Origin of the sequence: Vibrio sp. RW, assembly GCF_027587105.1 — a bacterium.
Classification (GTDB): Bacteria; Pseudomonadota; Gammaproteobacteria; order Enterobacterales; family Vibrionaceae; genus Vibrio; species Vibrio toranzoniae.
On sequence record NZ_JAPPTM010000001.1, the window covers coordinates 1 to 115,343 of the forward strand.

99 protein-coding genes (1 of these 99 running past the window's edge) are annotated in these 115,343 nt (G+C 43.9%); 40 read left to right on the forward strand and 59 right to left on the reverse strand.

The window, feature by feature from the left end; all coding sequences use genetic code 11:
* Window positions 1-220: 220 nt before the first annotated feature.
* From mnhG to OCT63_RS00050, 9 genes are all read right to left on the reverse strand, one after another.
* Entirely contained in the window at window positions 221-517 is a 297-nt protein-coding gene (gene mnhG, locus OCT63_RS00005) for a monovalent cation/H(+) antiporter subunit G (protein WP_269982954.1), read from the reverse strand.
* Window positions 517-831: a cation:proton antiporter gene (locus OCT63_RS00010; RefSeq protein WP_375707820.1), complete on the reverse strand. Its 315-nt coding sequence runs from the start codon at window positions 829-831 to the stop codon at window positions 517-519. Before OCT63_RS00010 ends, mnhG begins: the two co-directional genes overlap by 1 nt.
* Window positions 824-1,300, reverse strand: coding sequence for a Na+/H+ antiporter subunit E (locus OCT63_RS00015; RefSeq protein WP_123300669.1), 477 nt, complete (start codon window positions 1,298-1,300; stop codon window positions 824-826). Before OCT63_RS00015 ends, OCT63_RS00010 begins: the two co-directional genes overlap by 8 nt.
* Window positions 1,297-2,865: a proton-conducting transporter transmembrane domain-containing protein gene (locus OCT63_RS00020; RefSeq protein ID WP_269982955.1), complete on the reverse strand. Its 1,569-nt coding sequence runs from the start codon at window positions 2,863-2,865 to the stop codon at window positions 1,297-1,299. Before OCT63_RS00020 ends, OCT63_RS00015 begins: the two co-directional genes overlap by 4 nt.
* Complete coding sequence (locus OCT63_RS00025; RefSeq protein WP_269982956.1) at window positions 2,862-3,215, reverse strand: Na+/H+ antiporter subunit C; 354 nt, start codon at window positions 3,213-3,215, stop codon at window positions 2,862-2,864. Before OCT63_RS00025 ends, OCT63_RS00020 begins: the two co-directional genes overlap by 4 nt.
* Entirely contained in the window at window positions 3,215-5,836 is a 2,622-nt protein-coding gene (gene mbhE / locus OCT63_RS00030) for a hydrogen gas-evolving membrane-bound hydrogenase subunit E (protein WP_269983060.1), read from the reverse strand. Before mbhE ends, OCT63_RS00025 begins: the two co-directional genes overlap by 1 nt.
* A gap of 568 nt (window positions 5,837-6,404) precedes the next feature.
* Window positions 6,405-7,340, reverse strand: coding sequence for a universal stress protein (locus OCT63_RS00040; RefSeq protein WP_161671701.1), 936 nt, complete (start codon window positions 7,338-7,340; stop codon window positions 6,405-6,407).
* A 558-nt stretch (window positions 7,341-7,898) separates the two neighbouring features.
* Window positions 7,899-9,092 (reverse strand): acetate/propionate family kinase, encoded by a 1,194-nt coding sequence (locus OCT63_RS00045; protein ID WP_161671702.1) that lies wholly within the window; start codon window positions 9,090-9,092, stop codon window positions 7,899-7,901.
* Between the two features lie 380 nt (window positions 9,093-9,472).
* Window positions 9,473-11,554, reverse strand: coding sequence for a DEAD/DEAH box helicase (locus tag OCT63_RS00050; RefSeq protein ID WP_082710371.1), 2,082 nt, complete (start codon window positions 11,552-11,554; stop codon window positions 9,473-9,475).
* Between the two features lie 308 nt (window positions 11,555-11,862).
* On the opposite strand from OCT63_RS00050, the gene rnb reads away from it, so the two are divergent.
* Both rnb and OCT63_RS00060 read left to right on the forward strand, forming a co-directional pair.
* Entirely contained in the window at window positions 11,863-13,869 is a 2,007-nt protein-coding gene (gene rnb, locus OCT63_RS00055) for an exoribonuclease II (protein WP_060469388.1), read from the forward strand.
* 116 nt (window positions 13,870-13,985) lie between these two features.
* Window positions 13,986-14,810, forward strand: a complete 825-nt coding sequence (locus OCT63_RS00060; protein ID WP_161671703.1) for a helix-turn-helix domain-containing protein — start codon at window positions 13,986-13,988, stop codon at window positions 14,808-14,810.
* A 99-nt stretch (window positions 14,811-14,909) separates the two neighbouring features.
* On the opposite strand, the gene OCT63_RS00065 is transcribed toward OCT63_RS00060, so the two are convergent.
* Window positions 14,910-15,272, reverse strand: coding sequence for a DUF3024 domain-containing protein (locus OCT63_RS00065; protein ID WP_161671704.1), 363 nt, complete (start codon window positions 15,270-15,272; stop codon window positions 14,910-14,912).
* A gap of 254 nt (window positions 15,273-15,526) precedes the next feature.
* Between OCT63_RS00065 and OCT63_RS00070 the strand changes: the two genes are divergently transcribed.
* Window positions 15,527-16,342 carry a phosphate ABC transporter substrate-binding protein gene (locus tag OCT63_RS00070; protein WP_060469385.1) on the forward strand — a complete coding sequence of 272 codons (816 nt, stop codon included), beginning with the start codon at window positions 15,527-15,529 and terminating at the stop codon, window positions 16,340-16,342.
* A 112-nt stretch (window positions 16,343-16,454) separates the two neighbouring features.
* Here OCT63_RS00070 and OCT63_RS00075 read toward each other — a convergent pair whose 3' ends face one another.
* The 3 genes from OCT63_RS00075 to OCT63_RS00085 all read right to left on the reverse strand — a co-directional run bounded on the left by OCT63_RS00075 (window position 16,455) and on the right by OCT63_RS00085 (window position 21,727).
* Entirely contained in the window at window positions 16,455-17,141 is a 687-nt protein-coding gene (locus tag OCT63_RS00075) for a MaoC family dehydratase (protein ID WP_060469384.1), read from the reverse strand.
* A 285-nt stretch (window positions 17,142-17,426) separates the two neighbouring features.
* Window positions 17,427-20,579, reverse strand: a complete 3,153-nt coding sequence (locus OCT63_RS00080) for an efflux RND transporter permease subunit (RefSeq protein WP_060469383.1) — start codon at window positions 20,577-20,579, stop codon at window positions 17,427-17,429.
* 11 nt (window positions 20,580-20,590) lie between these two features.
* On the reverse strand, window positions 20,591-21,727 hold the full coding sequence (locus OCT63_RS00085) for an efflux RND transporter periplasmic adaptor subunit (protein WP_161684676.1): 1,137 nt from the start codon (window positions 21,725-21,727) through the stop codon (window positions 20,591-20,593).
* Between the two features lie 258 nt (window positions 21,728-21,985).
* Between OCT63_RS00085 and OCT63_RS00090 the strand changes: the two genes are divergently transcribed.
* Entirely contained in the window at window positions 21,986-22,429 is a 444-nt protein-coding gene (locus tag OCT63_RS00090; protein ID WP_017058015.1) for a dCMP deaminase family protein, read from the forward strand.
* Between the two features lie 115 nt (window positions 22,430-22,544).
* Here the strand turns inward: OCT63_RS00090 and OCT63_RS00095 are convergent, their stop codons facing one another.
* The 3 genes from OCT63_RS00095 to pepT form a co-directional block, all read right to left on the reverse strand.
* On the reverse strand, window positions 22,545-23,387 hold the full coding sequence (locus OCT63_RS00095; RefSeq protein ID WP_161671707.1) for a mechanosensitive ion channel family protein: 843 nt from the start codon (window positions 23,385-23,387) through the stop codon (window positions 22,545-22,547).
* A 153-nt stretch (window positions 23,388-23,540) separates the two neighbouring features.
* Window positions 23,541-24,008 (reverse strand): DM13 domain-containing protein, encoded by a 468-nt coding sequence (locus OCT63_RS00100; protein ID WP_161684678.1) that lies wholly within the window; start codon window positions 24,006-24,008, stop codon window positions 23,541-23,543.
* A gap of 76 nt (window positions 24,009-24,084) precedes the next feature.
* Window positions 24,085-25,317 carry a peptidase T gene (gene pepT, locus OCT63_RS00105; protein ID WP_161684680.1) on the reverse strand — a complete coding sequence of 411 codons (1,233 nt, stop codon included), beginning with the start codon at window positions 25,315-25,317 and terminating at the stop codon, window positions 24,085-24,087.
* Between the two features lie 349 nt (window positions 25,318-25,666).
* Between pepT and OCT63_RS00110 the strand changes: the two genes are divergently transcribed.
* The 3 genes from OCT63_RS00110 (at window position 25,667) to OCT63_RS00120 (ending at window position 28,160) form a co-directional block, all read left to right on the forward strand.
* Window positions 25,667-25,813: a hypothetical protein gene (locus OCT63_RS00110; protein ID WP_165905184.1), complete on the forward strand. Its 147-nt coding sequence runs from the start codon at window positions 25,667-25,669 to the stop codon at window positions 25,811-25,813.
* Between the two features lie 346 nt (window positions 25,814-26,159).
* Window positions 26,160-27,212: an aldo/keto reductase gene (locus OCT63_RS00115; protein WP_161684682.1), complete on the forward strand. Its 1,053-nt coding sequence runs from the start codon at window positions 26,160-26,162 to the stop codon at window positions 27,210-27,212.
* Between the two features lie 213 nt (window positions 27,213-27,425).
* Complete coding sequence (locus OCT63_RS00120) at window positions 27,426-28,160, forward strand: RNA methyltransferase (RefSeq protein ID WP_161684684.1); 735 nt, start codon at window positions 27,426-27,428, stop codon at window positions 28,158-28,160.
* A gap of 96 nt (window positions 28,161-28,256) precedes the next feature.
* Here OCT63_RS00120 and fdxA read toward each other — a convergent pair whose 3' ends face one another.
* Window positions 28,257-28,580 (reverse strand): ferredoxin FdxA, encoded by a 324-nt coding sequence (gene fdxA, locus OCT63_RS00125; protein ID WP_269982957.1) that lies wholly within the window; start codon window positions 28,578-28,580, stop codon window positions 28,257-28,259.
* A 254-nt stretch (window positions 28,581-28,834) separates the two neighbouring features.
* On the opposite strand from fdxA, the gene OCT63_RS00130 reads away from it, so the two are divergent.
* From OCT63_RS00130 to OCT63_RS00145, 4 genes are all read left to right on the forward strand, one after another.
* Window positions 28,835-30,466, forward strand: a complete 1,632-nt coding sequence (locus OCT63_RS00130) for an NAD(P)/FAD-dependent oxidoreductase (protein WP_161671712.1) — start codon at window positions 28,835-28,837, stop codon at window positions 30,464-30,466.
* Window positions 30,467-30,634: 168 nt separating this feature from the next.
* The gene (locus OCT63_RS00135) at window positions 30,635-31,831 is read left to right on the forward strand and encodes a DEAD/DEAH box helicase (RefSeq protein ID WP_269982958.1); all 1,197 of its coding nucleotides are present in this window, start codon (window positions 30,635-30,637) and stop codon (window positions 31,829-31,831) included.
* Window positions 31,832-31,944: 113 nt separating this feature from the next.
* Entirely contained in the window at window positions 31,945-32,349 is a 405-nt protein-coding gene (locus OCT63_RS00140; protein WP_161684692.1) for a PPC domain-containing DNA-binding protein, read from the forward strand.
* 87 nt (window positions 32,350-32,436) lie between these two features.
* Window positions 32,437-33,060 carry a 3'-5' exonuclease gene (locus OCT63_RS00145; protein WP_161671714.1) on the forward strand — a complete coding sequence of 208 codons (624 nt, stop codon included), beginning with the start codon at window positions 32,437-32,439 and terminating at the stop codon, window positions 33,058-33,060.
* Window positions 33,061-33,145: 85 nt separating this feature from the next.
* Here the strand turns inward: OCT63_RS00145 and OCT63_RS00150 are convergent, their stop codons facing one another.
* Window positions 33,146-33,982 carry a DUF6279 family lipoprotein gene (locus OCT63_RS00150; protein ID WP_269982959.1) on the reverse strand — a complete coding sequence of 279 codons (837 nt, stop codon included), beginning with the start codon at window positions 33,980-33,982 and terminating at the stop codon, window positions 33,146-33,148.
* A 284-nt stretch (window positions 33,983-34,266) separates the two neighbouring features.
* On the opposite strand from OCT63_RS00150, the gene OCT63_RS00155 reads away from it, so the two are divergent.
* A complete protein-coding gene (locus tag OCT63_RS00155; protein ID WP_017058002.1) occupies window positions 34,267-34,440 on the forward strand; it encodes a hypothetical protein in 174 nt (57 codons plus the stop codon).
* Between the two features lie 72 nt (window positions 34,441-34,512).
* Here OCT63_RS00155 and dbpA read toward each other — a convergent pair whose 3' ends face one another.
* From dbpA to OCT63_RS00215, 12 genes are all read right to left on the reverse strand, one after another.
* Complete coding sequence (gene dbpA, locus OCT63_RS00160) at window positions 34,513-35,892, reverse strand: ATP-dependent RNA helicase DbpA (RefSeq protein WP_269982960.1); 1,380 nt, start codon at window positions 35,890-35,892, stop codon at window positions 34,513-34,515.
* Between the two features lie 148 nt (window positions 35,893-36,040).
* Window positions 36,041-36,949, reverse strand: coding sequence for an aldo/keto reductase (locus tag OCT63_RS00165; RefSeq protein ID WP_161684699.1), 909 nt, complete (start codon window positions 36,947-36,949; stop codon window positions 36,041-36,043).
* Window positions 36,950-37,166: 217 nt separating this feature from the next.
* Window positions 37,167-37,763, reverse strand: coding sequence for a hypothetical protein (locus OCT63_RS00170; protein ID WP_161684701.1), 597 nt, complete (start codon window positions 37,761-37,763; stop codon window positions 37,167-37,169).
* Window positions 37,764-37,973: 210 nt separating this feature from the next.
* A complete protein-coding gene (locus OCT63_RS00175; RefSeq protein ID WP_269982961.1) occupies window positions 37,974-38,924 on the reverse strand; it encodes a PstS family phosphate ABC transporter substrate-binding protein in 951 nt (316 codons plus the stop codon).
* Window positions 38,924-39,562: an OmpA family protein gene (locus OCT63_RS00180; RefSeq protein WP_161684705.1), complete on the reverse strand. Its 639-nt coding sequence runs from the start codon at window positions 39,560-39,562 to the stop codon at window positions 38,924-38,926. The genes OCT63_RS00175 and OCT63_RS00180 overlap by 1 nt, the downstream gene beginning before the upstream one ends.
* Entirely contained in the window at window positions 39,562-40,875 is a 1,314-nt protein-coding gene (locus OCT63_RS00185) for a TolC family outer membrane protein (protein WP_269982962.1), read from the reverse strand. Before OCT63_RS00185 ends, OCT63_RS00180 begins: the two co-directional genes overlap by 1 nt.
* A gap of 34 nt (window positions 40,876-40,909) precedes the next feature.
* Window positions 40,910-42,235, reverse strand: a complete 1,326-nt coding sequence (locus OCT63_RS00190) for an HlyD family type I secretion periplasmic adaptor subunit (protein ID WP_269982963.1) — start codon at window positions 42,233-42,235, stop codon at window positions 40,910-40,912.
* The gene (locus tag OCT63_RS00195; protein WP_269982964.1) at window positions 42,228-44,387 is read right to left on the reverse strand and encodes a type I secretion system permease/ATPase; all 2,160 of its coding nucleotides are present in this window, start codon (window positions 44,385-44,387) and stop codon (window positions 42,228-42,230) included. Before OCT63_RS00195 ends, OCT63_RS00190 begins: the two co-directional genes overlap by 8 nt.
* 33 nt (window positions 44,388-44,420) lie before the next feature.
* The gene (locus tag OCT63_RS00200) at window positions 44,421-53,597 is read right to left on the reverse strand and encodes a T1SS-143 repeat domain-containing protein (RefSeq protein ID WP_269982965.1); all 9,177 of its coding nucleotides are present in this window, start codon (window positions 53,595-53,597) and stop codon (window positions 44,421-44,423) included.
* A 347-nt stretch (window positions 53,598-53,944) separates the two neighbouring features.
* Window positions 53,945-55,573: a HAMP domain-containing methyl-accepting chemotaxis protein gene (locus OCT63_RS00205; protein ID WP_161684716.1), complete on the reverse strand. Its 1,629-nt coding sequence runs from the start codon at window positions 55,571-55,573 to the stop codon at window positions 53,945-53,947.
* A 474-nt stretch (window positions 55,574-56,047) separates the two neighbouring features.
* A complete protein-coding gene (locus OCT63_RS00210) occupies window positions 56,048-56,887 on the reverse strand; it encodes a RecX family transcriptional regulator (RefSeq protein ID WP_269982966.1) in 840 nt (279 codons plus the stop codon).
* Window positions 56,888-57,089: 202 nt separating this feature from the next.
* Entirely contained in the window at window positions 57,090-58,694 is a 1,605-nt protein-coding gene (locus OCT63_RS00215; protein WP_161754138.1) for a mechanosensitive ion channel family protein, read from the reverse strand.
* Window positions 58,695-58,946: 252 nt separating this feature from the next.
* On the opposite strand from OCT63_RS00215, the gene OCT63_RS00220 reads away from it, so the two are divergent.
* From OCT63_RS00220 to OCT63_RS00240, 5 genes are all read left to right on the forward strand, one after another.
* Window positions 58,947-59,195, forward strand: coding sequence for a hypothetical protein (locus OCT63_RS00220; RefSeq protein ID WP_161672054.1), 249 nt, complete (start codon window positions 58,947-58,949; stop codon window positions 59,193-59,195).
* 366 nt (window positions 59,196-59,561) lie between these two features.
* Entirely contained in the window at window positions 59,562-60,038 is a 477-nt protein-coding gene (locus tag OCT63_RS00225; protein WP_161671721.1) for a hypothetical protein, read from the forward strand.
* A 95-nt stretch (window positions 60,039-60,133) separates the two neighbouring features.
* Window positions 60,134-62,197 (forward strand): protein-disulfide reductase DsbD family protein, encoded by a 2,064-nt coding sequence (locus tag OCT63_RS00230; protein WP_269983061.1) that lies wholly within the window; start codon window positions 60,134-60,136, stop codon window positions 62,195-62,197.
* A 3-nt stretch (window positions 62,198-62,200) separates the two neighbouring features.
* On the forward strand, window positions 62,201-62,770 hold the full coding sequence (locus OCT63_RS00235) for a protein disulfide oxidoreductase (RefSeq protein ID WP_269982967.1): 570 nt from the start codon (window positions 62,201-62,203) through the stop codon (window positions 62,768-62,770).
* A gap of 114 nt (window positions 62,771-62,884) precedes the next feature.
* On the forward strand, window positions 62,885-63,604 hold the full coding sequence (locus OCT63_RS00240) for a DsbA family protein (RefSeq protein WP_269982968.1): 720 nt from the start codon (window positions 62,885-62,887) through the stop codon (window positions 63,602-63,604).
* Between the two features lie 124 nt (window positions 63,605-63,728).
* Here OCT63_RS00240 and OCT63_RS00245 read toward each other — a convergent pair whose 3' ends face one another.
* The gene (locus OCT63_RS00245; RefSeq protein ID WP_269982969.1) at window positions 63,729-64,751 is read right to left on the reverse strand and encodes a succinylglutamate desuccinylase/aspartoacylase family protein; all 1,023 of its coding nucleotides are present in this window, start codon (window positions 64,749-64,751) and stop codon (window positions 63,729-63,731) included.
* Between the two features lie 378 nt (window positions 64,752-65,129).
* Here OCT63_RS00245 and OCT63_RS00250 point away from each other — a divergent pair, with 378 nt between their 5' ends.
* The 3 genes from OCT63_RS00250 (at window position 65,130) to OCT63_RS00260 (ending at window position 67,867) form a co-directional block, all read left to right on the forward strand.
* The gene (locus OCT63_RS00250; protein ID WP_269982970.1) at window positions 65,130-66,134 is read left to right on the forward strand and encodes a porin; all 1,005 of its coding nucleotides are present in this window, start codon (window positions 65,130-65,132) and stop codon (window positions 66,132-66,134) included.
* Between the two features lie 155 nt (window positions 66,135-66,289).
* On the forward strand, window positions 66,290-67,180 hold the full coding sequence (locus tag OCT63_RS00255; protein ID WP_269982971.1) for a DMT family transporter: 891 nt from the start codon (window positions 66,290-66,292) through the stop codon (window positions 67,178-67,180).
* A gap of 69 nt (window positions 67,181-67,249) precedes the next feature.
* The gene (locus OCT63_RS00260; RefSeq protein WP_269982972.1) at window positions 67,250-67,867 is read left to right on the forward strand and encodes a glutaredoxin; all 618 of its coding nucleotides are present in this window, start codon (window positions 67,250-67,252) and stop codon (window positions 67,865-67,867) included.
* A gap of 162 nt (window positions 67,868-68,029) precedes the next feature.
* Here OCT63_RS00260 and OCT63_RS00265 read toward each other — a convergent pair whose 3' ends face one another.
* From OCT63_RS00265 to OCT63_RS00275, 3 genes are all read right to left on the reverse strand, one after another.
* Complete coding sequence (locus OCT63_RS00265) at window positions 68,030-68,164, reverse strand: hypothetical protein (protein ID WP_099049792.1); 135 nt, start codon at window positions 68,162-68,164, stop codon at window positions 68,030-68,032.
* Between the two features lie 244 nt (window positions 68,165-68,408).
* Window positions 68,409-68,759, reverse strand: a complete 351-nt coding sequence (locus OCT63_RS00270; RefSeq protein WP_017057980.1) for a hypothetical protein — start codon at window positions 68,757-68,759, stop codon at window positions 68,409-68,411.
* 72 nt (window positions 68,760-68,831) lie between these two features.
* Entirely contained in the window at window positions 68,832-70,055 is a 1,224-nt protein-coding gene (locus OCT63_RS00275; RefSeq protein WP_161678605.1) for a multidrug effflux MFS transporter, read from the reverse strand.
* 108 nt (window positions 70,056-70,163) lie between these two features.
* Between OCT63_RS00275 and OCT63_RS00280 the strand changes: the two genes are divergently transcribed.
* Together OCT63_RS00280 and OCT63_RS00285 are read left to right on the forward strand one after the other, a co-directional pair.
* Complete coding sequence (locus tag OCT63_RS00280) at window positions 70,164-71,060, forward strand: LysR family transcriptional regulator (RefSeq protein ID WP_161671726.1); 897 nt, start codon at window positions 70,164-70,166, stop codon at window positions 71,058-71,060.
* Window positions 71,061-71,186: 126 nt separating this feature from the next.
* A complete protein-coding gene (locus tag OCT63_RS00285) occupies window positions 71,187-73,034 on the forward strand; it encodes a putative bifunctional diguanylate cyclase/phosphodiesterase (RefSeq protein ID WP_161671727.1) in 1,848 nt (615 codons plus the stop codon).
* Window positions 73,035-73,140: 106 nt separating this feature from the next.
* On the opposite strand, the gene OCT63_RS00290 is transcribed toward OCT63_RS00285, so the two are convergent.
* The 3 genes from OCT63_RS00290 to OCT63_RS00300 form a co-directional block, all read right to left on the reverse strand.
* On the reverse strand, window positions 73,141-74,436 hold the full coding sequence (locus OCT63_RS00290) for a peptidoglycan DD-metalloendopeptidase family protein (protein ID WP_161671728.1): 1,296 nt from the start codon (window positions 74,434-74,436) through the stop codon (window positions 73,141-73,143).
* Between the two features lie 368 nt (window positions 74,437-74,804).
* On the reverse strand, window positions 74,805-75,104 hold the full coding sequence (locus tag OCT63_RS00295; protein ID WP_060469352.1) for an isoamylase early set domain-containing protein: 300 nt from the start codon (window positions 75,102-75,104) through the stop codon (window positions 74,805-74,807).
* A 122-nt stretch (window positions 75,105-75,226) separates the two neighbouring features.
* Entirely contained in the window at window positions 75,227-75,877 is a 651-nt protein-coding gene (locus OCT63_RS00300; protein WP_269982973.1) for a hypothetical protein, read from the reverse strand.
* Between the two features lie 95 nt (window positions 75,878-75,972).
* On the opposite strand from OCT63_RS00300, the gene OCT63_RS00305 reads away from it, so the two are divergent.
* The 4 genes from OCT63_RS00305 (at window position 75,973) to OCT63_RS00320 (ending at window position 81,188) form a co-directional block, all read left to right on the forward strand.
* On the forward strand, window positions 75,973-76,392 hold the full coding sequence (locus OCT63_RS00305) for a GFA family protein (RefSeq protein WP_269982974.1): 420 nt from the start codon (window positions 75,973-75,975) through the stop codon (window positions 76,390-76,392).
* Between the two features lie 221 nt (window positions 76,393-76,613).
* The gene (locus tag OCT63_RS00310; RefSeq protein ID WP_161671731.1) at window positions 76,614-77,285 is read left to right on the forward strand and encodes a YoaK family protein; all 672 of its coding nucleotides are present in this window, start codon (window positions 76,614-76,616) and stop codon (window positions 77,283-77,285) included.
* Between the two features lie 231 nt (window positions 77,286-77,516).
* Window positions 77,517-78,887, forward strand: coding sequence for a YjiH family protein (locus OCT63_RS00315; RefSeq protein ID WP_060469348.1), 1,371 nt, complete (start codon window positions 77,517-77,519; stop codon window positions 78,885-78,887).
* A gap of 429 nt (window positions 78,888-79,316) precedes the next feature.
* Window positions 79,317-81,188 (forward strand): methyl-accepting chemotaxis protein, encoded by a 1,872-nt coding sequence (locus tag OCT63_RS00320; RefSeq protein ID WP_161684743.1) that lies wholly within the window; start codon window positions 79,317-79,319, stop codon window positions 81,186-81,188.
* A 145-nt stretch (window positions 81,189-81,333) separates the two neighbouring features.
* Here OCT63_RS00320 and OCT63_RS00325 read toward each other — a convergent pair whose 3' ends face one another.
* Window positions 81,334-82,719, reverse strand: coding sequence for an alpha-amylase family glycosyl hydrolase (locus tag OCT63_RS00325; protein ID WP_269982975.1), 1,386 nt, complete (start codon window positions 82,717-82,719; stop codon window positions 81,334-81,336).
* A gap of 286 nt (window positions 82,720-83,005) precedes the next feature.
* Window positions 83,006-83,317: a peptidylprolyl isomerase PpiC gene (gene ppiC / locus OCT63_RS00330; RefSeq protein WP_261383044.1), complete on the reverse strand. Its 312-nt coding sequence runs from the start codon at window positions 83,315-83,317 to the stop codon at window positions 83,006-83,008.
* A gap of 282 nt (window positions 83,318-83,599) precedes the next feature.
* On the opposite strand from ppiC, the gene OCT63_RS00335 reads away from it, so the two are divergent.
* On the forward strand, window positions 83,600-84,514 hold the full coding sequence (locus OCT63_RS00335; protein ID WP_017057967.1) for a chemotaxis protein: 915 nt from the start codon (window positions 83,600-83,602) through the stop codon (window positions 84,512-84,514).
* An 83-nt stretch (window positions 84,515-84,597) separates the two neighbouring features.
* Here the strand turns inward: OCT63_RS00335 and OCT63_RS00340 are convergent, their stop codons facing one another.
* From OCT63_RS00340 to hutW, 4 genes are all read right to left on the reverse strand, one after another.
* Window positions 84,598-85,140 carry an ATP:cob(I)alamin adenosyltransferase gene (locus OCT63_RS00340; RefSeq protein ID WP_269982976.1) on the reverse strand — a complete coding sequence of 181 codons (543 nt, stop codon included), beginning with the start codon at window positions 85,138-85,140 and terminating at the stop codon, window positions 84,598-84,600.
* Window positions 85,141-85,253: 113 nt separating this feature from the next.
* A complete protein-coding gene (gene hutZ, locus OCT63_RS00345; RefSeq protein ID WP_060469343.1) occupies window positions 85,254-85,784 on the reverse strand; it encodes a heme utilization protein HutZ in 531 nt (176 codons plus the stop codon).
* A 141-nt stretch (window positions 85,785-85,925) separates the two neighbouring features.
* Complete coding sequence (gene hutX, locus OCT63_RS00350; protein ID WP_161671737.1) at window positions 85,926-86,447, reverse strand: heme utilization cystosolic carrier protein HutX; 522 nt, start codon at window positions 86,445-86,447, stop codon at window positions 85,926-85,928.
* Between the two features lie 59 nt (window positions 86,448-86,506).
* A complete protein-coding gene (gene hutW, locus OCT63_RS00355) occupies window positions 86,507-87,916 on the reverse strand; it encodes a heme anaerobic degradation radical SAM methyltransferase ChuW/HutW (RefSeq protein ID WP_269982977.1) in 1,410 nt (469 codons plus the stop codon).
* Between the two features lie 160 nt (window positions 87,917-88,076).
* On the opposite strand from hutW, the gene OCT63_RS00360 reads away from it, so the two are divergent.
* The 6 genes from OCT63_RS00360 (at window position 88,077) to OCT63_RS00385 (ending at window position 92,956) form a co-directional block, all read left to right on the forward strand.
* The gene (locus tag OCT63_RS00360) at window positions 88,077-88,880 is read left to right on the forward strand and encodes an energy transducer TonB (RefSeq protein ID WP_269982978.1); all 804 of its coding nucleotides are present in this window, start codon (window positions 88,077-88,079) and stop codon (window positions 88,878-88,880) included.
* Between the two features lie 2 nt (window positions 88,881-88,882).
* A complete protein-coding gene (locus tag OCT63_RS00365) occupies window positions 88,883-89,584 on the forward strand; it encodes a MotA/TolQ/ExbB proton channel family protein (RefSeq protein ID WP_060469339.1) in 702 nt (233 codons plus the stop codon).
* The gene (locus OCT63_RS00370; protein ID WP_017057961.1) at window positions 89,581-89,994 is read left to right on the forward strand and encodes an ExbD/TolR family protein; all 414 of its coding nucleotides are present in this window, start codon (window positions 89,581-89,583) and stop codon (window positions 89,992-89,994) included. The genes OCT63_RS00365 and OCT63_RS00370 overlap by 4 nt, the downstream gene beginning before the upstream one ends.
* 148 nt (window positions 89,995-90,142) lie before the next feature.
* Window positions 90,143-91,033: a heme/hemin ABC transporter substrate-binding protein gene (locus OCT63_RS00375; RefSeq protein WP_269982979.1), complete on the forward strand. Its 891-nt coding sequence runs from the start codon at window positions 90,143-90,145 to the stop codon at window positions 91,031-91,033.
* Window positions 91,034-91,136: 103 nt separating this feature from the next.
* Complete coding sequence (locus OCT63_RS00380) at window positions 91,137-92,174, forward strand: FecCD family ABC transporter permease (RefSeq protein ID WP_269982980.1); 1,038 nt, start codon at window positions 91,137-91,139, stop codon at window positions 92,172-92,174.
* The gene (locus OCT63_RS00385; protein WP_161678620.1) at window positions 92,174-92,956 is read left to right on the forward strand and encodes a heme ABC transporter ATP-binding protein; all 783 of its coding nucleotides are present in this window, start codon (window positions 92,174-92,176) and stop codon (window positions 92,954-92,956) included. Before OCT63_RS00380 ends, OCT63_RS00385 begins: the two co-directional genes overlap by 1 nt.
* Before the next feature lie 230 nt (window positions 92,957-93,186).
* On the opposite strand, the gene OCT63_RS00390 is transcribed toward OCT63_RS00385, so the two are convergent.
* A complete protein-coding gene (locus OCT63_RS00390; protein ID WP_060469335.1) occupies window positions 93,187-93,648 on the reverse strand; it encodes a TetR/AcrR family transcriptional regulator in 462 nt (153 codons plus the stop codon).
* A gap of 530 nt (window positions 93,649-94,178) precedes the next feature.
* Here OCT63_RS00390 and OCT63_RS00395 point away from each other — a divergent pair.
* Window positions 94,179-94,478 carry a YfcZ/YiiS family protein gene (locus tag OCT63_RS00395; protein ID WP_060469334.1) on the forward strand — a complete coding sequence of 100 codons (300 nt, stop codon included), beginning with the start codon at window positions 94,179-94,181 and terminating at the stop codon, window positions 94,476-94,478.
* Between the two features lie 39 nt (window positions 94,479-94,517).
* Here the strand turns inward: OCT63_RS00395 and OCT63_RS00400 are convergent, their stop codons facing one another.
* Window positions 94,518-94,817, reverse strand: coding sequence for a YnjH family protein (locus tag OCT63_RS00400; RefSeq protein ID WP_269982981.1), 300 nt, complete (start codon window positions 94,815-94,817; stop codon window positions 94,518-94,520).
* Between the two features lie 121 nt (window positions 94,818-94,938).
* Between OCT63_RS00400 and OCT63_RS00405 the strand changes: the two genes are divergently transcribed.
* Window positions 94,939-95,538: a hypothetical protein gene (locus OCT63_RS00405; RefSeq protein WP_161678622.1), complete on the forward strand. Its 600-nt coding sequence runs from the start codon at window positions 94,939-94,941 to the stop codon at window positions 95,536-95,538.
* Window positions 95,539-95,691: 153 nt separating this feature from the next.
* Here OCT63_RS00405 and OCT63_RS00410 read toward each other — a convergent pair whose 3' ends face one another.
* Window positions 95,692-96,798 (reverse strand): 1-acyl-sn-glycerol-3-phosphate acyltransferase, encoded by a 1,107-nt coding sequence (locus OCT63_RS00410; protein ID WP_060469331.1) that lies wholly within the window; start codon window positions 96,796-96,798, stop codon window positions 95,692-95,694.
* A 175-nt stretch (window positions 96,799-96,973) separates the two neighbouring features.
* On the opposite strand from OCT63_RS00410, the gene OCT63_RS00415 reads away from it, so the two are divergent.
* Window positions 96,974-97,600: an AraC family transcriptional regulator gene (locus OCT63_RS00415; protein WP_161671747.1), complete on the forward strand. Its 627-nt coding sequence runs from the start codon at window positions 96,974-96,976 to the stop codon at window positions 97,598-97,600.
* 204 nt (window positions 97,601-97,804) lie between these two features.
* Here OCT63_RS00415 and OCT63_RS00420 read toward each other — a convergent pair whose 3' ends face one another.
* Window positions 97,805-98,290: a hypothetical protein gene (locus tag OCT63_RS00420; protein ID WP_269982982.1), complete on the reverse strand. Its 486-nt coding sequence runs from the start codon at window positions 98,288-98,290 to the stop codon at window positions 97,805-97,807.
* Between the two features lie 26 nt (window positions 98,291-98,316).
* Entirely contained in the window at window positions 98,317-98,838 is a 522-nt protein-coding gene (locus tag OCT63_RS00425; RefSeq protein WP_161671749.1) for a nicotinate-nicotinamide nucleotide adenylyltransferase, read from the reverse strand.
* Between the two features lie 109 nt (window positions 98,839-98,947).
* On the opposite strand from OCT63_RS00425, the gene nadE reads away from it, so the two are divergent.
* Window positions 98,948-99,778 carry an ammonia-dependent NAD(+) synthetase gene (gene nadE / locus OCT63_RS00430; RefSeq protein WP_161750204.1) on the forward strand — a complete coding sequence of 277 codons (831 nt, stop codon included), beginning with the start codon at window positions 98,948-98,950 and terminating at the stop codon, window positions 99,776-99,778.
* A 100-nt stretch (window positions 99,779-99,878) separates the two neighbouring features.
* Here nadE and OCT63_RS00435 read toward each other — a convergent pair whose 3' ends face one another.
* Entirely contained in the window at window positions 99,879-101,765 is a 1,887-nt protein-coding gene (locus tag OCT63_RS00435; protein ID WP_269982983.1) for a hybrid-cluster NAD(P)-dependent oxidoreductase, read from the reverse strand.
* 219 nt (window positions 101,766-101,984) lie between these two features.
* On the opposite strand from OCT63_RS00435, the gene OCT63_RS00440 reads away from it, so the two are divergent.
* The 3 genes from OCT63_RS00440 (at window position 101,985) to OCT63_RS00450 (ending at window position 104,527) form a co-directional block, all read left to right on the forward strand.
* Window positions 101,985-102,143: a YqaE/Pmp3 family membrane protein gene (locus OCT63_RS00440; RefSeq protein WP_004731890.1), complete on the forward strand. Its 159-nt coding sequence runs from the start codon at window positions 101,985-101,987 to the stop codon at window positions 102,141-102,143.
* Between the two features lie 192 nt (window positions 102,144-102,335).
* Entirely contained in the window at window positions 102,336-103,364 is a 1,029-nt protein-coding gene (gene pyrC, locus OCT63_RS00445) for a dihydroorotase (protein WP_060469325.1), read from the forward strand.
* 236 nt (window positions 103,365-103,600) lie between these two features.
* On the forward strand, window positions 103,601-104,527 hold the full coding sequence (locus tag OCT63_RS00450) for a M14 family metallopeptidase (protein ID WP_269982984.1): 927 nt from the start codon (window positions 103,601-103,603) through the stop codon (window positions 104,525-104,527).
* Window positions 104,528-104,733: 206 nt separating this feature from the next.
* Here OCT63_RS00450 and OCT63_RS00455 read toward each other — a convergent pair whose 3' ends face one another.
* The 10 genes from OCT63_RS00455 to xsc form a co-directional block, all read right to left on the reverse strand.
* Entirely contained in the window at window positions 104,734-106,341 is a 1,608-nt protein-coding gene (locus tag OCT63_RS00455; RefSeq protein WP_269982985.1) for a BCCT family transporter, read from the reverse strand.
* 494 nt (window positions 106,342-106,835) lie between these two features.
* Entirely contained in the window at window positions 106,836-107,408 is a 573-nt protein-coding gene (locus OCT63_RS00460; protein ID WP_269982986.1) for a hypothetical protein, read from the reverse strand.
* A gap of 236 nt (window positions 107,409-107,644) precedes the next feature.
* Complete coding sequence (locus OCT63_RS00465; RefSeq protein ID WP_269982987.1) at window positions 107,645-108,565, reverse strand: cache domain-containing protein; 921 nt, start codon at window positions 108,563-108,565, stop codon at window positions 107,645-107,647.
* 11 nt (window positions 108,566-108,576) lie between these two features.
* On the reverse strand, window positions 108,577-109,917 hold the full coding sequence (locus OCT63_RS00470) for a TRAP transporter large permease (RefSeq protein WP_161754219.1): 1,341 nt from the start codon (window positions 109,915-109,917) through the stop codon (window positions 108,577-108,579).
* A 37-nt stretch (window positions 109,918-109,954) separates the two neighbouring features.
* Complete coding sequence (locus OCT63_RS00475; RefSeq protein WP_269982988.1) at window positions 109,955-110,497, reverse strand: TRAP transporter small permease; 543 nt, start codon at window positions 110,495-110,497, stop codon at window positions 109,955-109,957.
* Between the two features lie 162 nt (window positions 110,498-110,659).
* Window positions 110,660-111,661, reverse strand: a complete 1,002-nt coding sequence (locus OCT63_RS00480) for a TRAP transporter substrate-binding protein (RefSeq protein WP_060469321.1) — start codon at window positions 111,659-111,661, stop codon at window positions 110,660-110,662.
* 120 nt (window positions 111,662-111,781) lie between these two features.
* Window positions 111,782-113,248 (reverse strand): NAD(P)/FAD-dependent oxidoreductase, encoded by a 1,467-nt coding sequence (locus OCT63_RS00485; protein WP_269982989.1) that lies wholly within the window; start codon window positions 113,246-113,248, stop codon window positions 111,782-111,784.
* Window positions 113,249-113,296: 48 nt separating this feature from the next.
* On the reverse strand, window positions 113,297-113,734 hold the full coding sequence (locus OCT63_RS00490; RefSeq protein ID WP_060469319.1) for a nuclear transport factor 2 family protein: 438 nt from the start codon (window positions 113,732-113,734) through the stop codon (window positions 113,297-113,299).
* Between the two features lie 262 nt (window positions 113,735-113,996).
* Complete coding sequence (locus OCT63_RS00495) at window positions 113,997-114,803, reverse strand: FRG domain-containing protein (RefSeq protein WP_269982990.1); 807 nt, start codon at window positions 114,801-114,803, stop codon at window positions 113,997-113,999.
* 452 nt (window positions 114,804-115,255) lie between these two features.
* Window positions 115,256-115,343, reverse strand: partial view of a sulfoacetaldehyde acetyltransferase gene (xsc, locus tag OCT63_RS00500; protein WP_050643312.1) — the 3' end only. It continues 1,724 nt past the right edge of the window; only the last 88 of its 1,812 coding nucleotides appear in the window; its start codon lies off the right edge, out of view; the stop codon is at window positions 115,256-115,258.

Consider the following 115,343-nt stretch of genomic DNA (forward strand, 5'->3'; position numbering starts at 1 on the left):
ATGCAAGTATTAAAGAAGATTAACTTTATTAAGAACAACGTTTACACAAAAACGAGCCTTTTGGGCTCGCTTTTAACTATCTGTTTTTATGATATATTACAACGGTTCTACCGACTGTTGACCAATAACGAATTCTTCGTTGATTGCCAAACAATTAAGGCATGCTAAAACATTATATAAAGGTAGCTAAAATTGGCATCTGGTAGATTGAAAAGACATGCTATTTCTTATTTCTCCAGATTTTATAGCCACTTTCTTGCGTTGCCTTACCAAGCAAGTGTGCTGCTACCGGGGCGGTGATTAATATAAACAACATAGTACCAATCACTCGTGAGATCACCGTAATATCGGGTATCGCAATTGCCACCGCCAATAACAGTGAAGCTAAGCCCACCGTGCCAGCTTTAGTTGCGGAGTGCATTCGCGTGTAAAGGTCAGGCATTCGTAAGATTCCAAGACTCGCGATGAGCGTAAACAAAGTTCCAAGACAGAGTAAAACCCCAACGATAATGTCCATTACACGTCTCCTTTTCTTTTGAAGATCAGCCTTGCAAACGCAATCGTCCCTAAGAAGGCTACTAGGCCGAGCGTGATAGCAATGTCCAACAAGGATTGCTGTCCGCTATCTAAGGTATAAACGGCAATAAAACCCACCGTTACGAATGAAATCAGATCAAGCGCTACCACTCGATCGGCCAAGGTTGGACCAAGCACTAAACGAATGAATGCCATCACGACACTAAGCAGTAACCCGATATAAGCGAACGTGATGCTTATTTCTAACCAACTGTCTGTTTGTAAAAAACTGTCTATCTGTAACCCATCAACCACGAGTCACCTCCAAAATCCGTTTTTCTAATCCGTCTTTTATTTCTCGAATTACCTTTTCATGCTCAGGTGCAAACATCGCGTGCACGACCATGTGCTTCTTATCTTGGGTGACATCCAAGCTCAAGCTTCCAGGAGTAAGAGAAACCATGTTTGCGAGTAACGAGATTTCTAAATCTGACTCAACATCTAACGGCACATACACGATATCCGGGTCACTTAAATGGGTTGGCGTAACCACATCCCATACAACCCTGGCCACCGATATCACCATTTCGTAACAGAAAAAAAGAAACAAGCCGACCAAAGCACGAAAACGTCGAAAATAACTGGTTTTCAATCCAAACGGTTGACTAAGTCGCAACGCCAAAAAGCCAACCACAAAGCCAAGAATGAAGTTCGTTCCTGTATAGTTGCCGTTGAGCAGCATCCATGCCAAGGCGAGAAATAAGTTCAAAAACAGATAAATCATTGGCTCCCTCCCTCCGTGTTCAATGCAACGCTTTGAGCTATTTCGCTGTCTGCTATTGCAGTGTCAGCCAACGTACTCTCTCCAAGAACCGCTTTTACATAGGCTTGTGGCTCAATCAACTGCTCTGCTGCGAGTTCCGCAAATTGGTAAAATGGCTCGGCGGCCAAACCAATAATCAGACTTAACGTGGTCAATGTGGCTATTGGCACGCAATACAATCCTTTGGTGTACTTGTTCATTGGCTGCGCTTTTAGTGTTTGTTGAGGCTTTTTCCAGAAAACCTCGTTCCAGATCTTGGTCATTGAGAACACTGTTAACAAACCAACTAAGAGTGCTGTCCCTGCAAGCCAATACAACTCAGTTTGCAAACTAGATTTGATGACAAGGAACTTGCCCCAAAAACCCGAAAGAGGTGGAAACCCCGCTAAAGAGAATGCAGGAATGAGAAACAAGAAAGCGAGCCAAGGCATGGCTTTATAGACGCCGCCTAATTGCCCAAGATTGCTCGAGCCATATTTACGCTCTATATAGCCGCCAATCAGGAACAAGTTTGCTTTCACTATGATGTGGTGGACTATGTAGAAAATTGCGCCAGCGATGGCGAGAGGCGTGTAGATCGCCAATCCCATGATCATGTAACCAATCTGGCTAATGATATGGAACGAAAGAATTTTTTTGATATTGAACTGACTTGCTGCGCCCAATACGCCGGTTAACATCGTCAATCCAGCAACCCACATCAAAGTCGGTTGCCAACCGCTCTCTGATAACGGGAAAATCAGGGTAAATACACGAATAAGCGCGTACACCCCAACCTTAGTCAATAACGCTGCAAACAGGGCAACAACGGCGCTTGGTAACGTATGATAAGAAGCAGGCAGCCAAGCAAAGACAGGAAATAACGCCGCTTTAATCGCAAACGCGAATAGGAACAGCGCCGCGAGCAAGGTTTTGGTGTCTGACGGAATCAATGTGGCTTTGGCATGTAAATCCGCGAGGTTCAAAGTCCCTGTAGCACCGTAGAGCAAGCCAATCACAAGCAAGAAGACCAAGGTCGAAATAAGATTGAGCATCACATACTTCACGGCTCCATCCACTTGTTGCTTTGATCCATCTAAGATCATCAAGCCAAACGATGCTATCAACATCACCTCAAACCAAACGTAGAGGTTGAAAATGTCGCCAGTAAGAAACGCGCCATACACTCCAGCCAACAACACATGCATCAGAGCATGAAACGTGCCGTAAGAAGGCTTGTCTTGCAGATCGCCCATGGCGTAGAACACGCTCACTACACCAATAATGGCTGTCACCATCACCATCGCTACTGCAAGATGATCCGCCACGAAGACAATGCCAAACGGCGCAGCCCATTGACCAAAAGCCACGGCTTGTGGATCGCCGTTGATAACATCGTGCGTCAACAATGCCGCAATCACTAAAGTCGCTAATGCGCTGGTGCCACTTATCGCATCCACCAGCGCTTTGTTACGTTTCGCACAGAAGATGGCAACGGCGGTAAGAAGCGAAATAACTACGGGTAACGTCAACCAAATCGTTGTCATTCATCCTCCTCAGAACGTCGCATCACATCAACATCTGCCGACCCCGCTTCTGAACATGCGCGGTAAAATAGCATCAATGCAAACACCAACAAGCCAAAGCCAATCACTATTGCGGTCAGAATTAAGGCTTGAGGAAGCGGGTTTGCGGCACCTTCTGGTGGTAATATTGAATTCGCTTCAATCAACGGCGGTAGTCCAGGGGTTAAACGTCCAGCCGTGAAAATCGCGATGTTCACCGCACTGCTTAACAAGATCAGACCGAATATTAAGCGTAAGATGTGTCGTTCCAGCATGAGATAGACACCAGCAGCGACAAACACACCGACCACGAGACTCCATAGTATTTCCATTAATCCAACTCCTCATTCACTCGTAGTAACATCCCCATCACGCCGCCAATGATGGCGAGGTAAATACCAACGTCGAATATCAATGGTGTGCCAAGCGGCAGAATGTCTTTCCACCACAAACCCGTTAAGAACGGCAAATTGAAAGCAAAGCTCATCAGGCCAGCCACAAAGCTTAAGAAAATGCCAAACAGAGCAATGCTAAATGGCGCGTAATACAAACGATCTCGAACGTACTTTGGCGACTCTGCAAACATCAGTAACGCAAAACCAATTACAGCGATCAGTGCACCGATAAAGCCACCACCCGGCTCGTTATGTCCGCGCAACAATAGGTAAAGTGAAAACACCAACATCAGCGCTGCCACGATGTGGGAGGTGGTGGCAAAAATCAGGGAATGGATACGGTTACGTTTGTGGTAGTGCGTTTTCAACAAACTAACCGCAGCGATACCCGCCATCACGACCACGATCACCTCACCCAACGTATCGAAGGCTCGGAAATCAACCAAAATCACGTTGACGATGTTGCGTCCATGCCCGCCAGGAACGCTATTCTCTGCGAAGAAATCAGCCAGAGTGGAATCTAGAGGTTGCGCAGTAATGTTGATCAGCAAGGCAGTGACCGACATACCAATCACACCCGCTATCGCCCCGTGTAGCAACTTTCGGCGAATAGGGTGTTGCGGCACCGTCATTAAGCCCGGAATATGACGTATCAACAGCACCACAAATACAACCATCAAGGTTTCAACCAACAATAAGGTTTTCGCGACATCTGGCGCGCTGTACAGCATAAAGACTAAGGTGGTCATAAAGCCCACAACACCAAGGGCTGAGACCGCCAACAAACGAGACGTGGTAAAGGTACAGACTAATGCAGCACCGATGAGTAGCAGAGCAATGCTGATCTCGTAAAAGCTAATGTCCGTTAATGCAGCAAAACGAGCTTGTGGGATCACCAACGGGCTGCTTAACAGCAATCCAGCGAGCACAATAAAGAACAACAACACATAGTGGCTCAAGCGCTTTTGCTGCAATAGCTGCGTTTGCCATTTCGCCAAACGCATCATGCCAGCCATAATTTTGTCGAAAACGGATTCGGCTGTTGGTAACACGGGCACCTTGCGCTGCCAACTCACCAACAGCCTTGGGTAGATTCGATACAAAACAAAGCCGAGTAACAAAGTTAATGCGCTCTGCGCCAACGGCAGATTCACGCCCTGCCACAGCTTGGCAGCTTGTGGTGCTGAATTCGGCAAACTCGATAAAACACCCGGAATAACCACATTGTTGTTAATCCAATCTAAGCCAAATAACGGCGCAAGCACACTGGCTATGGCAAGCAGCATCGCTGGCATCCAGAGCCCTTTACTAACTTCCACTTCCTTGGCTGGCGTTGGATTACCTTCATAAGTCGCAAAGAAAGGTTTCACGATCAGTGCTAACGCTAAAGCCACCATAATGACGTTAGCCAGAAGGAAGATAGCCAGAAGGAAGATAGCGGTGAGGATGACACTCACCTCCAGACCGGATTTGTACATGTACTCTTTACTCAAGAACCCGAGTAACGGTGGCACGCCCGATTTCGACAAAGCAGCGATGATTGCAGCTACGAGGCTGAATATTAACGCTGTTTTCAAACCATGCAGCATTCGAATGTCACGCGTTCCCGTCGCTTTATCGATATTGCCCACCACCATGAATAGCGCGGCTTTGTAGAATGAGTGAGCCAAGATAAACAGCAGCGCGGCCATCATCGCCAGTTCAGTTCCCATACCAATCAATAGCACCAATTTACCTAAGGCAACGTTCGTGCTGTATGCCAGCATCAACTTCAAATCAGTTTGCTTGAGCGCTAACAACGCACACCATATCGCGGTAAAGCCACCAAAAATGCCTAGCGTGTAAAACCAAATATCGCTGTGTGAATAGATAGGTGAAACACGGGAAAGCAAATACACCCCAGCCTTCACCATAGTGGCAGAATGAAGATAAGCGCTCACTGGCGTTGGCGCTGCCATGGCATTAGGTAACCAGAAGTGGAATGGAAACTGCGCCGATTTGGTAAACGCACCGAGCAAAATCAGAACCAATGAAGGCAGGAACCACTCATGTTGAGCTATCAGCGTACTTTGCGCAATGATAGTGCTTATCTCATAGCTGCCAGCCATTTCACCCAGTAGTATCAAACCTGCTAATAAAGCCAAACCACCAGCGCCAGTGACAATAAGAGATTGCAGCGCGTTCTTACGAGATTTGTCTTTCTCGTGATTAAAGCCAATCAAGAGATACGACGTGATGGTGGTTAATTCCCAAAACACGAATAGGAGCAGGATATTGTCGCTCGTGGCGACACCTAACATCGCTAACATAAATAGCGTTAAGTAGAGGTGAAAAGAGAATCGAGACGAATCCCCCTTGAGATAGGCCAGTGCATAAATCTGGATCAGTGCACCGATACCGCTGATCAAACATGCGAATAGGAAAGATAACCCATCCAACTTGAAGCTCAGGTTAACATCTAAACTAGGAACCCAATTCGCTTGCCAACTCACGCCTCCCGGCTCATACCAACTGATGAGTAAGAAGAAAATAACCATCGGCAGAACAGGAAAGATCATGAGAATCAACGAATGATCTTTTGAGCCTTGTCTGTGTTTTTTTTCTATTACGCTATTCAATATCGCCATCCATTTCGTTACGTTCACACGTGTATGGGGACTCATAGAATCAACGGAAAAACAGCCCTCTCCTGATACTTCAGGCTTCAACCACAATTGTTGATTTGGGTGTTAGAAAGATAATCCGAGCAAGACAGGTGAACGGATTATCTAGTTTGCGAAGGCTTTGAATAAGACCGATAAAATTAAGTCACGATCATCCATTCCAATATAAATAGCCCCCACTGGTTCGAACTATTTGCTGTCGAAAACGACATAGGAACGCATGTCAGTATGGGGATTGCTCTGGTCAAATAAAAAACTCGACTCCTCATTCACTGCAATCAGTGCGTCGTAGGAGCAGTCGCCGATATCGTTTCTCGGGCATGCATAAATGTGCGAGCGCTCAAGCATTTCAGTTTGGCAAATAGGACATAGTTTCTTCATACTATCCTCCACTAAGAAGTTATTAGTCTGTCGTGTACATGCTTACTTCAGTATTGCTATTTCCGCTTTCGAGATCAATTTGTTACTTGATTGGAGATATAAATCCCTCTGGTTTCATTGCCACTAAGGAGCAATTAATTGATTGAAGAATGTTCTCAGCAGTATTGCCAATCACATACCCAGAAATACCGGTTCGGGCTAAGGTTCCCATTACCAACACATCAACCTCTGCCTCATCAACACACTCCGGAATTTTGTCGTCCGGTTTACCATGCAGGTGATGAATAACCACCTCACCAGCAATACCAGAGTCGTCAATGAGTTGCTGCAGGGCTTGTTCATGACGTGCTTTCTCTTTAGAAACCTCCTCTGACAACTGCGCCTTATCTACTTGAATCCAAACATGATTGTCGAGGTAGTTCTCCAAATAATGTTCCCAACAAGAGATAATATGCAATCGGCTATCACAGGTATCCGCAATCGAACGAGAGAGCTCTAACAATCGACACGACAATGCCTTTTGCTCATCGTTTACAGCCTGGGGGTCGACCGCAACCGCAATGCGTCGTTTGTCTCTCGGTTTAAATATTGGTCGGTGCAACCATACTGGGCAAGGACATTTACGCAATAAAGTCATGTCTATCGCTTTAAAGCCTTCGGCCCCTTCACTGAGTGGCTCAGCCTCTTTAATGATCAGGTCATTGCGATTCACCATCGCTTCTTGAATGATGCAAACCGCCGGTTGTTCACTGCTTTTAACTCTCAGGGGAAACGGTACCTTCTCTTCAGAAATAACCAAATCTTCAAGCAAGTGTTTTACGCTCTGCTGAAGCGAATCATGCAAAGACTGTTCGTAGCTTTGTTGATATTGAACGAGATCGGTAGGGAAATCTGGACAGGCAATCAGGCCCGAAACCGGGACGCGATTGTTAGCCGCCATTCTGATCGCTTGACCCAGAGCGTCACTATGGCCGGGCAGCCCTTGCGTTGCAAAAAGTATGTTCTCGAATCGTCTCATACACACCTCCTTAGTTGATTAAATCTTAGTCAACCGCAACATTCTTTACTAGCACGTAATTGTAACATTAATTAATAAAATGATATTCGTTCTTATTCAGTCACTTATATATAAAACAATGAGAAATGAGTGAACCAATCAGCGTGCTGAGGGAACAATATGTAACAAAACACATCAATTCCTATTGGAAGTTTAAGTCAGAAACGACTTAGAGAGCATGATTGAATACGATGCTAAGACCAGATATCGTGCTGGTTCTATGAGCATATATTAAGTGATGACTCGTACTTATGTAGTGAAACGTAACGCTTCCGTAATGATCTACTTTCTGTCAAAAGAACTATTTTAATTACCTATGCGAGGAAATGTTAGTTGAAGATGATTTAATCCGAGAAACTAAAGGGTAAAGTCGTATGTATGTGAATTTTCCCCTTGCTAGTACAGAAAGAGGCAACGACGAGCTCGAATGCTATGCGTAACAAAACGATAGACACAAAAAAGCGAGCCACTTGGGCTCGCTGATTTTCAATATTTGTCTTGCTCAGGCTTTAGCTTCGATTACAGAAGCTCTACCGACTGTTGAGCAATCACAAATTCTTCATTGGTAGGAATAACCATTGCTACTGCACCTAGCATTTCCGACTTAGCAATGATGCCGTCAGAACCGAAGCGAGCTGCTTCATTACCCACAACGTCTTCAATAAAACCAAGAATCTTAAGGTTATTTAGGATCTCGCGACGAATTGGTAAAGAGTTCTCTCCGATGCCGCCCGTGAAGATGATGCCGTCTAGAGAATCTAGCGCTGCAAGGTAAGATGCAACGTACTTCGCTACACGGTAGGTAAATACCTCAAATGCAAGCTTAGCACCCTCATGTCCCTCCTCCATGGCTTCTATAATGCCACGAGCATCACTCGTTAGGCCAGACACGCCTAGAAAGCCAGACTCCTTGTTTAGAGAGTTGAATACTTGTTCTTGTGACCAACCTTTCTTCAGTAGATATTCGATAATACCTGGGTCTAGGTCACCACAACGTGTGCCCATCATTAGCCCAGAAAGTGGTGTGAAGCCCATAGAAGTATCAACACTGCTACCGTCTTTGATTGCACATACAGATGCGCCGTTACCTAAGTGAACAGAGATAAAACTAGATTCTTCAACTGGTTTATTCAGCATTTTTGAAGCTTCACGGCTAACGAAGTAGTGGCTAGTACCGTGGAAACCGTAACGGCGTACACCGAAATCTGTGTACAATTCTTTTGCTATTGCACCAGTAAATGCGCGTTGTGGCATTGTTTGGTGGAAAGCCGTATCAAATACCGCAAATTGAGGTAGAGAAGGGAAAGCTTCAATCGCAGCACGGATGCCAATAGCACCAGCAGGATTATGAAGGGGGGCTAGGTCTGATAGACTTTCAATTTCATTCGTTACTTCTTCAGTAATACGAACAGTCTGAGTGAACTTCTCACCACCGTGAACGATACGGTGACCAATCGCCACGATATCAGCAGTGAAGCCCAACTCTTCCATTAGACCAACCAATTTACCAATGGCAATTTTGTGGTGGTTATCTTCACCTTGAATGGCAATCTCAGTTTTCTCGCCTTGATATTTCCAGCTCATACGAGCATCTTCAAGACCAAAACACTCCCCTAAGCCACTTAAGACTGCTTCACCAGAAACAGAGTTAATGACTGCAAATTTTAGGGATGAGCTACCCGAGTTAATAACCAGAACAAACGAATTAGACATTGGATATGGATCCTGTTTTATTACGAATTGGATGAAGTGTTTACTTCAATTTTAGTTAAGCCCATTATTCAATAATTTTTGAATCTTTCAACTTTTGTTTTTAAAAAATCACCAAATGAACACAATTAAGTTGATCTTTATCATTAGTTTATTTATTTCGAGAATGAAATTAAAAAATAGTTGAATAAAAAATCAATAAGCTAACGAAATTATCGAGCGTTTTAACAAGCGGGGTTTACCCGTAATTTACTACGATTGATATTAAGTAGTTCAATGAGATAAACCGATGAGAACCTAAATTTTCGGACACAAAAAAGCCGAGCATCACGCTCGGCTTTTAAATTCAAGGTCTAGACTAAAGCGTCTAAGAAACAGGTTAATTAACCTTCGCTGCGCTCTGGACGACGGCCACGGTTACCAGCATTAGCATTGCCGTTTCCATGACCACGTTCACCACGGAAGTTACCACGGTGATCACCGCCACGGTTGCGGTCAAAACGACGTTCGCCATCACGACCACCAGCAGAGTTACCATCGCGTGCACCGTCACGGTTACCACGGTAGCCGCCACGACCGCCATTTCCACCTTCACGGTTACCACCTTCGCGATTGCCGCCTTCACGGTTACCACGGTAGCCGCCACCATCACGACCACCACGACCGCCACCACGGTTTCCATCACGACCGCCGCCGCCACGACGAGGCTCACGGAAGTCGTTGAAATCAACAACTACAGCGCCAGCTTCTTTTTGGCGAATACGAAGCTTGCTTAGCTTACCAGCCGTTTCTGAGTTCATTGCTTTAGGAAGCTGAACGTAAGTAGAACCTTGGTCTAGTTTGATAGCACCGATAGAACCTTTAGTTAAGCCAAGTTCATTTGCCAATGCACCAACGATATCTTTAACTTGAACACCTTGCTCACGACCAACTTGTAGTTGGTAAGTATCCCAATCTTGAGTATTGAAGTTACGACCACCACCGTCGCGGCCGTTGTCACGATCTTCACGGCGATCTTTACGACGATTTTTATCGCGCTCGATAGCAGCGATCATTGGGTCTTCGCCAACGTAGAATAATGGGCTCTTACCTTGCTGGCGCTTAAGAAGCATCGCAGCTAGTGTAGCAGCGTCTACTTCTAGAGACTCTTGAAGCGTAGAGATAAGACCTGCAAAGTTTTCTATTGCTTTGCTTTCTTTCTCAGTTTCTAGTTCAGCACCAAGCTTAGCAACACGAGCTGCGGCTACTTGATCACGTAGCGGAAGTTGGATCTCTTCCATAGATGACTTTGTTACGCGCTCGATAGTGCGAAGCATGCGAATTTGGTTAGTGCGAACGAGTAGGATCGCTTTACCTTTACGTCCAGCACGGCCAGTACGACCAATACGGTGGATGTAAGATTCAACATCAAATGGAATGTCGTAGTTGAATACGTGAGTAATACGTGGAACATCAAGACCACGTGCTACAACGTCAGTTGCAACTAGGATATCGATAACACCTTGTTTGATGTGATCAACAGTGCGCTCACGTAGAGACTGAGGAATATCACCGTGCAATGCAGCAGCTTTGAAGCCACGTGCAGATAGCCAATCAGCTAGACGCTCAGTGTCTTGACGAGTACGTACGAATACGATTGACGCGTCAGTTTCTTCAGTTTCAAGAAGACGAGACATTGCTTCGTCTTTCTCTACGCCTTTAACAACCCAGTAATTCTGCGCTACTTTATCAACGGTGTGGTTAGTACCAGCAACGTCAACTCGTGCAGGGTTACGTAGGTAACGGTCAACAATAGTCTTAACCATTGGAGGCATAGTTGCAGAGAAAAGTACACGTTGTGCAGTTTCTGGAGCTTGCTCAAGAATCCAAGTTACGTCATCTACAAAGCCCATTTTCAGCATTTCATCTGCTTCATCAAGAACAAATGTATGCGCTTCATCTAGGTGTAGACGGTCACGAGTTAGTAAGTCTTTAACACGACCTGGAGTACCAACAACAATGTGAGCACCGCGGCTTAGAGCACGCATTTGGTCAACAATTGAAGCACCACCGTAGATTTCAAGAACTTTAAGACCTTTAACATCACGACCAAGGTTTTTGATTTCCGCAGCAACTTGAATCGCTAGCTCACGAGTAGGAGCCATGATGATTGCTTGTGGTTTGTGTTGATTTAGGTTGATTTTGTTAAGTAAAGGCAGAGAGAATGCAGCTGTTTTACCAGTACCAGTCTGTGCTTTACCTAGTGCGTCACGGCCTTCGAGAAGAAGAGGAATAGCTGCTGCTTGGATTGGAGTTGGAGAAACGAAACCCATACTATCAAGAGCTGAAAGAATGTTATCGTTTAGGGCTAATTCATTAAATTGAATTACAGATTCGGACATTGGGATCCCACTATATATAAGTAAACAAAAGGTCCCGGGAGCTCTACCAATTCCAATACTGATCCAATCAGATACTGATTCCATTCAGAGTTACGAAGCAGTAATAAAACACTTCAAGCCATTAGGGACGTCTAAGGGAGGCGGATTATTCCCTAAATGCATAAAAAAATCCAGAAAAAATTGAAATACATCACATATTTTTCGGTTTTATACCATTATTGACTACCATATCGTCAAAACTTGATGAATATCTCGCCACGGCTTGCTTCAATCGTCAAATTGATAGACTTAAATGAGTGCGCAATTAATTCACTCCCACTTCGGCTTTAAGTAGTAATCGAGCCTCGCAATCATTATAGTATGCTCAAGTATCCTCGTTAGATAAAAGTAAGATGTTTCAAGATAATCCTCTACTCGCTCAGCTAAAACAGCAAATCCAAGAAACCCTCCCTAAAAAGGAAGGTACGATCAAAGCCACTGAGAAAGGGTTTGGTTTTCTCGAAGTCGATAGCAAAACAAGCTACTTCATCCCGCCTCCGTACATGAAAAAATGTGTGCATGGCGACAAAGTCATTGCCATCATTCGTACAGAGAAAGAACGCGAAGTAGCCGAGCCAGAGGAACTGGTTGAACAAGGTCTTACTCGCTTCATCGCACGAGTTAAGCTTTTTAAAGGCCGACTGAACGTTGTTCCTGATCACCCGCAACTGAAAAAGCTGCAACTTAAAGCGAAAGCAATGAAGGGATTAAACCCTGAAACGCTAAAAGAAGGTGACTGGGTTGTTGCTCACATCGTTCAGCACCCATTAAAAGGTGACAACGGCTTTCTGGCTCAGATCTCTGAAAAAATCACAGACGCTGATGATAAGATCGCTCCTTGGTGGGTTACGCTGGCACAGAACGATCTGCCAAACAGTGAGCCTGCAGGCATCGACAACTGGCAGATCAATGATGACGCCGATCTTGAACGTGTAGACATGACTCACGTACCTTTTGTGACTATCGATGGCGAAAGCACAAAAGATATGGACGATGCGCTTTACGCGAAAAAGAAAGAGAACGGCGATTTTGAACTGACTATCGCGATTGCTGATCCTACTGCTTACATCTCTCCTGATGATGCAATGGATAAAGTGGCTCGTGAGCGCGGTTTCACGATTTACCTTCCGGGTCGTAACATCCCAATGTTGCCTCGTGATCTTGCAGACAACTTGTGCTCACTTATCGAAAACGAAGTTCGCCCTGCTCTATGCTGCACAGTAACGGTATCTAAAGATGGCGTTATTGGCGACGACATCAACTTCTTCGCTGCCAACATCAAGTCTCACGCTCGTCTTGCCTACGACAACGTATCAGACTGGCTAGAGACCGGTGCATCAGAGAAATGGCAACCATCAGAAGAGATTGCTGTAATTGTTTCTGATCTTCACCAATTTGCTCAAGCACGTTCAGCATGGCGCTCAGCAAACGCTGTTGTGTTCCCAGATCGCCCTGACTACCGCTTTGAACTTAGCGAAGATAACGATGTTGTTGCTATCCACGCTGACATGCGTCGCAGTGCAAACAAGCTGGTTGAAGAATCAATGATCAGCGCAAACATCTGTGCAGGTCGAGTATTAAAAGAAAGCTTCAACCAAGGTGTGTTTAACTGCCATTCTGGTTTTAAGGCTGAGAAAGTCGCTGACGTGCTTGAGCTAGTAAACCCGCAAGCGGAAACACCATTCACTGAAGAGCAAATCGTTTCTCTAGAAGGTTTTGCTACTCTACGTCGTTGGTTGGGTTCTTTGGACAACAGCTACTACGACAACCGTATTCGTAAATTCCAAGCGTACAGCGAAATCAGCAATGAGCCTGCGCCGCACTACGCTATGGGTTTAGACATTTACGCAACTTGGACTTCTCCAATCCGTAAATACGGTGACATGATTAACCATCGTATGCTTAAAGCGCACATTTTAGGTAAAGCGCCAATTCAAACACCGGATGAAACTATCGGTGATGAGCTTGCCTTACACCGCCGTCACCACGGTATGGCCGAGCGCAATGTTGGCGATTGGTTATATGCTCGTACTCTAGCGAATGCTCCAGCAGATGAAACTCGCTTCCAAGCAGAGATCTTCGACATTAACCGTGCCGGTATGCGTGTGCGCCTGCTTGAGAATGGTGCCGCTGCATTTATCCCTGGTTCTCTTATTATTGATAATAAAGAAAGAATCGAATGCAACAGTGATATGGGCACTGTATCTGTCGATAAAGAAATGGTATACAAACTGGGAGACGTTTTAGAAGTAGTTCTCTCTGAAGTTAATCAGGAAAACCGTAACTTAGTAGCAAAACCGACTCAAGTTTTTGCAGACTTACCTAACGAACCTGAAACGACCAATGGAACAGAAGCTTAAATTCTTCTAAGTTCAACTTTCTAAAGGCGCTAATTGTTAGCGCCTTTTTTGTAAATGTCTCATGCTTAAACAATACTTAAAAAAGCAATCAAATTACAACCTCAAAGAAGCACGCTATGCCATCAATCACTATTACTCAGTTTAACAATTTTATCCCCAGAAAACGGGAGCGTTACCCCATTTCAAAAAACGGTATCTTCATGGTATCGAAGGGCAGTATTTCTTTCATGCTGCCTAACGGCACTGAAGCCTCGTTACAAGCTGGCGATTTCACACTTTACAATTCTGGTCAGATTAAAGACATCACAGTTAACACTGAAAATGGTGAATTCAGCGCAACCTGCTTAGACTTTGACTCGGCTATTTACCAAAATTTCATCAATCAGTTCAGCGATTTAGACTCGGCTCAACTCCCAGAAAAGTACCTTAAGTTCAATCAAACTGACACTGAGATCTGTCATTTAAAAGAGCTGATTATATCGCTTGCTGACTCGTCTTCTCAAAATGACTATGCACTTGTTCAACTGAGTTTGGCTCTATTATCCCTAATGGTAGAGAAGTATCCTGCATTACTAGTCCTCATTGCACGAGCTTCCAGTTTAACAGTGGTGCAAAAGGTTATACATTACATCGAGCAGAACATTGAAAATAACATTTCGTTAGAATCACTAGCCAGTTACATGGAGATGTCCCCTGCCACTCTGAAACGCCGCTTGTCTGCTGAAAATCTGTCGTTTTCAAATCTACTGAAGATAAAGCGAATCGCCCATGCTGCAACACAACTCAGAACATCGAATAAGTCGATTACTCAAGTAGCTTATGAATCTGGCTTTAAAAGTGCAGCTCACTTCAGTACCGCATTTAAAACACATCACGGTCAAACACCAAAAGATTTCCGGGCAGTAATAGCGCAAGCACAACTGCAAAAAATAAAACCGTGAGTCTAAAAATGTTGCTGGACGTATTGGTTGGAAGTGTCTTAATTAAAAACTTATGCAGACAATTCCACACTGGCATTACACCATCAAAAAGCAAAAGAGTTATGACCAGAAGTACGATTTAGGATCTTTTTCTATTTCAGTTAGAATTGCATCAAGATCCTTCGATTTAGGAAGATAGGGATAAGGTCCCCAATTTACTGAATCTGTTTCCGTATCATCTTCAAGTGGCACTGTCACCCACCAACAAGATAGCGACTCATCAAAGGTAACGCGAGCGATCTCATTTATATAATAGCTATGAGATGAATCAAGCAAGTAATGCGCCTGAGAAAACAGTACGCCTCTCTCACACTCTTCATATAGAGACTTGCCTAGCTCTACGGGTAAGCTACAATTTCGAGAAGTACAGATCCTTTCAGCCCCAATTAAAAGACGATTCAGCTCTATATGAATGACGGACATAACACCTCTTCTAACTTCATACAAACTCTCAAAGTTTAGAGTCCATATATACACTTTAGGACTCAACAAACATTTTAGCGAACAAGAGCGAGTAAAATATCAACCGTAATCCCATCAACAAACCCGGACCTCCTAACCAAATCCTGTTTTCATAAACCAAGCCAGCAGCCATTAAGCAAGCTTATCGAATTTCACAAAAGCGTCACATAACCGACTTATCATGCTCTACATATATTATTCACTAGGAGTTGTTTATGTTACGAGTCGCGCTTGCCTCTCTTTTGTCTTTGGCCCTATCTTCTCAAGCCGCTTTTGCACAAGAAACCAATATTTCGGGGTCCACTTCGGTGTCACGAGTGATGGATGTATTAGCTGAGGAGTACAACAAGACTCACCCTAATAACTATATTGCAGTTCAGGGGATTGGTTCCACAGCTGGTATTACCATGGTTGATAAAGGTGTGTCTGACATCGGTATGAGCTCACGCTACTTAACCGAGCTTGAACAAAACGAGAAATTGACGGTATTTCCAATTGCCTTTGATGGCCTAGCCGTGGTGACCAACCGTTCAAATGCTGTGAGTAACGTTACTCGCGATCAGTTATTCGATATCTACAAAGGCAAAATCACTAACTGGAAAGCCGTAGGGGGAGCAGATAAGCCTATCGCAGTTGTGACTCGCGAAGCGTCTTCTGGTTCACGCTACAGCTTCGAGAGCTTACTTGGTTTAACGAAAATCATTAATGACCGCCTAGTGTCTGACATCAACCCAAATAACTTGGTTGTGAACAGCAATAGCATGGTGAAAACGATTGTTAACCATAACCCACACGCCATTGGTTTTATCTCTGTTGGTTCTGTCGACCGCTCGATTAAAGCAATCACATTTGAAGGCGTAGAGCCAACATCTAAGAACATTGCCAACCACAGCTATGAATTGGCTCGTCCATTCTTGTTGCTGCACAAAACAGACTCTGTTTCTGAAGAAAGCCAAGATTTCATCAAATTCGTGACATCGAAACGCGGGCAAGATCTTATCGAGGAGTACGGCTACATACGCATTAAGTAAGCGAAATGCTTTAGTGATGTTATTAATGATGCAGGCAAGATCGATTTGATATGGCACAAACACAAAGAGAGAGCATTACGCTCTCTCTTTTTTAGGAATCTATAGATATCGCTTAGAAGTGAAGTTGAATCACCGAAACGATAACAGCACCTGGACGACGAATGCCTTCGATCTCTACACGAATTTCACGTTCAATTTCTAAGCCTTTGTTAATTGGCGTCACTTTTGTTAGCGTACTTTTAGCACGAACGTTACTGCCTGACTTTACAGGGTATGGGAAACGTACTTGGTTAAGACCAATGTTTACAACCATCTTCGCTGTCGGGAATTGAGACTTGTCAGGGTCAACACTGTCAGTCAGTCTAGGAAGCAGTGACAAAGTTAAAAAACCATGTGCAATAGTTGTTTTGAACGGAGAATCTGTTTCTGCCTTAGAAGGCTCAGTATGAATCCACTGCATATCTTCTGTCACAAGGCCGAACTGGTTAATGCGCTCTTGACTTACATTGATCCAGTCGCCAGTATGAATGACTTGTCCGATTTGCTGGTTAAGCTCATCAAACACAAGCTGCGCTTCTGGCTTTAACACGATCGGCTGTTCTATCGGCATCTCTGGTGTATCTTCATTTACTGCAGGTTTATGGTGATCACGAACCCACGCAAAGAAATGGCTATTTTGCGTACGATTAAGAAAGTCGTCCCAGTAATCTCTAAGAGCTGGAGACATCCATTGCATAAACTCTGAGTGTTGCGAAGACATGCTATCGCCTCGGTGTTTAAATAAATCAATGACTTTCATCAGAACCTCAATTCACAAAAAATTCAATACAATCCGTTAATTTTGAAACACTTCACATTATTGTGCAAACATTTTCGAGCATACAACCGTTAGCTCAACCTTGTTTTTTAATTTAAAACAATCACTTATAAATAAAACATCATTTTATTAGACAGCCCAAATTAGAGTGTTAGTTCTGTCACATAACAAACATTTTGTTATATAAACAAGACTTGCCATTCCAAATGTGAATAAAAAAGACCTAGCTCAACACTAAGTCTTAATTTTTATATATGAATAACTCGTTTATTCATCATCGAGTGGAATCAACTTGGTATTACCACCGTGTGCTTTCTCACGCTTACGTTGCACGAATGCGTAGAAGCCAGGGATTAGGAACGTACCCGCCAGTAATACACATAACAGGCCGCCGATCAGTGAAATACCCAGAGAGTTCTGGCTCACGTGCCCGGCACCCGCAGCGAAGATCAGTGGGAAGATGCCTAAGATGAACGACCAAGACGTCATATTTACAGCACGGAAACGCAGAGTACCGCCCTTCACTGCCGCATCTTCAATTGACGCATCTTTGTCTTCACGCTCAACTTTCGCGAATTCCACAATCAAGATTGCGTTCTTCGCGGCCAAGGCTATCAAGAGAACCAAACCAATTTGTGCATATAGGTTCAACGGTGTGCCCGTTAGGTTCAACGCCAAGAAGGAACCTAATGTTGCGACCGGTACCACTAGGATAATCGCAATCGGTATGGTCCAACTCTCGTATTGAGCCACCATGAACAAGTAGATGAAGATCAGTGCCAATGCAAACGCAAAGATCGCTTGGTTACCTGCGAGTACTTCTTGGTAAGCCATACCCGTCCATTCGTACTGGTAGCCTTGAGGCAGTACGTCAGCTGCAACACGTTCCATCGCCGCAATCGCATCACCACTTGAGTAACCCGGCGCTGGTTGGCCTTGGATCACTGCACTGCGGTACATGTTGTAACGCCATGCGACATCTGGTTCAAAGATCTGGTCGTAAGTCACAAGCGTACTTAGCGGGATCATCTCGCCATTAGACGAACGCACGTGGAATCGTTGGAGATCATCCATGCTGCTACGATGTTCACTGTCCGCTTGCATGGTTACACGGAAGTTCTTACCAAACATGGTGAAATCATTCACATACAGAGAACCTAGGTTACCTTGTAGTGTTTGGAAGATTTCCGACAACGGAATACCAAGTTGCTGCGCTTTCTCACGGTCAATGTCGACATAATAGTGCGGTACATTGGCACGGAAGGTACTGAATGTATGTGAAATCTCAGGCTGTTTAGCGGCCTCAGCAATCACGTCATTCATTACCATCGCTAGATCAGTTCGGCTACGGCCTAAGGTATCTTCAAGAACAAACTCAAATCCAGACGCTGCACCCATGCCCGGCACCGCAGGAGGCCCCATGGCAAACACAATAGCTTGAGGCAGCTCAGTCGCTGCTCGGCCATTAATACGTTGTGAGATAGCCTGCGCTGAATGTTGACCATCCAATGCATTACGCATGTCCCAATCATGGAGCTTGATGAACATCGACGCACCATTCGATGCAGATGCACCTGTCATGAATGCGTAGCCGTTAACCAGTGTTACACCATCAACACCCGGCTCTTGCTCAACCATCTCTAGTAATTGCTCAGTCACATCTTCTGTACGAGACAGTGATGCCGCGTCAGGAAGCTGCACGTTAACTAGCAAAATACCTTTATCTTCTTGAGGTACGAACGCCGTAGACGTTGTTTTCGCGAAGTAAGTAACAGCAGCCAAAGCCACTACAAAGAAAGTGAACAGCAAAACGCCTTTCTTAACTAAGAAGACAGCAATTTGACCGTATTTGTTAGTAACGGATTCTAGACCACGGTTAAACACTTGGTACCAACGTGCTGTGTTACCGCCACCTTGTTTGAGAACCAATGAACACAATGCTGGTGACAGCGTTAATGCGTTAATCGAAGAGATAACAACGGCGATACAGATAGTGAGCGCGAACTGACGATACATGATGCCGGTAATACCTGGCAGCATCGCGACTGGAATGAATACCGCTAACAGTACCAAAGTAGACGTAATGATCGGACCCGTTACTTCTTTCATTGCGATAAGTGTGGCTTTACGTGGTGAAATCGTTGGATCTTTGGCCATTGTGGTATCAACGTTCTCGATAACCAAGATCGCATCATCGACTACAATACCAATCGCCAATATCAAACCGAACAGGGTTACCGTGTTGATGGTAAAACCCGTCATCTGCATGATGGCAAACGTACCGATCAAAGATACTGGAATCGCGACGACAGGAATCAAGGTTGCACGCGCACTACCCAAGAACAGATAAGTCACTGCGATAACCAGTAAGATAGCTTCGATCAGCGTTTTTACTACCCCTTTGATCGATTCGGCAACGAACAATGTGGTGTCATAACTCGCTTCATAAGCAACACCTTCAGGGAAGTTTTCGCTTAGGTTCTCCAGCATCGTCATGACCGCTTTACCACTTTCCAGCGCATTCGCGTCTGACTGAAGTGACAGTGCTACGATTGAAGCGTCTTGACCACGGTATTTACCATTGCCATCGTAGAACTTTTTACCAAGCTCAACACGCGCCACGTCTTTTAAATAAACCGTCGAACCGTCTTGATTTGCGCGAAGCACTACATTTTCAAACTCATCAGCCGTTTCTAGTCGGCCTTTTGTTACCAAGTTGAACTGCACTTCTTGCGCGTTGTTATAAGGTGCTGCGCCAATACGGCCAGCAGCGACTTGAACGTTCTGTTCCGCCAATGCGCGATTCACATCAGAGGTGGTGATATTGAGGTTAGCCATTTTTTCAGGATCTAACCAAACACGCATTGCGTATTCACCGCCACCCAATACATTCACTTCACTAATACCAGTAACACGCGCTAACTGGTCTTTAACGTTTAAGTTGATGTAGTTGATCAGGAATTGATCGTCATATTCACCGTTTGGCGAGTAGAAGTTCAATACCATCAACAGGTCAGGTGAACGCTTCTTAACCGTTACGCCGACCATTCTAACTTCTTGTGGAAGCTTGGATTCGATTTGAGCAACTCGGTTCTGAACGTTGACCTGAGCCATGTCTGGATCGGTACCAACATCAAAGGTCACATTAAGGTTGTATGAACCATCATTAGCACTCTTAGAAGACATGTAGATCATATTTTCAACACCGTTAACCGATGTTTCTATGGGGTCGGCTATCGCCTGTTCTACTACTTCCGCACTTGCACCAGTATAGAAAGCTGACACACTAACAGAAGGCGGGCTAATTTTTGGATATTCAGCCACTGGCAAGATAGCGAGAGAGATCGCACCCGCCAGCGTTAAAATTATGGATATGACAAGGGCAAACTTAGGCCTTTGAATAAAGAAACGACTCAACATAAATAGCTCCCTTACTCAGCTTGGTCAACAGAAGGCTGAATGCGAACAGACATACCGTTACGCACACGCTGTAAGCCTTGAGTGATGACCGCGTCGTCCCTCTCTAGTCCAGAACGAACAATCACGCCATCTTCAATCTGACGACCCATCTCGATGTTTCTGCGCTCAGCCACTGGAGCCGCTTCGCCTTCAACTAGCACCATGACAAAGTCGCCCTCAAGGTCGGTTTGAACCGCGCGGCGAGGAATAGTCACTACATCAATAGATTGTTTCTCACGAAGATTAACACGAACGTGCTGACCCGGAAGCAGTTGTTGATCTGGGTTATTAGCAATCGCACGCATCGCGATAGTACCGGTATTAAGGTTGATACGGTTGCCCAAGAAGTCGAGTTCACCGAGGTGTTCGAATGCTTTACCATTTTCAAGCATGATCTGAACTTCAACACGAGCAGAATCGCTGCTGCCGTCGCCTTCAATACGGTCCATACCCAGCTCAATACGCTCACGCTCACTAATGCTGAACGAAGCATGGATTGGATCTAAGCTAACCAAAGTCGTAAGAACACCTGAAGATGGTGACACTAAGTCACCTTTACTCACTTTGGTGTCACTGATTCTTCCAGAGAAAGGCGCGATAATTTTGGTGTGAGAAAGTTGGACATTTGCGGCATTTAGCTGAGCTTGGCTTGCTTCAAGCTGAGCTCGAGAACCCAGTAGGTTTGCCGTCAATGCATCAAATTCCGATTGAGAAATACTGCCTTTAGGAAGTAGGTTTTTACCACGGTTGAAATCAAGTTCGGCCTTTTTAAGGTTTGCATTCGCTTGAGCGACAGACGCTTTCGCATTGGCGACTTCAGCTTCAAATGACGATGGCTCAATCAAGTAAAGTAATTGGCCCTTCTCGACCATTTGACCTTCTTTGAAATGACGGCTTTTTAGATACCCTGAAACCTGAGCCGTGATCGCCGTATCTTCTACGGCTTCAATACGACCGATGTACGACTTACTTTGCTGGTGAGACACAACGCTAACATCCTGTACAGCTACGAGAGGTAAAGGCGCTTGCTTGGCATTCTGAGCATCTTGCCCACATCCAACAAGAATAATTGAGCTTGCAAGAGCCGTAAGGATTAACTTTTTACGCATGGTTATACCGTCACTTATGAGAAATTGAACAGCATAAAAGTTACGTAACACAAATGTCTAAAATGTCCGAGGAGTATCAATTATCACTTGAAAAGTGTTTCAACGTGTAAAAAGCAACCTGATGCTTATAAAACACTTACAAACAAGTAACAATTTTACACCAAATCGCCCTTCCCACTTTTATCAACTAGGTATATTGACTAACATCATGTATCTTCGTACATAAGCATTCATATTTAATTACTTAAGGTAATTCTCATGATTTCAAAATGGGCTAAACGTTTCTATCAAATGGCAGAGCTGGTTGGCTCTTGGAGTAAAGATCCATCCACTCAAGTTGGTGCTGTCATCACCAAACACAACCGTATCGTTTCAGTAGGCTTTAATGGCTACCCTCATGGCGTATCTGATAGTGCTGATACTGATGATCGTGAAATGAAATACCTAAAAACGTTGCATGCAGAAGAAAACGCAATCTTGTTCGCTAAGCGTGATTTAGACAGTTGTGAAATCTGGGTGACTCACTTCCCTTGTCCAAACTGTGCAGCAAAGATCATCCAAACGGGTATCTCCGCGGTTCACTGCCCAGAGCAAAGTGAAGACTTCCTTTCTCGTTGGGGAGATAAAATCAAAGTTAGCCAAGATATGTTTGAACAAGCTGGTGTACAAGTCGATTGGTTGCCAATCGCAGACTTAGACTAACTTCGGTTAGTTGAGCTGTTTATTGATTCAAAAGACACAAAAAAGCCGAGAGTCGATGATATCGCTCTCGGCTTTCTTTATATTCGGCTAGTTTCATTCACAAAAGAAACGAGGATTAGGCGGTAACTGGAAACTCTTCAGCGTACGCTTCCATAAAATCTTTGCGAATATCTTGCTCTAGGTGGACCGCTTTTTCGGTTGGGCAGAAAATCATAAAGTGAACTTCTTGCTCACCCGTAGGACTGCTAGTGATATGGATATGAGGTTCTGAGCCTGGAAGATCGACACCTGCGTGTTTCTCAATCATACCGTTATAACGGCGCGCAACATCAATAAACTCCTCACAATGCTCTTCAATTTTAACGATAAGATCTGGCAACATCGGATACAAGTTGACAAAATCCCTCACCGTCACTGAGAAGTTGTGATAGACGTACCGCTTCATGAAATTAAGATTCTTCACGGGATAAGTGAAAAACATACTGTTGGGTAGTGTTGCTGTCTTACCTGTGAAGTGATACTGCCCGTGATAAAGGTCAATTTCCTGGATCACAGTCGCCATCAGATTATGCTCGATCACCTCACCACTGATTTTCCCTACCTCAATCCAATCACCGATTCGAAATGAGCGTGAGCTTGCCCGTTGAATTGAGCCAGTGAAGCACAAGATAATCTCTTTCGAGGCTACAACGATCGCGACGGCGATAGCGGTTACCGACAGTGCAAATTCGCTGATTTCAGATTTCCACAAAACAAACATCGTAAACACAACCACGGCAACCGTACCGTTCTTAGTTCGTGACATCCAATTGCGTTGGTCTTCGCTAAGAAAAGCAACATCACCTCGAATTTGAGACAAAGTGATTCGGCGAATAATCAAAATAATGCAAATGATCAGCGCACTAAAAATAAACTTATGAGTGAGTAGAAAGTCTATTGCTTGCCACATCTTTTCCATTACTTATCCTTTTAGCATTACAACAATTAGCTTTATAACGGCTAGCTATACAACAACTAACAGCTTTACAACGATTAGCGAAAAACTGTGCTATGAAAAAGCACCCAATTGTAGAACGCTCTTTCATGCTGATATCAGCTATAGATAAGGCTATCATTTTATCTGGGCAGAAGTAATAAATTGGCCAAAAGTTTCACACCAAATCACAACGGTATTAAATCGATTAAGATCAACACCTTCGGGAAGCTCAACCATAAATCGGTCGAATGTTTTTACATCTCCAACTCTCAATAGCTCGCTCTTGCTGTCATTGAAGGCTTGTTCGGTTTCAATAAATTTAGGAGAGAGGTAAACCTTGTAATCCGGCCCCGGAGCCAGCTCGCCTTCAAACGCAATCGCATTTTCAGACACCGAGACGATGCCCTCTCCCCAATGCAAGAAATCACTGTCTTGGCGATCTTTACTAAATTCGCCCGTATAAATAGCTTGTTGTGAGATCGCTTCAACTGAACTCGAAGATGGAGAATCAGGCTCAATCAAAATAGGCAATGCATAAACACCTAGCCCAAAACCAACAGCACCCACGGCTAGGTGGGTGCAAAGTAAAACTAACTTTTTCATCGCGTACTCCCTTATGCTTAAAGAGAGTATTATTGAATACTCTCAAAAATACAAAGAGATATCGCGTTATAGGCTGCTATTTCTGGTAATGCAGAGCAGTACGCTGAGACAGTTCCACAATCACTTTTACCGCCTGTTCCATACCTTGAATGGTAATGAACTCATGAATACCGTGGAAGTTATAGCCGCCAGTAAAGATATTCGGACATGGTAATCCCATGAACGATAAGCGAGCACCGTCTGTACCGCCTCGAATAGGCTTGATCATCGGATCAACATCGCACTCAATCATTGCTTGCTTTGCCAACTCAATAATATGTTGATGCGGCTCAACCATCTCTTTCATATTAAAGTAGCTGTCTGTTAGCACTAACTCGACATGGCCTTTCTCAAGACGCTCGTTCAGTTCATCCACTCTCTGCTGCATGAATATCTTACGCGCTTCTACACCATCACGTTCAAAATCACGGATGATGTAACCCAACTCAGAGCGCGCAACGCCCATTTTAGCCGATTTCAAATGATAGAAACCTTCATAACCTTCGGTACATTCTGGTGTTTCTCGCGCCGGCATCATCAGTTGGAATTGAGCTGCAATGTTCATCGCGTTGACCATCTTACCTTTTGCGGTACCTGGGTGAACGTTGACACCATGACAGATAACATCGGCGCTGGTCGCGTTGAAGTTCTCAAATTCCAACTCACCGACAGGGCCACCATCAATGGTGTATGCCCATTCAGCGCCAAACTTATCAACATCAAACAGGTTTGCACCACGGCCGATCTCTTCGTCTGGCGTGAATCCAATACAAATATCGCCATGTTTGATGTCTGGGTTCGCTTTGAGATAAGCAATCGCACTGATTATTTCAGCAATACCTGCTTTATTGTCGGCACCCAGTAAAGTCGTGCCATCGGTCGTAATAAGGTCATGACCATGCAGAGCATCGAGGTCTGGGTATTGGCTTGGGTTTAAGCATTCTCCACTTGTGCCTAGCTCAATCGTTCCACCTTGATAATCTTTAATCACCTGCGGTTTCACGTTCGCGCCTGATGCGTCAGGAGCGGTATCCATGTGGGCGACAAAACCAATCGCAGGTACTGGGTAATCAACGTTCGACGGCAGTTTCGCCATCAAATAGCCATTTTCATCTAAAGAAACATCCACTAACTCTAATGCGATCAATTCTGACTTTAAGGCTTCAGCAAAGGTGATTTGACCCGGTGAACTTGGGCATTGCTGATTAGAAGGATCGGATTTGGTATCAAAAGTAACGTAATTCAGAAAACGTTCTACAAGCTTTTCCATAATTCATCTCACCATGGATTAAGTAATTGATTTACTGACTTAATATTTTGTATAGGTAAGTATTTTATTGTTAGGGAATTACCTACGCAGAGTCAGTAGCGAGGTTTTTCATCTTACGCCCCTGACCATCTATGTAATTGCTCTAAATCATTGTTGAGCGAAGTTAAATGAGCCGCCTATACTGTAAAAAGAGGGTTTCGTCAGTTCCAATATTGCATACGGATGATAAGCGATCGCTTTGTACGCATTCTACGCCCTTCGCTCTCAGCCTAACAAAAGTACAAAGTGGATGATGATCACAATTTATCCCTGATGCAGAATCTGTCATACGTTACACGGAGACACAGTTATGACGATTAATAAGTATTTTATTTTTTCTCCTCAAGCCTCTGAGGAAGCACTTCAACCTGTATTGACTGAGAAAGAAGTTCAAAGGCAGGAAGCTCTGAGGCTCGCGCAAACCCAAGGTGGGTTTGATACCAACGCGACCTCATAACTTGATAATACTCAGAACGTATTTATAGACCCCCTAAAAAAGAGCTCTACTTCTCTATGATGTAGAGCTTTTTGTCTTTAGGCCTTTCTTTCCTATTTCCAATAAGCCTTATTCAGGCGTCAGCCTATTCGCACTCTTTTACTTTCCGAACTTTATCTATAACTACTCGAGTACACTGCCATCTCATTTGTCACGCTGAAAAATGACTCATTAAACATCCCCCAGCCATACCTTGTCGTGCAATTTTGTGCTAATAATTCATATTCGTTTTCATTCCTCACTCGCCGTCTTTTCAAATGATTTTATGCGAGTACCAGAGAACTTAACCACAGGAATCCCGAATTCAATGGAATATTCAAAACTAGGAAGTAGTCAAATTCCCGTTTCCCGAATCTGCCTTGGTAGCATGACTTGGGGTCTGCAAAATACGCAACAGCAAGCCAACCAACAGATCGAATACGCACTGAGTCAAGGTATTAACTTTATTGATACCGCAGAGATGTACGCGGTGCCGCCTTCACCGGATACCTACGGTAAAACAGAAACGATTATCGGCAACTGGTTATCATGCAATCCACAGCGTCGCCAAGAATTAATCATCGCGAGTAAAATTGCGGGCCCAGGGCTGCCTTGGGTTCGAGATGGCGGCCCAATAACAGGTGAAGCCGTGATCGAAGCGGTGGATGCGTCATTAAAACGCTTACAAACCGACTACATTGATCTTTACCAACTTCACTGGCCAAATCGCACCACACCTCACTTTGGCAAACATATTCCAAATCACATTCGATTCAGCGATATCGACCGAAAACAGCATGAAACGGAGATGTTGGAGATCCTACAAGCATTAGCGAGCTGTATTAAAGCGGGTAAGATCCGCCATGTTGGCCTTTCAGATGACACCACTTGGGGCATTAACACGTATCTTAAGCTAAGTGAAAAACATGATTTGCCACGAATGATCTCTATTCAAAATGAGTTCAGCCTGCTACACGCGAAAGATTGGCCATATTTGATTGAGAACTGTGTGCATGAAGACGTCGCTTACCTGCCGTGGTCACCTTTGGCTGCTGGCATGTTAAGCGGTAAATACATTGATGGCGCAAGACCGAAAGGTAGTCGCTGGACATACATGCAGCGTAAAGGCATTTTCCGTGACACTGAATCTGCCAATGAAGCGGTGAAAGGTTATGTTGAAGTGGCGAACGCACATGGGTTTACGCCAAGCCAGCTAGCGTTAGCGTGGTGTAATCAAGTCGATGGTGTAACCTCGACCATAATTGGCGCAACCACCATGGAACAGTTGAAAGAAAACGTAGCCGCTTTTAGTAAGCCGCTATCAGAAGAGATTCTCACCGACATCAACACGGTGTTTAAGCGTTACCCTGCCCCATATTAATCATACGGGTCAGCTAATCTTCTCGGTTCAGGCTAGCCTTCTCACTTCAGCTTAACCTTGAGCAACTACATCAGACAAGAGCGCGCTATTTAGTGCGCTTTTCTTTTTTAAGTGGGTTGCTTTTGCTTTTTATGTGGATCGCATTGAGTCATCACGCTTTTGGTTATCCAACCTTTGCTCTATAATGCGCGGGCTTATATCTAGGATAAAAACATGATTTCAAAAAACCAATTAAAACTCCTTCGTGCTTTGGGCCAAAAGAAACAACGTAAAGCCCACTGCCTGTTTCTAGTTCAAGGTGAAAAGAACGTTCTTGAGCTGTTTAATAGTGACCTAGTCGTAAAGAACGTCTTTGCTACGGCTGATTTCTTATCTGAAAATCACGCGTCATTGATTGAGTTTGATTGTGTTGAAGCTTCGCTAGACGACCTAACCAAGGCAAGCACTTTGGTAAGTAACAACGCAGCGATTGCAGTGGTTGAGATTCCAAAGGTTAAATTACCAGAAGCGACAGGCTTAATGATTGCGCTGGATGGTGTTTCTGACCCAGGTAACCTAGGTACGATTATTCGTGTGGCAGACTGGTATGGCATCAAGCATATCGTTGCAAGCAGCGATTGCGCAGACCCATACAACCCTAAAACGATCAGTGCGACCATGGGTAGCTTTGGCCGAGTACACGTAAGCCAAACAGACTTACCTGAATACTTAGAGCAAGCGAGCCTGCCTGTTTACGGTGCGTTCTTAGAAGGTGAAAGCATTCATAAGACTGATTTCACTGCCAACGGCATTTTGCTGATGGGCAGTGAGTCTCACGGTATCCGTGAACATGCGGCTAAATACGTGACCGATAAGATTACGATTCCAGCATTCGGTGGCGCAGAGTCTTTGAACGTAGCAATGGCGACAGGTATTATTCTCGACAACATGCGTCGTCAACATAGCTAGACCTCTAGGCTAACGAGCTAATCGACAGTGTTCAGATATAAAAAAAGGCGTATTGATTAAATCAGTACGCCTTTTTATTTGAGTTATTTTCAACAATTACTTTTCTAACATTGCCAACTTATCAGACACACCATTCCACTTTTCAGCGTCATCCATCGGTGCGGTTACTTCCGTTTGCACAGGCCAAATCTCAGCGAGCTCTGCGTTCATTTCGATAAAGATCTTTTGATCTTCTGGCAGCTCATCTTCTTGGAAGATCGCTTGAGCATCACATTCAGGTACACATAAACCACAATCAATACACTCGATTGGGTTAATTACCATGAAATTCGGGCCTTCATGGAACGCATCTGCGGGGCACACGGCCACACAGTCTGTGTATTTACATTGAATACAATTATCGCCTACGACAAATGCCATGATGCTCTGCTCTATAAGTTAGTCAAAATTGAAGAATGGGGATAATACTCATCCCAAAGCAAAATTCAACATCATACGACTCTAATATCGTGTCTATTTGCTCCATGTTTCCAAATTAGTATGACAGATAAATCAATTTCTCGTAAAATGCGCGCCATTGTGAGCTTATCGCTTCTTTCAACATCAGCGTTTTCATCAAACTCTGTGTTTAGAAGTGGTCTAGCTAAGACACCTATAAAAAACGAGACATCGAAATGATACGTTTAACCGAAATTAAACTTCCACTAGACCACGAAGAGTCTGCTATTCAAGACGCAATTGAAGCGAAGCTTGGTATTAACTCTGATCAGGTACTTTCTTTTAATATCTTTAAACGTGGCTACGATGCTCGTAAGAAATCGAAGATCCTACTTATCTACACGCTGGATGTTCTCGTTGAAAACGAAGCTGAGCTGTTAGAGCAATTCATCAGCGATCCGCACGTAAAAGTCACTCCAGACATGGAATACAAATTCGTTGCTAAAGCCGTTGAAAACCAAACTGAGCGCCCTGTTGTTATCGGCTTTGGTCCTTGTGGTTTGTTCGCAGGCCTAGTGCTTGCTCAAATGGGCTTCAACCCAATTATCGTTGAACGTGGTAAAGAAGTTCGTGAACGTACTAAAGATACCTTTGGTTTCTGGCGTAAGCGCGCTCTGAACACAGAATCAAACGTGCAGTTTGGTGAAGGTGGCGCAGGTACATTCTCTGACGGTAAACTCTACAGCCAAGTGAAAGATCCAAAACACTACGGCCGTAAGGTAATCGAAGAGTTTGTTGCCGCTGGCGCACCAGAAGAAATTCTATACGTAAGCAAGCCGCACATCGGTACCTTTAAACTGGTTACCATGATCGAAAAGATGCGCGCTTCTATCATTGAACTAGGTGGCGAAATCCGCTTCAGCACTCGCGTAGACGACGTTCACATGGAAGACGGTCAAATCACTGGTCTAACACTTTCTAATGGTGAAGAGATTAAGTCTCGCCACGTTGTACTGGCTGTTGGCCACAGTGCTCGTGACACGTTCGAAATGCTACACGACCGTGGCGTTTACATGGAAGCGAAGCCTTTCTCTGTGGGTTTCCGTATCGAACACAAGCAATCAATGATTGATGAAGCTCGTTTCGGCAAGAACGCTGGCAACCCAATTCTAGGTGCGGCGGACTACAAACTGGTTCACCACTGTAAGAATGGCCGCACTGTATACAGCTTCTGTATGTGCCCTGGTGGTACTGTGGTAGCTGCGACGTCTGAAGAAGGCCGCGTAGTAACAAACGGCATGAGCCAATACTCTCGCGCAGAGCGTAACGCAAACAGCGCGATCGTTGTTGGTATCGACCCAGAACGCGATTACCCAGGTGACGCACTGGCTGGTATCCGTTTACAGCGTGAACTAGAAAGCGGTGCTTATGTTCTTGGTGGCGAAAACTACGATGCACCAGCACAGAAAATCGGTGACTTCCTGAAAGGTCGCGATCCAAGTGCAATCGGTGAAGTACAGCCGTCTTTCACACCGGGTATCCACCTAACAGACATTTCAAAAGCGCTGCCTGATTTTGCTATCGAAGCGATTCGTGAAGCCATCCCAGCGTTCGAGAAGAAGATCAAAGGCTTCTCTACGCCAGACGGCCTACTAACAGGTGTTGAGACTCGTACCTCTTCTCCTGTTTGTATCAAACGCGGCAAAGACTACCAAAGCATCAACCTTAAGGGCTTCTTCCCTGCAGGTGAAGGCGCAGGCTACGCTGGTGGTATCCTATCTGCTGGTATCGACGGCATTAAGGCTGCGGAAGCTCTAGCACTGTCTATGGTTGAACAGAACCAAGCTGAGAAGGTTGATATTGCTTAACTGTTAGCCAAAACCAAAAAATCCAGTGCCCTAAACGCACTGGATTTTTTATGTGCATGTGACTAGCGGTACACGAGCAACATGGTAGAATGCCGCCATTAATCTTATCCTTGTATAAGATTGTTGAACCTTTCCATCGCTATTTAGCCAAATCATACCGAGAAACTTATGCCATTTTCCAAGCTTGGATTAAGCTCACCTATTGTTAAAGCCGTTGCAAAACAAGGCTATGAAAAGCCAACCTCGATTCAAGAAAAAGCAATTCCGATTGTTCTTTCTGGTAAGAACCTTATTGCGGCTGCACAAACAGGTACAGGTAAAACTGCGAGCTTTGTTCTCCCTATCTTAGAAATGCTAAGCAAAGGTGAAACACAACGTAAAAAACGTATTCGTGCGGTAATTCTGACACCAACTCGTGAGCTTGCGATTCAGGTTGAACAGAACATCACTAAGTACGCGAAGTTCCTAAACCTAACATCATTAGCGATGTACGGTGGCGTATCTTACCAGCACCAGAAAGATCGTCTGATTGAAGGCGTCGATATTCTGGTTGCAACGCCAGGCCGTTTGATCGATATGTACGGACAACGTGCCGTTCACTTTGATGAAGTTGAAGTTCTGGTTCTTGATGAGGCCGACCGCATGCTAGACATGGGTTTCATCGAAGACATCAACAAGATCATCGCGCGTTTGCCACAAGACATTCAAAATCTACTGTTCTCAGCAACGCTTTCAACGCCAGTTCGTGCGCTAGCGAAAAGTGCTATCAGTGAAGCGGAAGAGATTTCAATTGCGAAAACGGACGCGTCTAAAGCGAACATTGAGCAATGGTTGGTAACGGTAGATAAAGACCGTAAATCAGCACTGTTGAGCCACATGATTACCGAAGGTAATTGGGATCAAGCGCTTATCTTTATCGAGACCAAGCACGGTGCGGCTAAGTTGGTGGCTCAACTAGAGAAACGTGGCATTCAGGCTGAAGCTTTCCACAGTGGACGCAGCCAAGCGATCCGTGAAAAGATCTTGGCTGACTTCAAGAAAGGTCGCCTAAAATACTTGGTAGCGACTGGCGTTGCTGCTCGTGGTATCGATATCGATAACCTAAGCCGCGTAGTGAACTACGACTTGCCTTTCCCAGCAGACGACTATGTTCACCGTATTGGTCGTACTGGCCGTGCTGATGCGTCTGGCGAAGCGATCTCTTTCCTATCGAAAGACAACTTCAAAAACCTGTGCATTATTGAAAAGCGTCTTGGTCACCTGATTGAGCGTCGTGTAGTGGAAGGTTTCGAACCACGCAAAGAAGTGCCGATTTCAGTGTTGAACTTCGTACCTAAGAAGAAAAGAGAACAGCAACAAGACTAAGTAATTTCAGTTACAAAAAATGCAAAAGTCGCGTTAGCCAAACTGAAAATAAAACGAAGCCCTATGTGGCTTCGTTTTGTTCTTTGAAATACATATAAAGTTGAGGTAACAAGATGATCACTCCTATCGCCACAAGATTAACCCGCGGGCAAGACCTAAAGCTTGAGATCCAAAAGCTAGTGACCGCGCACAATATCTCGGCAGGCTCTATTGCGTCTTGTGTCGGGTGTGTTTCTCAGCTCAATATTCGTCTGGCTAATGCGAACAACACTAAGCTAATCAAAGCTCCGTTCGAAATCGTATCTGTAATGGCAACGCTAACGCCTAACCACCAGCACGTTCATATATCTGTTGCTGATGAGAATGGCGATGTGATTGGCGGGCATCTACTGGAGGGGACGATTATCGCAACCACGGCTGAATTGATTATTCACTGCTACGATACTTTGACCTTCAACAGAGAGCATGATGATTCGACGGGCTACACTGAACTCACTATCAGCAGTAACACGCAATAGAACAACACCACGCAATAGATTGCCCCGTAGCAGCACTAGCGCCCTATATAAAGCGATACAACTAAATAAATAGTATTAGGAAACACGATGGCTCCAAAGTCCGCAGACTCCGTTATCGTTCTCGATTTCGAAACAACAGGCTTATCTCCCAACATGGGTGACCGAGCGATTGAAATCGGTGCGGTTAAATTAGTTAACGGCGAAGTCGTCGACACCTTTCAGCAACTCATGAACCCAGGGTTTCGCGTTAGTGGGTTCATTGAAAGCTATACCGGAATCAGTAACCGTATGTTAAGCACGGCGGCCAGTTGCAGCGAAGTGATGGATGAGTTTGCAGACTTTATCCAAGGCAGCCAACTTGTCGCTCACAATGCCTCATTTGATAAGCGCTTTCTTGATGCAGAGTTAGATTTTATTGGCCGAGGCTATACAGGTAAGTTCGCTTGCTCAATGTTGATTGCTCGCCGCCTGATCCAAGATGCACCGACCCATAAGCTAGGCGACCTTGTCCGTTTTAAGAATATCGACAACGACGGTACTTTCCACAGAGCGTTAGCCGATTCAGAGATGACAGCACGCTTATGGTTATTAATGATTGATGAGTTGCAAAGCGACCACGGCATTCAACAGCCAAGCTTTCAATTGATGCAGAAAATATCGAAGACAGCGAAAGGCTCTATCCCAAAACTGTTGGTGAGCAATCGAGGTTAAAACCCTTACTATACGATAATGATTGAAAGGCTGATGGGTTTAACACGATCAGCCTTTTTAGTCACTAACGAAGCTTACCCGTGCCCTACTCCTGCAGTGTCACCAACGTTGATTTGAGACTTTCTAGTTCATTCATGAAATAAGACCATTGCTTATCACTGCTCACTGTGGCGATCTCGACTAAGAACCTAGCTGATGTCTGCATATTCTTATTAAGCTTAGATTCCAATTCGTCTGGATAATAAGCTTCGTTGTTCAAAAGCAGGTTCATAATAATTGGCTGCGTAATATGCAGATCGGTCTTCTTTTGCATCAGTGTCGATAGGTCTTGATAAGTGTTATTTTGATATTGGCGCCAGGTATCATTGGTATTAATCCACTCTTGAGACCAAGTTGAAATAATCTGTTGTTGCTCTTTCGATACCGATCCTAGCCATCGCTCTAGTCTCTCTTCTATTCGACTCCGATATCGTTCCCTCGAATCTTCATCATCCAATGATAACCTTTCTTCGTAATAGTCTTGCTGCTTTTCTCTGAAGTTCTTTAAGAATTCGTTATCTTGCTTAGGAGTAAACTGCATACTTAACCCGTAAACATCGGGAGCCAATTTATTAACGATAGAACGAATATGATGTTTAATTTGCTCACTCTGGTCAACGATAAACGCAGAATTAATATCGGAGCGAGCAATACTTTGAATCACTTCTAATTGCGAAATATACAACGGAAGTTGAGTTTCTTTATGCCATTGCTGTAATAAATCGAGGCGCTCTTCGAGCTCTGATTCTTGACTATTAGATAGTGAAACAAAATCTTCGATATAGCTAACCGCAAACCAACTGATATTGTTATAGGCGAATTTCGTCCCACACCCGGCAAATAGAAAGCACACAAATACGACTAACCAACGGCATTTCCTCATTACACCCTCTCATCATATGTTACTGGCCAACGAACACCAAAATGGTCTCATCAGATTACTGTTGACCTTATAACATTAGCTATAAAAGCACCTTATCGTAAAAACTTTCAGATAAATTGAGACTTCACCTTGCTAAACCGTCTATTTAGGCAAATGATTAAAATAAAGCTTACGACTAGCAGTGATATTATTCGACTTTTTATTGTTCATTGAGAACAATGCAATACATATTAACGGTATGTATTTTGCATAAATCATAATGGTTAGTATTTGGGAGGCAAGCTATGGCCGCTATTCCTCATCATACAAGCGAATTAGAATATGAGCTTTGCTATTTTGACGCTGGAAAAATAACCACAATTACGATATTCGCTAATAATCGACAGGAAGCGATGACTTGGTATCTTAGCGAAGGAAAACATATCAACGATCTTTATTCCATCAGACCTGATGAATAGATCAACTGTGGAACCCCCTTTACTGCATTGTCGTTAATATTACACTTTGCAGTAAAGGGCTTTAGTCTCGAATTACTTCAGGATTCGGGCACGGAATTGACGCCCCTTCATTTTCCCTGATTCTATTTTACCTAGCGCTTTCTTAGACACCGATCTTTCTACCGCTACGTAGGCACGCATTGCAAACAAGTTGATCTTACCTACTGATTTTCCATCAATACCACCTTGACCAGTCAATGCGCCAAGAATATCACCCGCACGAAGCTTGGCTTTCTTACCGCCATCAATCTGGATGGTTACCATGTTTGAGTAGTAAGGCTTAGCAATTGGTTTTGCTGGTAACTCAGATGGTTCTATCGGCATGTCCATGTACTCATCAATTTGAGCAACACGGTACATCTCTTTTTCGCTAAAGAAACTGATAGCTACGCCTTTGCTTCCTGCACGGCCAGTACGACCAATACGGTGTACGTGAACTTCAGGGTCGCGAGATAGCTCAAAGTTGAATACAGCATCTAGGTTATCGACATCAAGGCCACGAGCCGCAACGTCTGTCGCGACTAGAATAGAGATCGTTTTGTTTGAGAACTGAACCAAAGCTTGGTCACGTTCACGCTGCTCCATGTCGCCATGAAGCTCGATAACGCTGAAACCACGATGGCTTAGCTCATCGTTTACGTTCTGTACTTCTTTCTTAGTGTTACAGAACACAACCGCTGATTCTGGTTGATGATGAAGAAGAAGTAACTCTAACGCGTCATCACGAGCTTCAGTCCCTTCCACTTTGTAGAAGTGTTGCTGAATGCTTGAGTGATCATGCGTTGATTCAACCTTCACCATTTCTGGATCACGCATAATACGGTCTGCAACAGATTTGATCTGTTTAGGGAAAGTTGCACTGAAGAGCAGAGTTTGACGCTCTTTTGGAGCCGCTTCAATCACTGCATCCAAAGCGTCTTGGAAACCCATTTCTAGCATGCGGTCGGCTTCATCCAACACAAGCGTGTTCAACTCAGATAGGTCAATACGATCTTTTTCTAGATGATCAAGGATACGGCCAGGCGTGCCCACAAGAATGTGTGCGCCATGCTCTAGTGAACCAATCTGTGGGCCCATTGGCATACCGCCACATAATGTCAGCACTTTAATATTGTGAATACCACGAGCAAGAGTACGGATCTCTTTTGCAACTTGGTCTGCAAGCTCACGAGTCGGACATAACACTAAAGACTGAACACGGAAACGCTTAACGCGTAGGTTCTGCAGCACGCCTAAACCAAAAGCGGCTGTTTTACCTGAACCCGTTTTACCCTGACCGATAACGTCCTTGCCAGTTAGGATAGTAGGAAGACTTAACGCTTGGATCGGCGTCATTTCAGTATAACCAAGCGAATCTAACGTATTTAGAAGCTCTGGTTTAAGGGCGATTGAAGAGAATTTTGAAGTGCTCAATGGAAATATCCAACTGGTGAAAAACAGAGTGCATTATGAGTGTTTTTGAAAATTATTCCACCTTAATCACAGTTTTGAAGAAACATGTTAGGCAGACACAAAAAAGCCAGCTTTGTTAGCTGGCTTATCGTCATTTTCGAATTACTTCCTATGGCACACCGTGACCTTTAGATGCAACCCAAACGCGATACCATTGTTCGCGAGTCAGTTCAATTTTCAATGCATCAACGGCTGTCTTCACACGTTCAATCTTACCTGAACCGATAATCGCAATTGGATTAGACGGTAAACGGCGAACCCAAGCGTAAATCACTTGGTCAATGCTGTCTGCACCCACTTCTTGGCGAATCGCTTCTAGTTCATCACGTACGCGAATCGCTTGTTCTGAATCGCCATTGAAAATGCTACCACCACCTAAACAAGACCACGCCATTGGGCGTATACGATTCATCTGCAGTTGATCTAAGGTGCCATCATGGGCAACTTCGAAGTTCAGTGGGTTAATTTCGACTTGGTTGGTAATGAGTGGCTTACCTAGTCGAGATTGCAACAGTTCAAACTGGCGCGGTGAAAAGTTTGATACACCGAAGTGTTTAACTTTGCCGACCTTATGCAATTCTGCAAAAGCTTCTGCAACCTCATCCGCATCCATAAGTACATCAGGGCGATGAATCAGTAATACATCAAGTTCGCTTACACCCAAACGTTCTAGAGAATTATTTACGGATTGGTAAATATGGTGTGCGCTGGTGTCATAGTGATTGATCTTACGATCAGGAGTATGGTCACCACACAAGTTGATATCGCACTTGGTGACGATTTGGATCTCACCACGAAGGCTTGGCTCAAGCGCTAATGCCTCACCAAATAACTTTTCACATTGGTAGTTACCGTAAATATCGGCGTGATCAACCGTTGTGATACCAAGATCAATATGCTGCTTAAGGAAAGTCAGGCGTTGTTGCGGGGTCATGCCCCACTCTGCTGTACGCCAGTATCCTTGCACCAGCTCAGAGAGTTCTAAGCCTTGCGGCGCTGTCGTTACTTTTGCAACCATGGGTTGTCTCCTTTATCAATACTGAGCGTATCCTAAGCTCGTTTTACTGAAGGCTCAACGTATAACAATTGGCAAAACTAAACGCTTACTAAAAATGTGAGAGCCACATGAAAAACGAACACAGAAATGAAGAATAGCTTGCTGTCTGCCCATGAACCGTTAACCCAAAAGGCTTGTTGCTCTAATGAAATACGAGAGCATCTATAAATTTGAGCCATTAAAAACGATTTAGTTCAACGGTTAGGTCGCCACCATCAGTATGTAACTGAACCCAAGGCTCTGAGGTACGAGAAGAAGATGATGAGGAAGAACGAGGAACATTCCATAGGCTCATTTGCTCGAATGAATGGTGTGGCGCATTAATAAATTCAACGAGCTGCTTATCTACCTCACCAAAACCTACGCCTTCACGTTCCGCTTGTTCGAGTTGAGCGACGACATCGAACTCATCTTCCCCTATACGAATTGAACTCAGAGCAAAGCCATCTTGACGAAGGTAAGCCTGAAGCTTCGTATAACTTAATGTTGAATACGGTAGGCTTAAGCGTACCACTTCGATACTCGATTCACCCAACTCCAGTTCAACGTAAACATCCAGATCGTAATATTTAGTTTGGTCACTGCACAACATAGTGCCTTCGATCTCGCCGCAATCCATAAGGTCGATATCATTAATATAGTGTTGGGAACTCGGTTGAACTGAGCTACTGTTGAACACAGTTCGCAGCCACCAAGCCTCGGTCGCTTGTGCGGAGAATGCAATTGCATTCAAAACCAGAAACAAAGGTAGGGTTGAGGCAGGAAAAATTCTCATTAATTGTGCTTATTTTGCGCGGTAAGAATCGTCCATTATACGCGACCGATCAGCAAACAAACGCCTGAACCACAAATTTTAGGCGAAAAAAACGGGCATACATGCCCGCTAAATAAATTCTATCGCTGAATAACGTAATCCGTCACGTTGAGAACCATTACGGAACTAACAATACCATTCCGTCGACTCACATACAGAGCGTCATACCAATTATTTATAGCCACCTTCGATCGCTGGCTCTTCAAGCGATAGTCTTACTTTATTACGTTGAATGGCTTCAGGCGGCAAACTGATGAAACCATATTGGTTCAACACGCCTTGATGCTCTTCCGACAAAGTCAGCCCAACAAAGAACTTCTCTTGCTCGGTAAGTCCTTTGTGATGCGCTGGAATGTTCAGGTACATATAATAAACCGTTGCTAACGGGTAGCGACCAGAGAGGATCGTTTCCTTATTTAAGTCATAGTTCACGCCTAGGTTATCGACCACGCTCAACCATTTCACATCCGAGATTTGGTCCGAGTAAACGGTATAACCAATTGCCGCTTCTTCGCCTTCAATCTTATTAACAAGCTCAGGCAGATCCGCTAAAAATTGAGTATTCGCATATTCCCCGTCAGTGCTACACTCGACCCAACTCGAAAACGTAGTATGGCCTTGCAGATTGTGGTCGATAGCAAAAGGCAACATGTGGGTATCTAAGCTTTCACCATCGCGAATATCACTGCTTGGTTTCCATTTAGGATGTTTAAGCTCATTAGAACAACCAAACACATCTATTAATTCTGCGACAGTGATTGACGTCGCTGGGTTATTCTCATTCGCTAGAATCGCAATCACATCAGCGGTAAACATCAGTTCTGTTGGCCTATAACCATAACGCATGTCAAATCTAGCCATCTCTTTGTCAGTCCACTTTTTAGAAGTGATACCGACACGGGAGCGCTGCATGATCATCTGCTCTGGAACACTGTCACTCAGTAAAAGCTCTAGATCGATTTCTTGGCTTTTAAGCAAATCTTCAACGAGCCCCTGCATATTTGGTTCAATCGCCACCAAACCAATATCACGGACATCATTAGCCGATACCGATACCGATACCGAAAGAAGCACAGGCACAGCAGCAAGCAATACGCCCGATTTATTAGATAGACGTTTCATTACAGGCCCCCTACTGGATCAATCGATGTCTTAGATTCAACATCGCTATTACTGTCGAGTTGCATCTCTGAGGTGAATATATTCCAAGATGGGTTAACTTCCATGCTCTCTGTTTTTAACACCGCTATCGTTCTGCGCTTACGCTTGTGAAGGTGCTGAGTTAAGCTGGTTATCTGAGTAAATTCTTGTTCGAAAATTCGCTCACCATCGATGCCTCTGTCAATCAGAGCGTCTCGAATCACGCCAGTCCTTTTCTTGGCCAATGCTTTGTTATAAACGTTGGTACCTTCTGAACTTGTGTCCCCCACTAAGGTAACGGAGGCGTCTGGCTGCTCACCCAGTAAACGCACTAATTCGTTGAGAACGGCTGTGTGCTCTGGTTTAAGGTCATATTTATCGAAATCAAATGCCACGCTTAAGACCTCAACATCTTCGATAATCTTCCAATCGGCACATCCTTTAATATCAACAAGTACGCCTTCTGGCGTATCAGCACAAAGGTCTCGCTGGTTTATCACACCATCGCGATCATTATCCGCTAAGTCATCAATTTGATGTCGAGTCATTGTGGTATCAGGCGTTTCCGCACATCCCATTAACAAGATAGAACTAAGTAGCGCTAGTTTAAAATATCTCATTACTTATTCTCCCCTTGCCACTCATCTGGATGTTCAATTCTTAATGCGTAAGTCAACATGCCCATCGCATTCAGTACTCGATATGCCGCTAACGTTTGATCGTATTCAGTGCTGATAAAGTTTCTTCGAGCTAAGAACACTTCCACTTTTGCATCAAGCACATCAAGCAAGCTTCGTCTGCCAACATTAAATTGTTGGATATAACCAAGCTCTGCAATTTTAGCTGCATCCACATTCTGTTGAAGTAGGGATTTTTGCTGTTCAAGCATCTTATATGCGTTCCAAGCTAGCTGAGTACCCTCTTTAACCTCACGCTCCGTTCTTAACCGTATCGCCCTAGCCTCTTCAACTCGCCAAGCCGATGATTCAACTCTAGAATCAGTAGAGAAGCCATTAAACAGGTCATAATCCATCGTTAGCATTAGTCGAGCATCTTCATCGACACCGCCTGGCGGGTTAGACACGTTGTCGTTTTTATTAGCATGAAGCTCAAGTTTCACCTCTGGATAGTAATCCCCTTTCTCGCGGCGCATCTCTTTACGAGCTGCGTCGATATCAAGCAAAGCGGCTTTGATTTCAGGGTGATTCTCTATCGCCTGTTCAAGGGCTACCTGCGCAGAACTCGGTAACAACGCGTAATCAAAACGTGGGGAAACCATATTGACCGCAGGCTTGCCGACTAGGCGTAGATACTGAGTTTGTAAATCAAACAGATTATTCTGAGCGGCAATTAGTGAAGATTGCGCGGTCGCGACACGCGCCGAGATCTGAGCCAGATCCGAGTTACTACTCAACCCTTTGCTCTTTTTATCTTGAATGTCTTGATAGATTTCTTGGTGCTCTTTTACGTTACGTTTAGAAAGATCCAAAAGCGTTTCGGCTTTCAGGATATCTAAGTAGTTTCTGACTACGTCTAACGATACATTTTCAGCTCGTGAAATCAGAGTTAAACGCTCTGCTTCTGCTTCGTACGTTAGTCGATCAACATTCGATGTGGTTTTAAAGCCATCGAACAGTAACTGAGATACTTTAACGCCAATTTCCGTTCGCGTTAGGCCACGGTCATCGGTATCAAGTTTGCTGCCGCTGTTATAACGCGTCTCTTCGTAACCCGCCGCCGCATAAAGGTTGACTTGTGGCATATATAAACCACCCGCAGCGTCTCCGTCTCTTATCACCGATTGATATCGGGAATACTGCGCCAATATCTCTGGACTATAGTCGATAGCAAACGCCACTGACTCTTCTAATGAAGCGGCTTGAGACAGCCCACTCATTAGCAAGCAAGAAGAGAGTAAGAATTTTGAATGCATTACACTTCCTTTTATATTTATGCTCTAACTCACTTCATCGTTCGCGAAGTGAGTTTTCCTTAGCTCGTAAAATAGGTTTTAACCAGTAATTCAACACTGTTTTTTCGCCAGTCAATATATCAACGGCAACTTGCATCCCTGGAATAATACTCAACGCAGAGTTGTGCTGTTGGCTTTCGTCTAACTGAACATGGGCTCGATAATAAGCATTGCCGTCTTCGGTTTGTAAGGCATCGGCACTGACATAAGTCACTTTACCTTTCAGACCGCCATAAATAACAAAGTCATAGGCTGTGAATTTCACTGTGGCATCCAATCCCTTATGAACAAATGCAATGTCTTGAGGAGAGATTTTAGCTTCAACAATCAGCTCGCTGTTTGACGGAATAATCTCAATAATAGGCTCCCCCGGACGGACGACACCACCGATAGTCCGAACAAAGATCTCTTTTACCGTGCCATCAACAGGCGCTAAAATTTGCGTTCGTTTAAGTTGGTCGGCGATCGCCTGTTGGCTTTCATTCAATTGAGCTATTTTGCTGGCCACTTCGTTCAATTGGCCTTGTACCTTAGTACGAAAATCCAATGCTAAGCTTCTATGATCGGCTATCGACTCTGAGTAAGCGGCTATCTGTTTTTGAGCCGCCACTTTTGAGCTAGCAATATCACCTTTCAGCTTGACCACATCGCGATTCAGTTTTAGCAATTCAACTTCTGCAACCGCACCACTCGCCACCACGTCTTTCAGCATGTTGCGCTCACGAATCACAATCTCGAGGCTGCTTTCGAGAGTCTGAATATTATTGAGCGTATCGACACGTGCTTGGTCTTGTTGCTCAATACGGAGTGCCGCCTCTTCCAATTCCGATTTCAACTGCCCTAAACGCTCTCGGTAGTTAGCTTTCGCGTTCATTAAGGCGGGATGGCTTGATACATCGACAGCAATATCTTGTGGCACCAAGACCACTCGCTCATACCACTCTTTTGCATCATTATTTAAAACGACCGTCGACAGCTCGGCCTTTAATCTTAATTGCTGAGCAAGTAAGGTGTCAGCTTGCTGGGCTGACTCTAAAAAAGCCGCTTTAAAACGTGTCTCTTCTAGCTTAGCCAGAGGTTGCCCTTTCACGACAGGTTGACCTTGTTGCACTAATATTTCTTGGACCAGCCCGCCCTCTAGACTTTGAATCGTTTGTACCGAGAGACTCGGCACAACTTTTCCTTCACCGATCACGACTTCCTCTAATGTTGCCCACATAGCCCAACCGATGATAGACACAATCAATACCGCACTGAGCCAGATCAGCTTACGAGAACGAAAGGCCAAATGATTGTTGGTCCATTGAATATCATTACTCATGACGACCTCCCTTCACCACCGAAACCGTTTTGAAGCGACTGGTTCCTTTGGGCGCACTTTTCTTTTGTAGAGAGAGAATGTCTTTTGGCTCACCCTCAGCCACGATCTGACCTTTATCTAATACAACCACACGATCACACATCATCAAGAAGGAAGATTTGTGTGAGCTGATCAGCATCGAGGTTTCTCTTGGCATACTTTGCAACGCATTGAAGAACTGTATCTCAGCTTGATTATCTAGCGCGCTGGTAGGTTCATCCATGATCAGTAATTTTGGACAGCGATAAAGCGCCCTTGCGATAGCCACAGCTTGACGTTGGCCTCCTGAAAGCAATCTACCACCTTCACCGACTGGCGTTTCTAAGCCGTTACTTAAGCGCCCCATATAGCCATTCAAACCTGATTGTTGCAGCGCTTGTCTTAGCTTTTCTTCATCGACGTTAGTTGCACCCAAAGTGACGTTGTCGTAGATACTGCCAAAGATAAGATTGGTAGTTTGCCCAACCCACCCCATGCTGCTACGCAAAACACTAGTCGGCCATAATTGCCCGTCAATCTCTTGATAGAAAGCTTGTCCTGTTGTTGGTAAGTACTGACGAGCAACGATTGATAACAGCGTGGTTTTTCCTGCACCTGCCGCACCAACAAGGCCGACACGTTCGCCCGGTTTTATCTCAAAAGAGAGTTCTTTTAACACTGGGCTTTGTGTTTCTGGGTAGGTAAACGTAACTTCATCCAACCTAACCCCACCATCAAAGTCACCTTTATCGATCACTTGGTGTTTAGACTCTTCTTGAGGTAACTCCATGATTTGATTCAGGCCTTCGACGGCCGATCGTGTTTGTTGGAATCTCAGCATTAAAAGAGAAAGTTGGTTCACCGAACTTGCAGCGCGTCCACTCAACATCACCACAGCGATCAAGCCACCCATGCTCAATAGGCCTTCAGAGATCTGATAAACACCGAAGATGATCAGAGTGATGGTGACGATCTGCTGGCTCGACTGAATAGAGTGCGTCACGATATTGGAGTAATGACGAGATTGAGTTTGCCATTGAGATAATGATGAAATTGTCTGCTCCCAACGCTTTTGAGTAATACCTTCAGCGTTGTTTTGCTTAATATCCGGAAGGGTTGTTAAACAATCAAACAGCTGTGCTTGTCTTTGTGTTGATAAACGTGCGGTTTCATCGAATGTTTTTTCGACTTTACCTTTCATCGCTACGCTCAACACAATCAATACCAACATAATGGCGACAGGAATGAACATCATCGCGCCACCGAGCCAACCGATAAGAAACAGGAAGAGCAAAGTGAATGGCAGATCGATTAACGTGACCAAAGAGATGGAGGTGAAGAAATCTTTAACGCTATCAAAATCTTGAAGCTGTCTAGCAAATGCGCCTACCGATTGCGGTCGGTTTTCTAACTTCATACCAAGGACTTTAGAGAACAGTTGAGAAGACAACTTGTTATCAATATAGCGCCCAGCCATGTCAGTCACAGAGCTTCGCGAGCTTCTCAATATCCAATCAAAAATAACGACAATACCAACGCCTGCCGCCAGAACCCAAAGCGTGTTAAACGCTTGATTTGGCACTACGCGGTCGTATACATTCATGGTAAAAAGAGGCACGACTAGCGCGAGCAAGTTGATCAAGAATGAAGCGATAAACAGGTCTCGATACCAAGGTTTCACTTCTTTGACGACACGCCATAACCAACGGGTATTGGATTTGTTCTCACTGCGTTCATGAGATTGAACACGAGAATCATCAAGCGCTTGAGCACCCACTTGCCACACATACGATTCCACTCGAGCAACCAAGTCTTTTAAGAGGGTTTGTTGGCTGGAATTGGTTTCACAATCCAATACTTGAAAGTCGCCACCGGAGCCTTGAGTGACGACAACGGGACTCCCTGTCGCAGAATCAACAGCAACAACAGGGAACTGACATTGAGTCAGTAATTCTTTTTTAACGTGGTTCAGAGTTAATCCCGATTTCTCAATCGCTCTTGGGAAAAGGGATTCATTAAGCCTGCCTTCATCTAAAGGTAGGCCAGACACTATTTTAGAAGGGTGGCTGCGAACATTAAAATGCTCACATAGCCACTCAACACAACCTAGCCAGCTGTCTTTTTGTTCTACCAATCTAAACTTCCTTTTATAGACTGTACATCTAACTTACAGCGTTAAATTATTGTCTTCTATCATTTTTTGTAAGATTTGCGCTTCTAGTGCACTGCCACTATCGCCCTGATAAAGATCGTCGTAAGTCACATCGGCTAACAAAATATTTTGTTGAACATCTTCGTCGCCATTAGGTTTAATAGAGATGGTCACACCTTCACCAGACTCTTCTAAATCTAAATATTGTGTTGCTCCTAGCCCTGTATTAAGCCCTAGGCTTCCCAAAATACCCGATAGGTCAATTACATCCGTGTCTGGAGACGCATCAAAATCTTGAACCACATCGTAGCTTGGTGTCTCAGCGCTGCCCAAACCTGATGGTTCAAACACAAAATTATCTGAGCCTGTACCACCGATGAGTAAGTCGTTGTCGTCTGTTGCGGTAATGGTAGAGTCGCCGTCAGCAACAAATTCAACCGATACCGTTTGAGGCAACCCTACCGCTTGGTTGTTACCTATCTCAGCAGAAGGTTCAATGGTGAGTTCAAATGGGTCAATACCATCATAACCGCCCGTAATTGCTAAATTAGGTACATCTGCTAAATCCACCACATATTGACCATCAACCATAGAGCCATGAGAGAAGGTCAAACCTGCAGGGATATCATAAATTGTAATGAAGCCCACTTCTGAATCAGCAGGGTTTACAAGAGAAAGGTCTAAACCAAGAGGAATCGTGCCACTTGCTTCTGCCACGATCGAAGAGTATTCAACGCTCAATAACGGTGCATCAGGCTCTGGTGTGATAATAAGCGCCATGTCTTGCGAGCTCGGGTCACCCGTATCGACCACTAACTCTCCGAGTACGGTATTTTGATCAACCGTTCGGCCTGTAATCGTAATATCGAGATTACCAAACGCATCGCCCGCAAAGAATTCGAGTTCATCGACAGAGCTTGATTTTACGATGATCGTCGCCTGTATGATGCCACCAACACTGGTGAAAGAACTGGTTTCAGAGCCAATTCGAATTCGATCTAGCCCAACTAAACCTGATGGATCCGAAGTCGAATTCACCGTCACGGTAATTGATAAGAACTCATCACTATTAGTCTCAAAGCTATTCGCATCAAGCGGAATAACAATGCCTTCGTCTTCACTGCCCGTCAGTTGTTCAGGTAGGTCGAAGAACTCAACCTTGTCACCAATAGGGTTCACACCAACCGTGAATTCAGATTCGGTATAACGAATTTCTGTGGTACCGATTTCTTGAGTAATCGCCTCAAGAACAAGATTCATATCACCACTAAAGTCTCTTGGTGGCAGAATGACTAGATTAGCTAACTGACTTGGATCGAGCTGCCACTCGTAAGTAGGGCTTCTATTAAAGGTACCGCCATCGGCGCCGTTGTTTGGAACCAGTTCGTAGCTATCGCCCACTTTTATCGCAACAACCGCACCTTCAGGCACACCTTTCAATGCCAACGACATATTTTCAGAGCCATCTTGGTCAATCAGCTCCGCGCTGAGTGATGACAGTGAAATGTAGTTGTCTTCGTCGCCGATAACATCCTCCGTCACCAAGTTCGCCGCATCAGCAACAGGTTCAACGGTGACCGTCACTACAGTCGTTTTATCTTGCGTATCCGTTTCGGTTACGCAATCCACTTCATCGGTAATATTGGCGGTTACCGTTAAGGTGATTTCGCCGCTGTAATGTTCAGGTGGTGTCACCAGCACATCATTCAAGCGGCTAGGATCGGTTACCGTCCAAGTACCATTGCCGTTATCAACCAACAAGCCAGTATCGGCAGGACTCTCCGATAGCATGCCGCCATTTGATACCGTTACTGTCAGAGTGTTAACGGTTTCTTTACCGGTAGCGCTGTTACCTTCACCTGTAATTAACTGGCCATCTTCAACACTATCACCAAGAACGAGCTCAAGATTAAGATCCGTAGCAATATCTTCTTGGATTGTTGTCGAATCGGCTGCAACCGTAATGTCATCGACAACAGGTAGTACTTGAATACTAATGGTTTGAGCTGTCGAGACTGTTTCCCCATTACACGGTGAGGTTTCAATCGTCTCTATAGTGAAATCAATACACCCAGCGAAGTCTTCGTCCAATCCGGTTAACGTCAGTTTCGAGAGACCATCGGCAGTAATCGAGTAACCGATCACTTCGCCAGCCGCGTCATACTCTGCAATCACGCCATCACCTGAAATCTCGACGCCTTCAGGGAGAGAGTCGGCAGGAATATAGAAAGAGATCGTATTGTCTGGGTCACTGGCAACATCAGTGTTTAACAAACCAGTAAGATCAATATCTTCTCCTTCAGGTGTTTTAATTTCACCATCGGGTTGGATTGGACTTGGAGGTCCAACAGGGTCACAAGAACCGCCCCCGCCGTCATGACCTGTAATCTGAATTTGGAATGAGGTATCAATATATTTCGAATCTTCGCCATCAATAACACGAGCACGTACCACAATATCTAAAACAGGCGTATCGCTTGGGCTGGAGATCGTCATACCACTCAAGATTTCTTGCGCCAACTCTTGGATAGAGTCACTCGTAAGACCGTTCGCAGAGATAATCCAGTTTCCTGAAATATCTTGAGCGGCTCCGTTCGGGTGATCGATAATCAGTGAATACCCATCAGGCACATCGATCAAGATATAATCTAAGTACTCTGAGCCATCCATATCAGCGTCAACAAAAGTAACGGCATCCGACACGTTGACCGGAGAACCGTCATCACTGGTGTACAGCTGACCTGAACTTTCTAAACGTGTATCTGACTCGACCCTCGCATCAACGGTAACACTAATGGATCCCGAGATATCTTTTACATCAGTTGCGCCCGTTGGCGACGTATCTGTCACTTCATAGGTAATTGGGATTGAGAACGTACCGCTCAAATCTTCCGTAGCGGTTACTGACAACCTGCCGCTGCTTAAAAGCTCGGATAGTGTTGGCGTCGTAGAGTCTAATAAACTTTCTAAATCTAACCCTGAAGCTGGTACGGCAATAACACTGCCATCGAAATAAAGAGTCAGATCAGCAGGAAGGCTATCAATCACATACCCCGTTAAAGATTCACTTCCATCAACATCTTGATTCACAGATGGTTCAAGATTCAATCCAATTTGACTGTCTTCAATACCTTGAGTACTCACTGTTTGGCCATCTTCTTGATCGACAATCGGTGCTAATTCTACCTTCAACGTCATCGGGAATTCGCCCGAATCACCATCAGGCTCTGTTGAAATAGCAATAACAGTTAGCTCTAACTCGCCACTGAAATCAGTAACAGGCTTGAGGTATAGGTCATTCAGTTGAGCGTTAGAGACCTGAAATACAGGGCCTGTTACATCGTCAATGTAGGCGATGGTTAACGACACTGACTCACCCAACGAATCCACCAGCAAGGTGCCGTCAGGAATATTGGTCAAAAGTATATTGATCTCTTCTGAAACGTCGTTATCAGAGGTTTGGACTACAAAATCGAGACGGATTAAACCATCTTCACTGAGTACCGATTGATTACTGATGACTTTGGTATCGCTGTCATATTCCCAGTGTGCATTGCCGCCATCCACAACAATAGGCTCATCGACGACTCCCTTGAGGAAAACATTGATGGTTTTGGTATCGCTAAGCGCGGTCACGTTAATTGGATCTAATGAATCAACGGTCGATTCCTTCGCCACCGCCGTAACCTTAATAAACAGATCTTCGGTAAATGAACTGATGTCTTCTTTTGGTACTAAATAAGCGATATCGTTCTCAATCGCGCCAGCAGAAACGAGATAAGTATTAGGACCAATCAGTTCAAATAGTCCGCCTTGAATAGACCAACCGTCTTGCACTTCGATTTGATAGCTTAACGATTCAGAACCATCGGTATCAGTCAACGCACCATTGATTACGCTCTTTAGGAAGATGCTTTCATCTTCCAGACCTTTGTAATCTTTAACCGATAAAATGGGAGTATCCGCATCCGGTGAGATGTCAATGACTACGGTATTAACAATATCGGCCGTTTTATCATCGGGGTTAGAAAATGTATTTCCGGCTTCGGTTGCAATCGCAGTAATCTCAAACTCGAATCGACCCGCTAGGTTTTCATCGGCTCTGATTTCCATTTTGTCGATTTGGGTCTGGGTGTACTCTTTACCTTCTTTAACGGCGTTTCCGTTCAAGGTGATATTCAGCCCATCTGGAATCCCACTAATGGTATAAGACAGTTCTTCAGATGTATCTTGGTCAACCAACTGAGCGGTGATATCTAATTTAATTGGGTCCGCATCATCTTCTACGGATTGGTAGGTAAATACAGAATCTGACCAATCCGGGGCATCCGCTACGGGTAAAACAGAAACGGCAATGTCGGCCGTGAGCTCTTTTGGTAGCGTATCGGTACTAATGACCGCGTTGATCGCCAAAATAACCGTCGACGTGGTATTGGATTCATGCAGAGCTGGACGATAGGTCAACTGTCCATTCGGGCCAGTAAACTGGCTATCAATCGCGGCTAGCTGACTTCCAGACAAGGTGACTTTGTCATCTACAACTTGAAGCAATACGCCATCAAGGTACAAGCTACCACCATTCAACGATGCTTCGGAGAACTCGATAGCCGTAACGGTTTCACTTTGGTCGATATCTCCAGTTGAAACACTGACGACTATAATCGCATCGTTATCTTCTGTTGTTTCAGAATCTTCATAACGAATAAAGCCTTCGTTATCGTCTAACACAAGCTCAGCGTTACTGACGACTTCATCGCCATCGGCATCTCGCACCAAGTAATCAATGTCATCGACTATCTTAGGGTCGGCAGGGTTGGTCGTTACATTTGGGTTCGTCGTTAGCTGGTAGCTACCATCTGATGAAAGAGTAAACTGACCGTACACATTGCCACTATCAAAATCGTTGATTAGATCAATAGTTATTGGGGTATCAGCATCTACAAAGGTGTAGGTAGTACCGCGATAATCGAAACTAACAATGGTTGCGCCATCAGCACCGGCAAACTCTTCCGTTAAAAACTGTCCGCTAAGGTTATCGCCTTCCACCAACTCAATAGAACCGCTTCGCGCAGTTGGAACTGCATCAGTTACGTTTACAGAATAAATAGCGGGATCTGAGCTATCGCCGTCAGCATCTGTGACAACCAATTCAAAATTCACGGCAAGATTATTTTCACCGTCACCCGTGGCATGATCGAGCGATCCATAAAGGTTAAATTCAGTAGTGCCATCGTTGTTAAAGCGAATTCGGAAGATATCGTTACCCGATGAATCTTGCGCATAATACCAACCATCGGCATTCACTTCCTGTAAGGAAATCGCTAACCCGCCACTGGTGTAACCAAGTGAATCAAATGCATCAGTATTAATTGATACGGAAGCAATATCGTCTGAGCCTTGAATTATGGATATTGATGGACTCTGATCTTCAGTACCGGCTTGTTCGTTGTCACCAATGAGTCCATCTTCATCAACAGATATACTGCCTACAACTGAGAATGCAGGATTCTTACCATCGTATATTTTAATGTCGGATTCTTGCGTGTCTCTTGAGCCATCAGAATCGATCGTGACGATAGAAGCTGGAACTGTCAGTTCGGTATCTTTTAAACCTGAGCCGTGATCAATGGATTGATAGAGCTCAATAACGACATCAACGTTTGTAGAGCCATTGGCTTCAAGGCTGAAGTTATCTGGTAATTTGATTTTGAAAACAGCACCGCCGTTACCAAGAACAGCATCAAAAGTACCATTACCGTTATCACGCCAAGTCAGCGCTTCACCATTACTGGTTACCGCTATACCATCGCTGTCGAGAACAGCTTGACCCGTGGTCACATCCAAACCTAAGAAAACCAGAGGGTCATTGCCAGCAGTAACCGCCAAACTCACGTTAGCTGTAGAAGCTACTCCCGATAGGGTGCTATCCGCGACAGGTACTTCACTCAGTTCAACCGTTCCCGAACCAATCGTCGGCTCACCGCCGTCAGTCACTGATACATTCAAGATTAATTGAGTTTCATCGTTGTCATCATCTCTTGCAGTGACGACAAAAGGTAGTTCGTCTGTAATATTGTCTTGGTCAAGCCCTTTGAAGAGTTCAAAGGTGTAAGTGACATCAGTATCAGCCTCACCTAGCGGAGAGGTAAAGCTCAATGTGAACGCTTTATTTTCAGCGCTTTCAGAACCAACATAACCAATCAGTTCATTTCCGTCTGCAGAGACCACATAGATGATTTGCTCCCCCCCACTAAATAACTGCGGCTGATCTCCAACATCAAAAAATACAGACTCGATAAAGTCACTCCCGACGTTGAGATTGAAAGTGCCAGTATCAGAAACACTGCCACTAATAAGATCAGATTCGTCCACAGCAGCATTGGTAGTTGAAGTTAGTACCGGATCGACTCCATCTTGGATTATCCAATCGAATTGCCCTTGCTCTAAAGCAGTACCATCTAAATCTTCCCCATCAATAATAAGTGGTAAAGTAATAGAATCGTTGCTGATCAGGTGGTTTATAGGCTGCTCTAACACTAATGTCACATCTGCTAGAACATCAATCCCACTAGCAACTGCGCTCAACGTCAGCGTGAATATTATTTCACCATTTGCTTGCGCGGTAATCGTTTTACCATCATTCGCTAACGTGTAAGTGAGAGGAAACTCATCATCTCCAGTCATCAAACCCAAGGCGTCTAGCTGAACCAGAGTATTAGCATTAAATACAATCGAAGCGGGATCTGGATTATCTGAGCCAGCGGAAAGGGTAAACTGACCGGCGACAGTTTGAACTCCATCAGACACATCACCTTCAGAGCTTGTCGTTGTCCCATCAACAACTAACCCTGCGTCACCATCAAAAATATCGATGACCGCAGTACCGTTTCCGAAATCATTACTGCTGTCACCAGCAACATAGTTAAAAGTGATGTTTTGAGCTTCAGTGTGGTCTAAATTCCTGTTGGCAACAAACGTCCAGTGGCCATTTGCAAAGACAGTTAAAACACCTTCATCAAGAGTAAATGAAACCGGAGCACTGCCTGATATTGTTTGGGTCGCCCCATCAACTTCGACACTTTTTATGGTTAGCTGGGTATCAAGATCGATATCGTTATTAAGTACATTACCGGATACCACCTCACCTTCAATAACTTCATAAGATTCATCAAAAATGAGTGGGTCCGAATCTTTAATAACAATAGGTAGATGACCAATAACGAGCTCAGTCGTACCGTCCGCATCCGTTTGCAAACCTTCAATAACCAGAGCGGTCTGAATTGAGTCTAATCCTGCTTCTTGATCAATCGCCTTATAGAAATTTATATTTACGTTGCTGCCAGATATAGCAGCATCGAATACAATCTCGCCATCGCTTCGTGTTCCAACTAGGCTTTGTTTGTCAGCCGATACCGCGATGGTGATCGATAGACCTTGAGAGGTTAATGACTCAGCTAGACTTTGATCATCACTAAACGAGAAGTCTGCAAAATCGATGCGAATATCAGATGTTTGTGTTTCATCGCCAAAAATACCGATGACGTTTTCCGAAAACACCACAGACTCAGGAAGAATAATCGTCGGCATGTCATCGATGGCTTCGTTACCGACTGTATTGAAAACTTTTGCGTCAATCGTCCATTCCGCAGACGAATCTAGGACAAAAATATCAATATTCTCCACCAGCCAGTTACCCGCAGAATCAACAACGCCTTCAAAGACTAGGGTCTGAGTCCCATCACTTACTTCAATGTAAACTGGCAGCCCTTCGGCAACATTGGTTGTACCCTGCATGGTGGTAAGTTGGCCACTACGAAATGCCAAAATGCTAAAGCCATCTAACGTATCAATATCAATAACTGGCGAAACGGTATCAATAACAATTACCCCTGCACTATTGACTGCAGTCGCTGGGTTACCTGCGATATCAATAGTGTCAGCCTCGATGGTAATGCTGCCATCAGAAAAACTCGTTAAATCGACGTCTTCCACAGACCAAGCGCCATTCACAACCGTTGCTGTCAGCACGATAACGTTAGTGGTGCTGTCTGAAATTCTTATGTTGACCGTTTGGCCATCCTCAACATTTTGGACAGTACCGAAGAATTTGGCGGATTGAATTTCGAAGCTGTTGAGAACGCCATCCCCTCCGTCATCAACATTCGCTGTAATACTCGCCAACGTATCCTTAACAATGGTGTCAGCCGCTGTAGTAGGGTTTCCGGCAATATCGATGGTGCTTGCAACAACAGTGAGTTCACCTTCGGCGAAATTGGAGTAATCCTGATTTTCGAGCGTCCAACTATTCCCAGAAACTACCGTTGAATAGCATACTGACAGACCTTCACTGTCTGTAATCGTGATTGAGATAGTTTGACCATCTTCAACATTGGTTACTGTACCTACCAAGGCACCATTATCGACTTCAAACTGGTTATAAAACTCGTCACCAAAACCATCAAAATCGACATCGATTGTGGCTAGGGTGTCTTTGATTGTGGAATCTTTGGCTGTGATGCTATTGCCAAAATCATCAGCAATGATCGCATCGACTTGAAGATCGCCTTCCGCGAGCGAAGCAAGATCGACGCCGTTGACGACATAGGCTTCATCATTTGTGATTGCGGTAGTGGTGACTGTGTTGCCGTTAACATCGGTTATCGTCAGAACAACAGTGCGCCCATCTCGAACATCCACAGCCGTGCCCGTAATCGTGACACCTGGTACTTCGAACTGATTTTCGTACCCGTCACCGCCATCGAGTATATCAACCGTGAGCTCTGCGCTAGGTAGTAGCGCATCTAGGTTACCGTCGTTTGAGGTCGTGTCTTCTTCTCCATATTCTGTAGGACGAGTATCAAAGCCTGCTTTCGCGAGGGTTTCGTCTAATGTGGAGCGGACATAAGCAATGAAAGAGGCGCTTGCGCTGGGTTGATCATAGACAGAACTCTGCTGCTGAGGTGCGCTTTCGATGTTATTGACAAGCTGAGTCACCACCTCTTCTAGCTGCTGCTCAACAGCGGCTATTTGTATTGCTGTGAGGGGTTGAGCCTGCTCCAAACTTTGAGGATCAATGCTCACAACTTGCACACCTTCAACTTTAGGTTGTGATGCCGGTAATTGAAGCCAAGTGCCATCAGGGAAGACTTGCCACACCACGCCACCGACTTCGATATATAAAATAGGATCCATCCTAAACCTCTTCCTTACAAAAACGCTGTCCTGAGAACATTAATATATTCAATGTAAAGACAGGAGAATCAGCGAACTTTCCCTAGTTAATACTAGCAAAACAGTTTATTAACTGTTCATTAAGTAGCACTCATATGCCATAAAGTAAACCGTGAGCTTGTGACTTACATTCCGTTATATACAACATCACAGAATACATTTGATGAATTTACCATTATCTTGAAATTCAAGCGTTGTTTTAAAGGAAGTTAAAAAATAACGAGCCCCATAAATACAAAAAGGACGATATTCTTCGTCCTTTTTATTTTCAGACTCAATATAAAATTGAGCGATAATGTGGAAATAAGTCAGAGCTTAAACGTTTCCATCCTAGCTTGAAGATTATGAGCAAGGCTGCTAATTTGCTGACAAGCTACCGCTGTTTGCGATGCCCCCTCAGACATTTCTGTAGATGTACTATTAATCTGATCGACACTACGATTAAGCTCTTCAGAAACTGAATTTTGTTCGCTGCACGCCGTTGCAATTTGAGTGCTCATTTGGGCAATATTATCAACCGATTGTTCAATTTCTTGGATTTGACTGCCTGCCTCATTGACCTGCTCGACACACTGAGCAATCCCGGCTTGGCAATCACGGCTTGAGCTCCCCATCTTGTTGGTGTTTTCTTGCAGTTGATTGACTATTTCGACAATTTGCGAGGTAGAATCTTGCGTACGTTGAGCCAATGAACGAACCTCATCAGCCACTACCGCGAATCCTCGTCCTTGCTCCCCCGCACGCGCAGCTTCAATAGCCGCATTGAGTGCAAGTAGGTTTGTCTGTTCTGCGATACCACGAATCACGTCAACAACTAGGTTGATGTTATTCGAGCTAGATTCAAGCTCTTGTGCTAAGTCATCAGAGTCTTGAATAGTTTGTGACACTCGCTCTATGACAGCAGTGGTACGTTGAAGAGTATCTGTTCCCTTTTTTGTCACCTCGGTAGCTGAGTAAGCAGACGTCGCACCAACCTCGGTGTTTTGTGCTACTTCCCCTACTGCTGCTTGCATTTCTGTCATTGCCGAAGCAACAGAACTCAGTTCAAGCTGTTGATTCTGCATGCCAGAAGCGGTTTGAGAGGAGATAGCACTCACTTCCTCTACCGCCGCTGTAAGCTGAATTGTGGAATCGCTGATATCAGAAACCAATGAATGCAAGTTGCCTTGCATTGTTACTAGCTCTTTCAACAAAGTACCTAACTCATCTTTAGTAAGCTCTTTCTCATCAATCGTGTTGTTCAGCTGACCTTGCGCTATCTTGGAAGCAAACGCCAATGCACGATCAACAGGACGACAAATCGCACGAGAAAGTACGACAGAAGACAGTCCTATAACAATGAAAATCACTACTGCACCAATGCCTGCACTATATTTAGTAGCAAGCGCTTCTGCATGAACCTCTTCACCAATATGGTTGACCAACTCATTATTTAAGGCAAGCGTATCGTCCAAACTTTTAAGTGCTTTTGAATAGGTGGAGAAACTGGATAGCACGATTTTATTTGCTTCATCAGGCTTCCCCTGACTCAACAAGTCATTATAAGGCCTAGTTTCTTGTATATATTGACTCCAAGTATCCTTGAAGGTGTTAAACGACTTCTTTTCTTCAGGATTAAGAGCCAGAGATTCAAAATCAGCAATACCTGATTGTACATCTGCACGCCATTGATCTAGATCTTTCAGCCATTCACCAATTTGAGGGCTATTTCCATTTGGTAATAATGAAAACTCATCTTTTCGCACTTTAGTAATGTCTACTTGGATTCCCTTCAGAATAGCGACAGAAGGTAAACTCTTCTCTGTAAGAACTGAAATATCCTTATTAAGCGTCGATAAACTCAGTACCAACATCATCGATACTGCTGCAAATACAATAAATACGGTTAAATAGCTCAACCATATTTTTTTTACGACACTTAAATCTTTAATACTCATAAACTTACTCCAAACAGCGTTAATAGAACATTTCGATATGACACAAGTTATATATTCCCCGCTAATGTAACGACTTGATACCTTTTTATAATTCAGGCTAACGCGATAACTTCGCTCTATCTTGGTAATGTGTTATTACTATTTTCAAAATATAATCATGAACTCTGCTCATACATCTAATTACCTTCAAGATATAGTCTTGATAATCTAGAAGTTATCGTTAATTCGAGATAATAATAATTCTGTAATATTACAAATAGTCACGGTGAAAATGCTCAATCGCTGTCATAGGGCCACTAGCGATGTCTAAACATTACTCTAATAGACTGATATTGCACCATAGTGACTAAAGTATCAACAACGTAAATACAAACATGAATGTTATAGCTGAAACTCTGTGACTTAGTGGTCTAAATGGCAATCATTAACGGATACTCAGCATACCTAGTACTCGACTAAAAGCTTTCCCCCTCGTCAACTCACCTCATTCCCCTCACTCAATGCAAACTTGATCTCTTCGGATGAAAAGCCTTTACGACTCAACATGGCGTAAGCCTTTGAACGTTCTTTATGATCGTTAAGGTCATAAGACTTTTTCTGCAACTGTTCCAAGCAAGAAGTGTAAAAATCTAACTGTTCTTCGTTGATCAAACGATCGACTAACGATGACAGCTCGCTGGTATCGATTTGTCGTTGCCTAAGTTCTTGTTGGATAGAGGTCATGCCTTTACCTTTTCGAGCATACTTGAGCACTTCTTTCTCCAAATCGGCTTTTTCTGCCTTAATTTGGATATTACTTTTCAGTTCATACGCTTGCGGGTGCTGTTCAATGGCAACTTTCACCTGTTGATAGCTAAAACCACGTTTTTGTAATGCTGCGACAAGCTTTTCACGGCTCATACTAAAACTTGTATAGTAGTTGTTGATTCTGTCTATCAAGATGGTTTGTTCATCTATATTTTTGTCTACAGAAACCTTATGGATCGCATCAGCAATGATTGAGTCCGTTAACCCCTTCTTCTTCAACTTTTCTACGATATATCGAGAACCAAACTCGCCGAAGAAGGCTTGTTCAGCAAATTGCTCAGCGAAATCCTGATCAGATTTCAGATACCCATAACCTTTCAACCTACTCAATGTTTCATTGATCCAATCTTGATTATCCGTCTTCACTTTCAGCTTCGCAATCAACTCACTCTCTGTCATATCCTTCTGAGTTAGATGCCACATTGCAGAGTTCATAACACTTTCGATTCGTGTCGCTTTTCTTACTGTTGTATTTCTTGTATTGGTTTTTTGCTGTGAATCATTCATGTTTTACTCCTAGTCTCAACGTGCACTCGGTATCTGCTTTGCTTTCTGTACACCATTTGCTGAACATCTATCATCATAACTTACTTATTCTTGTCAGTGGCGCTGGCACAACCTATATAACACACATAAAAATAGGCACCGTGTCGAGAGCCCATTTATGATTAACTTTCCTTAGTCTTAAACGGTTCGTTTAAAGAAAAAATCAACTCTCTTCATGATTATAAATATGAACGTCTCGTTGAGGGAATGGAATCGTGATGCCTTCTTCATCAAAGCGTTTCTTAACCGTTTCTGTTACGTCCCAGTACACATCCCAGTAGTCATCGGTCTTAACCCAAGGCCTTACCACGAAATCTACAGAAGAGGTATTCAAGGTATGAAGCTTGATCATATGCTCTGGTTTTTTTAGCACTAAAGGGTGTGCAATGATGATGTCGTTCAACACAGATTTTGCTTTATCGATGTCATCGGAGTAACCAATACCAAAAACCATATCAACCCGTCTCACACGCTCTGCAGTGATGTTGTTGATCACGTCCCCCCAGATCTTGTTGTTTGGGATCACCAAGCGTTGGTTATCGATCGTTTGAACAGTGGTAGAGACTAAGTTCATGTCTTTTACAGTACCTTGAACGCCTGATACTTTAACCATGTCTCCAACATCGTAAGGGCGATAGATCAAAATCATCAAACCCGATGCAAAATTCGACAACGTATCTTGCAACGCGAAACCAATAATGATGCCCGCGACACCAAAACCAGTGAGTAACGGAGCTAGCTCAATCCCAATTTGAGAGAGTGCGATAAGCAAACCGATAAAAACAACGGCTTTAGATGCGATTGATACAAAGAACTCCTGCATTAATAAGCTAAAGTCCATTTTTGAGTGCGACACACTTTTCCGGACCGTCTTACGAGTAATATTGGAAATTAAACGAGTCACATACAAAATGCCTAAAAATAAGGCGAGTTTGACAATAAAAGAGGGGGTGTTTTCAAAGGCCCATGAGCTCAACGAGCGAAGCCACCCATCCAACAATTCGAGCGCTACATCAACCTCTAACACATCAACATTAATATCACCTGTCGTGGTCAGTAGTACCCGCTTGTAGGAAGTCACATCCACGCCAAACGGTTCCATTAAAGTGATGGTCTTTTCTAAACTTGCCACCATAGTACTAATACGTTCACTAAAGCGTTCAAGCTCGGTTTTAATGGCGGCTTTGTCTTCTTCACTAACAAAAGACAAACGCGCCTCTAAGTCTTGACGCTGTGTGTCCGTGTATAAAATGGCGTTAGTAAGATATTGAGAACGAGCAATTAGCGCCGTTTTTAACTCACTTTCATGGACAGTGACATCTACACCACGATTTTTCGACCAATTTAATGTCTTAGACAGCTGCTGATAGTAAGTGTCCATCATTCGGACTCGTCTTTGAATTTGTAATTCGAGACGCTTTTGAACATCATTTTCAGCGGAAAGGCTTTCCTTGGTCATTGAAGCAATTTTAACTTCATTCAATGCCAGCAATTTTTGTAAGAGTTCAACCTGCTTAGCAAGAGTGACATCAAGCCCCTCTTTTGTATCGGATGATAACTGGGAAATAATCTCTTCTCGTAAGCTTTGGTTCTTACGCCTTAATATATCTTCCAGAAATGGTTTCTCCGCATCATGCGCCGTTTCTAGTGTTGCCAAATCAAGCAATAACTGATCTTGTACTGCTGCTATTTTTTCAACGCTTTGCGCAAAACTGCCAAATGCTACAAACGTCAACATTAACAATAGACAACGCCAAACCTTCATCATACTCATCCCTACCATTGTCTACATTGACCCTATCAATAGTAGTAAAAAGAAGATGAATAACAAACATTTAAACGTATGTTATGTTAAAAGTTTGCAAAAAATCAGTTGGCATCTAATATTTCAAAGTTCCAATCCCTTCTTATGATCTGTAGAGTACGCATCCAACAAAGAACAACAGCCAATATCACCACTGAAGCGCATGCACTAAAACGCCATCAGCAGGATGTTGGCTCACAGCAAGAGAGCATACAAATGAACAACGAACTTGATATTATTGAGTCTCTAGAAGAGCTAGAAAAATTCTTAGTTTCAGTGGAAGCCGGCGGCTTAGGCCTTGAAGGGGTTGAAGGCGTAGGTATGGCAACCAATAACGCAGATGGCCGTCACTTCGTTGCTGTATTCAATAGCAGCCACAAAGTTCTGCTTGCACGTTGGATCACCCAAGAAGTGTTTGATAATGGCAAAGACCTAGTACGGAACGGCCCTCGTCGCACTCACTAAGGCGCTCTAATTCGTCGCGACGAAGCACTAAAAACCAATTGAAAAAGCCCAATTTGATTCCTAACGAGCGATTGGGCTTTTTCATGTCTGACGCTTAAAGCACCTCATGTCTATTGCACTTTAGTACATATCAATACCGCCCCTCACCGCTTATATTGATGCCATTTAAATATAAACACGACTCATAGAAAAAAGAACAGATTATTATGAACTTAAGTTGGACGTTGGTGCCTTAGACGCTAGGCTGTGCATCTACCTAGCCTTGCCACTTTAACAATTTTATGACTTGTGGCACGAAGCAAAGTTATCTAAGCTAGCCTGCTTATATCCCATGTTAAATACTAACTGATTCGATTACTGACTGATTTGCTGAATACACCGCTACTTTTTTTATCCCAACAGAACCGCCAACAAAGGCAATCGCTTTGGGCGCTTCTTCTTACCGGACTGGTTATCGTAACTTGTCTGGCGAGCACGCTATCAGCAAAGAAAGTAACGGTTTCCAACTTCCTTATTGGCCAATCAGTATTCGTTGGTGCAGAAACGAATGGCCCACAAGTGGTAGTCGCATCATTAGAGAGAATATCAGCACTCTATGACAGCGTGTTTGGTTCAGAAGCATCTAAAGCACTAACGGAGTCTAATTCGAACTCATGCAATCTGAGCTCGAAAATGCTCACCTTCGCCACGCCGAAAACCGGTTGGCTGATCCCTTTCATTCTATTTATCGCTGTCGAATTCAGCCTTTCACCTCACATATCGAGATTGTCTAGAGATAACCATCGCTCTTCTCGACCTACGAAACACCGCTTACACCTAACGCACTGTATATTTAGAGAGTGAATAACCGGGCTACTACACCCTTTTATTTATTTTTTGGAGATACATTTGTGTACAACACACTACTAACTAAGTTTGTCGATTCGTTGGCATTCTGCATGCGTACATGCGTGAAAACGCTAGTCACTGCCCTTTTGGTTATGACGTCATTTACTGCTTTAGCACAGACTACGGGATGGCTCAGCGCGCCTGAACATCCGCCAGTCAAAATGCGAATGATGTCGACAGGTGAACAGTCGGATGACGGTTCTCAGATTCAAACCGTACTCGATGTCGTGCTCGACGGCGACTGGAAAACCTACTGGCGCAGCCCAGGCGAAGGTGGTATTCCACCAAGCTGGGACTGGTCTGATTCAACAAACATTGAGTCGGTAGAGTGGCACTGGCCAATTCCGAAGTACTACGAGCAGCTCGACGTCATGACGTTAGGCTACAAAAAGCACGTCAGCTTTCCGGTCACACTGACACTGAAAGACAACACTAAGCCCGCCATGTTTAAGGCTTCGCTCACCTTTCCGTCGTGCACTAATATCTGTGTGTTAACCGATTACGACATCGAACTGCCGATCGACCCACAAATATTAGCGCTCGATGAAGAAGCCATGTTCTTGTTCAATCAAGGCATGAGCCAATCTCCACGCGAAGCTAACCGCACTTCTGTGAACGGTCTGTTCTGGGATAAGAGTAAGCAACAACTAGTGACTCAGCTCATGAGTAAAGAAGGCTGGGATAAGCCGATGGTGTTGATTGATGGGCAAGAAGTGATTGATGACTTCTTCTCTCAGCCAACCGTTCATATCAATGACAACACAATGACTGCCGTATTCGATGTGAGTAACTGGATTGGCGAAGTCGACTTAACCGATCGCACCGTTAGCGTCACGGTTTCAGATACAAACTTTGCTGAAGAGATGACGGCGCAGGTTGGCTCAGAGCCTATTGCCTATCAATCAAGTAACACCAGCTTTATTGCGATGATTGGCTTTGCCTTAATTGGTGGCTTGATCCTCAATATCATGCCGTGTGTTTTACCTGTATTAGGAATGAAGCTAAACAGCATCATTCAAAACCAAGGTGTATCAAACCGACACATTCGAATCTCATTCCTAGCATCTGCTATGGGTGTCATCACCTCGTTTGCACTATTAGCTTTAGGCATGACAGTGCTCAAAATGGGGGGTAATGCGATTGGTTGGGGAATCCAATTCCAAAACGTTTGGTTTATCGGGTTCATGCTGATCATCACCCTACTGTTCTCAATCAACCTACTTGGTTTATTCGAGTTCAGACTGCCATCGGGTTTGAACACATGGATGGCAACCAAAGGCGATGACTCACATTCAGGCCACTTTGTTCAAGGCATGTTTGCGACGCTGTTAGCAACGCCGTGTAGCGCGCCATTCTTAGGAACCGCTGTCGCGTATGCACTCGGAGCAAGTTACCAAGAGTTATGGGCTATCTTCATCGCACTTGGTATCGGCATGAGTGCACCTTGGCTTATTTTCGCACTGTTCCCTAGCCTCACCCAACTGCTACCAAAGCCGGGCGCATGGATGTTCAAAGTTAAGCTGTTTTTTGGCTTAATGATGTTCATTACCAGCCTTTGGTTAACAAGCCTTCTGAGCCCATTCATTGGTAAGCTCCCAACCATCTTGTTGTCACTGTTTATCGTGATTTCAGTCTTAGTTTGGATTGGCATTAAGTTAGGACGTAAGGTACTGATTCCTATCATGGCAACCACTACCTTGATGTTTGGTGCTGCTCTTATTGTCGGTAGTGTTACTGCAGATAACTGGGCGACACCTATCGTTGATGACCTTGCTTGGCAAAAGCTGGATGCGAAACAAATTCCACAATTGGTCGATCAAGGCAAAACAGTATTTGTTGATGTGACTGCTGATTGGTGTATCACCTGTAAGGCGAACAAGATCGGTGTGATTCTTCAAGACCCGGTTTACAACCACCTGCAACAAGAAGACATTGTTTTGATGAAAGGCGATTGGACAACACCAAGTGAAAGCGTCACTCAATACTTACAAAGTAACGGCCGATTTGGTGTGCCATTTAATATCGTGTATGGCCCAAGCTATAAAAACGGTATTCCACTGCCCGTGATTCTGGATAGTGACACTGTCGTTCAAGCCATCGATGTTGCGAGATAAGTGATGAAGATTCCCAACAATGAAGAGAAGCCTAACACTACAAAAGATAACTCTATAAAGGATGAAGCTAAAAAGCCAAGTCGTCTTAAGAAGTGGGGAAAGGAACTGGTCTCAATGATACTGATCGTTGGCGTAGTTTCGTTTGCCATGGACTTTTATCACAGCAGAAGTATGCCTCAAGGCGCTGCGATTCCAATTGTGGGCCAATCGCTCCAAGGCAAAGATATTGATGTTATCGAGCTAAGCAAAAATGGTAAGCCAGTCATTGTCTATTTTTGGGCGACTTGGTGTGGTGCCTGCAAATTTGTAAGCCCAACCGTCAATAGCTTCGGCGATTCCCATCAAGTGGTTTCGGTCGCTCTATCGTCTGGTCCAGACGAACGCGTTCAGCGCTACTTGGATGCAAAAGAGTATGACTTCCCTGTTATCAATGATCTTTCTGGATTAATCAGCAGAAGTTGGGGCGTTAATGTCACTCCAAGCATCGTCATCATCAAAGACGGAAAGATCACTAGTATCGCAACGGGCGCAACTTCCCCTATTGGGCTTTGGATCAGAACCTATTTTGCATAACTCGCTTACCAAGAAAAAGCAAAGCAAAGTGAATGAGCCAATTTAACAAACAATAAGACCGTGATCGCGACCTAATAAGCGCGCACAATTATCAAGAATGAGAGAGTACATAACATGAAAAAACATCTGATAAGCACACTGATTTTGGGTTCACTAATGAGTGCTAATGCCTTTGCCGAGTTAAATAAAGAGCAAACTCAACAGCTTGAAGAAATTAATCAGTTTCTAAAAGAGAACCCTTCTACTATTTCGGGTCTGCATACCAGTTTAGAGCAGTATGTCGCGAGCCAAGCACAAGTACAGAAAGCCCAAGCGGAAAGCCACGAATGGCTGTACAACAATGACGCGCACCCAATCACAGGAAACCCAGATGGAAAATCGGTAATCATTAACTTTACCGACTATAACTGCCCTTACTGTAAACGTTTAGAAAAAGGCCTAGTTCAATTAGCTTCTGAAAATAGTGATATCAAAATTATCAATGTATACCTGTCATTTAAACAGCAACAAATAAACGAACTTAATACTAATGCCGCTCTATACGCTATGAAGGTTTGGAAAGATAACCGCGAAGCCTTTACTGAAGTTGATAGGTTATTGATGGCGAAAAGCGGCCTCCATACAAAGGCTTCACTGCAAGCTGTGGCAAAGAAAACAGGAACGGAAGCACAACTGAACACCACTTCAGACCAAAGCAACACACTGATGACGAACCATCAAACCTTTAGCGCATTAGGTTTAACAGGCACACCAACGATGATGATGAATGGCCAGGTCTTACCGGGCTATGTGCCTTACGACCGATTAAAAGACATCGTGGATGACGCTTTCTAATCGAATGTAGAAAGGTTGTGAGTCTTAGCAAAAATTGAAGATGAGATTGATAAAGCCTACTTGCGTTAACCCGCAGTAGGCTTTTTATGCGTTTCAAATGGCAAACCTAGCCACTGTCTAACTTTTACTCGCTCAATAAGCGGCACACCAACGCACCCGGCTCTCTTAGTGCATCCACGTTATAACTGAGTACACGACCAGAAGACGGTGCGTGATAGCGACGACATTCATTGCCAAACGCATCATATTGGATGGCTAACAGATCATCTTGCTCCACGCTTTGCAAAAGCTCGACCTTAGGCAGAACAAAACCACCAATATCAGCGCGAATGGACACAACGTTGTTGCCTTCAATCCAATCCATGCTTGGCAGTTGCTTCGTCTCTAACGGATCTTGTCCAGCGACCTCAAGCATCTCGTAATAGAAGAGCATATTTAAAACGCCATTTACCGCTCTTTGAATCATGTCTGGTTGAGTAAACTTACCCATCCCGACTTCTACAGTGATGCTCGGAATACCACTGCGATTCCAAACTGTTTCAAGAATCCCAGGGTCGCCGGGATCATTAAGGACACAATCTGGTCGCATCAGTCTCGCCATCTCCAAACATTGCTCGATTCGATAATCAGCGAAAACATAAAGTGGGTATACCGCACCACGAGTTTGGGTGTGGAGGTCAACGGCGAATGTCGCATTGTGCTTGAGTAAGCGCTCCCACAGTGACGAAACAAAGCGCTCCGCTGCTAGTCCGTGGGCATCACCGGGAAAGAGTCGGTTGAGGTTTGCAGGGCATGAGCCCGGATCGGAAGAGATGAAGTCACGACTGTGATTTAGCAAACCGGACAAATTCACGGTCGGCACGATCGTCACCGTACCTTTTAGCTTCTTACCCACCAAGTCTCTGATAATTTGTTGCGCAGCCAGTACACCATTTAGTTCATCGCCATGAATACCAGCGGTAACCATAAGCTTAGGGCCATCTTGGCTACCCTTGAAAACTGAAACCGGCATGTTTTTAGGTTGCCCGAGCCCATCACTGGTCACTTGGAACCAAAACTGATGCGCTCCAACGGGTAGATCTTCAACATTCAAGGAGCCTATAACCTGCCTGCCTTGTAAAACATCGCCTAAGTACTCTGTTTGCATCCAACTTTCTCCGTCTTGTTGAGCAAAATATATTCTCTTTTTAAGTTTTTGCATCATAGAGGATATCGTAACCAGCACAAGCAGTTAATTGATCCGCAGGCTCTACTCTATACATAAACTCCGTTCATATTATTCTCACATATTTCAAAGTGAAACCCTTCAAAGAGACGGTTCCAAAACTCTAAGCTTGTATGTCTATTTACAAACCACTCAATCACTTGAAGTAAAAGTGCAATAAAATCAACACCTAAAAAGTTCCCCATTCACGAAAATGTAATTCTATAGAAATGAAAGCTTAATTTATCTGCTCTAAATTGGCTTCATATCGAAACGAAGGGCACATTGCTCACGGATATTTAAAATATAAGGTAAGTGATTATGAAAAAGGCAGTTCTAGCTTCTGCAGTGGTAGCGGCACTAGTTTCAGGTTCATCTCTAGCAGCAACCGTTTACAGCTCTGATGGTACTGAACTTAAAATAGGCGGTCGTGCGGAGTTCCGTGGTGATTTCATTGGTTCAGGCGGTGCTGAAATAGACGGTTCAATGAAAAACAAGAGCCGTGTTCGCTTAAATGTTGGTGGTAATACAGAAATCAACGATAGCTTATCTGGCTTTGGCTTCTACGAAGCAGAACAAGGCGTCAACTCCTCAGCTGACAATGATGAAACCGATAACTTTAAGCAACGTTATATGTATGCGGGCTTTGAAGGTGGCTTCGGTGCAGTATCGGTAGGTCGTCAAGATACAGCAGCAGCCCAGATTTCAGAAATGTCGGACGTTACCATTTTCTCTGGTGATCAAAAAGCCTTCATCAATGCCGGCGACGAGCAAGTCAACAACACGTTTGTATATGCTTACGATGCTGATGCTCTTTCTTTAAAAGCAAGTTTAATTGCTGGTGAAGACAAAGATACAAACGGTTACGGTGTCTCTGGTATTTACACTCTACCTATGGGTTTAGGGTTTGGCCTTGGTTATTCAGGCAATGACAACGGAGCTGGAAATGGTTCAGCAACGGCTGTAATCGCTGGTATTAACTATAAAATGGATGCTCTGTACTTAGGTGCAACTTACACGATGGGCGACCTTGACGACAAGGCTAACACTGAATTCTCTGGTGTAGAAATTGCCGCGAAGTACAAACTAACCAGTCAGTTTGAACTCGCTGCTCTTTACCAAAAACTAGAAGAAGATGCGTCTCAAAACGTAACCGTAGATACCGCTGACTTCTTCGAGTTAACGGGTACTTACAAATTCAACAAATCAATTAGCACATACATCGCTTACCAACTAAACAACTTAGACGAAGTAAAAGATGCGACGACAGGCCTAACCACTCAAGGCGAAGATACACTTCGTCTAGGTGTACGTTACGACTTCTAATCTAGATTTACTTTAACTATAAATAGAAAGGTTGAGCATTTGCTCAACCTTTTTTGTTATTCAAATATTCTGACCAACTTCAGCAATGCTTTTTCTGGTTTCGTGGTGTTAAATCCGTATCATACGACAAACCATATCAAACAATTAGAAGCATCATGTCACAACACCATCCGATCCAAGGCGCTAGCTGGATGCTAACCGCTGGTTTAGCCTTTGCCGTGATTAATAGCCTAACTCAAATCGCGAGCATTCACTTCGGACTGACCTCTACCACCGTCGCTGTCATTCAATACGCCATCGCGTTGTTCGCCATTCTTCCTTACTTAAAAACGTTAGGCATTCGTCGCGCGCTCAGAACCGATAACCTCAAACTGCATGTATTTCGTGTTTTTTTATCGGTTATCGGTATTCAACTTTGGATATGGGCGTTAGCTTACCCTGTACCTATTTGGCAAGGTATTGCTCTTCTCATGACTTCGCCATTGTTTGCAACCATAGGTTCTGGGCTTTTCCTCAAAGAGAAAGTGGGCACAGCTCGTTGGGGCGCAACCTTAGCAGGCTTCGCCGGTGCTATGGTTATTCTCGAACCATGGTCCGAAGATTTTAGCTGGGCAACGTTACTGCCGGTTGGCGCGGCTTTCTTTTGGGCATGCTATTCACTGATGGTGAAAAAGCTCTCTTCACAAGACAGTCCTTCAACCATGGTGGTTTACCTTTTGCTATTGATCACGCCATTTAACATCTTGTTGGCCGTGCCTGATTGGCAAACACCAAGCGGCGGGACCATTTGGGTTATCTTAATCGTTATCGGTGTAATGACGGCACTGGCTCAATGGGCGATTGTAAAAGCATATTCCGTCGCTGACGCTTCTTTTGTTCAACCGTTTGATCACGCGAAATTGCCACTCAATGTATTGGCTGGTTGGCTGGTCTTCAGCTGGGTTCCACCAGGGCGCTTATGGTTAGGGGCGGCAATTATTATTGCATCTGTTGCGTTTATTACTCACTGGGAAACAAAAAAGCCGGCGAAAGTTAATAAAATTTAAGGCCAATGAAATAAATAGTTCTACTGTCCGTTCTATATTGATAAGAGAATTTTAAGCGAGGTCGTAGCCATGAAGAAACCAGTCAAGATTACACTATACCGTTGGGCAGGCAGCTGGGGTCCATTTAAAGTAAACATCCCATGTGGAGAATGTACCCTTACCAAAGACATTCTTAAGGATACTTTTGAGAATGAATTGGCTGATGTTGATGTCGAACTGGAAGTGAAAGATTGGTTATCGCACTGGTGGGAACCGCTAAAACTTGGTTCTTGGCATGCACCTATCCTTGTTGTTGAAGGCAAAGTTGTTAGCCAAGGTGAAGCACTCAATCGTGGTGTATTGGTTCAATCTGTAATAAAAGAGTGGACTAAACGAGACAGCCTGAAGGGCAATATCGTTTATGGCAAAGCGACCTGCCCATTCTGTGTGAAAGCTAAGAAAATGCTTGATGAAGCGGGTATCGAATATACCTATCACGATGTCGTTAAAGACAGTGCTGCTCTGTATCGAATGATTCCAGAGGTGAAAGCGCACATTGGTGAGAAAACACCAGTGACCGTTCCTCAGATTTGGCTTGATGGTACATACATCGGCGGTGCAGACAACTTAGAAGCATGGATGAAAGAAAATGGTCTAGATTCCATTCCAAACAATGTTGTCGATTTATCTAATCAATCGGCAAGCTGATCTTGCTTAGAGAGAGTTAGACTTCCGATAATTAACTAATCACTGTTTTGTTGTGTTTATCCACAACAAAACAGAGCGATAAAAGTCATCAATAGCTAAAACGAAAAAGGCCTTAAACTGCAATGAGTTTAAGGCCTTTCAAAATTCCGTTTGGGAAAATGCTTACTTAGCCATTTTCTTCCTCATTCGCTTAAAGAACGATGGCTTCTTTGATTTTGGCTTGCCGTATAACGCTTCGTGCATCATGTTTTTTGCTGCAATTTGACCAAGGTATACATTGCCTAGTTCGTAGTTCATGCTTATCTCCGCACGTAATCAACTTTCTTGTGCGCGGATTCTACACTTAAAACACCTAAAAACAAGACCTACATCACACTTTAGTGCGGGTTATTCATTTTATTACAGCGCGAGTATTTACGTTGTAATCACAATCAAAAGTACATTTATAAAAAAGCAGCTCATGTGAGCTGCTTTTTAAATACTTCGCTTAAAACCCACGGCCATCAAACTGAAGCCATTAGTTATTGGCGATAACCAAAACCTAGCTACGCTTTGGCTGACGGTAAGTTTTACCCGCAATTTGGTAAGTATCTTTTTGCTTTAATTCGAACATAGTTTCGAAGAACCAAGCTGCAAATTTGATTAAGTCATCGCCTTCATTCATTACGTGTTCGATGTACTCTTGCTCTTCGCCTTGTTCATTCTCTTGAAGCGTCACGTGGTAAATGCGCTTTTCGCCTTCCACTTCCGCTAGCGCAAATTGACCAGTCAGTGAAGCGGCAGCCTCAGCGACTTCAGTGTCCTCATTGGATTTCAATAGCTCAAGTGCTTGAGGTAGGCCATCTAGTGCGCAGATAGCTTTTACCAGTACTTCAAATTCATTTTGCTGCATTTTGTTTACCTATTAAATGGACCGAAGTATTGTAGGAAACCATCAACACAAATACAACGCTTTAACGATGAACTATGGAGTGCTCGTTGTTGAACTGTATTCACCCTCTGTTGCACCAAATTTCTTGTCCATTCTGACTGAAGACCAAAGCACTCCTCCCATAATAGTCCCAATGACCAAGTAAAACGCGCCAAGTTGCAGGTGATTTGTCACCCAACTTTCAACCAAGTATCCACCTAATAACCCTGCCAAACACATCTGAATTGAGCCTGACAGAGCAGAAACCGCACCCGCTTGCTTTTTATGAGGTTCCAGTAACATGCTGATAGAAAGCGGGAACGATATTCCCTGAGCTATCGCCAACCAAGTAAATGACCATACTAAGTTAAAAATTGTTAGCTCATGCGTAAGCAACCAACTTCCCGAAGCCATAACAATCAAAATCGCAAGGCTCATCAACTGCTGTGTACTAAACCTACGGTGAAGTATGTTTAACTTCACGCTCCCAATCAATAACCCTGCTGAAGGCACAATCATCAAAGAGCCATATTCCGCCGCAGTCAGACCCAATTGTTCTTGCATTAAGAATGGAAATAGCGACAACGATACCAAGCTCGCCATATAGAGCATCCAGTTGTAACTGGCACTACTCACCACCTGGCGGTTAGTCAACAAGCGTCCGTAGTTCTTCACCACTTGGCAGGCATCAAAGCGGCTCTTGCCATAAGGCAAAGTCTCGGGCAATACAAAATAACCCAGAATAAATATCGCTAATAGATACAGTAAAACAAACAGAAATACGGCCTGCCAACCGAGATGAAATGAGATCCAACCACCAAATACAGGCGCAATGATCGGCATGATCGAAGCCGTCAGTGAAATGTAAGACAAGGCTTTGGTCAGTTGAGGACCATCATAACTGTCACGAAGCACACTTCGCCCAAGAACCGAGGCGCTCCCCGCCCCTAAACCTTGCAACAAGCGACCCACCTCTAGCGCTGTCATGTTGTCAGAAAAAACAACACAAACGACAGTACCAATCAGATAAACCCCTTGACCCAACAAAAAGATAGGTCTTCTTCCCACCGCATCAGACATCGGCCCGTAAAATAGCTGAGACAAGCCAAAACCCACAAGAAACAGCGTGACAAGCAGCTGTACATCTACCTGAGTTACACTTAAGTCTGAAGCAATTAACGGCAATGATGGTAAGTAGATGCTCACTCCTACTTGCCCCGTAGCAATGATCATCATGGCTAAGAGTAGCGGTGTTTTTTTAAAGGTCGATTGGCTCAAAAAATTCCCTATTCGTTTGTTATTTGTTCATCAAATGAGTTTACATTCAAAACCAATAATTGATAATTAACCAAATTGGAATTTAATTAAGTCCTGATAGGAAATAATATGGATTGGATTCTCAACGTAAAAAGTTATGTCAAAGTGGTGGAAGAAGGTAGCTTCAATGGCGCGGCGCGCAAACTCAATACCACCAGCTCAGCGATCAGCAAAAGAGTAAACTGGCTAGAAGAGCGCATCGGCACTCAACTTTTAAAACGCACCACTCGTTCTATCAGCCAAACCGAGGCCGGTGCACTTTTCTATCAACGAGCGAAAGCTCAACTCGATAGTTGGCAGTCCATTATTGATGAAACTCGCTCGGTTAACCAAACGCCTGCAGGCCTATTAAAAATTGGGGCTACCATTGCGGTTGGTTCTAAATTCTTAGTTCAGTACTTAGATGACTTTTTGGAGAAATATCCAGACATAAAAGTACAACTTATCACCACCACCCCGGGTCAATTACCTGAACTTGGCTTGGATCTCGTGATCAGTCGTGAGCTGGAACAACTCAATTCATTAAGCTTTAAGAAAACACCACTTTTCGAACACAAAGCCAGCTTTTACGCATCACCTGACTACCTAACAAAACATGGTCACCCTACCTGCGAGCAGGATTTAGAACGGCATAACTCACTGATCTGGGGTGAGCGCCCGATTCGAGAAGTAACGTTAACCAAAGGCCAAAGGGTTACCCTGAACGGGAACTTTGCAACCACCAACCCAGAAGCGCTTTTTCATGCCGCCAAACGAGGAATGGGAATACTTCTGACCATTAACGCGATGATAAAAGAAGAGCTTAAGCAAGGGACATTAGTTCCAGTATTACCAAATATCACGGCTGATGAAGTGATGGTTTACGCTTACTACCCTAAGCTTGATTACTCACATACGCGAACCAAGCTGTTTTTGGACCATCTGAAAGATCGATTAGACAAAGAGCGCAGTACTCTGGCTCTGTGAAATAAATCACATTTAAATTTGAAAAGTTATACAACACCGCCAATAATAAACTAGACGCATACAAATTATACAAGTGTGCACATATACAGCTTAAAAATAGGTTCTGGTTAACTACGGATGGTGACTATGACTCAACATACGCATAACAGCACGATAGATACGGAACGCATTGGTCGTTTACTTAAATTAGAAGGCATCGACCTTCTAGAGTCGGCCGTGCTCATTTTGCACCAAATGTTCGGTACTCAATACACCACCATCATTGAGAAAAAGTACTTTCCAGATCAAATGGTTCCTTTGGTGATAGCCCATTCAGACCATGTACTGCATGATAAAATCAATGCACGTCACGGTCACATTTACCAACAAGCAGTCCATCAACAGCACCCAGACTGTACATTCGCTCAATATATCATTCAGTCGTTGCCTACATCGGCATTTAGGCAGGAAATCACCTCACAGAACTCAATAGCAATCCCTACTCGAACTCAGAGTGGCGAGGTTATGGGTGTGCTGTTTTCTACGTTTACTTCTCCTCTTAGTCCGGACCAGTTACAAAACGTAATAAAACACCATCAACTTTTCGCAAACATCATCATCCACACACTAAGGGAGATATGGTTTAACGAGCGTTCTGAGCAACTGGTCAATCAACTCAGTTATGAAGTATCACACGATAGCTTAACTGGATTACTCAACCGAAGCTGCTTATCGGACACTTTAGAATCGATTACTCAGCAGAGAAGCACTCCATTTACGTTAGCCTTGCTCGACGTAAACAGTTTCAAAGCCATTAATGATATGCACGGTAATTATATTGGCGATAAAGTGCTTCAGTACGTGGCAGAGACCTTACGCCGAACCATACCCGAGAACAATCTGACTTTCCGGACGGCAGGAAACGAATTTGCCTTCATTACCTACCATTCAGACCCTATTTTCATCTGTGAGCAGATATTGGCTAAGATAAAAAAGGGCTACAATAGCGTCGATATGAAAGTCGCTTTCGACATTAGCATAGGTATTGCTAGCTCGGACGGAAGCAACAAAGACGTAGAACAAATAATTTTTAACACCAGTTTGGCTCTAAAAGAGTGCAAACAAAGACAAGATACCCACATTCAATGTTATGACACCCATCTAATATCTCGCTATCAAAGAAAAACGGAGTTGGTTGCCGCTTTACGGAGTGAACTTGAAAGCGCAATTTCACCTAGCTTTACACCGAATGACAATGAAATGTACGTGGTTGTACAGCCAATCGTTGGTCAAAGTGAAAAGCAATGGGAATACTTCGAGGTACTCACTCGTTGGAAAACGGCTAAGCATGGCGATGTATCGCCAGTGGAGTTCATTAAAGTAGCAGAAGAATCTGGTCTTATTGTTGAACTGGGTGAACATATTATCGATCTGGTGTGTCGCGCAAAAACAACATTAGAAAAAGGGTTAGGCTATAAAATTAAGCTTGGGATAAACTGTTCGGCTCATGAGCTTAGTGATTCTAAGCGTTACATCTCCTATCTCACTCGAACCATTGAGCGACATAACTTTAAAGCAAATGAGTTTGTTATCGAGCTAACCGAAACGGTGCTGCTATCTCCAACCAAAGAGACAAAATCGGCACTCAACTATCTACGAGAGCAAGGCTTTAAGATCGCGCTAGACGATTTCGGTACTGGTTACTCGAGTTTGAATTACATCCACAGTTACCCTATCGATTGCATCAAAATTGATGCAACCTTTATTCAAAACTTGCTGACGAATTCGACATCTGAGAGTGTTGTTTGGTTGATTATTCAATTGGCGCATAGACTCGATTTGTCATTAGTTGCTGAGGGCGTTGAGAAACATGAGCAATTAGAAAAATTGCACGCCATGGGATGTGACAAGATCCAAGGGTACCTTTACTCACCGCCTATGCGACCAGAAGCTATCATCAGTTATGTTATTCACTCAGAATCTCTCATGACCTAAAAATCTAGGCCAGATCCCTATACCTTATCCAAAGCTCAAAAAGCCACGGCATTACTAGATACTTACATATTTAGTAAAGAACTCGCGGCTTTTGGGAGTACATCAGTTAACTATTGTTAGACTGAGTTTCCAGAGCTTTCTTTAATAACTTATCTGCCTCATCTCTAGCGGCCACAAATGTTGCTTTTTCTTGTTGAGGTACAGAATTGGCCATCGGAATATTCGCTGTCATCGCGTTTACAGGACGACCACGTTCGATCAATTCGTAATGTAAGTGCGGACCGGTCACTCGACCAGTTTTACCGGACAAGCCAATACGCTGACCACGAGATACCGTTTGCCCTTTACGAACGAGGATCTTGCTCAAATGTAAATAACGCGTTTTGTACGTGCTGCTGTGCTGAATAACCACGTAGTTACCCGCGTATGGGTGCTTACGAGTCATCACCACTTTACCATCACCTGTTGCTTGAACTGGCGTACCAATTGGCGTCGCGAAATCCGTACCGTTATGTGGTGAAATTCGACCTGTCACTGGGTGCAAGCGCTTAGGGTTAAATTGAGAACTTTGACGCCAACCACTGCTCACAGGGTAACGTTGAAACGCGCGTTGTAAGCTATCGCCATTAGCATCGTAATATTGTCCGTCGGTATGTAAATACGCAGACACCACACGATTACGATTCATGATCTTAATGGCTTCAATTTCACGCTTTCCGGTAGCAATACCATCGACAAATTGTGCTTTCTGAAGCACTTCAAATTGATCGCCTGCACGTAAATCTCGGCTAAAATTCAGCTTATCTTTAAGCAGAGTAACAATATGGTCAATCTCGATACTGTTCAGGCCAGCTTTATTTGCCGACACAGAGAAACTGCCTTGAATATTACCCACTAGAGGCTTTTGCTGCCATTCACCAGGAATAGAGATATCTTCGAATTCATAGTTGCCATCTTCAAGTCGTCGATAAACGACTTTGTCAGCAATGCTAAATTTAAGTTCCATTTTGGAAAGTTCGCCTGTTGCCTCGTCACGCCAAAAGCGCAATGTGTTACCTGGGCGAAGCGTGTCCAACGCAAGAAAGTTCAAATCGGTCTCCATCACGCTCATCATAGATTTATAAGAAAATCCAAGCTGATTGAAGATGCTACTCAAGTTATCACCTGTTTGAATTTGATACTCAAACGTCGGCGGTTCAATAATAACAGCAACAGAAGAAGGTGACAGAATAGACTCAATAACGGTTGAGTCGGGTAAATCAAGATCGATCGTTTTCGTCAGATCCGATTGTGACGATTGCAGAGCAACACTAATCGCTGCAATAAGTGGCAGTCCTAAAATAGCTACTTTTTTTACAGGTGAAAGCTCAGCAAACGGAGAGGGAAATATTTTTGAATACACGGTAAACAAGTCTTTCTACGATATAAAAGCATAGGATATGCTTTTCGGACGCATAAATCATCAATACATTGCAATAATATGATGCGAATCTTGCTCTATCCCGCTAAGTCATTGAGTTATAAAAAGTGAAAAATCATTTCACTATAAATAAAATTAACAGCTAAATTGAAAAATAAAAAAGCAGAAACGGCTAGCTACTGCTTTTTATTTATCTACGTTATTTTGTATCGAACAATTAATAAACACCGCGCATTAATTGCTGTTATTAAGCAAATGGCGATCTTAACTCACCAATCCCTTCTCACTATTAAAGTAAAACGATTTGAACCGAAAAACACAGCCTTATGCTTACAATAAGTGTCCAGAAATTAAGCTGAAATCGTCGATACCAAACAGTTGTCTTCACCAAATTCGTTAGGGATATAACGGTCAGCATTCACGTCATTCACCCATTGTTGGCCATCAACTAAGTAGCGAAATTGAAACTCGCCATCTTTAGGTAGGCGAGTTTTGAATTTGTACACTTTCCCTTTCGCCATTTTTTTCATTGGCGTGGCTTTCCAATCAAGAAAGTCAGCAACAATGGATACTGAGTTCGCTTCTTGAGCTTCTAGCTCAAAGGTCACTTCAACTTCGTCTTTCGTCTTAAAAAAACGTTTACTAATCATTCGCAAGCTCCATTTGTAAAAGTAAGCAGACACAAAGAATGTCTAAATTTCATTCAATCTATTAAGATAATATGTAATTTGACTCACATAAACAACACATCCTTGTGTTCGCAAAAATGTTATTACTTACCAATTGATTGGGTATCAAAAGAAAAACTCATTAACACCTTTTCAGAAGGGGTTTCTGCAAATGATTGTTCCGCAGAATGTTGAGTAAAACCGATAAAACCTTGCCCTGTGAGTTTGTTCTGTGATTTTGAATCTGGCTGTTGGGCAACATCTAAAGTCTGAATTTTCACGCGATCGCCCAAGAAAAGTTGGTCAACCAACACCACACGGCTTCGTTGCTGGTCATGCTTAAAGAGGCCAAGGTAATAGAATACGCCGCTGCCTTGATTCGATATCCACATAGGTGCAACAAAGAAATTCGCTTCGCCTAGCGTCACGGCTGCTAGGCTTTTTGTATCGACGGTTGCTACACCACGCTCAACACCAGAGTCATAACGACCAAACGCGATTGCTTTTGGCACGTCGACTTCATTAATAAAGGCGTATGCGTTGGTTTCTGGAACTTTAATTGTCCATGGGTTAGTGGTCTTCAAATCAAAAACGGTTTCAACCACTGGGTCATAACTAACTTGTGAAGAAGGAAACTTCGCCAAAATCTCTTCATCACTTAAACTAAAGCGATAAACACCCGCCAATATGACCACAACTAACATGACGATAGGAATCAGTAAAATCAGAGGTATAGGTAAGATTTTCTTTTTCATGAGCAATTGTATTCTTTTGTTTTCATCCAGTTGTGCAGACCATAAAGGGCTTTAGTATAATTATCAATACAGGGTTAACCAGAAGTGAAACATAGATGGATATCAAGCATATTAAAGATAGAAATATCAGAAGTTGTGAATGCCGCTGTGGAGCAGTCAACCTAGTATGCCGAGGTGAGCCCCAACGAACCTCTGTATGTCATTGCTATGAGTGTCAAAAACGCACAGGAAGCGTGTTCGGCGTTCAGGTTCGGTTCCCAATTGAACAGGTCACACTGAGCGGAGAAGTGACCTATTTTTCACGCATCAGCGATACGGGCAGTGAAGTCACTTATCAATTTTGCCCTAAGTGTGGCACCACCATGCTTTTGCAATCCGTTGCCGCCGCCGATTTTTATGTCGTCCCACTCGGGCTATTTAAAGAACAAGATTTTCCACTACCTAGCTTTTCCGTTTATGAAGAACGTAAATACGGCTGGGTTAAGTTTGAGCACCAAATGAGCCATTACAACTAGCTTGTCACTGATCTTTATCCTTATCTTTGTCTTCTTTATATAGTGGTGCACTTTTTATAACGACAAACTTCTTTTGAGCGACAGTCCGCATTATAACAATGCTTCATCGAAACAAACTGCAATACTGTTGCCTAAGATCAAACATGAATGCCCCACAACGCTAGCGTATCTTTTTTCGAGCGTTATAATCTTGTTCCTCTATTTAACCCGGAGTGAACCACATGATTTCTAAGCTACCTCGTTGGGTTGAATACGGAGCCTTACTCTTAGCAGGCCTTGCCGGTAGCGTTAATGCCATTGGATTACTTGGCTTCCAACATCAAGCCATATCCCATGTTTCGGGCACCATGTCTTTACTAGGCAGCAGTCTGCTCACTCCAACTTCGGCTTCCGTGCACCTTTTATTGGTGATTATGAGCTTTATGTTAGGCGCTGCTTTCAGCGGGTTCTTTATTGAAAACCAAGCTCTGAAGCTAGGTCGCCGCTACGGTGTCGCACTGTGTATTGAAGGTGGGTTGCTGTTCTTGGCACTTTGGGCACTTTTACAAGGCTACACCTCTGGCCAATACTTCGCTTCAGCCGCATGTGGCTTACAGAATGCGATGATCACCACCTATAGTGGCGCAATCATTCGTACTACGCACATGAGCGGAATCATTACCGATCTTGGGATCATGATTGGCGCTCGCCTAAAAGGTATGCCCTTTGATCGCCGTAAAGCCAAACTGCTGATGTTCATCGTCGTCGGTTTTCTATTTGGTGGCTTAACTGGCGCTTGCTTATTCCAACGCTTCGAAATAGTAGCACTGGCTTTCCCTGCTTCTTTCGCCTTCATTATTGCGTTTAGCTACTGGCTCTATCTAACCTATCGAACCGAAACCCCAGTTAACTAATAAATATCTGGAAATATACCCTCAAGATACGTAACATTCACAACACTTTATTCCAAAGTAACGCAGAGTCGCAGAATAAGCATCCTGAATATTTAGCGATATTTGATGAATAGTATTGCAAGCGATATTAATACTGGGTAATCTTGCATCCTATAAGAAAATACGGATGTTTAGTGGATAAAAATGCCAAGGATGTGGCTTTTTTACGTGTAGAAATTCGAGAACAATAACATGTCTAACAACACGAATACTGATCCAACAGAGAAATCTAAAGGCAGTTTCTGGGTTTTCTTAATCCCATCATTGATTGGTTTATTCCTTTTCATGGCGCCAATCAGCTATCAAGGTGCTCTCACCATCCCTGTCGCTATCTTGGCGAAATCAATCCAAGCGGTTTTCGGTGAATATCTAGTCTCTATTATCACTGCGATCGTTGCTTTCATGTCTGTCACTTCAGTATTGAGCGCGATTTTCAAGCCTACATTCATTACATCCAGTTCATTTTTAAACGGTCTATTCAACCCCTCCCCTTTATGGCTGTCGGTTCGCCTCATTGGTGGTGCTGCAGCACTAATGACTTTTTTCCAAATAGGTCCCGAAATTATTTGGGAAGAAAATACGGGCGGCCTAGTCTTAGAGGGCCTGCTTCCAACACTTTTCTCCGTATTTATCTTTGCTGGCTTACTACTTCCCCTACTACTGAACTTTGGTCTATTAGAACTTTTTGGTACCTTGCTAAGTAAAGTAATGCGTCCGATCTTCAACCTACCGGGCCGCAGTGCTATCGATTGTATGGCTTCTTGGTTAGGAGACGGTAGTGTTGGTATTCTGCTGACAAGTAAACAGTACGAGCAGAGATTCTATACTCAACGTGAAGCAGCAGTTGTTGGTACCACTTTCTCAGCAGTATCGATTACATTCAGCCTTGTGGTTATTGCACAAGTAGAGCTAGAACATCTATTCCTGCCTTTCTACGCAGCAATCTGTTTAGCAGGCATTGTGGCGGCAGTTATCATCCCTCGCCTTCCACCACTAAGCATGAAGAAAGATACTTTCATTGATGGTAGCAAGCCGAACAAAGATGCTGATGCGATCCCTGCTGGCCACTCAACATTCTCTTGGGGTTTTGAGTTAGCGGTAAATAAGGCATCACAGGTTAAGTCTGCTAAGTCGGTATTTTCTGAAGGTGTGCGTAACGCCGTAGATATGGTATTTGGTGTATTACCTGTTGTTATGGGCCTCGGTACCATGGCATTGGTAATTGCGGAATACACGTCTGTGTTCTCAATCCTAGGTCAGCCTTTCATTCCATTCTTAGAGCTACTTGGTGTACCAGAAGCGGTAGCTGCGTCTGAAACGATCGTTGTTGGTTTTGCGGACATGTTCATTCCTGCGATTCTTGCCGCTTCTATCGACAACGAGATGACTCGCTTTGTTATTGCAGCAATGTCAGTCACTCAACTGATTTACATGTCTGAAGTGGGCGCTCTGCTTCTTGGAAGTAAGATTCCAGTAAACATCTTTGAGCTATTTATTATCTTTATTCTGCGTACTTTAATCACACTTCCAATTATCGCTGGTGTAGCTCATTTAATATTCTAAATTAGATACTACTGATATAAATCAGTAAAGACACAATTCTGTAAAGCCTCACTTTTGTGAGGTTTTTTTACTGAATATATTCACATCTCCATTTAAAATCTCATCAAAATATAAAACTGGCATATCATTTAATTTCATATAAATTGACTCATTTCCTATTTTCTTAATAAAAAATCACACGCATAAACGTCTAACTAATAAATATTCAAGTTAACTAACTCAGGCTTAACTGAGCTTTAAATCATTGAATAGAATAATAAAAATAACGATGTTTTGATTGAATGATTTTCATGTTGTGTGAATTGTTATATTTTTGTAGTCTATTTTGTGAATTTACATTCAAGTAAATTTCAGTTTCGTCGATATATATAATTAGAAAAACACGATTAACTTTAGTCTTCGCAAAGCCTGTGAGAAGGGGAATATTCAATGAAATTTAGCCATAAGGTGGTTGCTGCATCATCAGCCTTGCTGCTAGTAACAGTATCATTGCTTTCAATACAACAACTTTACACCGTAAGAAGTGCTGTAGAAAACCACGTCAATGCGAGCCTAGAAGAAATGGTCTCTGGAGTCAGGAATACCGTAGTCTCAGAGATGAACGCCAAGAAAGCGTTGGCGCAATCGACGACTGAAGTCATCGAAATCAACCCTCAAGATCGTACCTATGTAAAAGAAATCTTAGAGAAGCCTAAACTTAAAAACAGTTTCCTTGCAGTTGGTTTTGGTTATGAAGCAAACGGTTTCGTCATTGAAAATGATGACGGTTGGGATGCCGGTCCTGATTACGACCCACGAATTCGCCCTTGGTACATTGATGCTAAATCCAAAAACAGTTTAGTTGTTACCGCGCCTTATGTGGATGCATCAAGTAAGAAAGTCATTATCTCTGTGGGTACGCCAGTTAAAGACAACGGTCGCTTCACTGCTGGTATGTTCTACGACCTAGAATTGACCAACCTTGCTACTTTAGTAAACCAAGTGAACTTGTTTGATGCGGGCTACCTATTCCTGGTCACAGCCGACGGCACGACAATTGCCCATCCGAATGCTAAAAACAACGGTGAAACACTCTCGAGCTACATGCCACAAGCTAACATTCGCGAAGGCTCTCAAGAGATTGAAGTCGACGGCAAAATGTTCCTAGTGAACTTCACGCACATCCCAAGTGAAGATTGGTACATTGGCGCAATTCTTGATGAAGAGATCGCTTACCAAGCCGTTGAAGATCTCAAGAACAGCTCGATGATCTATTCTTTGATAGCGGTCATTCTCAGTATCATCGCACTGACGATTCTAATACGTGCGTTAATGCGCCCACTTGATGCACTTAACCACGCGATTCAAGATGTCGCAAGCGGACAAGGTGACTTAACCAAACGCCTAGATACGAATACAGATAAAGAGTTCTCTGACCTAGCAAAAGGTTTCAATACCTTTACTGAAAATCTGCAGAACCAAATAATCCAATCGAAAGCGATTGGTATCGAGATTAAGCGTGGTACTGAAATCACGGTTAAAGGTGCGGGCGAATCAGCAAGCGCAATGAACACTCAACTGCAAGAGCTGGAACAGCTAGCAACAGCAATGAACGAAATGGCGGTTACCGCAACAGAAGTAGCAAACAACGCTCAAGGCGCGGCGGCGGCGGCTCGTGAAGCGGATGAAGCAACGTTAGACGGAACTTCTGTAGTCAGTGACACCACTCAAGCGATTGATAACTTATCAGCTCGTATCGACCAAGCCGTTGCAGAAGTACAGGTACTTGAATCAGCAACCGCGAACATCGAAACAATTCTTAAAGTAATCAACGACATTGCTGACCAAACTAACCTGCTGGCATTGAACGCAGCGATTGAAGCCGCACGAGCTGGTGAATCAGGTCGTGGTTTCGCAGTCGTAGCCGACGAAGTTCGTACTCTAGCGCAACGTACCCAACAGTCGACGACTGAAATTCGCAACATGATTGAGCAGCTCCAAGCTGGTGCAAGCTCAGTATCTAACGCGATGAATCAAAGTAAAGACACGGCGACTGACGCCGTTGAACGCGCTCAACAAGCGAATTCCTCACTTGACCGCATCCGTGACGCAATTCAACGTATTTCTGATATGAATATTCAGATAGCTTCGGCAGCAGAAGAACAGAGCTTGGTCGCTGAAGAGATCAACAACAACACCGTTAAGATCAAAGACCTTTCAACACAAGTATCAAACGCGGCTCAAGAAGCAAACACGGCAATGCAGGTACAAACTGACAATGTTCAAGCACAGGATGAACTATTGAACAAGTTCACGGTTTAATCGCCAGTCAGTTTAACTAACGCTTTGCTTAGTAACCTATAAACAACTTCAAATAAAAAGCCCCGCTTACTGATTGCCAGTAGCGGGGCTTTCTTTTCAATCTTTTCTTTCTAAACGATTAGACGTAACTCGTAACAGGCTCGATCTAGTTGGTTATCAACATCATGCACTGGTTAGGTTCAATCTTAATGGTTAAATCCTTGCCAACGCACTCGAATACTTCACCAGACAACAAATCGGTCACTGCACTAGTCCAAGTCAGTGATGCTGTTTTACTTCGCTTAGATTTATTAATCACAACAATGCCTTTATCACCACGGACAAATACCAACAAGTCATCATTCGCTTCAACCACACGCATCGCTTCGCCATGAACATGGTTGTGGAATTGAATCATGCTTCTCATATATGGCGCTCGCCAGTCACTAAACCAACGAGGCTGACCATTCTGATCCAGAATGCCACTGGTACTCAATTCGCTATAGACAAGCGGCACACCGCCATCTCGACCAAGAATAAAGGCGTGAGCCAAGCGTTCGTCAACTTCATCCATCACATATTCCAAAAACACTTCGTTGTTTGGAATGTCATGAGTCACAGCAAAAGTGATGGCTCGCATATTCGATAGCGCCTGACCAAAACAGTAAGGATTGATCAGAGACTTAAAGCTGCCCTGCTCTTCAAAGGCTTTGAAGATGGTATTGAACAGAGGGAAATCGTAAGCGCCTAAGCGAGTGTGCTTCAAGTATGGTTCAAGGAATAGCTCATATTCTTCTTGGGTCGCACCACCATCAGTAATGATTTCACCAAAGATGTGCATTCCTTCGCAGATATCATCGGTCCACACCCTACACAGATGGGAAAGTGTCATGTGCTTTGCCGCATCTATACGAAAACCTTTCACACCAATCTCTTTCAAGGCTTTTAGATACGCTCGCTGCTGTGCAACCACATTGTCGTTGTCTAACAGCGTTGGTAACCCAGGATCGCTAGCTCCGCCAGTAATACGCCCATTCTGCACTTCCCACGTATCTTTCCAGTTTTTGATACCAAACGCTTCCACGAAGTCGTTTTCATCAAATAAAGGCTTAGAAAGATCACCAAACAAGCGTATTGATTCGTAATATTCGGCGTCTTTTTGGTAAGACGCCATATCTTGAAGATTCGGATACGTTAAGTCACTGCGAATGCCAGACTCGTTTGCCATGTGGTTGAACACTACGTCCACATACGTACGAAGCCCATGCTGCTTTAACGCATCAACCATCGCTTTAAAATCTTGTGTGTCACCCAACTGATTATCGATCACACGATAATCTTGTGGTTGATAGCGTTGCCACCATTGAGTGCCAGACTCTCTGTCGCAGCCTTTAGGGCTACGTAACGACTTCATTGCCGGTGAAACTAAAACAGATTTGTAACCCAACTCTTGGATCAGTGGGGCGTTCTTCATTACGTCAGCATAGCACCAGTCAAAAGCATGCAATATGACATCTGTCGCTGGATTGCTTAACATAGCTGAACTCTCCATGTTGTTCTCCTACCAAACTCGTTTACAGCTTTTTAGATAAAAACAAAGACTAAAAAGGCAAAAAGCTGCTTCAATTTCTTTAAGAATGGCATTAATTATATGACTTACTCATTAAAACCCCTCATCCTCTTACCAATTAGTCACGGCGGATAGGCGAGGGCGTAGCACCAATTATCGTACAGCGTCAGGGATGAACACTCAGCCATTGTGCTTTTAAATGCACCAAACAGTCACAAAAAAGGAGCGTATATACGCTCCTTTTATTCTATCAAACACATATCTTACACTAGGTTCTGTAGAGAACCTTTACTACGTGCCAACCGAATTTTGTTTTTACAAGATGTGGTACAAGCGTCTCGCCAGAGAAACAAACCTTATCAAACTGAGGCACCATTTGACCTTTCTTGAACTCGCCTAGGTCGCCGCCCTTTTTGCCGGATGGGCAGGTTGAGTGCTTCTTCGCTAGTGTTTGAAATTTAGCACCTTTTTTAAGCTGTTTAATGATGTCTTCTGCTTGTTCTTTATGCTTCACCAAAATATGAAGCGCTGCTGCTGTTCTTGCCATGATAATTCTCAATTTGTTACTGTCAGTTTGTATGAGACGGTTACTTCAACACTCGATTTTTTGAACCATTTATTGACTAAATAACCACCAACCACTGACGGTTGTATATCTGTTTAACGCTACCGACTTGTCGACATAAAACTATCGACAGCGAGCATTTTTCATGATTTTACCCCAAGAACTGCCATTCTTCACTCTATAACCGAAAACAGCAGCGTTAAAGCGCCTAAAAACCGCATAGCGACTTGCCGCCACCCTTATTTCCCTTTAAATTATTCCTTATAAACTAAGTACGTAGTAAAGCAGGAGCCACTTATGGCGAAACCGATCAGTAAAGCTAGCCAGTCACAGGGAATGTTGATGTTCAAATTATCCCTAACTCAGAGTTTTGCTATTGGCACGCTTAAGGTAAGAGAAATCGTGCCTTTTCAGCCGATGACTCAAATCCCTTATTCTCATCATCACGTCATCGGCACAGTGACCATCAGAGAACTTACCGTACCTGTCATTGATATGTCAGCAGCAATAGGTTTTCGTCCAATAGCACCCACTGAATACCAAAGCTGTGTACTCATCGTCACCGATTGTTTGAGGACGGTAGTCGCATTTTTGGTTCGTTCGATTGATAAAATAATTGAATGTGATTGGAAGAGCATTGAATCACCACCAGCGAGCGTTGGTCGCAATGTTTTCGTTACCGGCATTACACGCTTTGAAGATCGTATTGTTCAGATGCTCGATGTGGAGTTATTGCTTTCTAAAATCTACCCACATTACGAGAATGCGCATATTCCGATGCTTACCGATGTTGAAAGGGAACGCCTCAAAGCGCTGAATATCTTATTGGTTGATGATTCTTTGATCGCGCGAAAACAGTTATCTGATGCCTTAGATAGTATCAACATCCCTTACCGCATTTGTAACAACGGCTTAGATGCGATTGACTTGATGCGCAACCAAGCCAACGCAGGCAACGCGATTGATCTATTAGTGAGTGATATTGAGATGCCAGGGTTAGATGGCTACGAACTTGCGTTTGAAGTTCAAAATGACAACGCCCTAAGTCATGCCTACTGTATTTTGCATACCTCACTATCAAGTGAAATCTGTGTTGACCGTGCCAATCAGGTGGGTGCACATGAAGCACTTGAGAAGTTCAATGCGGGCGAATTAATCGAAGCGATGCTACGCGGAGCAAAAGTCTTAAACGACGCCTCTACACCCGCTTAAGCGCGACTTTAGAAGCTAAATCTAGCATCATGCTTAATGGTTTAGCTTCTTAGCTTAAAGATGAATCAGTGTAGAACTCTTCCTTAAGATTTCTTTGGCATAGAATAACTCTTACTCACAAACTCCACTTCTTCAACTTCATTGATATGATTGGTAAAAGACGCCAATGCATAGAGCGTGTTCGCGACTAAGTTAGCGTATTTAAAAAGAACCGGGTCAGGTGACTTTTTACTTTCATGGTGCTCAATGCTCACCAAAGCGCGCACAACCTTTTTAGCCTGACAGCGACACAAGTGAAGTTCGCTCGACACTCGGTGCCCACCAGGTAATACAAAACCTTTGAAACCACCTTCTAACAGCTCACGAATACGGTGGTAATCTTGCTTTAACTCGACCAGTTCGGATTCAGTGATCGCTAATTTCCCACGTACAGATCCATTAAGGTGGTAGATGTTTGGTTGCAGGCGTTGCAAGATATCACGAACTTGTGGTTCCAGCTCCAAAGACAACACTAACCCAACTCGGCAGCATAGTTCGTCCGACAGAATCTCAAAATCACAGATAGGACTGTCTTCATAAATAAACGGGTAACAGAACTCATCCCAATCTCGACTTACTGGTTTCACGTACCGATCCTTACTCATAAATGTTAATCAAACGCCAATATACCAAACTCTTTGATTTAGACATAAAAAAGCCCTCACATTGGAGGGCTCCTGAAGAAATCGGTTAAACAAGATTACTCATTAGATACTTTTTTGTGGCCTTCTTGCAGGTGAACGAAATCGACTAGATCATCACCAGACACTTGGTATGCTTGACCAAAGCCTTTCACAAACAGACCATTCTCTGCTTTAAGGTTGAATAGAGAAAAATCTTGAAGCTGGCTCAAACCATCGATGATTTCGCCAAAACGCTCTTGCATCTGTCCAATCACTTGAGTCCAAAGTTCCGTTTCACGCGCTACAACACTCGCTTGAGCATCAAACGTTAAACGCTTACGTGCGTAAAGCTGCTTCGAGCTCTCTTCGTCTTCAATCATCATCAAAGACACTTGAGGGTTTGCTTTCAAGTTACGAGCATGACGAGCAATATCAGAAATGAGAACAAAGTAACCTTCTTGGTTCTGAACGAAAGGTGCGTAACTTACATTTGGACGACCTTCTTCATCAACCGTTGCAAGCTGAAGGGTACGGCGCTCTTGGCGAAATTCTTTAATTTCTGGACCTAGACGACCTTGTAGACGTTCTTGTTTTACTTGCTGTTCCATGGGTAATTCCTTTCTTCACTTTCTCTGATTTATTATTTTTGCCCGAGGTTGAGCGATCATTAGCGAGCTCAACGATCCTCGAGCATTGGTGTACTGTTTAAGCTAATAAGCAATCTTATTTAAGCTTGCTATTGATTGTACTTAAGCTTGTTCTTTTAACGTTTTGAAGCGTTCAACTTGGTCGGCAATCAGCTCACGCTTTTCATTACGGCCTAGGTAGATCTTAAAAATGTTCTCGCCCGTTTCACTGAAGAAACCGAAGTAGTGACTTTCACGCCCCATGAACGCCCTGCTCACTAAGCCAATGTGCTTAATGTTGTCGAGTTTGAGGTGGCCATGGAGCTCGCCTTCTCTGCCCATAAGGTTGTAATAACCACGCGCTACTTTACCTTTCGGGAACGGTGCTTTTACTTCGAAGATTGAGCCAAATGAATGCATGATTGTGGTCACAGGGCCCCAACCCACTAAGCCTTCTAGAATCTCCTGAGCACGGCTACCATCTAACATCACCGCCATGTCATTTGGAAAAGCAGCAACGACTTCAACCTCTGAAACGCCTAACTTCTCAGCAACCGCGGTAGGAAGCAGTTTTGGTTCTTCTTCAATAGTGCGAGCGACACGTTGTTCTAGAGTTTCTGTTATTTCTAATGTTGTATCTGTCATTGAATATGTTTCCGTATAAACGAGTAATTTACGTAAGTTACAAACTAAAAGGTTCGATATTAAGCGTGCTTCAAACTTGCATGCGGGTGAACGCCTAAACCTGGTGCTTTCGGTGCTGGGTGCATTGCTTGATATTCAGCGTTAAGCACTTGAATCACGCTCTGAGCGAGGCTTACTGCCCAGAAGCAGCCAGCAATAGTGAGGCTCACATAGTCCTCCGAAAGCTCAACCAGACCATTCTTTTCCCAATGCGAGAACAAAGGTTTCAAGTAATCAAACGTGTCTTGTCCCATAAAGCTCGGCAACGTACTTCTTCTAACAACACCAGAATCAAAGCCTGCCTTTAATGTCGAGAATGTTGACTCTAGTGAACTTTGCTTTGTCATCATGGCAATCGGCAACTGACCTTGTTTTATAGACTCCATGTAGCTGTCTAAAGTTCTGTGTTGCATCACACCATGACCACCGATGTTGCCACCAGCGCCACATCCAACCGGCAGAACTTCGGCATAAGTTTTCGCTAAGCTGTTGTAAATACTGCGTTCACGGTTATCGCGAGTCCAATGATTCACGCTCAGTTGTTTAACCTTATTCTTGGCCATGAACTCAACACCCGCCAAGTACATGCTTGCCTTATCTGGGGTATTCGCAGGTGGTGGAATTTTTCCTTTCTCCACAAGGTTAAGCATAGGAGCATTACCCGTAACAATCAGTTGGTAAAGGTCAATGCCGTGTGCGCCAGTAGACATGTAATCTTCTAAATCTTGTTGGAACACTTCCATAGACTGGTGCGGTAATCCGTATAACAAATCAAGAACGATGGGCGCTTGCTCTGTACGACTTAGCGAACTGATACGTTCTAGCACAACCTCTCGGTCATCTAGGCGCTTAGCACTGCGTCGAACTTGCGTGTTAAAACTTTGAATACCAAAGGAGAAACGGTTGAAACCGCCTTCAAGCGCGCTATCAAACATTTGATCGCCAAAGCGATTGATGCGCCCTTCTAAAGTCATTTCCACATCGTTTGCTAGAGGGAAATATTGGCGAATAGCCTTACCTAGTTGCTCTACTTGCTGAGGGGATAAATCGGTAGGTGTTCCGCCACCAATGTAGACCGCATGAAACAATCCAGACTGAGCCCAAGGCGTTTTGGCTTTTTGCTTCAACTCAACCATCAGAGCATCGAAGTACTCATCGACTAATTTACGGCTTGCGGCATTTTGGAAAAAGTTACAGAACGTACAGCGCACACGGCAAAAAGGAATGTGGATGTACAGGCAACGCTTATCCTGTTTCTTCCCTTCGCTTAGCATTAGGTCATCAAAAATCTCCAACTTCTTGCTAGCGTCGACCGGAATTGAGCTTTCTCCGGCATGTGCAGAATGCTTTTTTGTAAACGCAAAACGAAGCGTATCAGGGCTAGAAACACCTAGAATTGATTCATCAAATTTATAAACATCAAGACTCATATAATCTCTCTAAACACTTACATAGCAAAGTCTGAAAGACGATTCGCTAAAACTGAAAGAATCATAGATAGACGCAAATGATAATGCAATTGATAATTGATCTTATTTAGATTGTAAGCAATAATCCGATACAGATTTTGGAGTGGATTAAGGATTGAATGTGAACGTTCCTAGATATGTTATTGCCGGCGGTGCATCGTTAGTGATTCATGCGGCGCTATTATTTGTTGCTCAAGAGTCCAAAGTATTTGCCATGCCTGCAGGTAGCCAATCGAACACGGTATCGATCAACTTCACTCCAAAGAGCACGCCTTCTCAAGCTCAGCAAAAAACCGTTACAGAACCGGTTGAATCAGAACCACCCCAAAAAACGGTCTCACAAGCAGAACCTAAACCTGTCGAACCAAAGGCCGTTGAAACAAAGCAAGCCAAACCTACACCAAAGAAAAAAGCGATCACCAATAAGCCTCAACCCAAGAAAGTAGAGAAAAAGGTTGTGGAAAAGAAAGTCGAGAAAAAGCCGGTTCAAAAAAAACCGGTGACTGAGAAAAAGGTCGTGAAGAAAGAACGCCCACAACCAGCCACTCAACCAGAGAAGCTGGCCGACAAGAAAGTAGATAAGAATATGAACGAGTCTGCGAGCCAACCTCGGGAAGTAAACCAAGGCGTATCAAACCAAGAGCCGGTGCTAGTGACTAAGCCTTCTTTCTCTGAACGCCCTACACCGCCGAACTACCCTAGACAGGCAGTACGTCGTGGTATTGAAGGGGTCGCTATTTATGAGGTTTGGTTGGATGCAGAAGGTAAACAAATTAAACAAGCATTAATCAATTCATCAGGCCTGCTAATACTCGACAACGCCGCTTTAGACGCCATTAAACAATGGAAATTTTCACCTCACACTGTCAATGGTAGAGCTATTGCTCACCGCGTACAACTACCCGTTCGTTTTAAATTGGAATAATTATGCAACAAATCAGTTATTTACAAGAACAACTGGGCTTAATGACTTGGCCTCTTCTTATCTGTTCAGCCCTTACCGCAATGATCATCGCTGAGCGTATCTTTCAAGTGATGCTAAGCATTGGTGTTGGCAAACGCGCCATTCGTCGCGAGCTCAACCAGATCTCACCAACCAACAGCAAAGAGATCGAAGCGCTCGCTCAGTCGATTTCAGGTAAACGACCGCTACTGTACAAGGGCGTCTCGATGTTGCTTGCTCACCACTCTTTCTCAAAAGGGTTACGTGAAGATGCGGCAGGGATCTGGCTACAAGAAAAACGCCACCAGCTTCATGCTGGCTTAAGGCTCCTTGGGTTGATCGGCGTGATCAGCCCACTAGTCGGACTGCTTGGTACGGTACTTGGACTGATTGAAATGTTCAAAGGCATTGCAGCTACGACCGGGAGTATTACACCAAACGATCTAGCAGACGGATTAGGCTTGGCTATGAGAACCACTGCAGCTGGCTTGATGATCGCGCTTCCGGCGATTTCAGGCGCACAACTATTAGGCCTTTGGGCCGATCGAGTGCTCGCTCAACTAGAACATACTCTGAACTATGTGAATGTGTGGCTAGAAGGTATGTCGATTCAAGCAAATCCATCAGACGATGCTAAAGGCAAGCCAGTAAACAAAGTCGCTGTTGGTGATGTGAGTCAAGCATGATTAAAACGCCTCAATCATCTTATACACAGAGTTTAGCGCCAGATTTAACACCGCTACTCGACATCATATTTATCGTCATGGTTTTTCTACTGCTTACGGCATCAGTAAAGCTGGAATCACTAGAAGTTGAACTGCCTAGTTCTGATATTAAAAACGTTTCCGAGGTCCATAAAGATTCGATTAACGTCAATATTTTAGACCACGAACCTTATTGGGGTATTAACGGCCAAGAATATATCGACTGGGAAAACTTCAAAATTGCATTGCTAGAAGAGACTGGTTCAACGGATAAAAAGCCGATCACCATTGGCGCCGATAAAGCCGCCAACGTTGAGAACCTAGTTAAGTTGCTGTCGTTCCTGCAAGAAAACGGAATAGCTGCGACCCAATTACTGACTGATGATGGTTAGACAACACTCAATTTTCACGAGGTTTGGCTTCTGACCGATAAGACTAAACAATCAGAGCTAAGCCTCTCTATCGACTCGAACTCACAATGCGAACGGACTGCTCACTGAGTATCTTCGCGATACAAAAAGAAAATATAAAGAACTTATTATGAACAACTTAAACCTGCTCAATAAATTAAAGACCAAGACACATCTCCTTTCAGTGGCGGCTATGAGCTTGGCATTGACTGCGCCAACCGCGATGGCAAACGACGTTGAGCAACCTCGCATCATCAGTGCAGGTAGTGCCGTTACAGAATTAGTTTTGGCGCTTGGTGCAGAAGAACAATTGGTGGGTATTGATGTGACCAGTCGCTTCCCTCAGTCCGAAAATCTACCACAGATTGGCTACCACAGAAACTTGTCTGCTGAAGGCTTGCTAGCTCTTGAACCAACCACACTGATTGGTTCAGATGAAATGGGGCCAGACAATGCGATTTCTCAATTGAGGTCTGCAGGTGTCGATGTCGAGATTGTTAACACCGAAGCAAACGTTGAAGGGCTATTAAAGCGTATCGATCAAATCGCCAAGATTACCCATACCGAAGATCAATCAGAACAAATTAAAGCAGAAGTAAATCAGAAGGTTGCGGCACTAAAAGAAAACCAAAGACCCAGCAACGAAACAAAAAAAGTCCTGTTCCTACTACTGCATGAAGGCCGTAATGCGAACGTTGCCGGTGGTGAAACGTCACCAAATACGATCATTGAATTAGCTGGTGGTATCAACCCTGCAGCTAAAAGCCTGACGTCTTACAAACCATTGTCAATGGAATCACTCGTTGAGATGCAACCTGATGTCATTTTGGTGAGTGGTCGTAGCTATCAAAAAATGGGCGGTGCAGATGCCATCCTTAAATCACTCCCTATGCTCGCGGCGACTCCTGCTGGAATGAACAAGCAAATCATTACCGTAAATGGCAGTGCTTTGGTTGGAGGACTTGGCCTTGAGAGCCTTTCCGAAGCAAAGAGATTGAACGCCCTTATCTACCCACTCTAACTCGACAACCCTATTCCTATTGCTTGCTTAATACTCATCGCCAACTCACTTTTCGTGAGCCGGTGAGGAGTATTAAAGCGGGTAATGTATATTGAGGCCCTTTATGTTGTTACGATCCGTCCCACTGAAAACATCGATGTTAGGCCTAGGTGCTACCCTAGCCTTTGTCGCGCTGTACTCGATCACTGTTGGGCCAATGAACATTAGCTTAGCGGACAGCGCCACAAGCTTAATTCTACCAAACAATGACTTAGCACCTCACATCAACTTAGTCATTCAAGAAATTCGCTTACCTAGAACCATCTTGTGCATGCTGATTGGCGCAATCCTCGCTTTGTGTGGCGCGGTCATGCAGGGTTTGTTTCGAAACCCACTTGCCGAGCCTGGGATCATCGGCGTGTCAGCGGGCGCAGCATTAGGCGCTGCACTGGCTATCGTTCTTTTCTCTGAGCTTTCACTTCAATACCCGGCCTTCATGAATTTTATGGCCGTGCCTGTTTTCGCCTTTCTGGGCGGCGCATTAACCACGCTGCTGGTTTACAAACTTGGTACTGGCAAATTCGGTACTTCAGTGACCATCATGTTGCTAGCAGGTGTAGCAATAAGCGCGCTATCAGCAGCTGGTATTGGATTCTTAAACTTCATTGCTGATGATCAAATGCTGCGTGATCTTTCACTGTGGTCGATGGGCTCATTGGCAGGCGCAAAATGGTCAGGCATTTTACTTGCAGCTGTGGCTCTCGTTGGATTATTTGTTGTGTTCTACCGTCAAGCGATGTCGCTAAATGCTTTGTTATTAGGTGAGTCAGAAGCGCAGCATCTTGGTATTCCTGTACAAAAGCTCAAACGAAAGCTGATTCTCCTCACGGCTGCTGGTGTCGGAATTACGGTTAGCTTGTCTGGTATGATTGGGTTCATCGGGCTGGTGATCCCACATTTAGGTCGTATGTTGGCAGGCCCTGATCACCGAGTTCTGTTGCCACTGTCTGCAGTGCTTGGTGCACTGCTATTAACCGCCGCAGACATGTTCTCACGTATGGTACTTGCACCAGCAGAACTGCCAGTGGGTATCGTCACTGCGATTATCGGCGCTCCATTCTTCTTATACCTTCTATTTCAACAGAAAGGGAGAATCCTTTAATGTTTCCTTCAGCGTTAAAAGCGACCGACATCGAAGTGAAGTTCGGCAGTAAAGTGATATTAGATGGCGTTTCTATTGAGATTGAAGCAGGAAAGGTCACCACACTACTTGGGCCAAATGGCGCGGGTAAAAGCACACTACTTAAAGCCTTATGCCAAGAGATATCGAGCACGGGTGATGTCCAATATTTTGGACACACCAAAGACAAGTGGCCTTCACAGAAGTTAGCCAAGCACTTAGCGATGCTTCCTCAACACAGTACGTTGACCTTCCCATTTCTGGCACATGAAGTCGTCGAACTCGGTGGTATCCCTCTGCAAGAGTCCAACAAAAAGCTCACTAGCATCGCTAGCCAAAAAATGGAGGTTGCCGATGTGACTCACTTGAGTGAAAGGCTCTACCCTTCTCTGTCTGGTGGTGAAAAACAGCGTGTTCACTTGGCTCGAGTGTTAACCCAACTTCACCACTCTGGTGACCAATGCATCTTAATGCTCGATGAACCTACATCAGCACTGGATCTCGCCCACCAGCACAACACTTTAAAGATCGCGAGAGAGTTAGCCGACAACCACAATGCTGCCGTTATCGTGGTTCTGCACGACCTAAACCTAGCCGCTCAGTATTCCGACCGACTCGTGGTATTGAAAGATGGTAACTTAGTTTGTGATGGCAGCCCTTGGGAGGCACTTCAGCCCTCGATGATTGAAGATGTCTATGGCTACAGAAGTATTGTTGAAAAACACCCAACCATGAGTTTCCCTCAGGTTCATCCAGCTCAATAACGATTGCTAATTTTCATTCCATTCCATTCCAAAGTATTGGTTCATCAAAGCCTCGACTCATTCGGGGCTTTGATTACTCACACCTGACATTAACACTTTAAATCCCAGAACATAGGGAAACTGAAGAGAAGAAAACAGATTTAAGAGAGTGGTATAGATTGAGGCATCCGAACTCAAACAACAGGCACAAAAAAAGCTCCCCAGGGAGCTTCTTTGAATCCATATGATCATTACCGACTCATACGGATCAATGATTTACCAATTAGCCACTCTAATTCTTTACCGCTAGTATCACCAAACTGAGTTTCTGTCAGTTTGTAAAGACGATCAATACCGTTTGCAGCGAACTCATGCGCACTTTCAGCAGTAACAATATGATGGAAAAGTAAACGTAAGATTGCTATAAATTCAGCGTCTTCTAGAGACTTAATCCAGCTTGCAGAGAATGCATCAAGACCATTTTCGGAATCAATATGTTCCATAAACATTTTGAAGATTCGCCCGTCTAGGGCAGCCGTAAAGTCTGTTTTCTTTGGAAAATGGTGGCTGATACCTGTACGAGAAACACCCGTTTGCTGACTTAACGTCGTGTATGACATCTTGTCGTAGCCCAACCTTAGTAACTGGTCTACAACGGCATCCATAATCTTCTGGATTGTGATTTCTGTATCTTCTTTACTACGCTTTGGCATATTCAGGCTCTTCTCTTTGTAAATCCATCTAACTCTATGAGTTGAAGTCAGAATGAAAATCGTTATCAGTATTATGTGAGCAAGGTATTTTTTCGCAAGTATTTTTCACTAAACTCACACAAATACTTTGTACGAACAATTTTACATTGATGTCTCTGTGGACACTTTGTTTAATTGCTCTTCAAAAATCACCTTACTACCCTAAGTCGATAGTTTTAAATAACAACTTAGAATATGAAATACTCTACGAAAAATTCATTTTATAAATACCTATCAAGCAATAGATAGTCTTATAAAATCATTTCTAGCGCAACTAAGTGAATGATATTCTGACGAATTAATAACATTAATCCTCAAAAAAACATGATAAAGATCACATATGTATTTTTCATTGCAAATGTTTATATTTATTTTGCCTTCAAGTAAACGACATAGCCTACTACAACGAATTAGTTCAAAGGTTTCAATTTTTGTAGATACCGTTCAAATTGCTCGCTAGAATAACCTCAGACTTTGTAAGAGGATTATTTATGAGCCAAGATATGGGCAACAACGATGTATGTGAGGCTTGCGGCTGTGCAGGCGAAATCGGGTTTATCATTAAAGAAGGCGACGACGTTGCTGAAGTAACGGTTTACGGTAACTCCAAAGACCTTATTGAAGCTGAGTTTGCTAAGTATGTTGAGTTGGCAAAGCAAGTGTCTAGCAACGTTGAGTTTGAAGCGTCAGAGATGACAGAAGAGAGCACTGAATTGCAAGCGCGCTTTAAATTTGAAGTCAGCGCTGAAAAGATTATTTTCGAACTTAAGACACGCTCATTAGCACGTTAATATAAGCAATCATATTCATATAATTAAAAGGCGAGTTTATTACTCGTCTTTTTTTATTATTTCAACCCACCTAAGCGCACCATTTTGCTCAAAATCATTTTCGACCGCACATTTAATCACAACTCCGCCGATCTCTAACACGGCACCAATACTATAAGCCTTATCATCATAATAACAAACTCGTTGCTGTTGACCGCCTTGAGTCACCAATACTGCAGCCTTTGCGGGGGTTGAAATTACTTTGTTCGCATTCACAGACATTGAACCAAACGTTGAAGCCACGATCAGAAAGACTTTAAATATTTGTTTTTTTACTCTAGTCATTGATTTACCTGCCATTGTTGACTTCTCACTATTTAACCACACGATTTGATTTAATCTACCATCAAATTGGTAAAATACTGTGCGAGAATAATTTTTCCATTATAGTGTTAACGTCTATCGTAATAAGAAGCCCGTTATGCTCAGAATAATTGCACTTATTATTGGTGCCTTAACCATAACAAATGTCAGTGCCGAACCGCTCGATCACTCTCAAATATTGAACCATCTCGATAATTACGGAAACTTATATCTACGAAACAAGCCTTATACATCACTACCAACGGGACTGATCATTGATGGCAATCTCAATATCGAAAACACGGCAATTGCTCGCCTACCTAAAGGATTGGAAGTGAACGGCAGCCTGAAAGCATCTAACAGCCAATTAACCAGAATTCCTACCGGGGTTAAGATAAAAGGCTACGCTGATCTGATTGGTAGCCAAATAACCAGCTGGCCAAGAGGTGTAAGAGTGGGTGGGTTTATTAACCTTACTGACACCCCACTGCAGAGGCTACCGAATGGCTTTAGAGTGAAAGGAGACTTGAGCGTAATTCGTACGCCCTTAACAGAGCTACCTAACGGAATCGTGATTGATGGCGACTTATATATAGGTGGCTCTGCTATTACGGCGTTTCCGGACACCATGACAGTCAAAGGCAATATTTATCTAGGTGGGAATATCATTACTACTTGGCCAACAAACTTAGAACTCGGTGGCGCAGTCGCTCGCTAGCTCAGGCTAAAGCTATAAGGGCTTGGTCTATACTTGAGCAGACAAAAAGAACAGAGAACAAAAAAGGAGCTCAAAGCTCCTTTTGCAACTCTAGTTATTCACTTACCTGCTAGAACTATCTATCTCTTATACGTAAACCAACAAGAGCATTAACTAACCAATATTCTTCACTGGGTTCGCATAGCTATCAATCAAGTACTGGCGAGCACCTTTTGGTAGGCTTGATAGCTTCTCTTCAAACTCTTGCTTCACTTCAGCAGTAATCGACTCATCTTCTTTTCCTGCTGCCAACAGGTTTACTGGGAACAGTTTGTAGTTTTCGTGGATTTGACGATCGATCTCTTCAGCCAATGCTTCCGGCGTCGCAAAATCTTGGTCGATAACCTGACCGAAACCAACATGAACACGGCCTTTGTTACCAATGATGCCTTGAATGATACTTTCAATATCTTCAAACTCACCCTTTTCGTAGCTGCCGTTGACGTCTTTTTCAAAAAGCTCGACGGCTTTAGCCATGTCACACGGATCGTTTTCGTAAGAAATAGCCACAGGGACAATCTTTAATGATTTAACGTATTCAGGGAATTCGATTTTTTGTTTGCGCCCTTCAACATGGAACATCTTCAAAATTGCAGGCTCAGTAAAATCATTACCGTCTTTGGCACGGCCTTCTTTTTGAGCAATCCAGATAGAGTTACCTGTTTCTAGAGAGTGTTTGATGTAAGAAGACAGTTGGCCTAGCGCTTTCATCATTTCACGCGGCCCTTTCAAAGAACGCTTTACGATAAAGCTCTTGTTCAAGCGCATCAATTCCGTCGCACATGGCTTCTTTAGCAGATTGTCACCAATTGCGATGCGACAAGTCTGATGATTATTTTGATGCAAAGCGTAATTTACTAACGCCGGATCCATTGCAATGTCACGATGGTTTGATACAAAAAGGTAAGCTTGATTCGCATCCAATAACTCTACACCCGTGTACGTCACACCATCTGTAGTTCTCGCTAGCGTGTCTCGCAAGTACTTTTTCACTTCAATCTGAATGGTTTCAACACTCGTCAGCTTGCTCCATTTCATTTTTAAGTACACACGCAGAATGGGGCTCATTAATGCTTTGAACCAAGACGCATGGTTTGAAAAACGGTAGTGCAGAATCGCACTGATAAATTCTTCATCATTAATTAGACGGTTTAATGCCGCTGGAATTTCATTATCGCCGTAAGGACGAATATCAACATATGGATCGGTTGGAGAGGTCATTTTTTAATTCATATAATAAAAAGCTGGCTCATTCTACGCGTTGTTTTGACTTATCGCAGCTACAGAGCCCATACTTTTGACAAGGTCAGACCAGAAATATTGAAAATCCCTTGTTACTGTTGGCATTCTTTAAGATTAACGGTAATCTTGACGCCCCAAAATTAAGGTACTATCTATGAACTTCGCTATTGAATATACATCGGCTTACTTTTCACACTTGGTGATCACACCACGCAAGAAAGTACTTAAACATAGCCTTGTATCGGTTCAAAGTGGCTTGGTTTTGATTAAGCTGGGTAAACAAGAGTATGCCGTTGAGCCAGGCCAAAGCATCTGGATTCCATACGACTGCTTAACATCACTGACCTACTTTCCAAACACTCAGATTAACCGTGTTGACTTCTCTGTTCGTTTGACGGACTCATTTCCAAGACAAGCGGGTTACATCACGCAAACTAACCTCTCTTTAGCGCTACTCGAAAAGTTGGAACTGACCAAGTCCCACGCTTCAAGTGCCAACAATACCGATCAAGCATGTAAAGATATGCTTTCTGTACTGAAACAAGAGGTATTGTCGTTTAAGCCACTGCTTTATGAGAGTGCCCTGTCTCTGCGATTCAATCAATGGAGCATTGATGATTCAAACTTACCGCAAGAACACACCTTAGTAATGGTGATGCGAGAAGCAAAGAAGCGCATGCAGTCTGGCCATAAACGTTTGCTTGTAATTGATGACTTGTTTTCAGGGAAAGAAGAAGAGTTCGAACAACTGTGCATGCTAGTGTTTGGTGAATACCTATAAGCAAGGGGAAGCGGGCCCACCGCCTTCACTCGTTAAGAGTACTCACTTCCACTTCAAGCCAGTCTGTAAATCAAGCCCAAAATAACAAGAAACTAAAAAGCCGCTTAACAGAAACGTCCACTTTATGGAGGCACTTCAGTTTTGCGGCTTTTTTAACTTTTTAATGTCTGCTCAAGATTCAGAGCAAATCTGTCGTCTCATTCGTTAGAAAGGTAACTCAACTTGCATCATTAGGTCGGCGTCACTTGAATCATGCCAACGGTAATCAAAACGCATCCGAGGTTGCCCTTGGACTTTTTCGCCGAAGCCTATGCTTAATTGCAAACCATGATTGAGTAACCACTCTTCGGTAGACATCTCATACTGTTCGTCTTCCAGATCTTCAGGAAACCACATACCCAAACCAACGTAATTTGATTCTAGGCTTTGTGTGAGAAATGGTGCCTCTTTGCTTTGAAGTACCCAGTCAGTCCAATAATCAGGTGTACTCTCCGCTTCCTCATCGCTCAGCCCACTGATTTCCATCATACGTTGGCCAAAAGATTCGATACTCGTAGCAAAATCCAAACAATTGTTTTCACTATCAGAGGTCAACATGATCGAATCTAAGCTAAAAAAATCACATTCAGCATACGCAGGCATACTGCATGTCGCTATGATCAACGCCGCTGGTATCGTGCTCTTTAGCATAGTCCTCTGACCTCTTATTAATGAGCTCACATTATCTGATACAGCCCACCATCTTGCAATATCTTTGTAACTGACTTAGTGCTCAGTTTTGCAACATCGTTTCCATTTACCAACGCATTACGTATGTCTGTGCTGCGGATTTTGACTTTTTCAGGGCAAGCCATTACAGACCATCGCTCAGTAATCTCATCGGATTTATAGAAAGATGAGAACTTAAAGAAGTTGTCAGGCCCAATAACAAAGGTGAGTTCCGCGTCACGATGTAACTTTTGAAGCTCGTTGAGAACAGCATAAGTCGTCACGCTTTCACCGGGTGTAAATAGGCTCTTTTCGATCAACGAAAGCTCAACTTGATCCAGTGAAAGATCACAGATAAATGCGTTAACTAACTGACATCTCGTCTCAAAGTCTAGCATCTCTTTTCCCCAAGCATGGGCAATACTTGGAACGAGTAGAATTTTGTCGAAATGGGCCAACGAATCAATCACACTTTTATGCCCTAAGCTAGGCGGATTAAACGCACTACCGAAAATGGCTATTTTTTCCATTATTTATTACTGCCTTCTCTTTCTATGCTTGTGCAAAGAGGTTTTTAAATCGGATGATTTAGGTATGATAACACTAGATTTTTAATTTGCTTGCAGGAAAGGAATACGAATGGAACAGTTAATTCGTGACGAAATGCGCGTACTACCTTCAATTGACCCTCACTTCGAAGTGACTCGTCGTGTGGACTTTATTAAAACGAAACTTCAGCAGTCAGGCTGCAAGTCTCTCATCCTTGGTATCAGTGGCGGTGTAGACTCAACGACCTGTGGCCGATTGGCTCAAATGGCCATCGACAGCCTAAACGAGAGCACAGGCAGTAACGACTACCAATTCATTGCGGTTCGCCTGCCTTACGGCGAGCAAAAAGATGAAGACGAAGCTCAGCTTGCTCTCTCTTTCATCCAGCCTTCTCAATCCGTTTCTGTCAACATTAAAGCAGGTGTTGATGGGCTTCATGCTGCTTCTCACGTGGCGCTTGAAGGTACAGGCTTGCTCCCAACAGATTCAGCAAAAATCGACTTTGTGAAAGGTAATGTGAAAGCTCGCGCTCGCATGATCGCGCAATACGAAATTGCAGGTTACGTTGGCGGCCTTGTGATTGGGACCGACCACTCAGCGGAAAACATCACGGGGTTCTACACTAAGCACGGTGACGGTGCCTGTGATTTAGCGCCTTTGTTTGGTCTGAACAAACGTCAGGTTCGTGAACTTGCAGCAACGCTAGGTGCCCCAGAAACACTGGTTAAGAAAGTTCCTACTGCCGACCTAGAAGAGCTTGCTCCACAGAAAGCCGACGAAGCAGCCTTGAACCTTTCTTACGATCAAATTGATGATTTCCTTGAAGGTAAAGAAGTCCCTCAAGACGTGTCAGATCGCTTAGTAAGCATTTACAAAGCGACACAGCACAAGCGTCAGCCAATCCCAACGATCTACGATTAATTTTCTGAATTAGTCTCAGAATCAAAAGGCCGGAAGTTCATTTTTCGTGAACTCCCGGCCTTTTTATTTAATGTGCTTTTCTTATTGAACTGAGGAGTCTTTAATCCACAACTTCGATATCAGTTTGAGGAACGCTGCAACACGCTAGTATCTGACCCATGTTCCGTTCATGCTCTTGTAGTGCTGGCACATCGGGTTGGTGAACTTGTCCTGACTCAAGAGTCACTTTACAAGCGCCACAGAAACCCGCACGACAACTGGAAGCAATAGGCACGCCCGCCGATTCAGCTTGCTCTAGCAAAGTTGATTGGTTATTACCTTCGAATAAGTAGCCGTTCACACTTAACTGCAGTTGTTTCACCGCTTCTTCAGTTGACTGAGCGATACCAAACGCTTCTTGGTGATAATGCTGAGGGTTTAGGCCCATTTGAATTAGCAGCTTCTTTGCGTTATCCATAAAGCCATCAGGGCCGCACACAAACGCTTGGCGCTTATGTAGCTCTTCAACCTTAGCGATATGCGAAATGCTCAAACGGCCTGATAAACCATCCCACTCTTTGCTTGGCTGACTTAACGAATAAATCACACGTAGGCCTGCATGTTCGCTAGCGATCTGATCAATCTCAGCTTGATAAGGGATATCTTGTTCGTTGCTGCATTGATGATAGAAAACCACATCATCAATCTGAGCGTGGTCGGCTAAATAACGCAGCATTGACAACATTGGGGTAATGCCACTACCTGCAGACAACAGCAGTAATGAATGAGTTGGATTCTCTTCTAAGTAGAACGCACCGTCTGGGTTTTGCGCGACTAAAGTATCGCCCACTTGGAAATGATCATTTAGCCAGTTAGATATTTGACCGTCATCCACTCGCTTCACAGAAATCGCTAAACGACCCGCTCGTGACGGGCTAGAAGATAACGTATAACGACGAGACACTTTTTTGCCATCAATCACCATTTCGATCGGTAGGTGTTGTCCTGGCTGGTAGTGTGGTAGTGAGTGGTTTTCTTTCGCAGGCTCTAACCAAAAGGTTGTAAAGTCACGTGCGATCTCTTCGCGCTCAACACACGTTAGATGCAATGACTCAACCCAAGTGTCTTCATAATGCTCTTTCTCTTTGCTTTCGAGCACCTCAACCACATCGCCAGCTTTGATTAAGCCTTCATTTTTCGCCACTAGGTTTTGACCAAAGAACACCCCACCACGCTCGTTGGCTCTAAAAGTGGAGAAAGTATTGAGCGGCTCTTTTGTTGTTCTATATTCGCCACGTTCAACATCCACCGTGGTTAGAATGCAGCGCTCACAAGGTTTCACTGCTTCGAATTCAACCTCGCCAATTCGGATACGCTTCCAACCATCTTCAGCAAAAGCTTCGGTATTGGAAACAACAAAGTTGGTACGGAACTGATCCATGGAGTGTGTTTCAGGGCTGCGACGATTCAGCTCATCAAGAGAGGCTTGACTGATTATTAACATTGGATAGCCGTCAGCAAAACTCACGTTATGACCGAGCTTTTCACGGACACGATTCGATTGCTCGCCAGAGAACAGTAACTCAACACGAACACCCAACACGTCACTGAACCAATCGTCAGCTTCATCGTTAGTGGTGTAAGCGGTGAAGCTGTCTTTCCAAACGGTCGCTGGCGCTTCTTGCATCTTGAAGTTCGCATATTTTAGGCGCAGCGGCTCTTTGCCTTCATAAGTAAAAATCAAACCGTAGGGTTGCAAACTTGAAGATACCTTGACCATTTTCGGGTACTTACGTGCCGTGACCATTGAACCGTCAGCCAATGCGAGCATAAAGCGTCTGTCGAAAGTAAGGCCTTGTTTTTCGACCCAAGCAGAAGAGAGCGAGATACCGCCCACTGATTTTACCGGAAACACATTAATTTGAGATAAAGAAGGAGCTTGATCAGAAGGCTCTTGCTCCAAAGCCCTTTGATCTAACGCCCTTTGACCTGAAGATAGCTGCGACATAACGATTCCAATGTTTTGTTGTTTGTCCCAATGCTAGCAAATGGTTATAAATAGATAAACTGGCAGGTATTAAACACTTGATACTAAGCTAATATATTGAGATGTTTAAACGACTGTCTTATATACATAAAGACACCAATACACGAACTCTTTCCATACGTTCTATAATTTGAACACGTTTATCGCATTGAACTGCCATTGAATAAAAAAGGATTTATCATGAACAAACTCGTCATTATTATTTTATGTGTACTGCTTCCACCTGTTGGTGTGTTCTTCGCTCGTGGTGCGGGTAAAGATTTACTAATTAACATCATCCTTACTTTCTTCTTCTGGGTACCAGGCATGATCCACGGCCTGTGGGTGGCCACCCGCTAACCCATATCCAGGAATAAATAGCGAATTAAAACCCCATAAAAACAAGCTCCTAACCATGAAGAGTTAAAAATAGGATGAAATGAAAGTGCTTTTCCACTATCATCCTGTCGCCTAAACGTAAGCGATTGCTTTCACAGATTTCGCCGAGTTTAGGCTCCAACTACATAACACTTCAATTGGTGGGAGCCTTCAATGACACAACTTACGATTACTCGTCCTGACGACTGGCATGTTCATCTACGCGATGGCGACGTACTAAAAGATACAGTTCGCGATATCAGCCGTTACAATGGTCGAGCGTTAATCATGCCAAATACCGTCCCACCGGTAACCGATACCGAAATGGCGCTTGCTTACCGTGAACGCATCATGGCAGAACAGCCAAGTGAACAGTTTCAGCCTCTAATGGCACTTTACCTGACAGACAACACAACACCTGATGAAATTCGCAAAGCGAAAGAGTCTGGCGCTGTCGTTGCTGCTAAGCTTTACCCAGCAGGCGCAACAACAAACTCTGATTCAGGCGTAACCTCTGCTAAAAACATCTACCACGTACTAGAAACAATGCAAGAAGTGGGTATGTTGCTGCTTGTACACGGTGAAGTAACGGCTCACGATGTTGATATCTTTGACCGTGAAAAAGAGTTCCTAGACACAGTTCTAGCGCCGATTGTGAACGATTTCCCTAACCTGAAGATCGTTCTAGAGCACATCACGACTGCAGATGCAGCGACTTTTGTTAAGAACGCGAACGACAACGTAGCGGCAACCATCACCGCTCACCACCTGCTTTACAACCGTAACCACATGTTGGTTGGCGGCATTAAGCCACATTTCTATTGCCTACCGATTCTTAAGCGCAACACGCATCAATTGGCGCTTATAGAAGCAGCTACGAGCGGCAGCAAGAAGTTCTTCTTAGGTACAGACTCTGCGCCACACGCGAAAGGCGCAAAAGAGTCAGCATGTGGTTGTGCCGGTTCTTACACAGCGCACGCTGCGGTTGAACTGTATGCTGAAGTATTCGAATTAGAAGGCAAGATTGAAAACCTAGAAGCATTCGCGAGCCACAATGGCCCAGACTTTTATGGCATGCCACGTAACACAGATACAATCACTCTAGTAAAAGAAGAGTGGAATGTTGCTGAAACAATGCCTTTCGGCTCAGACATCGTGGTGCCAATTCGTGGCGGTGAGACGATTGCTTGGACAGTTAAGTAAACAGAGTTTTAAGCTGTTTCAGTTCATCAATTATGTTGTTGAGTTATCAAGCCCTTCACATATGTGAAGGGTTTTTTGTTGTCTTAACAGCCTAAAGCTTCCAAGAATAACGACTTTTAGAAACAGTATTTAGAATACCAATCGTTCGAAGCATAAACTCACTCAATAAAAGTTGCACGATCTCGCTGCGCTGATTATTCTCACTTCACCACAACGTCCCTGACAGAGATAAAACAATGGAAAGTACTTACACCAACCCTATTGGTGAGCCAGGAAAAAAATGGCAAGAAGCAGAGCGTCAAGCATGGTTTGCTCAAAGAACGGTTAAGCGTGAATACCAACAAGAAGTCGTACCAAAGATTAAAGCACTAGCAGACCGCTTTGACATCGAGCAATACGGAGCACTGAGCTACGACGAAGCTCGCTTCCCACTCTTCGCTATCAAAAGCAAAAACTGGGACGCATCAAAACCAACCGTTCTTGTAACGGGTGGGGTTCACGGTTACGAAACCAGTGGTGTCCATGGCGCGATCAAATTCGCAGCTACTCAAGCGGAAAAGTATACAGCGCACTTCAACATTGTTGTCGCACCTTGTGTGAGCCCTTGGGGTTACGAAGTGATCAACCGCTGGAACCCAAATGCTGTTGATCCAAACCGCTCTTTCTATGACGGTACGCCAGCTGAAGAATCAGCAAACCTACGTGCATTAGTTGCATCTTTACCAGAAGTGTTGGTTCACGTTGATCTTCACGAGACAACCGATTCTGATGAAACTGAATTCCGCCCTGCACTCGCTGCACGTGATGGTATTGAGTACATCGAAGGTATGATCCCAGACGGTTTCTACACGGTGGGTGACACTGAAAACCCTCAACCTGAATTCCAAGCAGCTATCATCGCTTCCGTTGAAAAAGTAACCCACATTGCGCCAGCAGATGACGAAGGCAAGATCATTGGTTCAGACGTCACTCAACACGGTGTGATCAACTACCCAATGAAGAAGCTTGGCTTATGCGGCGGTGTGACTGATTGTAAGTACGGTACAACCACTGAGGTTTACCCGGACAGCGACAAAGTGACAGACGAAGAGTGTAACGATGCTCAAGTTGCTGCTGTTGTTGGTGCTTTAGATTACGTTATTCAGCACGAATTGGATGCGTAAGCGCACATTAGCTAATAGCTAGAGCCTCGCTCCTAAGAGTAAGAGTTAAAAGAGCCATAAGTGACTATTCACTTATGGCTCTTTTTATCTTTATTGTTTCTTGTTTCTTTGAACCATAAAAAAGCTCCCTTGCACACAGTACAAGAGAGCTTTGAAATAATGTTAAGTAAAATTAAAGCGTTAGCTGCTTATTTCTGCGTCGCAGTTTACTCAGATGCAGGGCTAACGGTTTCCTGCCCTTTACCCACTTCCGTCAGTAGGCCTTTCAACAAGCTCACACAACCAATCAGAAGAATGATCGTAAACGGCAGTGCTGCAATAATCGTAATAGATTGCAGGGCTTGAATTGATTGAGTTCCACCAATCCATAGCATTACCATCGCGATGGCACCTGAAATAACCGCCCAAACTACTTTCTGCTTCACCGGAACTTCAAGTTTACCACCCGCCGTCATACCATCAATAACGATAGAACCAGAGTCTAACGTTGTAACGAAGAATACGATAATCAACACGACAGCGATAACAGACAGAATGCTACCAAACTCGTAAGCATCTAACATGTAGAACAAGCTTAGTGATACGTCTGTGATGCCTTGGTCAAGGCCAAGTTGCCCCACCTGATTAATCACTTGCTCGATAGCCACGCCACCGAAAATAGACATCCAAGCTGACGTTACCAATGTTGGGATAATTAGTACACAAAGTAAGAATTCGCGAACCGTACGGCCTTTAGAAATACGCGCTACGAACATACCGAAGAAAGGTGCATACGCTACCCACCATGCCCAGTAAAACACAGTCCAACCATGCAGCCAGGTTGTGTCTTCGCGGCCAGAGCTTTGGCTCAATGCTACGATGTTTTTCACGTAACCCGTTACTGCCGTCGCCATTGAATCAAGCACCGTTGTAAAGTTCAATACTGCGATAAGGCCAAGGAATACGAACGCAATAACCATGTTCAGGTTACTTAGGAACTTAACACCACCGTCCATGCCTCGCAGAACAGAAATGATCGCCAAACCCATAATCAACACGATAATAGCTTGCTGAAGGAAGATGTTATTTTCCAAGCCGAACACATGGCTGATACCACTTGCCGCTTGTGTACCACCTAAGCCCAATGAAGTCGCTAGACCAAACAGAGTAACCAGTACGGTTAGTACATCGATCACATCACCAGTTTTGCCCCACACTCGCTCACCCAGCATTGGATAAAAAACAGAGCGCATTGATAACGGTAGGCCTTTGTTGTAAACAAAATATGCTAGGCAAAGCGCCGTCATACCATAGACAGCCCACGCATGAAAACCCCAGTGGAATACTGTCGCGCCTAGCGCTAACTCGCGGCCTGCTTCAGTGAAGGGTTCTGCATTCAATGGCGTTCCGAACCAGTTCGTGAAGAAGGCGGTTGGCTCTGCAACACCCCAGAAGATAAGTCCAATACCCATACCTGCAGCGAATAGCATCGCAATCCAAGAGGGCATTGAGTAGTCCGCCGTCGCTTCTTCACCACCTAGACGAATTTTACCCAACGGTGAAAATGCGATAACAACAGCAAACGCTAGCATGATGTTGGCTCCCCACATAAACAGGAAGTCAAACTTTGATAGAACAGCACCCTTAATAGAATCAATAGCAGCTTTAGCATCCGCAGGAGGAAGAGCAAGAAGAGTGATGATAAAGAGAAGAGATAAGCCAACCGAGGCTACAAAAACTGTGTTATGGACATCCATGCCCCATTTACTGACGTTGTCTTGACCAACTTGATAGTCAGTAGAATCGATACTGTATTTTTTTGATTTAAAACTCATAAATTATGATGTTCGCATATCCGAATCAACGAATATAAGGACGTTCTCCATATCCAACTACTACTTGATTGGCTCGCCATACCACTTAAATAAACGTGATAAAAACCACCTTGAGAGGCGACAAATGGACTTAATAGCTCAATCCCAGGCCGCGCATAATAGCACAGCACGAAGTATTTTGACTGAGTTTTTGCTCAATAGTCACTCAGCGCACTGTCATCCATGGTCATTCTCGCTATAAAAAAAAGACTAGAACTTACAGATAAATAATTTAATTACAAATACTTACACCAACAAAGATATGGGATAAAATTTTAAAAAACTTTTGTTAGATAACTTTAAGAAGCGCTTAATTTACTTATACCTCTAATAAAAAAGCCCCGCTATAGGGGCGGGGAAATTACCAAAGGTAAAGAGAAATCGATAGTGCGATATTAGCGCCACGTATCGCAGCGCTCAGTTATTTAAATCACCGAAGTTCAATTTAAAAAGCGTTAGATCGCAAAGCAAAAACCTAGATTGTAGTCTTCGCCATTTTTCGCTGTGAACTCTTTGTCTTCACTCGATGCATTCGGTCGACCGATTTCATCGCCTTTCACCAAGCTCACCCAGTGACGAATTCCTGAAGAGCAACTGGCCTCCGTTTGCCCAAACGTGGTGCATGTCTCTAGCTGAATATCTTCAATATCAACCAATTCCAAGTGACCCGTGCCTTTACGAGCGCCGATTGTCACTTCAACGTGCGTGCCGCTCTCATCACGGAACAGAATTGAAGAAGGTTTAGACTTATCACCCGTGTAAGCCACAAAGTGCTTAGCACGTTTCAGGCCTGTGTGTTCGCCGTTTTTGAAGTAAACTTGAACGTGTCTGTAGTCAATCTCATAGCTCACTGCGTCTTCGTGCGAGCCTTCCTCTAGAGGAAATAGAGTATCAAGCAACTGTTTTGCCATTTTCTGTTTTTCGAGTTGCTTGTCTGCTTTCACCATTTCGACGGCAAAGACAGCTTCAGCAATAAATGTTGAATGGTTTCTGTGAAGTTCTGTTTTGTCTAGTGTCAGCATATTCATAGTCTATCCCTCGTACGGCTTTGAATTTCATTTAGGTCAAACATCCTGATTGACCTTTTTAAAAATTGTTCTTTACTGTGTGGCTTCCATGTATTTCATACTACCTGTATTTTCGAAACAATTTCACAACAAAAATTTCACACTGTTAATTTTACTAAATTGCTTTTTTACACACACTGGTATTTTGGGCCCCTAGCCCTTTATTTAACAGGGATGAGGGCTCGTTAGAAACCATTTTACGTGTTGTTTGATTTTGTGTAATAACCGACCCCGACCAACTTATTGTCGATGACTCGATAGTAAGTATGCTTGGTTTCAACTTTACTCGACTGAGGATTCAACCAGCGATAGGTGTAAACACCTCGGCCGTTTTCTTTCGCAAGGTTCAACATCTCAGTAAGAATTGGTTTATCGTCAGGGCTTAGAATCTCGCTGTGTGACCGCCCGACAAGCTCAGGAGATACCCCATGCGCCAGCAACTTTCCAGAGCTCATATCCATCACAAACACATATAAGTCTCCTTCTACAAAACTGCCATCGGCGTCATTGAATTCTGCCAGGCTCTCTTGTTCTGATTCCACTATCGCGGTCATCGCTCTCGCCAATAAATTCTTTGCCTCGGCCGCACTCGAACGTTCTGGGTAATAACCGACAGCGACAATCACGTCACCCACACGCTCAAAGAAAGTGGTTTTCGGTTCACCCATACGATCGGTCGGGTTGGTCCAGTGATACTTCACTTCACCAAAACCGTTGTGTACTGCTTTGGTGATCATTTCTCGGAAAAAAGGATTGCCGTAAACGTCTTGCGTATCTAAAACACTGTCACCCACTAGCACCATTGATGAGCCGCCACTGGCAAGGAATTGGCCATCAATGCCTAAAGCAAAAACATAGAGCTCCCCATCGATATATTCAGGGTCACTCATGAAGTCTTTAACACTATCGTCACCCTCTTTTTGAACGTGTATCACCGCCTTGGCCAGCAAGGTTTTAGCTCTTCTTTCAGCTTTACTGACAACATGTGGTTCAGAAATATCAAGCACATTGACAGGCTTGGCTTCTTTCTCTGTTTCAGAGTGTTCAGCACGTAAACCAATACCACTGACCACAGCAAACAAGGCGCAACTTATAAGAATAATTCTGGATAGATTCATAGTTATCTCTCCTAATAACCGACTAAGGACGGTAGCCAAAGCGTAATTTGTGGGAAGAAAGCGATAACGAAAACGCCCACAACAGAAGCAAGAACAAAGGGATGGATCTTCGCGGTGATTTGCTCAACCGTAGCTCCGCCTATCCCCGAGGCAACAAAGATATTCTCCCCCAGTGGCGGCGTTGCAAAACCTATCGATAAGGTACACACCACCACGATGCCCACGTGAGTAGGATCAGCACCCAGCATGTACATTATCGGCAGCAAGACCGGTACGATAATCATGATCGCGGCTAACGTTTCCATAAACATGCCGACAAACAACAACAAGGTAATGGTTAGCGCCCACACCATGTACATGTTGTCGGTAAAACCGAGTAGCGACTCCGCCACCACTACTGGAATCTTTTGCTCGATCAACAAGCGTCCAAACACGGTAGCGGCAAAGAGGATCAACAATACACGCCCTGTGATCCATGTCGTGGTCGACAGAGATTTCATCACGCTTTTGAACGACAGTTCTCGGTGAATAAACAGCCCAACAAACAACGAATAGAATATCGCCACAACCGCGGATTCTGTTGGTGTGAATATGCCGCTGTAGATACCGCCAAGAATTAAGAACGGTGCTAATATCGACCATAATCCGCGGCGTAAGTAATGCCTTACATCACCAAACGACCACGTTTCGGTCAGCCCTTTATAGCCTTCTCGCTTAGCAATGAAGTAGTTGGTTACCACCAGCGTCGATGCCATGATGAAGCCCGGTACAACCCCAGCGACAAACAGTTTTGGAATCGATAAAGAAGCAAACTGACCGTGTTGAGCAATGGCTTCTGGTGGCGCCATTAAGCCCATTGCCGAGATACCAAAAATAACCAAAGGAATGGATGGCGGAATAATGATCCCTAGCCCGCCGGATGCAGCCGTTACTGCCGATGCGTAGCTTTTATCGTAATCACGCTTCACCATCGCGGGCACCATCAACATGCCTACCGCAGCCGTGGTTGCTGGGCCCGAACCTGAGATAGCACCAAAGAAAAGACACGCCATTACCGTTGCCGCGCCAAGACCACCTGTTACGGGACCCGCTAAGCTTTCGGCGATATCCACCAGACGTTTTGAGATACCCGCCGCCTCCATTAAAGCGCCTGCAAGAACAAAAGCTGGCAGCGCCATTAATGGGAAGTTGCCCACCGAAGTAAACGCGATTTGCACTAAAGCGATGGGATTTTTGTCGAGTAACATATAGGCCGCCATCGAAGCGCCGGCCAGTGATACTGTGATTGGTGCACCCAGAATTAACAGCGTTAAGAAGCCACCAAATAAAATTAGAGTTAAATAGGATTCCATTATTACATCTCTCTATTACGACTATTCTCTGTGATGACTATTGCGCGGACTTTTGTGCCGTCATTTTGCGCAGCTCTTTGACTTCTGGATCTTCGTTGGTTGCGCCTTTGAATAAACGCTCGTAGTTGTTCCAGATAATTCGAATCATCATCAGTGAAAACGCGATAGGCAAAATCATGTAGAAGTACTTCATTGGGATACCTGTGGTTTGAGACTTCCAAAACAGGTTCATTTTGTTGAACACGAAATCGTAGCTGAGGTAAACGAAGTAGCCATTGAAACAGAGCCATAAGAAGTCAGCGATGGTTTCACTCACGGTCTGCACGATTGGCGGAAAGAATTTAAAATGAAAGCTCACTCGGTTGTGCGCCGACATTTTGGCCGCAACAACAGCCCCTAGATAGGCAAACCAAACGAACATGTAAGTAGCGACCTCATCCCCCCAAGGGATGGAGTAATCAAAGAGCTGACGAGTAAGGATTTGTGTGAACAGCAATAGGACAAAGCTTGCGAGCAGCAGACAACAGGTATATTCCTCAATGTTGTTAAGGTGCTTTTTTATTGTTTTAGCGATTGACATATAACCTCCAATGTTGATTTCCACATGACAACCAGTCGCTCACGGTCCTAAAAAGATCAGGTACTGAGCAGATCAACGAGTAAAGCCATGTAAATGCCCTATCCACTGCTTTTCGCTAGGTAATTATGTAGCGGAGAACAGCAGGTAGGGCGTATCTAATCGTTACTTTCTACCTAGTAACTCAAGAACGTCGTCTAACTTATCTTTACCTCCAATGCTTGAGTAGAACTTAGGCCAAACTGATTTCGTTACATCGCTGATCCACTCTTGCTCATTGTCTGCTGGGTCTGTGAATACCATTCCTTTTGCTTGTAGCTCTTCGCGAATCTTGTTTTCCGTATTTTCTAGGTAAGCAAAGCTGTGCTCTGTCGCTTCTTGACCCGCTTCAAGAATGATTTTTTGCATTTCAGGCGTCTGTTGCTGGAACACCGTTTCACTAACGATTAATGGCTCAAGTGAGAAGATGTAACGGAGGTTGGTTACGTACTTTTGTACTTCATTGAACTTCATGGCATGAACAGTGATATATGGGTTGTCTTGACCATCAACCACGCCTTGTTGCAGGCCAGTGAAAGTCTCAGACCATGCCATTGGCGTTGGGTTTACACCCCATGCTTGATAAGACGCGATCATGATTTCGTTACGCGGTACACGAATCACTAGCCCTTTTAGATCTTCTGGTGAAGCAACGGGCTTTTTCGAGTTAGTCAAAACCCTGAAGCCTGAATAAGCCCAACCTACGATGCGAACGCCTGCATCACGAATCGTGTTATCGACTAAGTCTTGGCCTACTTGACCTTGAGTCAGTAGTACCGCTTCTTCTGCGCTTTGAATGACGTAAGGCATGGTCAATAGACCAACGGTTGGAGAGAAAGGCGTCACGTTGTTGATCGCCAGTACAGAGAAGTCGAGTAAGCCGATTGCCGCATCATTTACGGTGTCTTGCTCATTGCCTAATTGGCCATTCGGGAACAGATCGATTTTGACTTTACCGTCTGTTTTTTGCTCCATCAATTCAGAAAATGATGTCGCTAATTCCCACTGCGTACCACCAGCAGCATCGCCGATAGCCATTTTAAAATTTGCTGCTGCCGCGGCATGAGATAGCATCGCTGTTGCTACAATTGTGACGCCAGCAATAATTTTATTTTTAATAAATTTCATAGTCTTAACCTTTCATATCATACAGACTTCCAGCCTGTACTTTGCTCACAAGGTGACCTGGTACAACTTTCCTGGTCGTAGTTCTATTTCCCTATTTTGGAAACAATGTTCGAGTCGCGATTACAGCTTTTCATCCTTTAACGAATACCACTGATAAAGGAACTGTTGCCCTACTCTTCGAAATGGTGCAAACATCTCTGATTCCACCACTTCCCTCACGTTGGGGAACGGAAGTTTTGATTCAAATATTGGTAGGTCGAGTTTATGACCTTCACCTGCGATCCACTGGGCAAGGCGTTTACCTGCTTGAGCGGAGTACATCACACCATTGCCGCCATACCCTAGTGCGTAGAATATGGATTGCTTTGGATTCGGCTGATAAATTCTTGGCATCATGTCGTGGCTAACATCCACCCAACCCCACCATGAATAATCAATTTTGATCTGATCGAGAGACGGGAATTTTCGGGTTAAATCCGATCTCAACATATCTTCGTATTTCTTTTCAGGTGCGTTCTTGCCACTGATGGCACTGCGTGTACCAATCTGTACTCGGTTATCCGGTAACAAACGGTAGTAGTGGCGCAGAATTCGAGTATCAGTAATCACTTGATTGGTTTTGAAGTTACACGCGGCGATTTCGCTTTGAGTTAACGGACGCGTCACCATCGAGTTAGAAAGGACTGGTAATAGGCGATTCTTAAGCTCGGAATGCAAACCTTGGCTGGTATACCCACCCGTACAAACACCAACAGAACGAGCCTTCACAACACCACCCGGCGTTTTCAGGTAGTGCACACCGTTGCGAGTTTCCCATCCCATCACAGGGCTTGCTGGGTGAACTTTTACGCCGAGTGCTCTCGCCTTTCTTAGATAACCAAACGCCAATTTCCCAGCATGAATGCCAATCCCTTCGGGCTCATGCATCGCGCCTGCCGCTTCTTGATCACCAACATAATCACGCTTGACGGTTTCCGCATCTAAGATCTGCGCATCGTAATCGAACGTGCCACGCAGCAACTTGGCTTCTTTCTCGAGTGTTGCCATCACTTTTGGACGGTGAGCCACATATAAGTGGCCACCCGGCTGCGGGTCACAATCAATGTCTTTGATTAGAGACTTAAATGTGTTCATGCCATCGACGCATTCGCGGTGCATTTTTAGCGCGGTTTCGAGTCCCCAGCGTTCAATCCACTGAGAACGCTTCAAACGTCCTGACGCACACTGAGCCTGACCACCATTTCGGGTACTGCAGCCCCAACTCATACGGTTAGCTTCAATCACAGTCGCTTTAATGCCGTACATTTCAGCAAGGTGTATCGCGGTACTTAGGCCTGTGTAGCCTGAACCAATTATCGCCACATCGACATCCATATCCGACGTGATTGGGCCATCATCTTCAGGTGGTGTACCTGCGGTATCTACCCAATAAGTCGGAGCGTATTCCTTACCATGACCTGGGCTTTTATCTTTAAGTGGATCGTATTTTGGATCGTATTTGTCTTTTGCTTGGGTACTTTCTTTTGCTTGGGGGCTTTTCACCTTTGGCGGCACATCGGCTGCCGGTTGTTCCATTACTAAACTCATAATTCGACTCTCCTAGTCATAACACGTGAACGGGTTGTGGTTTCGTGTCTAGCTCTTGGGAGTGTTGTTAGGAGTCAAAAGAGGTCGTGTTTTACGGAAGGCATTTTTTACGCTGATTTTTCCATCTTTCAGGGTAAACACATCAACCATACGAGCTTCGATGACGCTGCCATCCGGGTTCGTTGCAGAAAACGTTGACTCACTCACTGCTTGGTCACCACACACAAAATGCACAGGGTCGCTCCAAGCCGCATCTGGAAAGTTCTGCCAAACCAATTCAAAGCTATTTCGGACCGCTTCGTACCCTTCGATAGTGTTTCCAAGCAAGCCTTCGCCTGCCACCGTGTGGAATACACAGTCTTCCGTCATGAAAGACATGAGCGCCTCAATATCATGGTTATTCCACGCATCACTGAAAGACTGTAAAAAAGCGGTGTCGACTTGGTTTTCCAGCACGAATGTTGGTGCATTGGTTTGCATATTCATATTCCAGAATCCTTCATGTTTTCGTTATTGGTTTAAATTTCAGTAGCTTTACGCCAATTTTTTATTAGAGTGTTTAAACTAGATCTGCGAGAATTTAACAACCTGATAACAAGGTTAGTCACTCTAACTTCGAGTTAGGTTATAAACAATCTCTAAGCTCACAGATTTCATCTTTTTATAAATTAATTAGTGTTATAATTTTATTTACTCGGGTTTTCACTCTCGATATTAGAGATATAATTAAATTGGAACGTGTTAGCCTTTAGTCGAAATCAAAGTCTTGATGATACTTTCGACCATACTGTTCAAGTTGACGATCATGAGTATTAACTTGTAATTCGATACTGCCGTCACCTTTATTTATGACTTGGTTGTTATCTACATGTGCTTCGTTTTTTAAATCTGTTAGTTTCTCTTCGACATATTCTGTCGGTTCATTTAAAACATTCATGGATATTAACTCCTTTATCAGGTTTACTTTCACAGATGGAAGAATATGAACGGACACTAGACCGTTTGAATATTCTTTCTCATCGTACAAAGGCTGAATGGCATCATTGCCACCTTCCTTAAATGGGTGAATGGAATACCACTTGTCCTTGCGTGGCTCTTGTTTATCGCAATCCGCCACATTAAATATCTGAGTTTTGTTGAGATCACACGGCGAACTGAAGAAACTAACCCGCTGATAATCAATAGCTTTAATTATATTTATGCAGTCTTTACTTTGACTGTGACACATCGACCACAGCGCATTTAACAGGTTATCGGTCCATTCCAGTAAACGGGTGGGAAAGCCCTGTTTCTTGGCTAAACACATCAATAACCAGTCATTTATGTCGTGTGAGCTCAGTGAATGCCCACCATAGACACGAACTGTTGATAACAACTCTTGTTCGACACGGCGTATGTTCCTACGATTTGAACGGCCTAAACTTGGCATCAGATTACCGTTTTCATAATCACACACGTTATACATCAAACCACATTGGTCACTGCATTCAGTCATTAATGAATCAATTATTTTATACAGTTCTTCGAGTGTGCTTATATAACGTTTATTGTTCATATTTTCTTCCAACCACTCGACAATACAAATAACTAAATTTAGTTTATTAAATGAGAATCAATGCCTAATAAAATACACAGACTAAAGTCTAAGAACTCTATCGACTTATCGGTAATTACTATTTAAAAGTTACTCATAATAATAATTGATAAGTCTCTATTAATGAAACCGAGTACTATTCATCTTGCTTATTTCATTAGGGCTCTAATATTCAGAGCGAAATAATAGAAATATATGACCCAAGACTTAGATATCAGTACGATTACGAATCTTTGAAAACAGCACTATTAATAATCTTTAAAAACAACTCGGTCGTTGAGCCATTCTGTTTGATCATCCAATTTAAAATTAATGGCTAGTGTTAGAGCTTAATTTGTTTGCCCGACCACATTCTCGATAACTCTTTATCTTGCATTCACGAGACGGTTTTGGTCGGGCAAACTTCTTATGACTTATACGTAATCTTTGTACTTATCTAGGAAACGAACCGGCGTTGATAGTGCATCTCGGCGGAACGGGTCGCCCAATTCCTGAGTACAC

Coding starts and splice junctions, on each gene's coding strand:
- mnhG (WP_269982954.1), bottom strand. CDS start 517: ATGGACATTATCGTTGGGGTTTTACTCTGTCTTGGAACTTTGTTTACG.
- OCT63_RS00015 (WP_123300669.1), bottom strand. CDS start 1,300: ATGATTTATCTGTTTTTGAACTTATTTCTCGCCTTGGCATGGATGCTG.
- OCT63_RS00020 (WP_269982955.1), bottom strand. CDS start 2,865: ATGACAACGATTTGGTTGACGTTACCCGTAGTTATTTCGCTTCTTACC.
- OCT63_RS00025 (WP_269982956.1), bottom strand. CDS start 3,215: ATGGAAATACTATGGAGTCTCGTGGTCGGTGTGTTTGTCGCTGCTGGT.
- mbhE (WP_269983060.1), bottom strand. CDS start 5,836: ATGATCTTTCCTGTTCTGCCGATGGTTATTTTCTTCTTACTCATCAGT.
- OCT63_RS00040 (WP_161671701.1), bottom strand. CDS start 7,340: ATGAGACGATTCGAGAACATACTTTTTGCAACGCAAGGGCTGCCCGGC.
- OCT63_RS00045 (WP_161671702.1), bottom strand. CDS start 9,092: ATGTCTAATTCGTTTGTTCTGGTTATTAACTCGGGTAGCTCATCCCTA.
- OCT63_RS00050 (WP_082710371.1), bottom strand. CDS start 11,554: ATGGAATCAGTATCTGATTGGATCAGTATTGGAATTGGTAGAGCTCCC.
- rnb (WP_060469388.1), top strand. CDS start 11,863: ATGTTTCAAGATAATCCTCTACTCGCTCAGCTAAAACAGCAAATCCAA.
- OCT63_RS00060 (WP_161671703.1), top strand. CDS start 13,986: ATGCCATCAATCACTATTACTCAGTTTAACAATTTTATCCCCAGAAAA.
- OCT63_RS00065 (WP_161671704.1), bottom strand. CDS start 15,272: ATGTCCGTCATTCATATAGAGCTGAATCGTCTTTTAATTGGGGCTGAA.
- OCT63_RS00070 (WP_060469385.1), top strand. CDS start 15,527: ATGTTACGAGTCGCGCTTGCCTCTCTTTTGTCTTTGGCCCTATCTTCT.
- OCT63_RS00075 (WP_060469384.1), bottom strand. CDS start 17,141: ATGAAAGTCATTGATTTATTTAAACACCGAGGCGATAGCATGTCTTCG.
- OCT63_RS00080 (WP_060469383.1), bottom strand. CDS start 20,579: ATGTTGAGTCGTTTCTTTATTCAAAGGCCTAAGTTTGCCCTTGTCATA.
- OCT63_RS00085 (WP_161684676.1), bottom strand. CDS start 21,727: ATGCGTAAAAAGTTAATCCTTACGGCTCTTGCAAGCTCAATTATTCTT.
- OCT63_RS00090 (WP_017058015.1), top strand. CDS start 21,986: ATGATTTCAAAATGGGCTAAACGTTTCTATCAAATGGCAGAGCTGGTT.
- OCT63_RS00095 (WP_161671707.1), bottom strand. CDS start 23,387: ATGGAAAAGATGTGGCAAGCAATAGACTTTCTACTCACTCATAAGTTT.
- OCT63_RS00100 (WP_161684678.1), bottom strand. CDS start 24,008: ATGAAAAAGTTAGTTTTACTTTGCACCCACCTAGCCGTGGGTGCTGTT.
- pepT (WP_161684680.1), bottom strand. CDS start 25,317: ATGGAAAAGCTTGTAGAACGTTTTCTGAATTACGTTACTTTTGATACC.
- OCT63_RS00110 (WP_165905184.1), top strand. CDS start 25,667: ATGACGATTAATAAGTATTTTATTTTTTCTCCTCAAGCCTCTGAGGAA.
- OCT63_RS00115 (WP_161684682.1), top strand. CDS start 26,160: ATGGAATATTCAAAACTAGGAAGTAGTCAAATTCCCGTTTCCCGAATC.
- OCT63_RS00120 (WP_161684684.1), top strand. CDS start 27,426: ATGATTTCAAAAAACCAATTAAAACTCCTTCGTGCTTTGGGCCAAAAG.
- fdxA (WP_269982957.1), bottom strand. CDS start 28,580: ATGGCATTTGTCGTAGGCGATAATTGTATTCAATGTAAATACACAGAC.
- OCT63_RS00130 (WP_161671712.1), top strand. CDS start 28,835: ATGATACGTTTAACCGAAATTAAACTTCCACTAGACCACGAAGAGTCT.
- OCT63_RS00135 (WP_269982958.1), top strand. CDS start 30,635: ATGCCATTTTCCAAGCTTGGATTAAGCTCACCTATTGTTAAAGCCGTT.
- OCT63_RS00140 (WP_161684692.1), top strand. CDS start 31,945: ATGATCACTCCTATCGCCACAAGATTAACCCGCGGGCAAGACCTAAAG.
- OCT63_RS00145 (WP_161671714.1), top strand. CDS start 32,437: ATGGCTCCAAAGTCCGCAGACTCCGTTATCGTTCTCGATTTCGAAACA.
- OCT63_RS00150 (WP_269982959.1), bottom strand. CDS start 33,982: ATGAGGAAATGCCGTTGGTTAGTCGTATTTGTGTGCTTTCTATTTGCC.
- OCT63_RS00155 (WP_017058002.1), top strand. CDS start 34,267: ATGGCCGCTATTCCTCATCATACAAGCGAATTAGAATATGAGCTTTGC.
- OCT63_RS00165 (WP_161684699.1), bottom strand. CDS start 36,949: ATGGTTGCAAAAGTAACGACAGCGCCGCAAGGCTTAGAACTCTCTGAG.
- OCT63_RS00170 (WP_161684701.1), bottom strand. CDS start 37,763: ATGAGAATTTTTCCTGCCTCAACCCTACCTTTGTTTCTGGTTTTGAAT.
- OCT63_RS00175 (WP_269982961.1), bottom strand. CDS start 38,924: ATGAAACGTCTATCTAATAAATCGGGCGTATTGCTTGCTGCTGTGCCT.
- OCT63_RS00180 (WP_161684705.1), bottom strand. CDS start 39,562: ATGAGATATTTTAAACTAGCGCTACTTAGTTCTATCTTGTTAATGGGA.
- OCT63_RS00185 (WP_269982962.1), bottom strand. CDS start 40,875: ATGCATTCAAAATTCTTACTCTCTTCTTGCTTGCTAATGAGTGGGCTG.
- OCT63_RS00190 (WP_269982963.1), bottom strand. CDS start 42,235: ATGAGTAATGATATTCAATGGACCAACAATCATTTGGCCTTTCGTTCT.
- OCT63_RS00200 (WP_269982965.1), bottom strand. CDS start 53,597: ATGGATCCTATTTTATATATCGAAGTCGGTGGCGTGGTGTGGCAAGTC.
- OCT63_RS00205 (WP_161684716.1), bottom strand. CDS start 55,573: ATGAGTATTAAAGATTTAAGTGTCGTAAAAAAAATATGGTTGAGCTAT.
- OCT63_RS00210 (WP_269982966.1), bottom strand. CDS start 56,887: ATGAATGATTCACAGCAAAAAACCAATACAAGAAATACAACAGTAAGA.
- OCT63_RS00215 (WP_161754138.1), bottom strand. CDS start 58,694: ATGATGAAGGTTTGGCGTTGTCTATTGTTAATGTTGACGTTTGTAGCA.
- OCT63_RS00220 (WP_161672054.1), top strand. CDS start 58,947: ATGAACAACGAACTTGATATTATTGAGTCTCTAGAAGAGCTAGAAAAA.
- OCT63_RS00230 (WP_269983061.1), top strand. CDS start 60,134: ATGCGTACATGCGTGAAAACGCTAGTCACTGCCCTTTTGGTTATGACG.
- OCT63_RS00235 (WP_269982967.1), top strand. CDS start 62,201: ATGAAGATTCCCAACAATGAAGAGAAGCCTAACACTACAAAAGATAAC.
- OCT63_RS00240 (WP_269982968.1), top strand. CDS start 62,885: ATGAAAAAACATCTGATAAGCACACTGATTTTGGGTTCACTAATGAGT.
- OCT63_RS00245 (WP_269982969.1), bottom strand. CDS start 64,751: ATGCAAACAGAGTACTTAGGCGATGTTTTACAAGGCAGGCAGGTTATA.
- OCT63_RS00250 (WP_269982970.1), top strand. CDS start 65,130: ATGAAAAAGGCAGTTCTAGCTTCTGCAGTGGTAGCGGCACTAGTTTCA.
- OCT63_RS00255 (WP_269982971.1), top strand. CDS start 66,290: ATGTCACAACACCATCCGATCCAAGGCGCTAGCTGGATGCTAACCGCT.
- OCT63_RS00260 (WP_269982972.1), top strand. CDS start 67,250: ATGAAGAAACCAGTCAAGATTACACTATACCGTTGGGCAGGCAGCTGG.
- OCT63_RS00265 (WP_099049792.1), bottom strand. CDS start 68,164: ATGAACTACGAACTAGGCAATGTATACCTTGGTCAAATTGCAGCAAAA.
- OCT63_RS00270 (WP_017057980.1), bottom strand. CDS start 68,759: ATGCAGCAAAATGAATTTGAAGTACTGGTAAAAGCTATCTGCGCACTA.
- OCT63_RS00280 (WP_161671726.1), top strand. CDS start 70,164: ATGGATTGGATTCTCAACGTAAAAAGTTATGTCAAAGTGGTGGAAGAA.
- OCT63_RS00285 (WP_161671727.1), top strand. CDS start 71,187: ATGACTCAACATACGCATAACAGCACGATAGATACGGAACGCATTGGT.
- OCT63_RS00295 (WP_060469352.1), bottom strand. CDS start 75,104: ATGATTAGTAAACGTTTTTTTAAGACGAAAGACGAAGTTGAAGTGACC.
- OCT63_RS00300 (WP_269982973.1), bottom strand. CDS start 75,877: ATGAAAAAGAAAATCTTACCTATACCTCTGATTTTACTGATTCCTATC.
- OCT63_RS00305 (WP_269982974.1), top strand. CDS start 75,973: ATGGATATCAAGCATATTAAAGATAGAAATATCAGAAGTTGTGAATGC.
- OCT63_RS00310 (WP_161671731.1), top strand. CDS start 76,614: ATGATTTCTAAGCTACCTCGTTGGGTTGAATACGGAGCCTTACTCTTA.
- OCT63_RS00315 (WP_060469348.1), top strand. CDS start 77,517: ATGTCTAACAACACGAATACTGATCCAACAGAGAAATCTAAAGGCAGT.
- OCT63_RS00320 (WP_161684743.1), top strand. CDS start 79,317: ATGAAATTTAGCCATAAGGTGGTTGCTGCATCATCAGCCTTGCTGCTA.
- OCT63_RS00325 (WP_269982975.1), bottom strand. CDS start 82,719: ATGGAGAGTTCAGCTATGTTAAGCAATCCAGCGACAGATGTCATATTG.
- OCT63_RS00335 (WP_017057967.1), top strand. CDS start 83,600: ATGGCGAAACCGATCAGTAAAGCTAGCCAGTCACAGGGAATGTTGATG.
- hutZ (WP_060469343.1), bottom strand. CDS start 85,784: ATGGAACAGCAAGTAAAACAAGAACGTCTACAAGGTCGTCTAGGTCCA.
- hutX (WP_161671737.1), bottom strand. CDS start 86,447: ATGACAGATACAACATTAGAAATAACAGAAACTCTAGAACAACGTGTC.
- hutW (WP_269982977.1), bottom strand. CDS start 87,916: ATGAGTCTTGATGTTTATAAATTTGATGAATCAATTCTAGGTGTTTCT.
- OCT63_RS00365 (WP_060469339.1), top strand. CDS start 88,883: ATGCAACAAATCAGTTATTTACAAGAACAACTGGGCTTAATGACTTGG.
- OCT63_RS00370 (WP_017057961.1), top strand. CDS start 89,581: ATGATTAAAACGCCTCAATCATCTTATACACAGAGTTTAGCGCCAGAT.
- OCT63_RS00375 (WP_269982979.1), top strand. CDS start 90,143: ATGAACAACTTAAACCTGCTCAATAAATTAAAGACCAAGACACATCTC.
- OCT63_RS00380 (WP_269982980.1), top strand. CDS start 91,137: ATGTTGTTACGATCCGTCCCACTGAAAACATCGATGTTAGGCCTAGGT.
- OCT63_RS00385 (WP_161678620.1), top strand. CDS start 92,174: ATGTTTCCTTCAGCGTTAAAAGCGACCGACATCGAAGTGAAGTTCGGC.
- OCT63_RS00390 (WP_060469335.1), bottom strand. CDS start 93,648: ATGCCAAAGCGTAGTAAAGAAGATACAGAAATCACAATCCAGAAGATT.
- OCT63_RS00395 (WP_060469334.1), top strand. CDS start 94,179: ATGAGCCAAGATATGGGCAACAACGATGTATGTGAGGCTTGCGGCTGT.
- OCT63_RS00400 (WP_269982981.1), bottom strand. CDS start 94,817: ATGGCAGGTAAATCAATGACTAGAGTAAAAAAACAAATATTTAAAGTC.
- OCT63_RS00405 (WP_161678622.1), top strand. CDS start 94,939: ATGCTCAGAATAATTGCACTTATTATTGGTGCCTTAACCATAACAAAT.
- OCT63_RS00410 (WP_060469331.1), bottom strand. CDS start 96,798: ATGACCTCTCCAACCGATCCATATGTTGATATTCGTCCTTACGGCGAT.
- OCT63_RS00415 (WP_161671747.1), top strand. CDS start 96,974: ATGAACTTCGCTATTGAATATACATCGGCTTACTTTTCACACTTGGTG.
- OCT63_RS00420 (WP_269982982.1), bottom strand. CDS start 98,290: ATGCTAAAGAGCACGATACCAGCGGCGTTGATCATAGCGACATGCAGT.
- OCT63_RS00425 (WP_161671749.1), bottom strand. CDS start 98,838: ATGGAAAAAATAGCCATTTTCGGTAGTGCGTTTAATCCGCCTAGCTTA.
- nadE (WP_161750204.1), top strand. CDS start 98,948: ATGGAACAGTTAATTCGTGACGAAATGCGCGTACTACCTTCAATTGAC.
- OCT63_RS00435 (WP_269982983.1), bottom strand. CDS start 101,765: ATGTCGCAGCTATCTTCAGGTCAAAGGGCGTTAGATCAAAGGGCTTTG.
- OCT63_RS00440 (WP_004731890.1), top strand. CDS start 101,985: ATGAACAAACTCGTCATTATTATTTTATGTGTACTGCTTCCACCTGTT.
- pyrC (WP_060469325.1), top strand. CDS start 102,336: ATGACACAACTTACGATTACTCGTCCTGACGACTGGCATGTTCATCTA.
- OCT63_RS00450 (WP_269982984.1), top strand. CDS start 103,601: ATGGAAAGTACTTACACCAACCCTATTGGTGAGCCAGGAAAAAAATGG.
- OCT63_RS00455 (WP_269982985.1), bottom strand. CDS start 106,341: ATGAGTTTTAAATCAAAAAAATACAGTATCGATTCTACTGACTATCAA.
- OCT63_RS00460 (WP_269982986.1), bottom strand. CDS start 107,408: ATGAATATGCTGACACTAGACAAAACAGAACTTCACAGAAACCATTCA.
- OCT63_RS00465 (WP_269982987.1), bottom strand. CDS start 108,565: ATGAATCTATCCAGAATTATTCTTATAAGTTGCGCCTTGTTTGCTGTG.
- OCT63_RS00470 (WP_161754219.1), bottom strand. CDS start 109,917: ATGGAATCCTATTTAACTCTAATTTTATTTGGTGGCTTCTTAACGCTG.
- OCT63_RS00475 (WP_269982988.1), bottom strand. CDS start 110,497: ATGTCAATCGCTAAAACAATAAAAAAGCACCTTAACAACATTGAGGAA.
- OCT63_RS00480 (WP_060469321.1), bottom strand. CDS start 111,661: ATGAAATTTATTAAAAATAAAATTATTGCTGGCGTCACAATTGTAGCA.
- OCT63_RS00485 (WP_269982989.1), bottom strand. CDS start 113,248: ATGAGTTTAGTAATGGAACAACCGGCAGCCGATGTGCCGCCAAAGGTG.
- OCT63_RS00490 (WP_060469319.1), bottom strand. CDS start 113,734: ATGAATATGCAAACCAATGCACCAACATTCGTGCTGGAAAACCAAGTC.
- OCT63_RS00495 (WP_269982990.1), bottom strand. CDS start 114,803: ATGAACAATAAACGTTATATAAGCACACTCGAAGAACTGTATAAAATA.